General features: G+C 38.6%; 107 protein-coding genes, 1 tRNA gene and 1 pseudogene (2 of these 109 cut by a window edge). 64 read left to right on the forward strand and 45 right to left on the reverse strand.

The window, feature by feature from the left end; all coding sequences use genetic code 11:
• Positions 1-1,286, reverse strand: partial view of a deoxyguanosinetriphosphate triphosphohydrolase gene (locus ACXM0J_RS04165; protein ID WP_060464857.1) — the 5' portion only. It extends 55 nt beyond the left edge of the window; only the first 1,286 of its 1,341 coding nucleotides appear in the window; the start codon lies at positions 1,284-1,286; the stop codon falls past the left edge of the window.
• A 309-nt stretch (positions 1,287-1,595) separates the two neighbouring features.
• Between ACXM0J_RS04165 and purL the strand changes: the two genes are divergently transcribed.
• From purL to ACXM0J_RS04185, 4 genes are all read left to right on the forward strand, one after another.
• Entirely contained in the window at positions 1,596-5,429 is a 3,834-nt protein-coding gene (gene purL / locus ACXM0J_RS04170) for a phosphoribosylformylglycinamidine synthase (protein WP_479750278.1), read from the forward strand.
• Positions 5,430-5,506: 77 nt separating this feature from the next.
• Positions 5,507-6,712 (forward strand): multidrug effflux MFS transporter, encoded by a 1,206-nt coding sequence (locus ACXM0J_RS04175; protein WP_213034435.1) that lies wholly within the window; start codon positions 5,507-5,509, stop codon positions 6,710-6,712.
• Between the two features lie 200 nt (positions 6,713-6,912).
• Positions 6,913-7,038 carry a KGW motif small protein gene (locus ACXM0J_RS04180; protein ID WP_002118600.1) on the forward strand — a complete coding sequence of 42 codons (126 nt, stop codon included), beginning with the start codon at positions 6,913-6,915 and terminating at the stop codon, positions 7,036-7,038.
• Positions 7,039-7,106: 68 nt separating this feature from the next.
• Positions 7,107-7,427 carry a YqfO family protein gene (locus tag ACXM0J_RS04185; protein WP_086265458.1) on the forward strand — a complete coding sequence of 107 codons (321 nt, stop codon included), beginning with the start codon at positions 7,107-7,109 and terminating at the stop codon, positions 7,425-7,427.
• On the opposite strand, the gene ACXM0J_RS04190 is transcribed toward ACXM0J_RS04185, so the two are convergent.
• Positions 7,420-8,220 carry an enoyl-CoA hydratase gene (locus tag ACXM0J_RS04190; protein WP_086265457.1) on the reverse strand — a complete coding sequence of 267 codons (801 nt, stop codon included), beginning with the start codon at positions 8,218-8,220 and terminating at the stop codon, positions 7,420-7,422. The genes ACXM0J_RS04185 and ACXM0J_RS04190 overlap by 8 nt on opposite strands.
• 109 nt (positions 8,221-8,329) lie before the next feature.
• On the opposite strand from ACXM0J_RS04190, the gene ACXM0J_RS04195 reads away from it, so the two are divergent.
• Positions 8,330-8,905 (forward strand): nicotinate-nicotinamide nucleotide adenylyltransferase, encoded by a 576-nt coding sequence (locus ACXM0J_RS04195; protein ID WP_002119001.1) that lies wholly within the window; start codon positions 8,330-8,332, stop codon positions 8,903-8,905.
• An 11-nt stretch (positions 8,906-8,916) separates the two neighbouring features.
• Here the strand turns inward: ACXM0J_RS04195 and ACXM0J_RS04200 are convergent, their stop codons facing one another.
• From ACXM0J_RS04200 to dapD, 8 genes and pseudogenes are all read right to left on the reverse strand, one after another.
• The gene (locus tag ACXM0J_RS04200; RefSeq protein WP_086265456.1) at positions 8,917-9,279 is read right to left on the reverse strand and encodes a glyoxalase superfamily protein; all 363 of its coding nucleotides are present in this window, start codon (positions 9,277-9,279) and stop codon (positions 8,917-8,919) included.
• 11 nt (positions 9,280-9,290) lie between these two features.
• Entirely contained in the window at positions 9,291-9,860 is a 570-nt protein-coding gene (locus tag ACXM0J_RS04205) for a CAP domain-containing protein (protein ID WP_139841480.1), read from the reverse strand.
• 117 nt (positions 9,861-9,977) lie between these two features.
• Positions 9,978-10,439 (reverse strand): peroxiredoxin, encoded by a 462-nt coding sequence (locus tag ACXM0J_RS04210; protein ID WP_017480568.1) that lies wholly within the window; start codon positions 10,437-10,439, stop codon positions 9,978-9,980.
• A gap of 21 nt (positions 10,440-10,460) precedes the next feature.
• Positions 10,461-10,628 (reverse strand): annotated as a pseudogene (locus tag ACXM0J_RS04215) (Dph6-related ATP pyrophosphatase); the annotation flags it as partial.
• Positions 10,629-10,681: 53 nt separating this feature from the next.
• On the reverse strand, positions 10,682-11,098 hold the full coding sequence (locus ACXM0J_RS04220; RefSeq protein ID WP_005073124.1) for a hypothetical protein: 417 nt from the start codon (positions 11,096-11,098) through the stop codon (positions 10,682-10,684).
• A gap of 16 nt (positions 11,099-11,114) precedes the next feature.
• On the reverse strand, positions 11,115-11,783 hold the full coding sequence (gene queC, locus ACXM0J_RS04225; protein ID WP_002118843.1) for a 7-cyano-7-deazaguanine synthase QueC: 669 nt from the start codon (positions 11,781-11,783) through the stop codon (positions 11,115-11,117).
• A 40-nt stretch (positions 11,784-11,823) separates the two neighbouring features.
• Positions 11,824-12,534: a 7-carboxy-7-deazaguanine synthase QueE gene (queE, locus tag ACXM0J_RS04230; RefSeq protein WP_086265454.1), complete on the reverse strand. Its 711-nt coding sequence runs from the start codon at positions 12,532-12,534 to the stop codon at positions 11,824-11,826.
• Positions 12,535-12,632: 98 nt separating this feature from the next.
• Positions 12,633-13,454: a 2,3,4,5-tetrahydropyridine-2,6-dicarboxylate N-succinyltransferase gene (dapD, locus tag ACXM0J_RS04235; protein WP_057086220.1), complete on the reverse strand. Its 822-nt coding sequence runs from the start codon at positions 13,452-13,454 to the stop codon at positions 12,633-12,635.
• Between the two features lie 295 nt (positions 13,455-13,749).
• Here dapD and carO point away from each other — a divergent pair, with 295 nt between their 5' ends.
• Complete coding sequence (carO, locus tag ACXM0J_RS04240) at positions 13,750-14,499, forward strand: ornithine uptake porin CarO type 1 (protein WP_086265453.1); 750 nt, start codon at positions 13,750-13,752, stop codon at positions 14,497-14,499.
• Positions 14,500-14,585: 86 nt separating this feature from the next.
• Here the strand turns inward: carO and ACXM0J_RS04245 are convergent, their stop codons facing one another.
• The 6 genes from ACXM0J_RS04245 to ACXM0J_RS04270 all read right to left on the reverse strand — a co-directional run bounded on the left by ACXM0J_RS04245 (position 14,586) and on the right by ACXM0J_RS04270 (position 20,095).
• Complete coding sequence (locus ACXM0J_RS04245; RefSeq protein ID WP_002118601.1) at positions 14,586-15,509, reverse strand: CysB family HTH-type transcriptional regulator; 924 nt, start codon at positions 15,507-15,509, stop codon at positions 14,586-14,588.
• Positions 15,510-15,580: 71 nt separating this feature from the next.
• Positions 15,581-16,642 carry a sulfate/molybdate ABC transporter ATP-binding protein gene (locus tag ACXM0J_RS04250; RefSeq protein WP_086265452.1) on the reverse strand — a complete coding sequence of 354 codons (1,062 nt, stop codon included), beginning with the start codon at positions 16,640-16,642 and terminating at the stop codon, positions 15,581-15,583.
• A gap of 11 nt (positions 16,643-16,653) precedes the next feature.
• Positions 16,654-17,538 (reverse strand): sulfate ABC transporter permease subunit CysW, encoded by an 885-nt coding sequence (gene cysW, locus ACXM0J_RS04255; RefSeq protein WP_032006997.1) that lies wholly within the window; start codon positions 17,536-17,538, stop codon positions 16,654-16,656.
• The gene (gene cysT / locus ACXM0J_RS04260; RefSeq protein WP_005073131.1) at positions 17,535-18,368 is read right to left on the reverse strand and encodes a sulfate ABC transporter permease subunit CysT; all 834 of its coding nucleotides are present in this window, start codon (positions 18,366-18,368) and stop codon (positions 17,535-17,537) included. The genes cysW and cysT overlap by 4 nt, the downstream gene beginning before the upstream one ends.
• 80 nt (positions 18,369-18,448) lie before the next feature.
• Complete coding sequence (locus ACXM0J_RS04265) at positions 18,449-19,057, reverse strand: RBBP9/YdeN family alpha/beta hydrolase (RefSeq protein WP_086265451.1); 609 nt, start codon at positions 19,055-19,057, stop codon at positions 18,449-18,451.
• A 30-nt stretch (positions 19,058-19,087) separates the two neighbouring features.
• The gene (locus tag ACXM0J_RS04270; protein ID WP_001212602.1) at positions 19,088-20,095 is read right to left on the reverse strand and encodes a sulfate ABC transporter substrate-binding protein; all 1,008 of its coding nucleotides are present in this window, start codon (positions 20,093-20,095) and stop codon (positions 19,088-19,090) included.
• 263 nt (positions 20,096-20,358) lie between these two features.
• Here ACXM0J_RS04270 and pabC point away from each other — a divergent pair, with 263 nt between their 5' ends.
• The 4 genes from pabC to ACXM0J_RS04290 all read left to right on the forward strand — a co-directional run bounded on the left by pabC (position 20,359) and on the right by ACXM0J_RS04290 (position 23,407).
• Positions 20,359-21,171 (forward strand): aminodeoxychorismate lyase, encoded by an 813-nt coding sequence (gene pabC / locus ACXM0J_RS04275; RefSeq protein WP_002118496.1) that lies wholly within the window; start codon positions 20,359-20,361, stop codon positions 21,169-21,171.
• Position 21,172: 1 nt separating this feature from the next.
• Positions 21,173-22,243: an endolytic transglycosylase MltG gene (gene mltG, locus ACXM0J_RS04280; protein WP_086265450.1), complete on the forward strand. Its 1,071-nt coding sequence runs from the start codon at positions 21,173-21,175 to the stop codon at positions 22,241-22,243.
• 9 nt (positions 22,244-22,252) lie between these two features.
• On the forward strand, positions 22,253-22,852 hold the full coding sequence (tmk, locus tag ACXM0J_RS04285) for a dTMP kinase (RefSeq protein ID WP_086265449.1): 600 nt from the start codon (positions 22,253-22,255) through the stop codon (positions 22,850-22,852).
• 138 nt (positions 22,853-22,990) lie between these two features.
• Complete coding sequence (locus tag ACXM0J_RS04290) at positions 22,991-23,407, forward strand: PaaI family thioesterase (protein WP_086265448.1); 417 nt, start codon at positions 22,991-22,993, stop codon at positions 23,405-23,407.
• Positions 23,408-23,464: 57 nt separating this feature from the next.
• On the opposite strand, the gene nadB is transcribed toward ACXM0J_RS04290, so the two are convergent.
• On the reverse strand, positions 23,465-25,108 hold the full coding sequence (nadB, locus tag ACXM0J_RS04295) for an L-aspartate oxidase (protein WP_086265447.1): 1,644 nt from the start codon (positions 25,106-25,108) through the stop codon (positions 23,465-23,467).
• Between the two features lie 231 nt (positions 25,109-25,339).
• On the opposite strand from nadB, the gene ACXM0J_RS04300 reads away from it, so the two are divergent.
• The 13 genes from ACXM0J_RS04300 to ACXM0J_RS04360 all read left to right on the forward strand — a co-directional run bounded on the left by ACXM0J_RS04300 (position 25,340) and on the right by ACXM0J_RS04360 (position 36,225).
• Entirely contained in the window at positions 25,340-26,716 is a 1,377-nt protein-coding gene (locus ACXM0J_RS04300) for a Do family serine endopeptidase (protein ID WP_213034434.1), read from the forward strand.
• 121 nt (positions 26,717-26,837) lie between these two features.
• Positions 26,838-27,293 (forward strand): acyl-CoA thioesterase, encoded by a 456-nt coding sequence (locus ACXM0J_RS04305; protein WP_086265445.1) that lies wholly within the window; start codon positions 26,838-26,840, stop codon positions 27,291-27,293.
• A gap of 17 nt (positions 27,294-27,310) precedes the next feature.
• Complete coding sequence (locus ACXM0J_RS04310) at positions 27,311-27,859, forward strand: GNAT family N-acetyltransferase (RefSeq protein ID WP_086265444.1); 549 nt, start codon at positions 27,311-27,313, stop codon at positions 27,857-27,859.
• A 183-nt stretch (positions 27,860-28,042) separates the two neighbouring features.
• Positions 28,043-29,860, forward strand: a complete 1,818-nt coding sequence (gene lepA, locus ACXM0J_RS04315) for a translation elongation factor 4 (protein WP_002118606.1) — start codon at positions 28,043-28,045, stop codon at positions 29,858-29,860.
• A gap of 75 nt (positions 29,861-29,935) precedes the next feature.
• Positions 29,936-30,763, forward strand: a complete 828-nt coding sequence (gene lepB, locus ACXM0J_RS04320; protein WP_086265443.1) for a signal peptidase I — start codon at positions 29,936-29,938, stop codon at positions 30,761-30,763.
• A 24-nt stretch (positions 30,764-30,787) separates the two neighbouring features.
• Entirely contained in the window at positions 30,788-31,162 is a 375-nt protein-coding gene (locus ACXM0J_RS04325; RefSeq protein ID WP_032055219.1) for a DUF4845 domain-containing protein, read from the forward strand.
• Entirely contained in the window at positions 31,134-31,826 is a 693-nt protein-coding gene (gene rnc / locus ACXM0J_RS04330) for a ribonuclease III (RefSeq protein WP_005067830.1), read from the forward strand. Before ACXM0J_RS04325 ends, rnc begins: the two co-directional genes overlap by 29 nt.
• Positions 31,827-31,837: 11 nt before the next feature.
• Positions 31,838-32,860, forward strand: coding sequence for a GTPase Era (era, locus tag ACXM0J_RS04335; RefSeq protein WP_079381034.1), 1,023 nt, complete (start codon positions 31,838-31,840; stop codon positions 32,858-32,860).
• Positions 32,861-32,877: 17 nt separating this feature from the next.
• A complete protein-coding gene (locus ACXM0J_RS04340; protein WP_005067833.1) occupies positions 32,878-33,081 on the forward strand; it encodes an NF038104 family lipoprotein in 204 nt (67 codons plus the stop codon).
• Between the two features lie 9 nt (positions 33,082-33,090).
• Positions 33,091-33,804: a DNA repair protein RecO gene (recO, locus tag ACXM0J_RS04345; protein ID WP_086265442.1), complete on the forward strand. Its 714-nt coding sequence runs from the start codon at positions 33,091-33,093 to the stop codon at positions 33,802-33,804.
• Positions 33,805-33,817: 13 nt separating this feature from the next.
• Positions 33,818-34,543: a pyridoxine 5'-phosphate synthase gene (pdxJ, locus tag ACXM0J_RS04350; protein ID WP_086265441.1), complete on the forward strand. Its 726-nt coding sequence runs from the start codon at positions 33,818-33,820 to the stop codon at positions 34,541-34,543.
• A gap of 6 nt (positions 34,544-34,549) precedes the next feature.
• The gene (locus ACXM0J_RS04355; RefSeq protein WP_032055220.1) at positions 34,550-35,194 is read left to right on the forward strand and encodes a MiaE family protein; all 645 of its coding nucleotides are present in this window, start codon (positions 34,550-34,552) and stop codon (positions 35,192-35,194) included.
• A gap of 272 nt (positions 35,195-35,466) precedes the next feature.
• Positions 35,467-36,225, forward strand: a complete 759-nt coding sequence (locus ACXM0J_RS04360; RefSeq protein ID WP_086265440.1) for an SDR family oxidoreductase — start codon at positions 35,467-35,469, stop codon at positions 36,223-36,225.
• A gap of 169 nt (positions 36,226-36,394) precedes the next feature.
• Here the strand turns inward: ACXM0J_RS04360 and ACXM0J_RS04365 are convergent.
• A tRNA-Asn gene (locus ACXM0J_RS04365) sits at positions 36,395-36,470 on the reverse strand.
• A 46-nt stretch (positions 36,471-36,516) separates the two neighbouring features.
• Between ACXM0J_RS04365 and ACXM0J_RS04370 the strand changes: the two genes are divergently transcribed.
• Both ACXM0J_RS04370 and ACXM0J_RS04375 read left to right on the forward strand, forming a co-directional pair.
• Positions 36,517-36,663, forward strand: coding sequence for a hypothetical protein (locus tag ACXM0J_RS04370; protein ID WP_014207362.1), 147 nt, complete (start codon positions 36,517-36,519; stop codon positions 36,661-36,663).
• Positions 36,664-36,704: 41 nt separating this feature from the next.
• Entirely contained in the window at positions 36,705-37,136 is a 432-nt protein-coding gene (locus ACXM0J_RS04375) for a hypothetical protein (protein ID WP_199992081.1), read from the forward strand.
• A gap of 15 nt (positions 37,137-37,151) precedes the next feature.
• Here the strand turns inward: ACXM0J_RS04375 and ACXM0J_RS04380 are convergent, their stop codons facing one another.
• Entirely contained in the window at positions 37,152-37,589 is a 438-nt protein-coding gene (locus ACXM0J_RS04380) for a PaaI family thioesterase (protein WP_068565491.1), read from the reverse strand.
• A 187-nt stretch (positions 37,590-37,776) separates the two neighbouring features.
• On the opposite strand from ACXM0J_RS04380, the gene ACXM0J_RS04385 reads away from it, so the two are divergent.
• Positions 37,777-38,187 carry a GFA family protein gene (locus ACXM0J_RS04385; RefSeq protein ID WP_068565490.1) on the forward strand — a complete coding sequence of 137 codons (411 nt, stop codon included), beginning with the start codon at positions 37,777-37,779 and terminating at the stop codon, positions 38,185-38,187.
• 51 nt (positions 38,188-38,238) lie between these two features.
• Here the strand turns inward: ACXM0J_RS04385 and ACXM0J_RS04390 are convergent, their stop codons facing one another.
• Complete coding sequence (locus ACXM0J_RS04390) at positions 38,239-39,474, reverse strand: pyridoxal phosphate-dependent aminotransferase (RefSeq protein WP_086265438.1); 1,236 nt, start codon at positions 39,472-39,474, stop codon at positions 38,239-38,241.
• Positions 39,475-39,682: 208 nt separating this feature from the next.
• Here ACXM0J_RS04390 and ACXM0J_RS04395 point away from each other — a divergent pair, with 208 nt between their 5' ends.
• Complete coding sequence (locus tag ACXM0J_RS04395; RefSeq protein WP_002118942.1) at positions 39,683-39,862, forward strand: hypothetical protein; 180 nt, start codon at positions 39,683-39,685, stop codon at positions 39,860-39,862.
• A gap of 30 nt (positions 39,863-39,892) precedes the next feature.
• On the opposite strand, the gene ACXM0J_RS04400 is transcribed toward ACXM0J_RS04395, so the two are convergent.
• Together ACXM0J_RS04400 and ACXM0J_RS04405 are read right to left on the reverse strand one after the other, a co-directional pair.
• A complete protein-coding gene (locus ACXM0J_RS04400; RefSeq protein ID WP_086265437.1) occupies positions 39,893-41,332 on the reverse strand; it encodes a sensor domain-containing diguanylate cyclase in 1,440 nt (479 codons plus the stop codon).
• Positions 41,333-41,506: 174 nt separating this feature from the next.
• Entirely contained in the window at positions 41,507-42,298 is a 792-nt protein-coding gene (locus ACXM0J_RS04405; RefSeq protein ID WP_068565488.1) for an A1S_2505 family phage non-structural protein, read from the reverse strand.
• Between the two features lie 179 nt (positions 42,299-42,477).
• Between ACXM0J_RS04405 and uvrB the strand changes: the two genes are divergently transcribed.
• The 8 genes from uvrB (at position 42,478) to proB (ending at position 52,022) form a co-directional block, all read left to right on the forward strand.
• Entirely contained in the window at positions 42,478-44,499 is a 2,022-nt protein-coding gene (uvrB, locus tag ACXM0J_RS04410) for an excinuclease ABC subunit UvrB (protein ID WP_002118463.1), read from the forward strand.
• Positions 44,500-44,592: 93 nt separating this feature from the next.
• Positions 44,593-45,180, forward strand: a complete 588-nt coding sequence (locus ACXM0J_RS04415) for a lipocalin family protein (protein WP_086265436.1) — start codon at positions 44,593-44,595, stop codon at positions 45,178-45,180.
• A 110-nt stretch (positions 45,181-45,290) separates the two neighbouring features.
• Complete coding sequence (rarD, locus tag ACXM0J_RS04420) at positions 45,291-46,238, forward strand: EamA family transporter RarD (RefSeq protein WP_086265435.1); 948 nt, start codon at positions 45,291-45,293, stop codon at positions 46,236-46,238.
• 216 nt (positions 46,239-46,454) lie between these two features.
• Positions 46,455-47,912 carry a glyceraldehyde-3-phosphate dehydrogenase gene (locus ACXM0J_RS04425; protein WP_086265434.1) on the forward strand — a complete coding sequence of 486 codons (1,458 nt, stop codon included), beginning with the start codon at positions 46,455-46,457 and terminating at the stop codon, positions 47,910-47,912.
• A gap of 149 nt (positions 47,913-48,061) precedes the next feature.
• A complete protein-coding gene (locus tag ACXM0J_RS04430; protein ID WP_199975798.1) occupies positions 48,062-48,787 on the forward strand; it encodes an MFS transporter in 726 nt (241 codons plus the stop codon).
• Positions 48,788-48,798: 11 nt separating this feature from the next.
• On the forward strand, positions 48,799-49,473 hold the full coding sequence (locus tag ACXM0J_RS04435; RefSeq protein WP_213034433.1) for a hypothetical protein: 675 nt from the start codon (positions 48,799-48,801) through the stop codon (positions 49,471-49,473).
• A gap of 179 nt (positions 49,474-49,652) precedes the next feature.
• The gene (cgtA, locus tag ACXM0J_RS04440; RefSeq protein ID WP_016140310.1) at positions 49,653-50,873 is read left to right on the forward strand and encodes an Obg family GTPase CgtA; all 1,221 of its coding nucleotides are present in this window, start codon (positions 49,653-49,655) and stop codon (positions 50,871-50,873) included.
• A 15-nt stretch (positions 50,874-50,888) separates the two neighbouring features.
• On the forward strand, positions 50,889-52,022 hold the full coding sequence (gene proB / locus ACXM0J_RS04445; protein WP_016140311.1) for a glutamate 5-kinase: 1,134 nt from the start codon (positions 50,889-50,891) through the stop codon (positions 52,020-52,022).
• A gap of 27 nt (positions 52,023-52,049) precedes the next feature.
• Here the strand turns inward: proB and ACXM0J_RS04450 are convergent, their stop codons facing one another.
• Complete coding sequence (locus ACXM0J_RS04450; protein ID WP_057062842.1) at positions 52,050-52,706, reverse strand: HAD-IB family hydrolase; 657 nt, start codon at positions 52,704-52,706, stop codon at positions 52,050-52,052.
• Positions 52,673-53,881, reverse strand: a complete 1,209-nt coding sequence (locus tag ACXM0J_RS04455; RefSeq protein WP_213034432.1) for a DUF1615 domain-containing protein — start codon at positions 53,879-53,881, stop codon at positions 52,673-52,675. Before ACXM0J_RS04455 ends, ACXM0J_RS04450 begins: the two co-directional genes overlap by 34 nt.
• A gap of 83 nt (positions 53,882-53,964) precedes the next feature.
• On the opposite strand from ACXM0J_RS04455, the gene dusB reads away from it, so the two are divergent.
• Positions 53,965-54,990: a tRNA dihydrouridine synthase DusB gene (gene dusB / locus ACXM0J_RS04460; protein WP_039759557.1), complete on the forward strand. Its 1,026-nt coding sequence runs from the start codon at positions 53,965-53,967 to the stop codon at positions 54,988-54,990.
• A 37-nt stretch (positions 54,991-55,027) separates the two neighbouring features.
• Here dusB and ACXM0J_RS04465 read toward each other — a convergent pair whose 3' ends face one another.
• The 6 genes from ACXM0J_RS04465 to ACXM0J_RS04490 form a co-directional block, all read right to left on the reverse strand.
• Complete coding sequence (locus ACXM0J_RS04465; RefSeq protein WP_086265433.1) at positions 55,028-56,074, reverse strand: NAD(P)H-dependent flavin oxidoreductase; 1,047 nt, start codon at positions 56,072-56,074, stop codon at positions 55,028-55,030.
• Positions 56,075-56,190: 116 nt separating this feature from the next.
• Complete coding sequence (locus ACXM0J_RS04470; RefSeq protein WP_086265432.1) at positions 56,191-56,892, reverse strand: VIT1/CCC1 transporter family protein; 702 nt, start codon at positions 56,890-56,892, stop codon at positions 56,191-56,193.
• 116 nt (positions 56,893-57,008) lie between these two features.
• Positions 57,009-58,451, reverse strand: coding sequence for a cryptochrome/photolyase family protein (locus ACXM0J_RS04475; RefSeq protein ID WP_086265431.1), 1,443 nt, complete (start codon positions 58,449-58,451; stop codon positions 57,009-57,011).
• Positions 58,452-58,569: 118 nt separating this feature from the next.
• Positions 58,570-59,052: an FKBP-type peptidyl-prolyl cis-trans isomerase gene (locus ACXM0J_RS04480; protein WP_002118581.1), complete on the reverse strand. Its 483-nt coding sequence runs from the start codon at positions 59,050-59,052 to the stop codon at positions 58,570-58,572.
• Between the two features lie 135 nt (positions 59,053-59,187).
• Positions 59,188-60,474 (reverse strand): NAD(P)/FAD-dependent oxidoreductase, encoded by a 1,287-nt coding sequence (locus ACXM0J_RS04485; RefSeq protein ID WP_086265430.1) that lies wholly within the window; start codon positions 60,472-60,474, stop codon positions 59,188-59,190.
• Between the two features lie 97 nt (positions 60,475-60,571).
• On the reverse strand, positions 60,572-61,891 hold the full coding sequence (locus tag ACXM0J_RS04490) for a D-alanyl-D-alanine carboxypeptidase PBP6B (RefSeq protein WP_086265429.1): 1,320 nt from the start codon (positions 61,889-61,891) through the stop codon (positions 60,572-60,574).
• A gap of 170 nt (positions 61,892-62,061) precedes the next feature.
• On the opposite strand from ACXM0J_RS04490, the gene ACXM0J_RS04495 reads away from it, so the two are divergent.
• Both ACXM0J_RS04495 and ACXM0J_RS04500 read left to right on the forward strand, forming a co-directional pair.
• A complete protein-coding gene (locus tag ACXM0J_RS04495) occupies positions 62,062-63,765 on the forward strand; it encodes a M61 family metallopeptidase (protein WP_086265428.1) in 1,704 nt (567 codons plus the stop codon).
• 400 nt (positions 63,766-64,165) lie between these two features.
• Positions 64,166-66,403 (forward strand): NADP-dependent isocitrate dehydrogenase, encoded by a 2,238-nt coding sequence (locus ACXM0J_RS04500; RefSeq protein ID WP_002118624.1) that lies wholly within the window; start codon positions 64,166-64,168, stop codon positions 66,401-66,403.
• 116 nt (positions 66,404-66,519) lie between these two features.
• On the opposite strand, the gene ACXM0J_RS04505 is transcribed toward ACXM0J_RS04500, so the two are convergent.
• On the reverse strand, positions 66,520-67,308 hold the full coding sequence (locus tag ACXM0J_RS04505) for an rRNA large subunit pseudouridine synthase E (RefSeq protein WP_032063312.1): 789 nt from the start codon (positions 67,306-67,308) through the stop codon (positions 66,520-66,522).
• A 196-nt stretch (positions 67,309-67,504) separates the two neighbouring features.
• Between ACXM0J_RS04505 and icd the strand changes: the two genes are divergently transcribed.
• Positions 67,505-68,761, forward strand: a complete 1,257-nt coding sequence (gene icd, locus ACXM0J_RS04510; RefSeq protein WP_005067916.1) for an NADP-dependent isocitrate dehydrogenase — start codon at positions 67,505-67,507, stop codon at positions 68,759-68,761.
• Positions 68,762-68,796: 35 nt separating this feature from the next.
• On the opposite strand, the gene ACXM0J_RS04515 is transcribed toward icd, so the two are convergent.
• Positions 68,797-68,922 carry a hypothetical protein gene (locus tag ACXM0J_RS04515; protein WP_080759607.1) on the reverse strand — a complete coding sequence of 42 codons (126 nt, stop codon included), beginning with the start codon at positions 68,920-68,922 and terminating at the stop codon, positions 68,797-68,799.
• Positions 68,919-70,097 (reverse strand): YbfB/YjiJ family MFS transporter, encoded by a 1,179-nt coding sequence (locus tag ACXM0J_RS04520; RefSeq protein ID WP_213034431.1) that lies wholly within the window; start codon positions 70,095-70,097, stop codon positions 68,919-68,921. Before ACXM0J_RS04520 ends, ACXM0J_RS04515 begins: the two co-directional genes overlap by 4 nt.
• 96 nt (positions 70,098-70,193) lie before the next feature.
• On the opposite strand from ACXM0J_RS04520, the gene ACXM0J_RS04525 reads away from it, so the two are divergent.
• The 4 genes from ACXM0J_RS04525 (at position 70,194) to ACXM0J_RS04540 (ending at position 76,527) form a co-directional block, all read left to right on the forward strand.
• Entirely contained in the window at positions 70,194-71,075 is an 882-nt protein-coding gene (locus ACXM0J_RS04525; RefSeq protein WP_086265426.1) for a LysR family transcriptional regulator, read from the forward strand.
• A 208-nt stretch (positions 71,076-71,283) separates the two neighbouring features.
• On the forward strand, positions 71,284-72,678 hold the full coding sequence (locus ACXM0J_RS04530) for an L-cystine transporter (RefSeq protein WP_479750287.1): 1,395 nt from the start codon (positions 71,284-71,286) through the stop codon (positions 72,676-72,678).
• Between the two features lie 148 nt (positions 72,679-72,826).
• Complete coding sequence (locus ACXM0J_RS04535) at positions 72,827-73,642, forward strand: PhzF family phenazine biosynthesis protein (protein WP_086265425.1); 816 nt, start codon at positions 72,827-72,829, stop codon at positions 73,640-73,642.
• Positions 73,643-73,764: 122 nt separating this feature from the next.
• Positions 73,765-76,527, forward strand: a complete 2,763-nt coding sequence (locus tag ACXM0J_RS04540) for a M16 family metallopeptidase (RefSeq protein WP_086265424.1) — start codon at positions 73,765-73,767, stop codon at positions 76,525-76,527.
• 61 nt (positions 76,528-76,588) lie between these two features.
• On the opposite strand, the gene ACXM0J_RS04545 is transcribed toward ACXM0J_RS04540, so the two are convergent.
• Positions 76,589-76,972, reverse strand: a complete 384-nt coding sequence (locus tag ACXM0J_RS04545) for a DUF3144 domain-containing protein (protein ID WP_002118682.1) — start codon at positions 76,970-76,972, stop codon at positions 76,589-76,591.
• Between the two features lie 107 nt (positions 76,973-77,079).
• Here ACXM0J_RS04545 and ACXM0J_RS04550 point away from each other — a divergent pair, with 107 nt between their 5' ends.
• Positions 77,080-77,712 (forward strand): hypothetical protein, encoded by a 633-nt coding sequence (locus ACXM0J_RS04550; protein WP_017387283.1) that lies wholly within the window; start codon positions 77,080-77,082, stop codon positions 77,710-77,712.
• A gap of 35 nt (positions 77,713-77,747) precedes the next feature.
• On the opposite strand, the gene ACXM0J_RS04555 is transcribed toward ACXM0J_RS04550, so the two are convergent.
• A complete protein-coding gene (locus tag ACXM0J_RS04555; protein WP_086265422.1) occupies positions 77,748-79,211 on the reverse strand; it encodes a CYTH and CHAD domain-containing protein in 1,464 nt (487 codons plus the stop codon).
• Positions 79,212-79,376: 165 nt separating this feature from the next.
• On the opposite strand from ACXM0J_RS04555, the gene ACXM0J_RS04560 reads away from it, so the two are divergent.
• From ACXM0J_RS04560 to rapA, 6 genes are all read left to right on the forward strand, one after another.
• A complete protein-coding gene (locus ACXM0J_RS04560) occupies positions 79,377-79,760 on the forward strand; it encodes an Mpo1-like protein (protein WP_080947611.1) in 384 nt (127 codons plus the stop codon).
• A 116-nt stretch (positions 79,761-79,876) separates the two neighbouring features.
• Positions 79,877-80,488: a thiamine phosphate synthase gene (gene thiE / locus ACXM0J_RS04565; protein WP_086265421.1), complete on the forward strand. Its 612-nt coding sequence runs from the start codon at positions 79,877-79,879 to the stop codon at positions 80,486-80,488.
• Positions 80,489-80,530: 42 nt separating this feature from the next.
• On the forward strand, positions 80,531-81,829 hold the full coding sequence (gene hemL / locus ACXM0J_RS04570; RefSeq protein ID WP_016146072.1) for a glutamate-1-semialdehyde 2,1-aminomutase: 1,299 nt from the start codon (positions 80,531-80,533) through the stop codon (positions 81,827-81,829).
• Between the two features lie 62 nt (positions 81,830-81,891).
• Positions 81,892-82,596, forward strand: a complete 705-nt coding sequence (locus ACXM0J_RS04575; RefSeq protein ID WP_046811673.1) for an isochorismatase — start codon at positions 81,892-81,894, stop codon at positions 82,594-82,596.
• A gap of 132 nt (positions 82,597-82,728) precedes the next feature.
• Complete coding sequence (locus ACXM0J_RS04580) at positions 82,729-83,367, forward strand: RluA family pseudouridine synthase (RefSeq protein WP_005307342.1); 639 nt, start codon at positions 82,729-82,731, stop codon at positions 83,365-83,367.
• Positions 83,368-83,511: 144 nt separating this feature from the next.
• Positions 83,512-86,349, forward strand: a complete 2,838-nt coding sequence (gene rapA / locus ACXM0J_RS04585) for an RNA polymerase-associated protein RapA (RefSeq protein ID WP_086265420.1) — start codon at positions 83,512-83,514, stop codon at positions 86,347-86,349.
• Positions 86,350-86,406: 57 nt separating this feature from the next.
• Here rapA and ACXM0J_RS04590 read toward each other — a convergent pair whose 3' ends face one another.
• Complete coding sequence (locus ACXM0J_RS04590) at positions 86,407-87,423, reverse strand: AI-2E family transporter (RefSeq protein ID WP_086265419.1); 1,017 nt, start codon at positions 87,421-87,423, stop codon at positions 86,407-86,409.
• A 166-nt stretch (positions 87,424-87,589) separates the two neighbouring features.
• On the reverse strand, positions 87,590-88,285 hold the full coding sequence (gene fabR, locus ACXM0J_RS04595) for an HTH-type transcriptional repressor FabR (protein ID WP_086265418.1): 696 nt from the start codon (positions 88,283-88,285) through the stop codon (positions 87,590-87,592).
• A gap of 140 nt (positions 88,286-88,425) precedes the next feature.
• Between fabR and ACXM0J_RS04600 the strand changes: the two genes are divergently transcribed.
• Entirely contained in the window at positions 88,426-89,496 is a 1,071-nt protein-coding gene (locus ACXM0J_RS04600; protein WP_086265417.1) for a ferredoxin reductase, read from the forward strand.
• A 12-nt stretch (positions 89,497-89,508) separates the two neighbouring features.
• A complete protein-coding gene (locus ACXM0J_RS04605; RefSeq protein WP_002118415.1) occupies positions 89,509-90,603 on the forward strand; it encodes a fatty acid desaturase family protein in 1,095 nt (364 codons plus the stop codon).
• 62 nt (positions 90,604-90,665) lie between these two features.
• Here ACXM0J_RS04605 and ACXM0J_RS04610 read toward each other — a convergent pair whose 3' ends face one another.
• The gene (locus tag ACXM0J_RS04610; RefSeq protein ID WP_086265416.1) at positions 90,666-91,241 is read right to left on the reverse strand and encodes an NAD(P)H-dependent oxidoreductase; all 576 of its coding nucleotides are present in this window, start codon (positions 91,239-91,241) and stop codon (positions 90,666-90,668) included.
• A gap of 118 nt (positions 91,242-91,359) precedes the next feature.
• On the opposite strand from ACXM0J_RS04610, the gene ACXM0J_RS04615 reads away from it, so the two are divergent.
• Positions 91,360-92,256, forward strand: coding sequence for a LysR family transcriptional regulator (locus ACXM0J_RS04615; RefSeq protein ID WP_086265415.1), 897 nt, complete (start codon positions 91,360-91,362; stop codon positions 92,254-92,256).
• Between the two features lie 47 nt (positions 92,257-92,303).
• On the opposite strand, the gene ACXM0J_RS04620 is transcribed toward ACXM0J_RS04615, so the two are convergent.
• Positions 92,304-93,005 (reverse strand): SIMPL domain-containing protein, encoded by a 702-nt coding sequence (locus ACXM0J_RS04620; protein WP_086265414.1) that lies wholly within the window; start codon positions 93,003-93,005, stop codon positions 92,304-92,306.
• A gap of 467 nt (positions 93,006-93,472) precedes the next feature.
• Here ACXM0J_RS04620 and ACXM0J_RS04625 point away from each other — a divergent pair, with 467 nt between their 5' ends.
• The 3 genes from ACXM0J_RS04625 (at position 93,473) to ACXM0J_RS04635 (ending at position 98,098) form a co-directional block, all read left to right on the forward strand.
• A complete protein-coding gene (locus tag ACXM0J_RS04625) occupies positions 93,473-94,846 on the forward strand; it encodes a diaminobutyrate--2-oxoglutarate transaminase (protein WP_002118718.1) in 1,374 nt (457 codons plus the stop codon).
• A gap of 2 nt (positions 94,847-94,848) precedes the next feature.
• On the forward strand, positions 94,849-96,381 hold the full coding sequence (locus ACXM0J_RS04630; RefSeq protein WP_017399290.1) for a pyridoxal phosphate-dependent decarboxylase family protein: 1,533 nt from the start codon (positions 94,849-94,851) through the stop codon (positions 96,379-96,381).
• A 286-nt stretch (positions 96,382-96,667) separates the two neighbouring features.
• Entirely contained in the window at positions 96,668-98,098 is a 1,431-nt protein-coding gene (locus ACXM0J_RS04635; protein WP_086265413.1) for an aldehyde dehydrogenase family protein, read from the forward strand.
• 71 nt (positions 98,099-98,169) lie between these two features.
• Here the strand turns inward: ACXM0J_RS04635 and ACXM0J_RS04640 are convergent, their stop codons facing one another.
• Positions 98,170-98,655 (reverse strand): Lrp/AsnC family transcriptional regulator, encoded by a 486-nt coding sequence (locus ACXM0J_RS04640; protein ID WP_004700117.1) that lies wholly within the window; start codon positions 98,653-98,655, stop codon positions 98,170-98,172.
• Between the two features lie 134 nt (positions 98,656-98,789).
• Here ACXM0J_RS04640 and ACXM0J_RS04645 point away from each other — a divergent pair, with 134 nt between their 5' ends.
• The 8 genes from ACXM0J_RS04645 (at position 98,790) to blp2 (ending at position 110,882) form a co-directional block, all read left to right on the forward strand.
• Positions 98,790-100,511 carry an alpha-keto acid decarboxylase family protein gene (locus ACXM0J_RS04645; RefSeq protein ID WP_086265412.1) on the forward strand — a complete coding sequence of 574 codons (1,722 nt, stop codon included), beginning with the start codon at positions 98,790-98,792 and terminating at the stop codon, positions 100,509-100,511.
• Between the two features lie 141 nt (positions 100,512-100,652).
• A complete protein-coding gene (locus tag ACXM0J_RS04650) occupies positions 100,653-102,032 on the forward strand; it encodes an amino acid permease (RefSeq protein ID WP_086265411.1) in 1,380 nt (459 codons plus the stop codon).
• A gap of 476 nt (positions 102,033-102,508) precedes the next feature.
• Positions 102,509-103,540 (forward strand): substrate-binding domain-containing protein, encoded by a 1,032-nt coding sequence (locus tag ACXM0J_RS04655; RefSeq protein ID WP_086265410.1) that lies wholly within the window; start codon positions 102,509-102,511, stop codon positions 103,538-103,540.
• Between the two features lie 99 nt (positions 103,541-103,639).
• The gene (gene pstC / locus ACXM0J_RS04660; RefSeq protein ID WP_086265409.1) at positions 103,640-105,019 is read left to right on the forward strand and encodes a phosphate ABC transporter permease subunit PstC; all 1,380 of its coding nucleotides are present in this window, start codon (positions 103,640-103,642) and stop codon (positions 105,017-105,019) included.
• Complete coding sequence (pstA, locus tag ACXM0J_RS04665) at positions 105,016-106,413, forward strand: phosphate ABC transporter permease PstA (protein WP_213034430.1); 1,398 nt, start codon at positions 105,016-105,018, stop codon at positions 106,411-106,413. Before pstC ends, pstA begins: the two co-directional genes overlap by 4 nt.
• Before the next feature lie 13 nt (positions 106,414-106,426).
• Positions 106,427-107,329 (forward strand): phosphate ABC transporter ATP-binding protein PstB, encoded by a 903-nt coding sequence (pstB, locus tag ACXM0J_RS04670; RefSeq protein ID WP_086265407.1) that lies wholly within the window; start codon positions 106,427-106,429, stop codon positions 107,327-107,329.
• Positions 107,330-107,476: 147 nt separating this feature from the next.
• Positions 107,477-108,439 (forward strand): protease SohB, encoded by a 963-nt coding sequence (gene sohB / locus ACXM0J_RS04675; protein WP_086265406.1) that lies wholly within the window; start codon positions 107,477-107,479, stop codon positions 108,437-108,439.
• Between the two features lie 253 nt (positions 108,440-108,692).
• Complete coding sequence (gene blp2 / locus ACXM0J_RS04680) at positions 108,693-110,882, forward strand: Ig-like repeat protein Blp2 (protein ID WP_139841479.1); 2,190 nt, start codon at positions 108,693-108,695, stop codon at positions 110,880-110,882.
• A 39-nt stretch (positions 110,883-110,921) separates the two neighbouring features.
• Here the strand turns inward: blp2 and ACXM0J_RS04685 are convergent, their stop codons facing one another.
• From ACXM0J_RS04685 to ACXM0J_RS04705, 5 genes are all read right to left on the reverse strand, one after another.
• Entirely contained in the window at positions 110,922-111,560 is a 639-nt protein-coding gene (locus ACXM0J_RS04685; protein WP_086265405.1) for a DUF2238 domain-containing protein, read from the reverse strand.
• Positions 111,561-111,639: 79 nt separating this feature from the next.
• The gene (gene purB / locus ACXM0J_RS04690) at positions 111,640-113,028 is read right to left on the reverse strand and encodes an adenylosuccinate lyase (RefSeq protein ID WP_017387268.1); all 1,389 of its coding nucleotides are present in this window, start codon (positions 113,026-113,028) and stop codon (positions 111,640-111,642) included.
• Between the two features lie 55 nt (positions 113,029-113,083).
• Positions 113,084-113,815 carry a high frequency lysogenization protein HflD gene (hflD, locus tag ACXM0J_RS04695; protein WP_068563452.1) on the reverse strand — a complete coding sequence of 244 codons (732 nt, stop codon included), beginning with the start codon at positions 113,813-113,815 and terminating at the stop codon, positions 113,084-113,086.
• A 13-nt stretch (positions 113,816-113,828) separates the two neighbouring features.
• Positions 113,829-114,962, reverse strand: coding sequence for a tRNA 2-thiouridine(34) synthase MnmA (gene mnmA / locus ACXM0J_RS04700; RefSeq protein WP_086265404.1), 1,134 nt, complete (start codon positions 114,960-114,962; stop codon positions 113,829-113,831).
• Positions 114,963-114,966: 4 nt separating this feature from the next.
• A protein-coding gene (locus tag ACXM0J_RS04705) for an NUDIX hydrolase (RefSeq protein WP_086265403.1) crosses the window boundary here: on the reverse strand, positions 114,967-115,343 show its 3' portion. Its footprint extends 112 nt past the window's final position; the window shows 377 of its 489 coding nt (coding positions 113-489); the start codon falls outside the window, past its right edge; the stop codon is at positions 114,967-114,969.

The raw sequence follows: 115,343 nt of genomic DNA on the forward strand, positions 1-115,343 counted from the left end.
TGATCTGAGAACTTACTAATAATATCGAGGACTTGCATGATATTGCTGTAGTGATTATTGCTAAAGCTAGCACCATATAGATTAAGGATAGACATTAAACGTTGTTCTTTAAAGCTTAAAGATTTATGTGGTGTTGTAAGTGGAACAAATGCATCCAAAATCGTTTGCAAACTTTGATGCGCAATAATTTCTAAACCAGACTTTTGTGGGTGCTCAAAAATTTTATCACGTGCCAGATTCTTGGCAGTTTCGATACCAATTGCAATATCTGGCGAACAATATTGCAAAAGATTGCCCTTAAGCTGACCTGTAATGATTTCATAGTGATTTTTGGCAAAAGCTGTAGTGACCTCATCAACAAGACGTTTCATGACTCGACCACGTAATGCTGAGATCTTTTGTTGCCATGTACTATTTGGATGAGACAACTCTTCAGGTTGACCATAGTCGGCAATAAGATTTAGGAATATTGGTTCAACTTCTTGGTAACTCAGCATATTCAAGACAATGCCATCTTCTAAATCAATTAATGCATAGCAAATGTCATCAGCAGCTTCTAGCAGGTAGGTGAGTGGATGACGACAATAATGATATTCCCCGAGTTGAATCAGCCCGAGCTGTTCCGCAATCTGTTTTAAAATTTCTTTTTCAGACTGATAACAACCAAACTTTGCTCTTTGATGGGAAGGGCGGTCACCCTGCGAAGCAATTGTTTTTGAAAGCCATGGATATTTTAGATAAGCACCTAAAGTTGCATAAGTTAAGCGCATACCGCCATCATTTGGATGATAGTCAATGCGACTTAATAGACGTAATCCTTGAGCATTACCTTCAAACTGACGAACGTCAGCTTCTTCTTCAGGACTGAGTTTTTTCAAAAAATCATCATGTGAGGCATCATCGAACCATTCGCGAATTGCATATTCACCCGCATGCCCGAAAGGGGGATTACCAATATCGTGGGCCAGACAAGCTGCCTGAATAATTGCCCCAACATCGGCAGGAGAAATCCAGACGGGTAATTCGTTTTTAATTTTTTCTGCGGCAAGCATACCCATTGAGCGGCCAATGCAGGAAACTTCAAGGGAGTGAGTTAAGCGAGTGTGAATACCATCATGTTGTGCTAGAGGGTGAACTTGCGTCTTACGGTTTAACTGACGAAAACTTTGAGAAAATATAATGCGGTCATAATCTTTATGGAATGGGCTACGAGCCAGTTCTGTACTACTTTTTTTGCTACCTAAACGAACTGCGGAAAGCAGCTCTAACCAACGCATTTGTTCCATTTATCATTATTCAAAACTATAAAACCTGATCATGCCAAAAAAAACTTAAAAGCACTAGCTTGGTGCGACATAGTTTGTCTTAGTTCGGGTTTTATTATGTTATTGAATAAACATGCAACAATTTATTTTTAGCAAGAATGACTAAAAAAATGATTTTGAACAAAAAACAAATCACTTCTTGCAGAATTAGGTTACAGAATACTGATTCTACATCTAGCTGATTTTACCAAGAAGCAGTAGAATATGCGCTCTCTCTAAAGTCACATTGCGGTAAGGTTCACAAGACCTGCCCGTGGAGCCAAAATCAACATGTTTATCGTGGCCGGTGCAGCAGCACATTCTTCTTTTAAGAAAGCTCAACTATTAACACGTTTATCGTCAATTAGTTCTGTTCAATCTTTTGACAGCCAATGGGTCTATTTGTTTGATCAAGCGCTCAACGAGCAGCAACATCAATCTGCTTTGCAATTATTAAATGACGGTGAGTCTTTTGAACTTCGTCAATCTGCAAGTGATGAGATTCAGATTTTAGTTACACCACGTGTGGGTACTATTTCACCTTGGTCTTCTAAAGCAACTGATATTTTTAAAAACTGTAATACACCAGTACACCGTCTAGAACGTGGTCTTTTATTCACGTTAAAAGGTGTTACTGAAATTACTAATGAAGTTAAACAAGTACTTCATGATCGTATGACAGAAACAGTTTTTGCTCAAATTGAAGATGCAAAAGCATTATTTTCAGAAACTGCTCCAAAACCATTAAATTCAATTGATATCTTGGGTCAAGGCAAAGAAGCTTTGGTTAAAGCGAACAATGAGTTCGGTTTTGCGTTATCTGAACAAGAAATTGATTATTTAACAGAAGCATTCGGTAAGCTTGGTCGTAATCCAAATGACATCGAGTTAATGATGTTTGCGCAGGCGAACTCTGAACACTGTCGTCATAAAATCTTTGGTTCTGAGTGGACAATTGATGGTGAAAAACAACCATTATCATTGTTCCAAATGATTAAAAACACTTATAAAGAATCACCAACTGACGTTTTATCGGCATATAAAGATAACGCTTCTGTAATTGTTGGTTATGACACGATGCGTTTTTATCCAAAAGCGGATGAAAATGGTCACTTTGTTTATAAATATAAGAGCCAAGCAGCTCATATTTTAATGAAGGTTGAAACTCATAATCACCCAACAGCAATTTCTCCATTTGCTGGTGCTGCAACTGGTTCAGGCGGTGAAATCCGTGATGAAGGTGCAACTGGTCGTGGTGGTAAACCAAAAGCTGGTTTAACAGGCTTTACAGTTTCTAACTTAAATATTCCTGGTTTTGAACAACCTTGGGAAGAAAACTACGGTAAACCTTCACGTATGGCATCGCCATTACAAATCATGATTGAAGGTCCATTAGGTGGTGCGGCATTTAACAACGAATTCGGTCGTCCTGCATTAAATGGTTATTTCCGTACTTTCGAACAAAATGTAAATGGTGAAGTGAAGGGCTTCCATAAGCCAATCATGATTGCTGGTGGTTACGGTAACATTCGTCCTGACCATGTAGAAAAAGATGCGATTCAACCTGGTGACTTGCTCATTGTATTGGGTGGCCCTGCAATGTTAATCGGTCTTGGTGGTGGTGCAGCATCTTCTGTAGATAGCGGTACAATGGGTGAAAGCCTTGATTTCGCATCTGTACAACGTGAAAACCCAGAAATGGAACGCCGTTGTCAAGAAGTAATTGATACTTGCTGGCGCTTAGAAGACTTCAACCCAATCGTTTCTGTACATGACGTTGGTGCGGGTGGTCTATCAAATGCTATGCCTGAACTTGTGAATGATCATGAGTTAGGTGCAGTTCTTAACCTTCGTAAAATTCCTTCATTAGAGCCGGGCATGAGCCCAATGGAAATCTGGTCAAATGAAGCTCAAGAGCGTTATGTTCTTGCAATTCGCCCAGAGTCTTTAGAACAGTTCGAATCAATCTGTGCTCGTGAACGTTGTCCATTTGCTGTGTTAGGTGAAGCAACTGAAGCTCGTCATTTAACTGTTGAAGATCCATTGTTCCAGAACAATGCAGTTGATATCCCAATGCAAGTAATGCTTGGTGGTACACCGCGCATGCAACGTTCTTATGAAACAATTGAGCGTAAAGGTAACGATTTTGACGCTTCAAAAGTTGATTTGAAAGATGCGATTTTCCGTGTATTGAAAAATCCTACAGTTGCTTCTAAATCATTCTTGATCACCATTGGTGACCGCTCAATTACAGGTATGGTTGCGCGTGATCAAATGGTTGGTCGTTGGCAGATTCCTGTTGCAGATGCAGCAGTAACGACGACAAGCTTACAAGGCTTCACTGGTGAAGCAATGGCGATGGGTGAACGTCCACCAGCTGCATTGTTAAATCCAGCAGCGTCTGCTCGTTTGGCAGTTGCTGAAGCAATTACTAATATTGCATGTGCAAATATTGAACAAATTAGTGATATCAAACTTTCTGCAAACTGGATGGCTGCTGCTGGTCAAAAAGGTGAAGACCAGGCGTTGTTTGAAGGTGTGAAAGCGATTGGTATGGAAATGTGTCCTGCTTTAGGAATTGCGATTCCTGTAGGTAAAGACTCGCTTTCAATGCGTACCACTTGGAACGACAACGGCGAAGATAAAGCTGTGACATCTCCAATGACAGGGGTAATTACTGCATTTGCTCCAGTAACAGATGTTCGTAAAACTTTAACACCTGAACTTAAGAATTTAGAAGATTCAGTACTTGTACGTATTGATTTATCTAAAGGCCAGTTCCGTTTAGGTGGTTCGATTCTTGCTCAAGTATATAAAGCAATTGGTTCAATCACTCCAGATGTTGATAGTTTTGATGATTTCAAAGCGTTCTTTGCTTTAATCCAAGACTGGAATAACCGTGGCTTGATTCAAGCTTACCATGACATTGGTGACGGTGGTTTACTCGCAACTGTTGCTGAAATGATGTTTGCTGCACGTTTAGGTGTTGCATTAGAAGACCAAACTCCAGCAAGTTTGTTTGCTGAAGAAATTGGTGCAGTTGTTCAAATCAAAGCAGCTGATTGGGAAGCTTTACAAGCAGAAGTTGCTGCTTCTAGCTTAAAAGATGCAATTGCTGTAGTTGGTCGTGTAAACAACACAGATCAATTATCTGTAAATGGTTTGACTTTAGAGCGCGCAGAGTTACAGCAAGCTTGGTCTGAAGTATCTCATCAGATCCAACGTTTACGTGATAACGTAGAAACTGCTGACCAAGAATTTGCTTTAATTGCAGATAAATCACATCAAGGCTTAATTGCTAAACCAACATTTGACTTGAATGAACCTATTGAAGCACCGTTCATTAACACACGTCGTCCTAATATGGCGATCTTGCGTGAGCAAGGTGTAAATGGTCATATTGAGATGGCGGCAGCCTTTGATAAGGTTGGTTTCAATACTGTTGACGTGCACATGAGCGATTTACTTGCTGGTCGCGTTAGCTTAAGTGATTTTGAAGGCTTGGTGACTTGTGGTGGTTTCTCTTACGGTGACGTAATGGGTGCTGGCGGTGGCTGGGCAAAATCAGTTTTATTCAATGCGAAATTGCGTGATCAGTTTGAGCAATTCTTCCACCGTGAAGGTACGTTCAGCTTAGGTATCTGTAATGGTTGCCAAATGTTGTCACAATTGGCGCCGCTTATTCCAGGTGCTGAACACTGGCCACGCTTCCACCGCAATATGTCAGAAGTTTTTGAAGCTCGTAGCGTAAATGTTCGTGTTGAAAAATCAGTTTCTGTATTACTTGATGGTATGGAAGGTTCGATTTTACCGATTGCTGTGGCACATGGTGAGGGTCGTGCAGTTGCAAGTGAAGCTGATATTGCAAGCTTAAATGCAGCTAACCAAGTTGCATTGCGTTATGTTGATAGCCATGGTAATCCGACTCAACATTACCCATTGAACCCGAATGGTTCGCCGGAAGCGATTACTGGTGTAACATCTAAAGATGGTCGTGCAACGATCATGATGCCGCACCCAGAGCGTACATTCCGTGCAATTCAACACTCTTGGAGTCCAGAAGAGTGGACTGAAGATGGTGCATGGTTACGTATGTTCCGTAACGCACGTAAGTTTATTGGTTAATATAAAAATTGAAATAAGCCACCGTAAGGTGGCTTATTTGTATGTAGTACGATATTAATAAATAGTAGAGAAGAAAAATGAAATCAAAAATCCATTTCCGCGAGTTCGCATTGCTGATGGCATTGCTCATGTCTATTGTTTCTTTTTCGATAGATGCAGTCTTACCTGCTTTGGGCGAAATCGGACGAGTTTTTGACTTAAAAAATAATAATCAGACACAGTGGGTCATTATTGGTATCTTCTCTGGTATGACAATTGGGCAACTCATTGCAGGCCCTCTATCCGATGCGATTGGCCGTAAACGCATTTTATTCACAGGAATTCTTATTTACTTTTTGGGAAGTTTGTTGTGCTTTACCACACAAAGTTTTGAATGGTTTCTAGTTGGACGTTTCATTCAGGGGGTTGGAGTATCAGGTCCTTACGTGGCTTCTATTTCAATTGTTAGAGATAAATACAGCGGAGCTCAAATGGCCCGCATCATGTCTTTAATTATGATGGTGTTTATGGTTGCCCCAGCAATTGCACCAAGTTTGGGACAGCTCATTATCCATTTCTTTGGTTGGCGTGAGATCTTTGTTTTATATATGGTCTATGCCACAGTTGTCGGGGCATGGGTCGCTTTACGTTTGGAAGAGACGTTACTTCCCGAAAATCGTTTACCTATGCGCTTACAGGCATTTCAGGAAGGTTTTAAAGAAGTAGTGGGTAACAAAACCACCATGAGCTATTTGCTATGTGCAGGTTTTTGCTTTGGTGGATTCATTGGTTACTTAGGTACTTCTCAGCAAATTTTTATGCAGCAGTTTGGTAAAACAGGGCAAGAGTTTAGTGCTTATTTTGCTGTGCTTGCAGGTGTGATGGGCGTCGCTTCATTTACAAATTCTAAAATTGTCATGAAGTTTGGTATGCGTCCAATCTGTATTTACGGCTTTCTAGGTTTGTGCTTAATTTCTTTAGTTTTCTTAGGAATTCAACTTTTAGGTGTGGCTGTTTCATTCTGGATGTTTATGCTTTATGCCTGCATTTTATTTTTATTATTTGGAACTTTATTTGGTAATTTAAACGCCATTGCAATGGAACCAATGGGGCATGTTGCTGGTATCGCTTCGGCCATTATTGGTGCAGCATCCTCTGTTTTGTCACTTATTCTCGCTTCCATTATTGGGCAGCTATATAACGGTACATTAATACCAATGACTGGCGGTTTCGTCATTTTATGTGGTTTAGCATTCATGATGACAATATATGAGAACAGATATTTAAAGAAATCGAATACTTAAAATTATAAAGATGCAGCTAGCACACTGAAATTTAAAACTTTGTTCAGAGTAAGAGTTACATATAAATGAGTGTAGCTCTACTAAGTATTTTATGAAAATTATAAGCCTATAGACATGCGCCTATTTAACACCTTATGCTTTGTTCAAGGTTGGATCAATTTTTGCTTTCTCTGTAACAACGATAAAAATCGGAGATCAAAATGATGAAAAATAAGTATCACATAAGAACAATGTATACCAAAGATAAGGGCTGGCGCTTGTTTGGCTTGGCGCTTGCCATTCAAATCCTCTTTATTGGAGCAAATTATTTGGTAATGATGAGCTGACTTTGATTTAGAAGCTTTTTTAAAGGTATGATTTAAAGCTAGTTCACTAGTTTCGAGCCATTCTACTTATGTTAAAGCTGATTTATTACGTACCTGAGTCACATCTTGAGTCGACAAAACAAGCTATTTTTTCTGCTGGTGCGGGTGGTATCGGTAATTATGAGCACTGTGCATGGCAGGTGAAAGGAACAGGACAATTTAAACCAGTCAAAGGTGCAGATCCTTATATCGGAGAGCTGGGTGAACTCGAACAAGTTGAAGAATGGCGTGTAGAAACAATTGTAATTGAAGAAAATGCCAAGACCGTAGCGAAAGCATTAAAGGCAAGCCATCCTTATGAAGAGCCTGCCTTTGAGTTTATTCAAATCATAGAAATTGATTTTAATTAAACTGTGAGAAATCTGGTTTACGTTTTTGCATAAATGCTTGTACAGCTTCTAGCATTTCTGGAGATTGGACGCGTTGCATAAAGATTTCAGCTTCATGATCAATACATTCAATAATTTGATCTAAATCATGTTTCATCAATGCTTTTGTTTGTTTTAAGGATGCAAGTGGTAAAGCTGCTAAATGTTGAGCAGTTGCCTGAGCTGATGCATAAGAATCTTCAACGACTTCATTCACTAAACCTGCTTGGACGGCGGTTTCTGCATTAAATTTTTTCGCTGTAAATAGAAGTTCAGCTGCTTTGTGATAACCCGCTTGTTTAATCAATAGTTGGCTTGCACCACCTTCTGGTGAAAGACCAAGACTAACAAATGGAATTTGGAAAAGAGCAGTGTTGTCAGCAAAAACTAAATCTGCGTGTAATAAAATCGTAACACCAATACCAATTGCCACACCTTTTACTGCAATAATAAGCGGCTTCGATAATCTAGCAGCAGATTTAAGGAGTACAAATGGAGGAACTTGACCTGCCGGACCAGCATTAGGATTTTGTACAAAACCCATAAAATCTTTCATGTCATTCCCAGCGGTAAAATCTTGCTCTATGCCACGGAGAACGACTACTCGTACATCTTTGTCTTGGTTAGCTTCATCAAGTGCTTTAGCAATCCATAAATAAAGTTCGCCATACAGCGCATTTTTTGCTTCTGGACGATTTATGGCTAAGGTGAGTACGCCACCTTCTAAATTTGCGTGTAAATGTTGATGAGGTTGTTGAATACAGCTAAGTGTCATCGTACTATCCTTGCTTTAAACCACGTTGTTAATTTTTAGGTTCTCATTATGGCGCATATTCTTTCTAATGCGAGTAACTGGTGAGTTCATAAAAAGTGAAAATCTAATTATGTATAAATTTGACTATCTCGTTTTTATAGGGCGTTTTCAACCATTTCATTTGGCTCATATGCAGACAATTGAAATTGCCTTACAACAAAGCCACTATGTCGTTTTGGCATTAGGCTCTGCTCAAATGGAACGTAATATTAAAAATCCGTTCTTAGCAGTAGAGCGTGAGCAAATGATCTTGTCAAATTTCTCATTAGAAGAACAAAAACGCATTCGTTTTGTACATGTAGTAGATGTTTATAATGACGAAAAATGGGTAAAACAAGTCAAATCTTTAGTAAATGGCGTAATTGAACCGAACTCAAAAGTTGGTTTGATTGGACACTTTAAGGATGAGTCTTCCTATTATTTACGACTATTTCCTGAGTGGATTATGGTTGAACTTGATAGTTTAAAGGACTCTATTTCGGCAACGCCAATGCGTGAAGCTTATTATCGTGGTGAAATCCAAACAGAGTTTTTCCCTGTAGGAACTATTCAATTTTTGGATGAATTTAAAAAAACACGCACTTATCAACAGTTGCAACAACGCTTTGAAGAAGATGATCGCTCTAATTTAGATGATTTTGAGTAAGTGCATATAAATTAAGCATCTGCCCAAAAGATGATTCGGTTTGAAAAAGGATCGGTGATGCTGAGTTCAAGTGTCTCCCAATCTGTTTTTTCAACTTGAGGCTTAGAAAATTTATAATCTTTTTTGCTTAGTTCACTATGCAACTCATAAATATGTTCCCAATAGATGCGGATCGCGCTATGAGGACTCGCATCTCCAAAATGCTCGGATAAATGAATAACACAATCATCTTTAGAAATTTGTAAATATAACGGAAAGTTGTCTTCAAATTGGTGTTGCCAATCAAGCTGAAAACCTAAAAACTTAAGATAAAATGATTGAGCTAACCCACCATCAAAAATTCTTAAAATAGGGGTGATCGAACCTGATTGCATCTTTTTTCCTTTTAACGTGTACCAAATTGTTGAGTCCAATAGCTCTTTTGTTTTACAGATTGATTGGAAGCACAAGCAATTGCGTAAGTTGTAAATTTAGGGTTCATTAGGTTACTACAATGTAAGGGACTCGATAGCCATCTAGACATCACTTCATCTAAAGTTTTTTGTCCACTCGCGACATTTTCACCGTTGGCTTTACCGAGTGTATTATAAATTTTTAAACGTGATTTTAAATCTAGCCCCGTGGAGCCAACATGTCCGAGAAAATTGTGTGTCGCCATATCTTCACTATGAGAAAGTGCACCTTTATATAAACTATTACTCCAACTCAGTGGTCTGGTTGCAGAGAAATGTTGTTGTCCACATTGGCGTGATTGCTGGCGAATCTGATTAATTATTTTAAGTACAGTTTGTTGATAGGCGGGGTTTTGTAAATCTTGGCAACTTATTCTTATAGATGGAGTTTCAACTTGTGGTGTAGATGATGTAAGTGAGGGCGGCATACTGGATGAACTAACGGAGCATGCAGAAATAACAAGACCACTAGACAGTAAATTACAAACTTTGAGCAGACTCATGTAAATACCTTAGCGTGAATTATTCTAATATGTTTATCATACGCCAAAGTAAAGTAGTAAGTAATTTGTTCATATACAAAAAACGAGCATTATGCCCGCTTTTTGTTTTTAAGTTTATTAAGCTGTTTGTAGTGCTTTTAAGTCTTCTAGAACTTGCTCTGCGTGCCCAGCTGCTTTAACTTTGCGATAGCTTTTAACTAAAGTTTTGTTATGGAAAATAAAAGTAGAACGTTCAATACCCATGACTTTTTTACCATACATATTCTTTTCTTTAATCACATCAAAGTGATGACAAAGAGTTTCTTCTTTATCACTGATCAGATCAATAGTAAGTGCTTGCTTCTCTGTAAAATTTTGATGGGCTTTTACCGAGTCACGTGAAATACCGAAAATACGGGCACCTAAAGCTTCAAATTGATCTTTCAAACAAGAAAAACCAACTGCTTGTGTTGTACAGCCTGGTGTTGAGTCTTTAGGATAGAAGTAAATGATTAACCATTCATTTTCGACTTCGGCCAAGTTCACTTCGCCGTGTGTAGTAGGGAACACCTGATTTGGGAGTTGAATATTCTCAGACATTTCTTATCCTTTAAATAAAAGTTAAATATGATCTAATTCAAGTGGTAAAAAAGCGTATTCCTCATGATAAACAATATTGAGTTTTCTTACAGGGATTGCTTTGTTAAAAATTGGCCCATCAATCATGGTCGTATGAAATTCACCGCCCTCACCACATGGATCAATATCACGTTTCTCAAGCTCTTTAACAGAACTATAAAAAAGCCTGCATAAATGCAGGCTTAATTTGGAACATTAAAATCTTATTTTTTAGGAGCTTGTTGTTGAGCTGCCTTCATTGCATCTTCAGTTAACTTTTCAAGCTTAGTTGTTAACTGAGGACCAAAACATGCTTTAAGATCACGGTTTTGTTGTTGTACAAATCCTAGAGAACTTGGGCTTTTCTTCGCATTGATTGCGCTTTGGATTTCCCATTTTTGTGCTTCAGTTACTTTACCTTGTGCTTCAACTTGGCAGCTACAGAATTTGCTAACTTCAGATGAACTTAACTTGCCGCCTTTAGCAGTTTGTTCTTTACAAACGTTAACTAATGCACCTTTAACGTTAGTACTTTTATATGCCGCTTGAACTGGATTTTCAGCAGCTTGAGCTGAACCAGCCATAAGTGCAGCTGCTGAGAATAAAGATGAAAGAATAAGATTTGATTTTAACAACTTCATAAATTTTACCTACTTATTACGGTATATAGCGTGTTGGATCAGTAACACCAGCATCGATAAAGCCTTCTTTACGCAAACGGCAACTGTCACATTTACCACACGCACGTCCTTGAGCATCTGCTTGGTAGCAAGATACCGTTTGACTATAGTCTACGCCATGTTCAATCCCTAAACGTATGATATTCGCTTTGGATAAATGTAACAGGGGTGTTTCAAACTTAAGTGGTTTTCCTTCTACGCCAGCTTTAGTTGCTAAACGGGCCATATTCGCAAAAGCATCAATAAATTCAGGGCGACAATCAGGATATCCTGAATAATCAACGGCATTGATACCAATAACAATAGCTTCAGCATTGAATACTTCGGCTGCTGCTAGAGCATATGAGAGGAAAATAGTGTTACGCGCTGGTACATAAGTTACAGGAATACCTTCTTGTAACTGTTCTGGTACTGCAATGTTGTGATCTGTAAGTGCTGATCCACCTAAATTTGCTAGATCAATATTAATTACACGATGTTCAACACCTGAACGCTGAGCTAATGCTTTTGCAGCATCAAGTTCAGTGGTTGAGCGTTGGCCATACATAAAACTAATAGCAATACATTCATAGCGCGCTTGTGCCCAAGCTAGGCAAGTGGTTGAGTCTAAGCCGCCTGAAAGTAAAACAATGGCACGAGAGCGCATATTTTTCTCCATATTCGGAATGATTTATTTTATTGAGTGATTAACGACCTGATTCATCGTTCCAAAGCAGTTTATGTAACTGAAGTTGGAAACGAACAGGTAATTTATCATCAAGTATCCACTGTGCCAGATCACGTGCTAGACGTGGCAGGCCTACAGCATCTTTTTCAACCGCAAAGGCAGGGGAGAACCAAACGGTACTGACTTTGGTTTGCAGTTGATATTTTTCAACTTGTTGCTTTGACCATTCATAGTCTTCACGATTACAAATCACAAATTTGATTTGGTCACGTGGTGTTAAATGGTCAAGATTACTGATGAGATTACGATGTTCTTCACCAGAAGTTGGAGTCTTTAAATCGAGGACTTTTGAAACACGGGGATCCACTCTTGATACATCAAGAGCGCCACTGGTTTCTAGAGAAACTTCAAAACCTGCCTCACATAAACGTTGTAATAAAATCAAACAGTTTGGCTGAGCAAGAGGTTCGCCACCTGTCACACAAATATAAGGTGTTTGAAATTGTGTAGCTGTTTCAATGATATGTTCAAGTGAAAAACGTTCGCCACCTTCAAAGGAATAGGTGGTATCGCAATAGCTACAACGTAATGGACAGCCTGTTAGACGAATAAATACAGTCGGTAGGCCAGAGGCATTTGCTTCACCCTGCAACGAGTAAAAAATCTCGGTAATGCGTAAACCGGACGCAGGGTCTGAGACAGGAATTGCAGAGGAACGTAAGGAAGCCATTCTAGAAATACCACACTATATAAAAAATAAAATCTCTACGATCAGTTTGATCGTAGAGATGAGGAGCGATTAAAGCTCCGCAAGAGAGTTATAACAAATTAGTCAGCGCGTAACAAATCGTTCAAGCTTGTTTTTGAACGTGTTTGCGCATCAACTTTTTTCACGATAATTGCAGCATATAAGCTGTAAGTACCACATTTAGATGGCAAGCTACCTGCAACTACAACTGAACCTGCTGGTACACGACCATAATGGATTTCACCAGTTTCACGGTCATAAATTTTAGTTGATTGACCAATGAAAACGCCCATAGAAATTACTGAGCCTTCTTCAACAATTACGCCTTCAACGATTTCTGAACGTGCACCGATAAAGCAGTTGTCTTCAATAATGGTTGGGTTAGCTTGTAATGGTTCTAAAACACCACCAATACCTACACCACCAGACAGGTGAACATTTTTACCGATTTGAGCACATGAACCTACAGTTGCCCATGTATCAACCATTGTGCCTTCATCTACATAAGCGCCAATGTTGACATAAGATGGCATTAACACCACGTTTTTAGCTTGGAAGCTACCACGACGTGCCACAGCAGGAGGAACAACACGAACACCTGCAGCTTTAAATTGCTCTTCAGTCCAACCAGAGAATTTAGTTTCAACTTTGTCATAGAAACGAAGATCACATGACTCGATTGGTTTATTGTCATTAAGTTTAAATGATAATAAAACAGCTTTTTTTAACCATTGATGAACAACCCATTCACCATTGATTTTTTCAGCAACTCGAAGTGTACCGTTATCTAAACCAGCAATTGCTTCTTCAACAGCTTGGCGAATTTCGCTTGAACAATCTGCTGCAGTAAAATTTGCGCGGTCTTCAAATGCTTGCTCAATGATTGTAGAAAGCTGAGACATGATCTTCCTTCCATAAAAAATTTTAAAGATTTTACACTAATTTGTGACAAGAATCTTTCAAAAAACGTGTTACGTTTAATTGATGATATAAATGAGATAAATCGAAATAAGCTTATTAGATAATCAAGTGTTTTTTACACAAAAATGATTTGAAAATAAAAATTTAACTCAATTTGTATCAAAAAATAACAGAAATCTAGCATTTTTTGTATAAAAAAGAATCTAAGTTGTCTTTATTATTATTTCAGTCACAAGATGAATAAATTAAAAACAGCGCCTTTTTAAGGAGAAAACTATGAAAGCATTACGTGTTTTAGTAACAACAACAGCTTTATTTGCTGCTGGTGCTGCAATGGCAGATGAAGCCGTTGTTCATGACAGCTACGCATTTGATCAAAAACAATTACTTCCTGTGGGGGTGCGTGCTGAGGTAGGTACAACTGGTTACGGTGGTGCTTTATTATGGCAAGCAAATCCATATGTAGGTTTAGCTTTGGGTTATAACGGTGGCGATATTTCATGGACAGATGATGTATCTGTAAATGGTACTAAATATGACCTAGATATGGACAACAACAATATCTATTTAAATGCTGAAATTCGTCCATGGGGTGCTAGTTCTAATCCATGGGCTCAAGGCTTATATGTAGCTGCAGGTGCTGCTTATCTAGATAATGATTATGACTTAGCTAAACGTATTGGTAATGGTGAGACATTGTCAATTGATGGTAAAAACTATCAACAAGCAGTTGCTGGTCAAGAAGGTGGCGTAAGAGGCAAGATGAATTATGAAAATAATATTGCTCCTTATGTAGGTTTTGGTTTTGCTCCAAAAATTAATAAAAATTGGGGCGTATTTGGTGAAGTAGGTGCCTACTACACTGGTAATCCAAAAGTTCAGTTAACTCAATATAACCTTGCTCCTGTAAATGGCAATCCAACGTCTGCTCAAGATGCGGTAGATAAGGAAGAAAATGAAATCCGTAATGATGATAAATATAAATGGTTACCAGTTGGTAAAGTTGGTGTGAACTTCTATTGGTAAGATCCAAAACAAAAAACGAGCTACGGCTCGTTTTTTGTACTTAATAAATAAAAGCGCTAAAAAGCGCTTTTATTTATTTTTAATCTTTATTCATCTGGATAAGCAATTTTCTTAAGCGCTTTAATATCGGCATCAGGTGAGCATAAAGAAATAAATTCGTAACCATAACCGCGTAATAGATGACCTTTGCGAACTGCAATCCAAGTGGTATTAACACCAAAAATATCAGTTTTGGTTTGCTTTAAACGATAATCACGTTCTGTATCATAAGCCACGTCATTGACAATCCCGACACCCATGCCAAGTTCCACATAGGTTTTGATAACATCGGCATCAAGAGCTGACATTACGATATCTGCATCTAGGTGAGCTTCTTCAAACGCTTTATCAATTTTAGATCGACCTGTAAAACCACCATGATATGTAATGAGTGGATATTCAGCTAAAAGTTCTAGAGTGATCTTGTCCGCCTGCACTAAAGGATGATTTTGCGGAGTAATAATACTGTGTTGCCATTGGTAGTAAGGAATACTAGCCAGATTTTCTTCAGTTGTTAAAGACTCGGTTGCAATTCCAATATCAGCTTCACCTTGTAAAAGCATTTCTGAAATTTCGACAGGGCTAGCTTGTTGTAAAATTAAATGTACTTTTGGGAATAATTTCTTAAATTGATTAACGATTGGAGGCAATACATAACGCGCTTGAGTATGCGTAGTTGCGATCGTTAATGTTCCTTCGTCAACCTTATTAAAATCTTCGGCAAGTCGTTTAATATTTTCAGCATCCACTAACATGCGTTCAACAATGCTAAGAAGTGACTGGCCTGGTTCTGTTAAACCTAAAAGGCGTTTACCTTTACGAACGAAAAGTTGAACACCTAATTCATCTTCTAAATCTTTAATGTGCTTACTTACACCTGATTGAGATGTGTAGAGTGCAGCCGATGCTTCCGTCAAGTTAAAGTTTTGGCGTACTGTTTCTCGGATAATTCTTAATTGTTGAAAGTTCATTTACACTTTTCCTCAAAAGAGGTGAGGAGCGTCTAAAGATCCGCAAGATATTTCCTCACCAAATATATTTCTTAAGCAACTTGGTCTGCAAATAAGTGCAATTGAGATGCGCTCACCCAAACAGTTTGATTAGGTTTAAATGCATGTAATTTTGCAGATTCACTGCTCAGAGCAATTTCAATTAAACGTCCATTACGGTCTTGTAATTCGGCCACTACTTTTCCGGCAATCCAGATTTCACGTACAAAAGTCGCTTCAATGGTATTCGCTTGCGGTTGCGAGTGAATATGTAACTCATCTGGGCGGGCAAAAGCAATTACTTTTCCTTGAGGCGCTTCAACGGTTGTTGGTAATTGAATACGGTCATTACCGATACGAATGATACCTTCTGTATGTTCACCTTCAAATCGATTTGCCTGACCCAAGAAATCAAACACAAATGGCGTTGCAGGTTTTTCATAAACTTCACGAGGTGAACCGATCTGCTCAACATCGCCTTTATTCATGACAATAATCTGGTCTGCAACCTCAAGTGCTTCTTCCTGATCGTGAGTTACGAAAATTGAAGTGATATGCAATTCATCATGTAAGTTGCGTAACCAGCGGCGTAACTCTTTACGGACTTTAGCATCTAGCGCACCAAATGGTTCATCGAGTAGTAAAACACGAGGTTCTACTGCCAAAGCCCGTGCTAAAGCAATACGCTGACGTTGTCCGCCTGAAAGCTGAGCAGGGTATCGGTCTGCTAAAAAGCCCAGTTGGACTAGATCAAGTAAACGAGTGACACGTTTTTTAATTTCAGCTTCCGAAGGACGGGTTGCACGAGGTCGAACACGTAAACCAAAGGCAATATTGTCAAATACAGTCATGTGACGGAATAACGCATAGTGCTGAAATACAAAGCCAACCTGACGCTCACGCACATGTACATTGGTCGCATCTTCGCCTTCAAGTAGCACTTGACCACCATCGGCTGATTCTAGACCTGCAATAATTCGAAGTAGAGTTGTTTTACCGCAACCAGATGGGCCGAGTAGGGCAACCAGTTCGCCTTCCGGAAAATCTAGAGAAATATTTTTAAGCGCATGGAATGCACCAAAGTGTTTTTCAATATTTTTAACTTGAATACTCATGATTTCATTCCTTACGAATCAGTTGAATGTGGTTCTGGTTTATCTTGATGTAGCTCTAACCAAGTTTTTAAAATCAGTGTTAAAAGAGCTAAGAAGGCAAGCAGTGAGGACACGGCAAAGGCTGCGCTAAAGGTGTACTCGTTATATAAAATTTCGACATGCAGTGGCAGGGTATTGGTTTCACCACGGATATGACCAGAAACCACTGATACTGCGCCAAACTCACCCATTGCACGCGCATTACACAAAATCACGCCGTAAATCAGACCCCATTTAATGTTAGGGAGTGTGACCTTCCAAAAGGTTTGCCAACCTGATGCACCGAGTACAATTGCTGCTTCTTCTTCCTCTGTTCCCTGAGCTTCCATGAGTGGAATTAACTCACGTGCCACAAATGGAACTGTAATAAAAATGGTTGCTAAAACAATTGCAGGTACGGCATATAAAATCTTGATGTCATGATCCATTAACCAGCCGCCGAACCAGCCTTGGGCACCAAAAATAAGAACAATCATTAAACCTGCAATAACGGGTGAAACCGAAAAAGGCATGTCAATAATCGTGGTTAAAATAGCCTTGCCTCTAAATTGGAATTTAGAAACAGCCCAAGCTGCAGCAACACCAAATATCACGTTAATTGGAACTGCAATTGCTGCGGTGAGTAATGTTAATTTCACTGCTGATAACGTATCTGGATCAATCAAAGCCTGAACATAGACTTCAAGTCCCTGTTTAAATGCTTCTACGAAAACCAGAATGAGTGGCAATATGAGGCAACTTACGAAAAAAATCAGTGCGATTGTAATGAGGGTATAACGTACCCAAGTTGGCTCACGTGTTGCATCACGAGACTGTAACTTCAAGGCAAGTGCATTACTGTCGGTATGTAAATTCATGTGATGTTTCTCCCTGTACGACGGTTTGCCCATGCTTGAAGTAAGTTAATGACAAATAGGATGATAAAAGAGAGAACTAACATGACTGCTGCAATGGTCGTTGCGCCTGCATAATCATATTCTTCAAGACGAGAAATGATCATCAGCGGTGCAATTTCCGTTTTAAAAGGTTGGTTACCTGCAATAAAAATAACAGAACCATACTCACCCACGCCGCGAGCAAACGCTAAAGCAAAGCCTGTAAATAGAGCAGGTAGTAATATTGGTAAAATAATTTTAGTAATCGTCTGCCAGCGATTTGCACCAAGTGCTGAAGCTGCTTCCTCAAGTTCGGTTTCAATATCGCTGAGTACCGGCTGAACGGTTCGAACAATAAATGGAATACCAATAAAGACCAACGCTAGCGTAATCCCGATAGGTGTATAGGCAACCTGAATACCAAGTGGTTCAAGATATTGACCTAACCAACCAGTAGGTGCATAGAGTGAAGTCAGTGCAATACCTGCAACTGCGGTCGGAAGCGCAAAAGGTAAGTCAACTAGAGCATCAACTAGACGCTTTCCAGGGAAGTTGTAACGAACAAGACACCAAGCCAAAAGCAGACCAAACACAACATTAATAAATGCTGCGATTAAAGCTGAACTAAAGCTGAGTTGAAGTGATTTCAAAATACGCTCAGACGTTAGAATTTCCCATAATCCGTCCCATCCGATTCCAAATGATTTGATAAAAACTGCGGCTAATGGAATAAGTACAATAAAAGATACATAGGCGAGGGTGAAGCCCAAAGATAGACCGAACCCAGGCAGCACTCGGGATCGCTGCGACATGATATTTCCTCAAAGAGAAAAGCCTGCTGAAACCAGTAAGCGAATAAATAAAGATAAACAGTGCGGTATAAGGATTGGTATTAAGCAAATTTCAAAGAGAAATGTGTTTTTACCGGGTCGATAGATGAGTGATTACACATCGAATCTTCTGGAATCAAATAATTCAGCAAATCTGGAAATGGCCCAAAACCTGAGGCAACATTAATATGGCCCACTTCTCCAAGATTAACGGGATTTAATTTCCATGATTTCGCAAGTTGTAATGCATCAAAAAAGCCGAGCCATGGATCATTTTCACTAATGAGTAGCGTTGCAGGCACATCAATTTTTAATTGATGAAAATAATCTTTGTAGTCGGTCAAGCTATGGCGAGCAAACCCTGCTTCCCCAAAGCGTGCCGGATTCGCTGGAGCGACTAAAATTAGTTTCTTAACTTGGCTTCTTAATTCTGGATGCTCAGCCAAAGCAGCTACACTCGTTAAGCATCCAAAACTATGTGCAACAATTTGAACAGGAGCTTGAGCTGCTTGAACTGTTTTAACGAATTGCTCAACCCATTCGCTTAATACAGGTCTATCCCAGTTTTTTTGCTCAACACGAGAACTAGACACGAGTTGACGCTGCAACCAAGATTGCCAATGCTGATGTTCACTGCCACCTACACCCGGAACAATTACAGTGTGAATCATGTCTGTTCTCCTTACCTTTAGCGTAAAGAATTACTTCTCTGCACTATTGATTTTCACGATTTGATCGAAAACACCACCATTATCGAAGTGTTGTTTTTGTACTTTTGTCCAACCACCAAACTCTTTATCGATTGTTACAAGCTTCAATGGCTTAAATACATTGCTGTATTTTTTAAGAACAGCTGCGTTACGAGGACGGTAGAAGTTACGTGCTGCAATTTCTTGACCAGCAGGTGAGTACAAATAGTTGAGATAACCTTTAGCAATGGTTAAGTTGCCTTTTTTAGCTGCATTCTTCTCCACAATTGCAACTGGAGGTTCAGCTAAGATCGAAAGAGACGGAGTAATAATTTCAAATTTGCCCGGCTGTTCACGAATAGCTAAATGAGCTTCATTTTCCCAAGCTAGTAATACATCACCAATGCCACGCTCAGCGAAAGTAGTCGTCGCACCGCGAGCACCAGAATCTAAAACTTTAGTATGTTTATAAATTTGGCGAACGTATTCTTGTGCTTTCGCGTCATTGCCACCTGGTTGATGTTTTGCCCAAGCCCAAGCTGCAAGATAGTTCCAACGAGCACCACCAGAGGTTTTTGGATTTGGTGTAATGATTTCTACGCCTGGTTTGATTAAATCAGCCCAGTCTTTAATTTGCTTTGGGTTGCCTTTACGCACCAAAAACACAATGGTTGATGTATATGGCGTTGAGTTCTGTGGCAGTTTTTTCTGCCAGTTAGTTGGAAGTAGTTTTGCTTTTTCAGCAATTTCATCAATATCTGCTGCAAGTGCTAATGTCACCACATCTGCATTTAAGCCATCGATAACCGCACGAGCCTGTTTACCAGAACCGCCGTGTGATTGCTTAAACTCAATATCTTGACCAGTACGCTGTTTCCAGTAAGTACCGAACTGTTTGTTGAAATCTGTATATAGCTCACGAGTAGGATCGTAAGAAACATTTAAAAACTCTTGGGCTGCAAATGATGAAACAGAAAGAAGTGCAGCGATAACCCCGACTTTTAATTGAGAAAAACGCATGAGATAAATCCTCAAAAAATATGAAATGTTCAAAACTTGAACGCAGAATAGCGCTAGTCTTTATTCTAAAAAAATAATAAAAAACGAATTTAATATGAAAAAAATAGAAATAGTAAGAATAGATAAACTATTCTTAAATCTTGATATATAAAGAGTTTCAAAACTAGATACGAAATCGGTATAATTTTTTAAAATCAGTCATTTATTATTTAAATGAAAGGTGGTGTATTGTTGTGCGGCTTTTAGCAAAGGATGGAACAAACATGTGGTGTTTTAAAAATGGGCAACCCGTTGAGACTATTCCTTTATTAGATCGAGCCTTTCATTATGGTGATGGATGCTTTACCACAATTCGTGTTTTTCAAAACCAGATTGAGCTTAAAGAAAGGCACTGGCAACGTCTAAAGCTTGCATGTCAAAAACTGTCTTTAACTGTAAATTTTGAATTAATCGAACTGAGTTTGCAGCAACTACAAAAGCAGAACCTCGTACTCAATGGCACTTTAAAAATTGTGATTAGTCGTGGGGAAGGCGACCGCGGTTATAGCTTGCCGAAACATGAGGCTGATATTTATATCTGGTTTTATCCAAAAGCTTTAGAGCCGTTTGTGCCTGACTCTATACAGTGTGGTGTTTTAAATCAGGCACTAGGTTTAACCATGCCGAGCTTGGTCGGACTTAAATCTTTAAACCGCCTTGAACAAGTATTGCTAAAAAAAGAAGCAGATCAACTCGGGTGGGCTGAAGCATTAGTTACTGATGTACAAGGTTATATTGTTGAAGGGGTCAGTAGTAATTGTTTTATTCGTTTAAATGATAGATGGATTACTCCTGAACTTCGCTATAATGGCGTCCACGGTGTAATGCGGGCAGAAATTCTGGCGCGTATGCAGCACCATGGTATTGCCTGTGAAGTACGTGTGATTGAATTAGATGAAGTATCTGAAATACAAAGTCTATTCTTTTGTAATGCTTTAAACCCTATGCGAGTAGTTACTCATTTAGGCGAGAAAACGCTAGATACACAGGCATGCATAGATTTATTTCATATCCTTAACTTAAATCAGATTCATTAATATGCCGAAGCCACCTGTGAATGCGAAAGCAAAAAACGCCAAGAAAAATAACAAAAAACAAGCTCCAAAATTTTCTAAGCGATTGGTTCTAATTGGCCTTTTTATTGTTTTAATCTTTACGTTTGCCATTTTATGGTCAAGTTTGTTTAAGGCTTATCCTGTCGAAGGAAAAAAACAGATGTTATCTATTACATCTGGGGAAACTTATTCTGGTTTTATTGATCGTTTGGCAAAAGAAGACAAAATTAGCTTTCCTATCGTATTAAAGCTTTATCAAAAGTTTATGATTCATGACAGCATGAAAGCTGGTGTGTATGAAATTGAACAAGGGATGAGCGTAAGACAAGTGTTAGAGATGTTGTCTGATGCTGATAATGCTCAGATGAACCGTGTTTTGGTGATTGAAGGTACAACTTTTAAGCAGCTTATTACTGCATTAAAAAATGATAAAAATGTAAAAAATACAATATTGGATTTACCTAATGATCAGCTTATGAAAGCGCTTGGGATTCCTTACGATCATCCAGAGGGCTTGTTCGCGCCGAATACTTATTTCTTTGCCAAAGGCGAGACTGATAAGAAAATTCTGACCGATTTATATCATCGTCAAATAAAAGCTCTAGATACAGCTTGGGCAAATCGCGCGCCGAATTTACCGTATAAAGATAAATATGAAGCATTAATTATGGCTTCTATTGTTGAGAAAGAAACGAGTTTAGACAGTGAACTTACACAAGTTTCGGGAGTTTTTGTCCGCCGTTTAAAACTCGGTATGCGTTTACAAACGGATCCAACTGTTATTTATGGAATGGGTAATAACTATAAAGGCAACATTACCCGAGAAGACCTCCGTACTCCAACACCATATAATACTTATACTATTAATGGTTTACCGCCAACTCCAATTGCTTTGCCAAGCCAAAAGGCAATTGAAGCAGCATTACATCCAGATGATTCAAATAACATCTATTTTGTTGCGACTGGTAATGGTGGACATAAATTTACGGCAAGCTTGCAAGCACATAATCAAGCTGTGCAGGATTATTTATCCGTGTTGAGATCGAAGAAATAAGGAAAAGAGATGTTTATCAGCTTTGAAGGCACGGAAGGGGTAGGTAAAACTACACTCATTCGAAAAATTCATCAGCATTTTGAAGAGCAAGGCAAACAAGTTGTTTTAACTCGAGAGCCGGGGGGTACACCGTTAGCTGAACAAATTCGTTCGATGCTTTTGGCTGTGAATCATGATGAAAATATGAGTCATGATACTGAATTATTACTCATTTATGCAGCACGTGCTCAACACTTACAACAGGTTATTTTGCCTGCTTTAGAAGCTAACAAAATTGTATTAAGTGATCGCTTTACCGATGCGAGTTTTGCTTATCAATGTTCTGGTCGCGGTTTAAGCCAAGATAAATTACAGCTTTTAAATCAGAACTTCGTTTCACGCATGCCGGAGGTGACTTTCTGGTTAGATGCACCGATTGAACTTGGTATGAACCGTGCACGTGAACGCGGAGCTTTAGATCGTTTTGAACAAGAAAAGTTAAGCTTCTTTACTAAGGTTCGTGAAGGTTATGAAACCTTATGGAAAGCTGAACCGGAACGCATTAAGCGAATAGATGCAACCCAAAGTCCTGATCAGGTGTTTGAGCAGGCTTTGAAATATTTAGGATAAGCAATTGGATGAGCCACTCTTATAAAAATATAGGAGTGGTGAAAAATGATGTTAATTCTGATTTAAATCGTCATAGAAAATATCTGTAATTTTCTTATGCTATCTTAAATATGATTTATAGATTGAAGAATAACAAGGATGAAAAGTTCAAAAGAAGAAATCGTGGCATTTCTTGAAAAGGAATTTCCACCAAGTCTTGAACATTGCAAAATTGAATCAGTCACTCCCAAAGCTGCAGTTGTTTACTATCATGTCGATCAAAGGCATCAACGTCCTGGTGGCACCATATCTGGCCCAACCATGATGACTTTGGCTGATTTTGCTTTATATATTGCGATATTAGGTGAGATCGGTATTGTTGGTTTAGCCGTAACCACCAACTTTAATATTAATTTTTTAAGAAAACCTGCAGGTGATCAAGACTTACGTAGTGAATGTAAACTCATGAAAGTCGGAAAGAGCTTGGTTGTCGGAGAGGTCTGGATTTATTCGGTCGGTCTGGATGAACCTGTGGCGCATGTGACTGCGACTTATTCAATTCCACCTAGAGCATAAATATTAAACCAAATAAAAAGCACAGCCAGAGCTGTGCTTTTTCTGTAGAAGGAAACCTTAAATATCAGTATTAACCAACGGCTGTTCTACTGCAAAATTTGGAGGAGTTAAAACCGTTTTACGAATCTCGTTCGAAGTTTCCGGATAATCGAGCGTGTAATGTAGACCACGTGATTCTTTACGTTGCATAGCACAGCGAACAATCATTTCAGATACTAAAACAAGGTTACGCAGCTCAATCAGGTTTTTGCTAACACGGTAGTCTTGATAATATTCAGTGATTTCACGCTTTAACATTTCAATACGGTGTAAAGCACGTTCTAAACGTTTTGTGGTTCTTACAATACCAACATAGTTCCACATGGTTGAACGTAACTCATCCCAGTTTTGTAAAATCACCACATCTTCATCAGGGTTGGTTACTTGTGAGTCATCCCAAGTTGGTACTTCAGGTAATTTGAAGTTTTCATCTAATTTATTTTCGATGTCTTTTGCCGCACTCATACCGTAAACGAAGCACTCAAGTAATGAGTTACTTGCCATACGGTTTGCACCATGTAAGCCTGTATAAGATGTTTCACCAATTGCATAGAGACCTTCAATATCCGTCTGGCTATTTGAGTCAACCACAACACCACCACATGTATAGTGAGCTGCTGGCACCACTGGAATCATGTCTTTGGTAATGTCGATGCCTAACTCAAGCAATCGTGCATAAAGTGTAGGGAAGTGCTCTTTAATAAATTCTGGTGATTTATGGGTAATGTCTAACCACACGTGGCGAATACCGAGACGTTTAATTTCGTGGTCAATTGTACGTGCCACAATATCGCGAGGAGCTAGTTCTGCACGATCGTCAAAACGCAACATAAAACGTTCGCCATCAGGTAAGCGCAAATAAGCACCTTCACCACGCATAGCTTCGGTAATTAAAAATGAGCGTGCTTGAGGATGATAGAGACAAGTTGGGTGGAACTGATTAAATTCCATATTGGCAACGCGGCAACCTGCACGGAAAGCCATTGCAATACCATCACCTGTGGCAATATCTGGATTAGATGTGTACAGATAAGCTTTCATCGCACCGCCGCAAGCTAGCGCGGTGAATGGTGCAAGGAAGGTATGAACCTTTTCAGTATTTTCATCTAATGCATATAAACCAATAGCGCGATTCGCTTGGTCGGTATGGCCTAATTTATGCGAGGTGATTAAATCAATCGCAATATAATTTTCAAAAATAGTAATATTTTTACGTTCTTTGGCACGCTCAACCAAAGTGGTTGAAATGGCTTTGCCTGTTGCATCAGCAGAATGGATAATGCGACGCTGCGAGTGGCCACCTTCGCGAGTTAAGTGAAGTTGCTCATCCTCATCTAGGGTAAATTGAACGCCTTGTTTTAAAAGAAAATCAACAGAAGGGCGGCCACCTTCTACGGTATGTTGTACTGCGTCCATTTCACATAAATGAGCGCCTGCAATCATAGTGTCATTAATGTGCTGTTGAATAGAGTCAGTCTCATCAAGAACAGCAGCAACGCCACCTTGAGCATAAAAGGTACTTGCTTCGGTTAGAGCAGCTTTGGCTAAAACTGCAATATTAAAATGATTTGGTAACGATAAAGCCAGACTTAAACCAGCGCCGCCGCTGCCCACAATAATCACGTCAAAGTGGTGAATTGTCTGTAAATTAGGCATGTCCATTCGCATCAATTTAAAACGTCCGCTAATGACACCCCTTTTTACCTAAAAAGGCAAGAGCTTAAGCGCTCTAACTCAGAGAAAAATTGCAATTGGCTTAAAAAGTTGCAATGCGTAAAATAATCCTTGTGATGATGTATTACAAATAAACATATTGTTACGCACAACCCCAAAGCGTTGTGATACAACAGTTTTATTCTTATTCTCGTAGACCAAATTGTGGGTGAGCACCGAATGAAATCTCGCTATTTACAACAAGGAATGTATGCAGCGGTATTTACAGTTGCTGCTGTTCAAGCAAATGCTGCTGTTGATTTTTCAAACCTCGTTGAACAAGTTAGTCCAGCAGTTGTGAGTGTGAACGTCGTAAAAAAAATGACTCAGGATGAGCTGTTGCAGCAGCAAGTTCCTGAAATTTTAAAACGTTTCTTTGGCAATCAGGTCATCATTCCACAGCAACGAGGTCCACAAGAAAAGACAGCTTACGGAAGTGCATTCTTCATTAGTAAAGATGGCTATTTACTCACAAACCACCATGTGATTGAAAATGCCTCTCGTATCAGCATCACTCTAAATGACCGCCGTGAAATTGATGCAACCGTAGTGGGTAGTGATGAGCGTACAGACGTTGCTTTGTTAAAGGTCAATGGAACTAACTATCCAGCTTTACGAGTAGGAAATGTTGATCGCTTACGTGTCGGAGAACCGGTTCTAGCTATTGGTTCGCCGTTTGGTTTTGATTACTCAGCTTCGGCCGGTATTGTCAGTGCAAAATCAAGAAACATGAGCGGTGAAACCTCGGTGCCGTTTATTCAAACTGACGTGGCTTTAAACCCAGGTAACTCTGGTGGTCCATTATTTAATCAAAATGGTGAAGTGGTCGGGGTAAACTCTCGAATATTTAGTGGTACTGGCGGCTACATGGGCTTGTCTTTCTCTATTCCGATTGATGTAGCAATGGATGTTGCAGACCAGCTGAAAACAAAAGGTAAAGTCACACGCTCTTATCTTGGTGTCATGATGCAAGATATTGATCGAAACCTTGCTGATGCCTACAAATTACCAAAACCTGAAGGTGCTTTAATTACTCAAATTTCTCCGAACTCACCTGCACAAAAAGCAGGGCTAAGAGCTGGAGATGTCATTTTAAAGTTAAATGGTGCACCTGTACTCCGTACGAGTGATTTACTCTATGCATTAAACAAAGTACAACCAAATCAAACCGTTCAATTTGAAGTGTTACGTGATGATAAAACACGTAATATTTCAGCAACCTTAACGACTGCGCCAGATGAAACACCTGCTACTGGTGCACAAGGTGCTGCATCTAAGGGGCCAGTTTTAGGCATGAGTATTCGTGATCTCGCTGAACTAGAAAAAAATGCGTTGAGCGTAAAAGGTGGTATTTATGTACAAGATGTTCGCCGTGGTGGTTTAGCATCATTGTCGAATATCATTCCGGGCGATGTGATTACTCAAGTCAATAATAACCAAATTTTAAATAGTCAGGATTTTGCAAAAGTTGTTTCTAACTTGCCAAAAAATACCGTAGCACGTGTTGCTATTATTCGTCAGGGACAGCGCGCAATGCTTGGTTTACGTATTCAGTAATCCTTAACTCAATTAATAAACCACCCTGAAATGGGTGGTTTTTGTTATTTATCTTGAGCGTTTAGCGATATCTACCTACACTTATTTCAGTTTTAAGGTTAATAAATAAGAGTGTTCATTTGTGAGTAGTATTTTTGATTTACATATTCAGGTGCAGCCACATCACATTGATGCGTTGGGACATGTAAATAATGTGATGTATGTTCAATGGATGCAAGATGTAGCTGCTGCTCATGTTGAAACTTTGGGAGTAGGGGTAACTAAGTATCTTGAGTTAAAACATGCAATGGTCGCGGTTGAGCATCATGTGCAATATCGTAAAGCTGCGTTTGAAGGCGAACAAATTGTATTACGTACATGGTTAGATGACATTAATGCACTTTATTCGTTCCGCCAGTATGTGTTTTTTCGTCCATCAGATCAGGCCGTATTATTTGTTGGAAATACCAAATGGGCGTGTATTGAAATTGCTACTGGACGTCCAAAACGAATGTCGCCAACTTTTACCCATGCATACAAGCCGCTTGACTCAAGCATAAATCCTTACGATTTTACCGTTTCGTATGATCGCAAGTAAAAAAGAGAGGCTGGAATTTGGAGTATTTATTTTCTATAGAAACAGATCGATTAATCTTAAGTGACCTTACAGAAGCTGATAAAAATTTTATCTTTGAATTATTTTCAAATTCAAGCGTACTCGAATTTTATGATTTAAAAGCTTTTACTTCATTGGAAGAAGCTGAGGCTTTAATTGAAAAAATGCATAAAAAATGGAATCAACAGCTAGGTTTTAGGCATGCTATTCGTCTTAAAAAAGATGGAACTATGTTGGGAACATGTGGTGTAAATACTATCAAACAAATTGGTGATGATTTTGCGGTTGTTATTGGCTATGAACTTCATCCTAATGCATGGGGTAAGGGATATATGCAAGAGGCTCTTGTAGGGCTCATCCAGTATTTGAAACAAGGCAGATTATTCCAAAAACAAATAAAATATGTTTGGGCTGAAATATTTGAACAGAACATTAGATCTCAACAGGTCGTGCAGAAACTCGGATTTGAATTAATTGGGGATATAGCTAATGAAACTGGCAATAATTTATCTGCAAGCCTAATTAAGTTCGAGTTAAAACTGTTCTGATTTAGAGGCTTTTCAACGAGAAATAGTTTGTTATGTTGAGAAGTTTAAAAAGCTTTTTTAAAAGAAAGAATTTATATCTTTTTCATATCGGCAATCTGTTATAATCTCACGCAATTTATTTAACCGCTTTGGCTGTGTATTAAAACAAGCTACATAGCACTCTATATTTTCTCAAGGTAACCCATGGCGCAAGCTAAAAAATCCGTCGATATCAAAAATATACGAAATTTCTCGATTATTGCCCACATTGACCATGGTAAGTCTACATTGGCTGACCGTTTTATTCAGATGTGTGGCGGTCTACAAGATCGTGAAATGCAAGCCCAAGTCTTAGACTCAATGGAGCTTGAGCGTGAACGTGGGATTACCATTAAAGCCGCTTCTGTCACGCTGTATTACACCCATCCAAATGGTCAGGAATATCAACTGAACTTTATTGATACGCCTGGGCACGTTGACTTCTCCTATGAAGTTTCTCGTTCATTAGCTGCATGTGAAGGTGCACTATTGGTTGTAGATGCAGCACAAGGCGTTGAAGCTCAATCAGTAGCAAACTGTTATACAGCAATTGAACAAGGTCTAGAAGTTCTTCCTATTCTCAATAAAATTGATTTACCACAGGCTGAACCTGAACGTGTAATTCATGAAATTGAAGAAATTATCGGGATTGAAGCGACAGATGCACCAACCTGTTCAGCAAAAACTGGTTTAGGTGTTGAAGGTGTACTCGAGCGTTTAGTCGATGTTATTCCGGCGCCAGAAGGTGATCGTGAAGCACCATTACAAGCATTAATTATCGACTCATGGTTTGATAACTACTTAGGCGTAGTTTCTCTTGTTCGTATTAAACAAGGTCGTATCCGCAAGGGCGACAAAATGTTGGTTAAATCGACAGGACAAACTCATCCGGTCACTTCTGTAGGTGTATTTAATCCTAAGCATACTGAAACAGATATTCTTGAAGCTGGTGAAGTAGGTTTTGTTATTGCGGGTATTAAAGATATTTTTGGTGCGCCAGTAGGTGACACAATTACTCTTGCTTCTACACCAGACGTTGCAACTTTACCGGGTTTCAAAAAGGTTAAACCACAAGTATATGCTGGTCTTTTCCCGATTGATGCAAGTGACTTCGAACCATTCCGTGAAGCATTACAAAAATTACAGATCAATGACTCGGCTTTATTCTTTGAACCAGAAAGTTCAGATGCTTTAGGCTTTGGTTTCCGTTGTGGCTTCTTAGGTATGCTACATATGGAAATTGTACAAGAGCGTTTAGAACGTGAGTACGATCTTGACCTCATCAGTTCAGCACCTACCGTAATTTATGAAGCATTAACCAAGAAAGGCGAAACGATTTACATCGATAGCCCATCAAAAATGCCGGATGGATCGACTGTAGAAGATTTACGTGAACCAATTGCGGAGTGTCATATCCTTGTTCCTCAAGAATATTTAGGGAACGTAATGACACTATGTATCGAACGTCGTGGTGTACAAAAAGATATGAAATTCTTGGGTAACCAAGTTTCTATTACATTTGAAATCCCAATGGCTGAAGTCGTTATGGATTTCTTTGACAGATTAAAGTCATGCTCTCGTGGCTTTGCATCTTTAGACTATAATTTTGTACGTTTTGAAAGTTCAGCTTTAGTTAAGGTTGATGTGTTAATTAATAGCGAAAAGGTTGATGCCTTGGCTATGATTTGTCACCGTAATGATGCACGCCATCGTGGTATTGCATTGGTTGAGAAAATGAAAGACTTAATTCCTCGCCAAATGTTCGATGTTGCTATTCAGGCAGCAATCGGTGCGCAAATTATTGCCCGTTCTACCGTAAAAGCGATGCGTAAAAACGTATTGGCAAAATGTTATGGTGGTGACGTTTCGCGTAAGAAAAAACTACTTTCTAAACAAAAAGAAGGTAAGAAACGTATGAAACAAGTGGGAAGTGTTGAAATTCCACAAGAAGCGTTCTTGGCTGTATTGAAAGTAGAAAGATAAGAAATGAGGGTGGGGGAAGTGAACAATTTCCTTTCCCCACTGTAATACAAGCAGCGAGGCTGCGAGTGAGGTCATGTGGATTTTGATTTTAATTTAATTCTTGTTCCAGTTACGCTGATTCTATTTGCAGTGTGGTTGTTAGATAAACTTGTATTAAAACAGCGTGCAAATAAAGGACGCGGGAACGAAAATTTTGTCATTACATGGGCCTATGACTTTTGGCCGGTTTTAGCTGTAGTACTTATACTCCGTTCATTTCTTTATGAACCATTTAATATTCCATCGGACTCTATGGTGCCAACTTTAGAAACTGGTGATTTTATTCTGGTTAATAAATTTGATTATGGTGTACGTTTACCTATCGTTAATAAGAAAATTATTGATGTAGGTGAACCGAAGCGTGGTGATGTAATTGTATTCCGTTATCCACCTCAACCGACTATTAGCTATATTAAACGTGTAATCGGTTTACCTGGCGATCATATTGTTTATGACCATGGGCAATTAATTATTAATGGGCAAAAAGTACCGAAAGTATTAACACAGTTCAGTCGTGAAAAAGATGTGATGGATACGCCAACGTCTATTTATCATAAAGAGACGATTGGTGAGCATACCTTTACGATGCGTGAGCTTGAAGGCGTAAATGTGGCGCGCCAAGCACCGTTTATCAACTATGTTGAAAATGGTAAATATGCGAACCAAGACGGTTTATATTGGGAAGTGACTGTACCAAAAGGACATTACTTTGCAATGGGGGATAACCGCGATCAAAGTGCAGACAGTCGTTTCTGGGGGTTCGTTCCTGAAGAAAACTTAACAGGACGAGCATTCTATGTGTGGATGCATAAAGAACCGGGCTTACACCTTCCTAACTTTGGCCGAAATGGAAAAATAGATTAAAAACAACCATTAGGAAAAAAAGAAATGCGTAAGGCACAACAGGGTACTTCGTATTTAGCAATTTTATTTGGGGTGGTTATATTTGCAGTTGCAGTAAAAGCTGTACTTGCAGTTTGGCCAGCATATTGGGATGATCGGCTGATTAATAATCAGATAGAAGAGCTTTTACAAGAAAGCTCTTCTGAGATCACACCACAAAAGTTTGTAACACAAATGGATCAGCGACTCGAAATGAACAATATTCGTGATCTCCACTTTAAAGAGATCGCTCAAGTGTTTAATCAGTCTGGTCTAACGGTCAAAAAGAAATATGAAGTAAGAAAACCTTTCTTATTCAATATTGATTTAGTTTTAACATTTGAGAAGAGTTTTGATAAAACATCAGTTCAAACTAAGTGATCCTCGCTTACTGAGTCGAATCGGATATCAATTTAAGCAGCTTGAATTGTTACAGTTAGCTTTGACTCATCGTTCGGTGAGTCACAAATACAATTACGAGCGCTTAGAGTTTCTCGGCGATTCATTATTAGGCATGATAATCGCTAATTATCTATATCATGCCTATCCAAATGAAAATGAAGGTCGTCTCACGCGTATGCGTGCGACCTTGGTTCGCCAAGAAGCATTAGGTAAGATTGCAACCGATTTGCAACTTAGTCGGTGTTTAATATTAAGTACAGGCGAGTTGAAATCTGGTGGTCATCATCGTGAGTCAATATTAGCAGATACGGTAGAAGCGATTATTGGTGCAATTTATCTTGATAGTGGTGATCTCAACTTACTTAAAGATATTGTGCTAAAATGGTACATACCCTATTTAGACCATATAGAACCTACGGATCAACTCAAAGATCCGAAATCACGTTTACAAGAGTATCTACAAGCACGTAAAAAACCTCTCCCTGTTTACGAGGTTGTAGATATTCAGGGTGATGCACCTCATCAGCACTTTAAAGTGGAATGTGTAGTAGATGGTTTACCGAAGATTTATGGTGAGGGTTCAAGTCGTCGTTTTGCCGAGCAGGCAGCAGCGGCGGAAATTTTAAAGTTATTGGAGCAATAACCTGCATGTCGATGCATTCTGATCAAATCAATCCAGATTCAAATGAAAACCAAGATCCTAATAATCTGATTGATCAATTTTTTAGTTCCAAAGGCGTAACAATCCCTTCGGATTTTAAGAGCGGATTTGTGGCGATTGTGGGACGTCCAAATGTGGGTAAATCTACCCTCATGAACCATTTATTGGGTCAAAAGCTCTCTATTACTTCGCGTAAACCTCAAACAACACGTCATAAAATTATTGGTATTGATTCGCGCGAAAAGATGCAGGCGGTATATGTAGATACCCCAGGTATGCATAAAAAAGAAGTGCGTGCTATTAATAAAATGATGAACCGTGCTGCTCATTCTGCATTACGTGACGTTAACTTAGTTTTATTCGTTATTGATGCTTATAAGTGGACTCAAAACGACGATTTAGTGCTTGAAAAACTCAAGAACGCTGAAATGCCAGTTATTTTGGTCATTAATAAGGCTGACACTTTTGAAGATAAAAGAGAGATTCTTCCTCTCATTCAAGAACGTGCCAAACTTATGAATTTTGCTGAGATTGTTCCTGTTTCTGCTTTGCGTGGTGCAAACTTAGAACACTTGAGTGAAACGATTGAGAAGTACCTTCCTTACCAACCACCATTGTATTCATTTGATCAGATTACGGACCGCTCTGAACGCTTTTTGGCAAGTGAAATTATTCGCGAAAAAATCATGCGTCAGTTGGGTGAAGAGCTTCCTTATGATTTAACAGTACAAATTGAATCTTTCAAAACGGAAGAAGCAACTGTTAATGAAAAAACTGGTCGTTTAAAACCAGCTTGTACCTATATCGATGCAACGATTTTTGTAGACCGCGCTGGTCAAAAAGCCATTGTGATTGGTGAAAAAGGTGCCAAGCTTAAAACGATTGGTATGGATGCTCGTAAAGACATGGAAAAAATGTTTGAGCAAAAAATTATGCTCACACTTTGGGTAAAAGTGAAGGGTGGCTGGTCTGATGATGAGCGTGCTCTAAAAAGCTTAGGGTATAGTGATATCTAAAGGATAAGGATGCTGGTATGAAAACAATTACATCGTTAATTGCTATAGTTGGATGTACATTGATGTTACAAGGTTGTGTATATAAGCTTGTAACCGTACCAGTAGGTATCGCCTATAAAACTACTAAAGGTGTAGTTAAAGGTACAGCAGCTGTTGTAGGTGCTGTTATTCCTGATGGTGATGATGAGGATGACAAAAAAGAAAAAGAATCTGAGGAATAGATTCTTTTTATGATGCGCAATGAAGTCCTCCATGGATATATGATTCATCACCGTAAGTACCGTGAAAAAAGTCATATTGTGCATCTTTTTACTCAGGAATATGGGCGAGTCGATGGCATCTTAAGGCAGACTCCGCCCCCTCAATATCAGCCTATTCGGCTACAAGCCACGGGTAAAAGTGAACTCAAAAATTTTACTAAGCTAGAAATATTAAATCAGCCTGTTTTCTTTTTTGGGGATGCTTTTTTTGCTGGTTTTTATCTAAATGAAATTGTTCTTAGACTTTGCCCATTAGAAGAGGCAATGCCGCAATCTTTTGAGCAATATCAATTAACCCTGCTTCAATTACAGCAATTATCTTCCCATGAAAATCCTGATCTTTTTCTGAGACAGATTTTGCGTCAGTTCGAACATGTTTTACTTCCTGAGCTGGGTTACGCGATTGATTTCTCAATTGATACTCAACAACAGCTAATACAGGCTCACCAGTTTTATCAATTTCAGGTGACTGAAGGTTTTGCGCCCGTTGTTCAGGCAAGCCGTTCCTCATTGTCAGGTAAAGCAATTTTATCTATGTTGGATTATGAGCAAGGTCAGGATTTTTCTCACGAACAATTGCAATTATTAGGTAAACTATACCGTCAAATGATTACATCGCTTTTAGGAGATCGTCCCCTAAAAAGTCGACAATTGTGGATTCAAAATACTCAAACTCAATCGTAATTAGGATTTATTTATGGCTGCATTGCTTGGTGTAAACATAGACCATGTTGCTACTTTGAGACAGGCGCGCGGTACTACTTATCCAGACCCTGTAGAAGCTGCTCTTATTTGTGAACAAGCTGGTGCAGAGGGGATTACTTTGCATTTGCGTGAAGACCGTCGCCATATTCAAGATGATGACGTACGCCGTATGCGTCCATTATTAAAAACCCGTATGAACCTAGAGTTGGCTGTTACTGATGAAATGGTTGAGTTTGCGAAAGAAATTCAGCCTCAGCACGTATGTTTTGTTCCTGAAAGACGCCAAGAAGTAACAACTGAAGGTGGTTTGGATGTAGTGGGTAACTTTGAAAAAGTTAAAGCTGCAACTCAAACTTTAGCGGCTATTGGTTGCGATGTATCATTATTCATTGATGCTGATTTAGCTCAAATTGATGCAGCAGTTGCGTGTGGCGCACCTACGATTGAGTTGCACACGGGTGCATATGCAGATGCGGAAACAGAGCAAGATCAACAAGCTGAGTTGGCGCGTATTATCAAAGGCATTGAATATGCAGCTTCAAAAGGTTTGGTTGTAAATGCTGGTCATGGCCTTAACCTTAAAAATATTGCACCAATTGCAGCTATTCCACAAATTCATGAATTAAACATTGGTCATTCAATTATTGCTGAAAGTGTTTTTGTAGGTCTGGTTCAAGCTGTTAAAGATATGAAAACAGCGATTCAGGCAGCAGGATAGTTGGTTATGTCGAGTATCAATTACGATGAATTAATGCAACCTGTGGTGGCCTTTTTAGGATGTCAAACACCAAATGCATGGTTGGATGAGGCAATCAATAATTTAGATATCTTGATGCAAGATCATGCTAATTGTGAAAAGAAAGCTGCTAGTACAGCAATGAACTTAATGTTCCGCTATAGCTTCTTTCCTGACTTACAAGTAAAACTTGCTCAGCTTGTACGAGAAGAAATGCTTCACTATGAACAAGTGCTTGAGCTTATGGCTAAGCGTGGTCAAGAGTGGACTGGTTTAAGTGCCGGACGTTATGCAGGTGGATTACGTAAAGAGATTCGTACGTATGAGCCTGAAGCTTTAATTGATGTGCTGGTGATTGGTGCATTCGTAGAGGCTCGTTCATGTGAGCGTTTTTATGCACTTGCTCCACGTGTAGATGATGAGTTAGGACGTTATTATCGATACTTACTTAAGTCAGAGTCTCGTCATTTTGAAGACTATCTCGCACTTGCGCTTGATGTGGCAAAAACTGCAAAAATGAAAGATCCTAAAGAGGATATTCAGCAGCGAATTGATCATATCCGTGAAGTTGAAAAGAATCTGATTTTAACGCCAGATAATACTTTCCGTTTTCATAGTGGTATCCCTGCTTAGTCTTGGATGTCTCAAACAAAAAAGTTTACCTTTCACGGTAAACTTTTTTATTAGGTGAACATTATCTCTTAGACAGTAAGCATGCTCTGCTTTTAGTTTTTTAATGCATATAATTATTTAATAAATATATTTTTTATAGATTTTAATTTCTCTTAAAATTTTTAAAAAACTTTTATTTTTTTAGGCTAATAATAAATATTGTGTAAATATAAAGGCTGATATGTTCATCATGAGTTCAACTGAAATAGTTGATCATTTCTAAGGATATAAGAATGTTAGCATTAGTTACAGGCGCATCGGCAGGTTTTGGTTATAGTATTTCAAAAAAGCTGATTGAGCTAGGATATAAAGTTATTGGCTGTGGAAGACGAGCAGAAAAACTAGAAGAACTAAAACAAGAACTTGGTGAGAAATTCTACCCATTAGTATTTGACATGACGGATACGGCAGAAAATATAAATAAGGCATTGCTTGATTTGCCAGCCGAATTTCAAATCGGTCAAATTGATTTATTGGTGAATAATGCTGGATTGGCATTAGGATTGGAACCAGCAGATAAAGCAGAATTAGATGATTGGTATACGATGATTGATACCAATGTTAAAGGGCTTGTTACTGTTACCCGACTAATTTTACCAAGTATGGTAAAGAAAAAATCAGGTTTAATCATTAATATGGGCTCTATTGCAGGTACATACCCATACCCAGGGGGCAATGTGTATGGGGCAACCAAAGCATTTGTGGAGCAATTTAGTCTAAATCTTCGTGCTGATTTGGCTGGTACTGGTGTGCGCGTAACTAATATTGAACCAGGATTGTGTGGAGGTACTGAATTTTCTCTTGTGCGTTTTAAAGGTGATGAGGATAAAGTAAACAGTCTATATGATAAAAAGAATCCACTCTTGCCTGAAGATATTGCAAATACGGTAGCTTGGATTGCTTCACAACCGCCACACATTAATATTAATCGTATTGAAATGATGCCGACCACCCAATCTTTTAATCCTTTAAAAGTGGTTGAAGTCGAATAATAATTTGAGAATAGAATAGATTCTTTAGAGTTAAATTGGACCCTTAAACCTAACAAGACGCTAATAAAAAATTAAATCCTCTATCTGCTGATAGAGGATTTTTTTATAGTTATTGATAAATTTATGGCAAAAAAAAAGCCCGCTTTAATGCTGCGGGCTTTTTAGTATTTGGCTCTCCCACCTGGGCTCGAACCAGGGACCTGCGGATTAACAGTCCGTCGCTCTACCGACTGAGCTATGGGAGAATCTGCATGCGATTATAAGGAGATTTTGAGAAGGGTCAAGTCTAAATTGTCATGTTTACTTCATTTTTGTGTCGTATGCTTTTTATTTGATCAGTTGAGTGGTGAGTTAAGAAATTACTTGCACTTTAAAAAATCAATTGCTAGATTTAAAAAAGAACAAGCGTTTGGAGAAATCCAAACAGTGTGGATTTAAACCAACTTGCCAGCACTAAAATGGCTAAATCGGAGATAAGTATGAAAACGCTTACGATCGCTTCTATTTTTTCTAATTTTGATTTCTATCAACACAATTATCTGAATATCTTAAATCACTCAGAATCTTATTACACACCCGTAGAAAGGGCATGGATTAATACTTATCCTTTCAAAAAGCAGAATTTGTATTTAGGCGATTTATTGCAGCTTTGGTTTAGCTCTAAATGGAATGTGCATAATTCACTTAAGATTTTAAAAAGCTCGAAACTACTAAACTCCTCTGAATCTTTATATATTTTTCAATTAGAAGGTGAGTTATTGTTGGGTAAAAATAAAGTTTTAGCTTGGTCTGTAGAGCATCAAGAAATTATAGAGCTCCAACTTAAAAATATTTGGGCGCCGTATGTGATTGCACAAACTTGTAAACGTCCAGATAATTCCGGTGATTCAATAAAAAAGGCAGCGGTTTAAGGCTACCTTCAACGATTATGGACGAATAATCATGCAGGTTGCTGTTGCATACGCATACAGTTTACCTTCCTCATCAATAATCTTTCCTTCAGAAATACCTAAATTTTTACTTAAATTAATAACTTTGCCTGTTGCAATTAAAGCCTGATTTTGGGGAATAGGGCGGCACATTTTTACGTTAAGGTCGATTGTGCCGTAACCTACACCCGCAGGTAACATCGTATGTACTGCACAGCCAGTCACTGAATCTAGGACTGTAGCAGCAAAACCGCCATGTACTCCACCGAGTGGATTTAGATGGTTTTGATCTGCTTGGGCTTTAAAAGTAACAGATCCTTCTGAAATTTCAGTAGGTTGCATAGGTATAGTTTTACTAATACTTGCAGGTGGAATATGGCCTTCTATCATAGCTTGTAAAAATTCTAGACCAGTCATTTCCATCGGATTTTTCATTTTTTAAGTCCTTAAATTAATAAAGTTCTAAAATGGAACTTGATGTTAAGTTAGGCGTTATAACTTCTATTGTCAAGTTAACAAGTACAAGAAATATGGGCCACTTTATAGTTTATAAACTTGTAAATTTTGGTTGAGCAGAATATTTTATAACCCTAAAAATATAAATTTACTATGGAAAATAATAATGAATGGTCAATGTTTGTGTGGAGAAACAACTTTTGAAGTTGAATTAAAAAATCATGATGTACATGTTTGTCATTGTTCAATGTGTCGTCGACAAACGAGTGGTGTAATTATGACGATTGATGTTGTCAAAGGTAGTCTTAAGTTTAATCAGCAAAAACATCTGAGTATCTTTAACTCTTCTGAATGGGGTGAAAGAGGTTTTTGTAATGCTTGTGGAACAACAATTTTTTGGAGAACAAAAGATCAAAGTTACTGCAATATCAATGCATTTTCTTTAAATGAACCAGTAAAAGACTTGAAGCTAGATATAGAAATTTTTATTGATTCAAAGCCTGATTTTTATAATTTTCAAAATGATACAAAGAAATTGACCGAGGCTGAGGTTGCTGCTTTATTTAACTTAGAATAATTTTAAATATAAAAAAGGCCTCAACTTTGAGGCCTTTTTTATATTTTTAAATTATTTGGCAGCTTTTTCAGCTTCGATTGATGCAATCGCAGCATCAACACCTTCGATTGATTCAGCAGCTTTTTTGATACGTGCTAATGCATCAACAAGTACTTCGTCCGCAGTTGCATATGAAATACGCATAAAACCGCCTAAACCAAATGCATCACCAGGAACAACTGCTACGCCAGTTTCTTCAAGTAACCATTCAGAAAATTCTGTGCAAGACTTTAAGCCTTTTGCACGAATAAGAGGACGAATGTTTGCATAAGCGTAGAATGCGCCATCAGCAGGTAAGCAAGAGATCCCTTTGATGTCATTTAAGCCGTTTACAACTAAGTCATGACGACGTTTAAACGCTTCAATCATTGGTTTTAAAACATCTTGTGGACCATTCAATGCAGCTTCAGCAGCAACTTGTGAAATAGAAGTTGGGTTAGAAGTTGACTGTGATTGGATCTTTTTCATTGCACCAATGATTTTTGCTGGACCGGCTGCATAGCCAATACGCCAACCTGTCATTGCATATGCTTTAGAAACACCGTTTAAAACAATTGTGCGGTCATATAAATCTGGAGCAACAGTTGCGATATTGTAGAACTCGTCTTCCCAACGAATCGGTTCATACATATCGTCAGATGCAACAAATACTTGTGGATGACGACGTAAAACTTCAGCTAAAGCTTCTAATTCAGCTTTGCTATAAATCATGCCTGTTGGGTTAGATGGGCTGTTTAATACCACTAAACGAGTGTTAGGTGTAATAGCAGCTTCTAATTGTTCAGGAGTGATTTTGAAGCGTTGGTCTTCACCACATTTCACAATGACTGGAGTACCTTCAGCAATAATGACCATATCTGGATAGCTTACCCAGAAAGGTGCTGGAATGATAACTTCATCGCCTTTGTTTAATAGAGCAAGTGCCAAGTTAAAGAAACTTTGCTTACCACCACATGAAACCAAAATCTGGTTTGCTTGATAATCAAGATTATTATCACGCTTCAATTTAGCAATAATTGCTTTTTTTAACCCAGGAGTACCATCTACAGCCGTATATTTGGTGAAACCATTATTAATCGCTTCAATTGCAGCATCTTTGATGTGTTGAGGGGTATCAAAATCTGGCTCGCCAGCACCTAAACCAATCACGTTCTTGCCAGCAGCTTTAAGTTCAGCAGCTTTGTTAGTTACAGCAAGTGTAGGGGACGGTTTGATAGCATTGACACGATCAGAAAGACGTACGTCCACGGCAATATTCCTCTTATGGGATTAAAAAATAAAAAGCATACTATCTTATCGCAAAAATTAAGCAATTTGCGGATACGGGTATGTTTAGATGTAAAAAAGTTTAATTTAAGAAGGTTCTTGTTGCTGTTTTACTCAATTGAAGCTTTTTTGAAAAGAAATGATAAAAATCATTTATAATAGGCCGCAATCGAAATTTCGAGAATGAATCATGACTGAGCAACAGCCAAAACAGAAAAAGGCTTTGGTGAAATTGCCATTCCCAATGCCGAATGAAAGCAATCAAGCAGATGATGCGGTACACAACCAAGTGCGTCCAAAACCAGAGCAATACGCGGATAGAACATGGATGCCTCCACGTGGTACGCGTCGTTCTATGGGAAAACGCTAATTTTGAAAAACAGGCATATTGCCTGTTTTTTTATTGATTAAATAAAATTTCTTGATAATAACTTTTTTTCTTTTGATACATGTGATGGTCTGCTCGTTTTAGCATGTCCTCAATTTGTTCATTTGTTTGAGTGGTTGCATGTCCAATCGCAATACTAACTGGATGGCTTGAATAATATTGATTGTCGATATTAAAAAGCTCTTGAATCGTTTGAAGCATAATTTGAACGTTCGCTTCATCTGCACCTGGCATTAAAATCACGAACTCATCACCACCGATTCTAGATGCGGTAAACGCTGTATTCGAAATAGCCTGACTTAAAATATTTCCAACACGGCGTAATAAACCATCTCCAATATCATGCCCAAACTGGTCATTTGTTTCTTTTAGACCATTCATATCTAAAAAAATTGAAGAAACAGGACGAATAATACTTCGGTTTAAACGATTTAGTTCCTCTGTAAAAAAAGCACGGTTATATAGTTTGGTCAGGACGTCGTGTTGCCCTAAATATTCAAGGTAGTTTTCCGCTTTTTTTCGTGCAGTAATATCTGTCAGTGCAACTTGTACCAGCCCCCAAGTATCTTCATATCCGGGAAAAACGGTAAATTGAAGCAACACATTTCTTATTTGGCCATCTAAAGCGTAGTTAACAGCCTCACGTTTATGATGGATATTCCCTTGCCACAATTCGATGAGTTGCTCCCGAAAGGTCTCAATCATTTCTTCAGCAAAAATCTTATGTGTATTTCTTAAAAGGGTCGATTTATCAGGAGCTTTAAATAAATCTATCGTGGCCTGATTAACATCTAAAATTAAAATATCTTCTATACATTGGCGGACAAATTCAGGATGAACATCGAGAAAAGTTCTGAAATCTTCAATTCCTAATAGCCTAAGTTGATCAATTCTATTTTTGATACGGCTGAAATCCTCGACCCACAACGAAGTAGGAGAGTAGATAAACATAGACTCAGCTAAGCGACGATTTTTTTCTTCCTGACGGAGTGCATTTTGATAAGGGGTAATATCTTCTGTAGTAATTAATACACGTTCAAAGGTAGATTCAGAACCCGGTAAAATGGAACCTCTTAACTGAACATCAATACGTTTGCCTGATAAGGTGTAATTCACAGTAGTGCTTGAAAAATGGGTTTTACCATTCCATAACTCTTCAAGCTCATAAATATGTGATTCGAACATTTCCTTTTTAAAAATAAGATTCAAATTCGAATATAGTTCTTCGTGTGTTGTTGCTTCAAAAAGTTCTAAAGTTTTTTGATTAACGCGAATAATTTTAATTTTATGAGCACATTCGATAACTAAATGTTTATTTTGATTTAAAAATTCGTGGAGGTTTTCAATACCTTGATTTCTCCATAAATTAAACTGTTGTTTAACTTCACTGAAATCCTCAATCCACATTGGTATGGGGCTAAGGTCAAAAATCGAAGAATCTAAAGTTTCCATATGTTTCTTTAAGTATTCAGTTTGCCTTAAAGTATAATGAGAAAAATTAAGATTTGGGAGGATAAAGAGTTAAATATATTAGAATAATTAAAAATAAAAGGATTAAATGTAAGTAAAAATAAAATAGTGAGAAAGCAGAGATTATCTGCTTAGCTCATAAATTTATAAGAAAACTTAACGATTAATAGGGTGATCAATATTTTTTTCACCACGCCATAATTTGATAAAATCTTGCTCATCAAAATCATAAAGCTCCATCAGTGCAACGACAGCACTTACAAAAATCATGGCACCTTCAGAGTTTCCATGAAGATTGAAAATTTTACCGTTCAGCTTCCCTAAAATATCACTAAGCTCATGATCACGGCCTCGTCCATAACGATCTCGTGGATATAACTCTTCATTTAAAACAATAAGTGCTATCGCTTTTTCAGCATCTGATAAATCAGTTTTATCTAAAGCTTCTTCAAAAGATTCACTACCATGATTAAAGTAAAAAATAACTTCATCATTAATGAAACTTTGTACCATCTTTTGAGTCAAAGTCGGAAATTGAGATACAGCATTATCTTCCACGTAGGGTTTAAATGATTCCGGAAAAATAACGTTGTGATGAATCCCTCTAAAAAGAGGAGCTATTTCGGAAACTTTATAACCTGCAATGCCACAACCTAATGCAGTGACAAAGTATTTCATCTTGGGATGATTTTTTGTATATATCTTAAAGTCTTCAACATAATGCTCAATTTGTGAAAGAGGCATTTGTTGAATATGTTCATTTAAAGTTGGAATTGCAAAGCTTTGGCCTGCCCAGCCACGACCTACACCTTCAACTGCTCCGAAGTGCTGACTTGCAACACGTGCTGCACCACTACTGTGTTGTCCAGCAAGATTACTTCCAAATACAAAAACTGTATCTTCGGGAAGTTCGGTTACAATACTTTCATCATGATATTGATAGGTCATGGTTATACTTTTTGTTTAATGGATAGCTTCATGTTGCAACCGATTAGGGTATTGGTCAAGTGTTAAGATGCTTAATCTTTTACATTGAATTTCCAGCTCAATTTAGACTTTAAATTAAGAGAAAAATCCCCATTAAAAGGGGAGACGTTAAATTCAATTTTTCATAAAGAGAGATAACTTTGAACGAAAATCAACCTTTTGATTTGGTCACTCATTATCAGCCAGCAGGTGATCAGCCACAGGCCATTGAAAAGCTGGTAAATGGTATCGAGCATGGTTTTCGTAATCAGTTATTACTGGGTGTAACTGGCTCGGGTAAAACCTATACCATGGCAAATGTGATTGCTCAAACACAGCGACCTACAATTGTAATGGCCCATAACAAAACTTTGGCTGCCCAGCTTTATGGCGAATTTAAAGCGTTCTTCCCTAATAATGCGGTTGAGTATTTTGTAAGTTATTATGATTACTATCAACCAGAGGCTTACGTTCCATCCTCAGATACTTTTATCGAAAAAGATGCAGCTATTAATGATCACATTGACCAGATGCGACTATCAGCAACACGTGCTTTATTAGAGCGTCGTGATGCAATTATTGTGGCATCGGTTTCTGCAATTTATGGTTTGGGTGATCCGAATGCTTATATGCAAATGTTACTGCATGTGGTTGAGGGCGATCGCGTAAGTCGTGATGAAATTATCCGCCGTTTGGTTGAAATGCAATACACGCGTAATGAACTTGAGTTCTTACGTGGTACATATCGAATTCGCGGTGAAATTATAGATATTTTTCCTGCCGAATCTGATCAACACGCGATTCGTATTGAACTATTTGATGACGAGGTCGATTCAATCCGTTGGTTTGACCCGTTAACTGGTAAAATGGTTCGTAAAGTTCCACGTGTTACGATTTATCCAAAAAGCCACTATGTAACGCCGAAAGATCATCTGACTCGTGCCATTGATACCATTAAAGATGAACTACAAGACCAACTTAAATTCTTCCGTGAACATGACAAATTGCTGGAAGCCCAGCGTATTGAGCAGCGTACCCGCTATGATTTAGAAATGATGCAACAGTTAGGCTATACCAATGGTATCGAAAACTATTCACGTCATTTATCGGGCCGTCCAGCTGGTGAAGCACCTCCAACGCTATTTGATTATGTACCAGAAGATGCGCTGTTAATTATTGATGAGTCACACGTTACTGTTCCTCAAATTGGGGCGATGTATAAAGGTGACCGATCACGTAAAGAAAATTTAGTGAATTACGGGTTCCGTTTACCAAGCGCACTTGATAATCGACCAATGAAATTTGAAGAGTGGGAACGTATTGTACCGACGACTATTTTTGTCAGTGCGACACCTGCTAAATATGAGTTAGAGAAGTCTGACCAAGTGGTTGAACAGGTGGTACGCCCAACAGGACTAATTGATCCTGAAATTGAAGTTCGTCCTGTATTAACTCAAGTTGATGATGTTCTTTCTGAAATTAATATTCGTAAGAATCTAAATGAACGTGTGTTGGTGACCACTTTAACAAAGCGTATGGCGGAAGATCTGACCTCTTACTTAAAAGAATACGGGGTTAAAGTCGCTTATTTACACTCGGATATTGATACGGTTGAACGTGTCAAAATTATTCATGAGTTACGTACAGGTGTGTTCGACGTTTTAGTCGGTATTAACTTGCTGCGCGAAGGTCTCGATATGCCAGAAGTTTCTTTAGTTGCTATTTTGGATGCAGATAAAGAAGGTTTTTTACGTTCGGAACGTTCACTTATTCAAACGATTGGTCGTGCTGCGCGTAACGTAAAAGGTAAAGCAATTTTATATGCTGACCGAATTACTGATTCTATGCAAAAAGCAATAGATGAGACTGAGCGCCGTAGAGCGAAACAAATCGAGTTCAACGAGTTACATGGTATTACGCCACGTAGCGCCGTTCGTCAGGTCATCAAAGAAATTGATTCAGGTGAAGTGCTTTCAGATGATGAAATTGATGAGAAAGTACTTGAACAAGCACAAGCTTTGAGTGCCGATGAAAGACATATTCTCTCAGATCCAAAATTGTTTAGTAAGCATATTACTAAGCTTGAAAAAGAGATGTTGAAAGCCTCGAAAGATTTACAGTTTGAGCAAGCAGCACGGATACGTGATGAAATCATTCGACTGAAAGCGCAAATGTTGCAATAAACGAATACATAACGCTACATAATGTGTTTAAAAAACAAGCTACTGTAGGTATTTGAGTTCTTTTGTATTCACAACTAATCGTTGAGGGCAACAATGGCATTTCGAAATAATGTTCCGCAAGCCAGTTGGCGTTTAGCTAAAATTGCTTTGGGCGGTGTCGTTTTGGCTGGTTTGGCTGTTGGAACCTACGTCTATGCCCAGCCGAAACCTTTACAAACTGTCTATAAAGTTGAACTGGACCGGTATTTAGGTGTTTGGTATGAAGTCGCTCGTAAGCCTACATTTTTTCAAAAAAAGTGTGCTTATAACGTATCTGCAACTTACACCTTAAACGAAAATGGAAATGTAGTGGTAGATAATCGCTGCTACGACAATAGAAAACAATTACAGCAATCTATCGGGGAGGCCTTTGTGGTTAACCCACCATATAACAGCAAATTGAAGGTAAGTTTTTTACCTGAAGCTGTAAGGTGGATTCCGGTAATTCGTGGGGATTACTGGATTTTAAAGTTAGATGAAGACTATCAGACTGTTTTGGTTGGGGAACCTTCACGTAAATATCTGTGGGTGCTATCAAGAGACCCTCATCCAGAGCAAGAAGTGGTGGATGAATATTTAAATTATGCAAAAACATTAGGTTTTGATATCCGAGATGTTATCCGTACAGAACATAAAGAATAGTGGTATATGTCTGATTAAGAAGAAACCATGTTTTTACATGGTTTTTTCTTTTTTATGGTGGATAAATCAAGTATTGTAGTGAGTTGTTTTTACTAAAGTCTAAGAGGTTGATGATGTTTAAGGGCGTGATCTTGTCTGTCATGGCATCATTCACTTTTGGTGTACTTTATTTTTATACTCAATTATTAAGCCAACTCGATAGTGAGCAAACTTTTGGATGGCGAATTATTGCAACATTACCATTCCTTACTTTATTTATGTGGTGGAGTGGTGATTTAGCCTATATCAAGAATATCTATCAACGTATTTTGGCTAAACCTTCTTTACTATTGCTATTAATCACAACTTCTATTTTAACCTCAGTACAACTTTGGCTTTTTTTGTGGGGGCCGATGCATGGACGTGGGTTACAAGTCTCTTTGGGATATTTCCTATTACCGCTGGTTCTTGTCTTAGCTGGAAGTGTTTTGTATGGCGAAAAAATATCAAAATTTCAATGGGTAGCAATTATTCTTGCAGTCATTGGCGTTAGCCATGAGATATGGCGTTTAGGAAGTATTGCTTGGGAAACTGCATTGGTAGCAGTTGGATATTCTGCCTACTTTTTACTACGTAAGAAAATTAAAACAGATAATTTAGGGGGCTTTTGGTGGGATTTAGTCATTATTATGCCCGTTGCGATTTATTTAACTCATACAGGTTTGCTGCCATACAGTAAATTTATAGACCAACCGAGTCTTTCTTTGATCATAATTGGGCTTGGAATTTTAAGTGCGATTGGTTTGGGAAGTTATATTCTGGCAAGCCGCTTTCTACCTTTAGTTGTATTTGGACTTTTAGGATATTTGGAGCCTGTATTACTTGCTTTAGCTTCTTTAGTTTTAGGGGAGAGTATTGGTCAAGAAGAATGGTTCACTTATATTCCGATTTGGTGTGCTGTTTTTGTACTCGTTTTAGAAGGGGCGCTTCATCTTTATCAACAACGGCAAAAAGCCCAAAATCTACAACTTAATATCAAAAAATATCAAAAAAGATTAAAAAATGATGAGTTCGAGTAGGTCGTTAGAATCTAAAAAGTAAGAAAAAGCAAAAATTTAGCTGTTTTAAACAATAAGATAATAAAAAATAATTATAGGTATTTTATGAATTTATGATGAATTTTAGGAAAATCTAGCCACTAACGTCAGCTTTTGATTCATTCTTGCCAATAATTCCATTACAATTACGGGGTTTTAAAAATCACGCCTAGATATAATTAATTAGAGGACGTATCTGTGAGCAAAGACACTATCATCGCCCTGCACGCTGAACACCAAGGCCGTTGGAAAAACCGTGAAGAAATCGCGGAACGTATGATTGCATTAATCGGTCAATTATACCGTGAAAAAAATATTGTCGTATCTGTTTACGGTCGCTCTTTAATTAACCGTTCTGTTATCCAAATTTTGAAAACTCACCGTCGTACACGTGTTGTAGACGTTGAGCTTTCTGTTGTAAATACTTTCCCAATTTTAGAAGCTTTAGCAAAAGTTGAAAATATTGGTTCTGCAGAAGTTGATATCGGTAAACTTGCTGTTGAATATAAAGAAAAAGGCGGTGATGTTGATGCTTTTGTTGCTCAATCAGTTGAGTCAATCAAAGGTAGCGCAACTTCTGAACAACCTAAAGATGTAGTTCTTTACGGTTTTGGTCGTATTGGTCGTATCTTGGCTCGTTTAATCATTAGCCAATCGGGTTTAGGTCGTGGTTTAAGCCTTAAAGCAATCGTTGTACGTAAGTCTTCTGACGGTGACTTAGCAAAACGTGCTTCTTTACTTCGTCGTGACTCTATTCACGGTACTTTCGCTGGTACAATTTCTGTTGATGAAGAAAACGAAGCAATCATTGCTAACGGTAACTTCATTAAAGTGATTTATGCGTCTAGCCCAAGTGAAGTTGACTATACGGAATACGGTATTGAAAATGCACTTTTAATCGACAACACTGGTAAATGGCGTGATGCTGAAGGTCTAAGCCAACACTTGAAATGCCCAGGCGTTGCACGTGTTGTATTGACTGCACCAAGTAAAGGTGAAATGAAAAACGTTGTATTTGGTGTAAACAACTCAGATATCTTAGATGAAGACAAAATCATCTCTGCGGCAAGTTGTACAACAAATGCAATCACTCCAATTCTTAAAGTATTGGATGACAAATATAAAGTTCTTAATGGTCATGTTGAAACTGTGCACTCATTTACAAATGACCAGAACTTAATCGATAACTATCATAAAGCAGATCGTCGTGGCCGTGCTGCTACTTTGAACATGGTAATTACAGAGACTGGTGCAGCTAAAGCAGTTGCTAAAGCATTACCTGCATTGAAAGGTAAATTAACTGGTAACTCTGTACGTGTTCCTACACCAAACGTATCTCTTGCAATCTTGAACTTAACACTTGATAAAGAAGTTGATCGTGAAGAAGTGAACGAATACATTCGTCAAATTTCGATTAACTCTAACCTTCAAGGTCAAATTGGTTATACCAACTCAACTGAAGTTGTATCGAGTGATTTTATCGGTTCTCGTACAGCAGGTGTATACGATGCTCAAGCAACGATTACTTCTGGTAATCGTTTAACTGCTTACGTTTGGTACGATAACGAAGTTGGTTATAGCTGTCAGGTATTACGTATCGCTGAACAAATGTGCGGCGTAAGCTACAAAAAAATTCCAGCAGAATTGAATGCTTAAGATCATTTAACGATCTATAAAAGTTTTTCACAAAAAGACCCAGTTTAGACTGGGTTTTTTTACAACCGTACAAAATATATGCTGACTATTTTTTGTAAATAAATGAGAATACAAATTAAGGAAAAAAAGAAAATAGTAAGGGATAGGAATTGTCGCAGTTTAAACGTTTGTTGGTCGTTTTTATATTCATCATTATTGCCAATTTATGTGGTGTACTCATTGCAATATGGGTATTTAAGCACTTTAATATTTATATTCCACTGAAAAATCAGGCAGTTGCTATTGATTTGCAAGAGCCTCTACAAGTTAAGGTTAAAGTACAAGATGCTTTAAATGTGGATGTAAAAGGGCGCGTAAATGCCAGTATTCCAATTGATGAAAAACTGAATATTCCTTTAACACAAACATTAACTCCGCGTGTTTACTTTGATAATATGGTGCCGATTAGCACAACCATTCCGGTCAAAGAAACATTAAAAGTTGAGCAAAATCTACCAATTGATACTAAGGTTCAGGTACGTGTTTTGGGGCGTGATATTACATTGCCATTGAAAGGAACAATTCCATTAAAACTTGATGTGCCAATTGATATTAATGTCCCGCTTGAGCAAAAGGTTCATTTAAAATTTGATGCTCCAGTACGTACGGTATTAAAAGAAAATCTACATATTCCTTTAAAAGCAAGATTGGACACGAATATCCCAATCGAAGGGAATTTAAATGTACCTGTTAAAACAGCGTTAAATGCTTCGGTTGATGTGAAAAACACTTTGCCTGTTAAGATTGCAAATGGTGAGTTAAAGATTCCTCTATCCACTATGCGATTAAATCGAGTATTAGGTTCAGAAACATCACAAAATACAGCTGATCAATAGGGTGGATGCTAATGTTCCGTTCACTTAAGAGTATGTTAATCAGTTTCTTTTTAATGATGATACTTGCCGCTATTATGTTTTGGGTGTATCTCAATATTCAAGCAAATCTAGTCGTTTCGGCTCATAATGCCGATATTAGTTTACCTGACTCTTTAGAAACAAAGATTCAAGTTGGTAATACTTTGCAGGTTCAGTCTATTGGTAAACTTGATACAACTTTAGATATAGATCGCCAATTAACTTTACCTCTAAAAGGAAAATATCTGGCAGATTTAAATTTTGCAGTAGAAACACCTATTACAGTAAATGTCGATTATTCAACGACTCTAAAAATTGATCAGGTTATGCCTTTAGAAACCACCACAGATTTGGTTTATCAAAATAAGTTTTTACCAAAATTTCCCCTTAAATTAGATATTCCTATTAAATTGGATGTGCCTTTTAATTTAAAACGTAGTTATACCGTTCCCGTTAAAATTGTTTTTGATGGTCCTGTTTATTTTGAATTCGATGAACCTGTAAATTTATCGGTGAAACATCAGTTTAAACCAAGCCTAAACGTAAATGATCCTATGGAAATGGGGAATGTCTCGTCATTTAATGCCATCATGTATAATTCTGTGCCAAAAACAAAAGCAAATCTTGATATGCAAATGACCTTACCTCTGCGCAATGTTCATCCTTGATAATTAAATAAATTGGCTAAATTTTATTTTTTATAAGGATCCTATTTGCAAAACTAAAAGCATCTGCTGGATTAAAGATAAAACAGATCGTTATAAATGGAATTGTTCCATTTTCTATTCGAGAATTTTATGAAAATATGGCAGAATAGGCGGTTTTAGAGTTTTTAGAGGATTGGCAGATGCGCTTTGTTGATGAAGCAGTCATTACCGTAGAGGCTGGCGACGGTGGCAATGGCGTAGCCAGTTTTCGCCGTGAAAAATTTGTACCATTTGGTGGCCCAGATGGTGGTGATGGCGGACGTGGTGGAAGTATCTATATTCAAGCTGATGACGATACAAGTACGCTAGTCGATTACCGTTACACACGTAAATTCCGTGCTGAGCGTGGAAAAAACGGTGCAGGTGCTAACTGTACTGGACGTGGTGGTGAAGATGTGGTTTTAAAAGTACCCGTTGGTACAACAATTGTTGATACAGATTCAGGCGATATTATTGGCGATTTGGTTGAAGACGGCCAAAGAATTCTGGTTGCTGGTGGTGGTGAAGGTGGTTTAGGTAACACTCATTTTAAATCATCAACTAACCGAGCACCGCGTAAATGTACGACTGGTACAAAAGGTGAGTTTCGCGAAATTCGTCTTGAATTAAAAGTATTGGCAGATGTTGGTTTGCTGGGTATGCCAAATGCTGGTAAATCTACTTTCATTCGTGCTGTAAGTGCCGCAAAACCAAAAGTGGCAGATTATCCATTTACAACCATGGTTCCAAACTTGGGTGTAGTCGATGCTGACCGCCATCGTTCATTTGTAATGGCCGATATTCCTGGGTTAATTGAGGGGGCAGCAGAAGGTGCAGGTTTAGGAATTCGTTTCCTTAAACATTTGGCACGTACTCGTATTCTTTTACACATTATTGATGTACAACCAATTGATGGTTCAGATCCAGCGCATAATGCAAAAGCGATTATGAATGAGTTGGTTAAGTTTTCACCAACTTTGGCGAAACTACCAGTTGTTTTAGTACTCAATAAACTCGATCAGATTGCAGAAGAAAGCCGTGAAGAGTGGTGTCAGCACATTCTAGACGAACTAGAGTGGACTGGACCTGTCTTTAAGACATCGGGCTTATTAAGCGAAGGTACAAAAGAAGTTGTGTATTACCTGATGGATCAGATTGAACAACAACGTGAACGCGAAGTTGAAGATCCTGAATACGCAGCAGAAGTAAGAGCTTTCCGTGAACAACTAGAAGTTGAAACACGTGAACAAACCATTGCGGCAAAAGAAGCATATCGTGCAATGCGTCGAGCACAACGTCTCGAAAGCATGATGGACGATGATGATGATTTTGACGATGATGAAGACGACAATGATGTAGAAGTCATCTACGTTCGTGACTAGAAAACCGAGGGAAACATGATAGAAGTGGTCGATGGGCAACGTCAGCTCAGTGAGTGTAAACGAATCGTTGTTAAAATCGGATCATCTTTACTTACAGCTAATGGGCAAGGTTTAGATCTAGATGCTATTTCGCATTGGGCGAAACAGATTGCAGATCTGCACAATGCTGGACACGAGATTATTTTAGTGTCATCAGGAGCTGTAGCAGAAGGTATGGTTCGTATGAAGCTTGCGAGTCGACCCACCGATCTACCCAGTCTACAAGCCTGTGCTGCAATTGGGCAGATGGGCTTAATTCATACTTGGTCTAGTGTGCTTGAAAACCATGGTATTCGTACTGCTCAGGTTTTATTGACTCATGATGATTTGGCAGATCGCCGTCGTTATCTGAACTCGTGTGACGCTTTGCAAAACTTGATTGATTGGCGTGTGATTCCGGTCATTAATGAAAATGACACGGTGTCTACCGATGAGATCCGTTTTGGTGATAATGATACTTTAGCTGCGATGGTGGCAGGTCAGGTTCACGCAGAATTACTGATCATTTTAACGGATCAGCAAGGTATGTTTGACTCAGATCCGCGTCATAATCCTGAGGCTAAATTACTGTCTACCGTTCGTGCTATGGATGATGATTTATTCGACATGGCCGGTGGTGGTGGTGTGCTCGGGCGAGGTGGGATGGTCACTAAAGTTCGTGCTGCACGTTTAGCTGCTAAGTCAGGCTGTCCAACGCTCATCGCGAGTGGTGAAAGTGATAATGTCCTGTCACGTGCGATGGCAGGTGAGATGCTAGGTACTTTGTTTACTACAGATAAAGACCGCATGACTGCTCATCAACAGTGGCTTGCTGCTCATTTACAAACAGCAGGTCGTCTTGTGATTGATGATGGTGCCGTTGAAGCGATTAAATTGAAGCATCGCAGTTTGCTCCCTGTGGGAGTTAAAAATGTTGAAGGACATTTTGATCGTGGTGATGTGGTTGAATGTGTCGATAAACAAGGTAAGCGTATTGCAGTGGGGCGAGTGAACTTTAGCTCACGCTCTGCCGAAATTATTAAAGGCTTAGCCTCGGATAAGGTTTATCAAGTGTTAGGTGAAGCTCGTTCACTTGAAATGATTCACCGTGATCATATGGCAATTTATTAAGTTGTGTTCAAATAAAAAAAGCTCGCTTTATGCGAGCTTTTTTTCTGGTGTTAAACGAGGTAAAACACGGTCTTCACCTACCATATATGGATGTGTGGCAAGACTGAGCATATCTAGGTCTTCTGAACTATTACCATAAGCATAAATCTGGTGGTAATGCTGTAGCGTATATTGTTGATGTATTCTCAACTTCTTTTGTTCACTACTACAATCTGGAGTGGAGTAGTAACCAGTCATCATACCGTTTCTAATTTGAGTTTCGGTACAAATCAACTCGATATCTAGTAACTTACAAAGTGGAGCAAGATAGACATCAATTGAAGCTGAAACTAATACGACCTGATCACCACGCAATTGATGGTGTTGTAACTGAGTAAAGATTTCTGGCGAAAGCGCAGAGACTAACTCTTGTGCGTATTCTTCACCTAATTTTTGTAATTCAATTGCAGGCGTATTTTTAAACATGCTACGGAATAACTTGGCACGCATAGCATGGGCAGGATAAAAGTTAAGATAGTAGGCTTGAATCCATGGCAGAATTTTTAAGCCTTGCTTAACAATGTGGCGCTTAGATAAAGCATAAAAGATGAACCCTGTAAAACTATCTTTACTACACAAGGTTCCATCAAAATCGAACAGGGCGAGACTTTTTATAGTCTTATTCGTTTCGCTCGTTGCATACATGTTTCATATCGTCCGTTTACGCGGGTTGCATACCAATTGGTATTATAATCACGACTTAATTTAGGCCCAGAAATCACCACTTGAGGCATAATTGCATAGAGCGGTTCTTTGCTAGTTTTGGATTTATAAAGTTTAGTCAGCGCAATATAAGTTTGAGTATTCTCAAACTTTTTCTCTTTTTCTAATTTAAGATCATTACGAATTTGTCTTGGTGTAACTAAGATATTATTTTTTGCAAATACCGTAATCAGCTCTTTTTCTGACTCGCTTTGAGTTGCGCGTGGATCACCATCTTTTGTATAAAGAAGTAGATCGCCATCAAGGCTTATATCCTTATCAGTAAGTTCTCGTAGCATTTTTTGAAAAGCTGCATTACGGCTAGAGTACATACCAGAGTTATAATCCGCAAAACGATAAATAGCTTTATCATAGTCTGCCGGATAAACCATTAAACGATGTATGCCGTAATATAAACCACCATATTCAGTATAGAGATCATCGCGAAGCGCAGCAGTACTCATACTCGAACGCTTGTTTGCTTTTGCATAATTAATATGAACTTGCATTGAGCCCAAAGTCGTAATAGGGTTCATTTTCTCGCCAATATCTTGACCAACCAATTTGGCTGCGCCAGTTAAGGCACTCACATGATAATGTTTAGCCATGAAGTCGAAAATTTCTCGATAAAGTAAGTCGAGTTCTTTCTCGGTTTTAACTTTACGCATTTGACTCATATAGTTGTTATCAGGAGAAGGCTGAGTTCTTAGAACTTCTTCAAAATAACCAGCAATTGTTCCACCAACGGTTTTGCCAAGTTTATCTTCAAATTTTTCATTTAAACGTGTACTCACTTCCTCAACAGCCTTTTGTCCTAATCCAGACACCTGAGGGTTGGCAACAAAGTTAGATTCTTGATCGACAACGGCAATAATACTGCAGACATTTTTTTTATTTTTTTGAATATCTAATTCTCTCATGATGTCATCGATATCATTTGCCCATGACTCACGGTCATGCACACGCGATGGAATTAGACGTTTAATCTGTTGGCTTTCTAGTTCAGGCTCATCATCGTTTGACCACCAAGCTTTATCACCACAAGCAGCTAAACTCATGCATACGGCAGCCATGCCGAATGATTTTAATAAAAAACGGGAAGACAACGGTTTGTTCATGGCGAGGAAAGCACCTGCATAAAAAGATGAGCCGATTAAGCGGATGAAGTATACTATGTTGATCATCAATTGTATGAATATATATGTATATTGGTCCCTATCAACTGTCAAATAATTTAATTGTTGCTCCTATGGCGGGAGTCACTGACCGTCCATTTAGAACACTGTGCAAATATTTTGGTGCAGGCCATGCAGTCAGTGAAATGATGACTGCTGATAAAACTTTGCGGATGAGCAAAAAGAGCCTCTACCGTGCGAACTTTGATGGTGAACTCGCTCCAATCTCTGCTCAAATTGCAGGTTCTGATCCTGAGCAATTAGCAGAGGCTGCACGCTATCAAGTAGCAAATGGCGCACAAATTGTTGATATCAATATGGGATGTCCTGCCAAGAAAGTATGTAATAAGCTCGCTGGTTCAGCGTTATTACAAGATGAAGACTTAGTGGCTCGAATTCTTGATGCAGTGGTCGCTGCTGTTGATGTTCCCGTGACTTTGAAAACCCGTTTGGGCTTTTTAAATGGTCAGGAAAATATTTTAAGAGTAGCAAAAAGGGCAGAAGAAGCGGGGATTGCCGCGCTAGCTTTACATGGCCGTACTCGCGAAGACATGTATTTAAATACAGCACGTTATGATTTGATCAAACATGTTAAAGAATTAATCAATATTCCACTTATTGCGAACGGTGATATTGATAGTCCTGAAAAAGCAAAATATGTACTCGACTATACAGGGGCAGATGCAATTATGATTGGTCGCGCTGCTCAAGGTCGACCATGGATTTTCCGTGAAATTGCTCATTATTTAAAAACTGGTGAACACTTAGCTGCACCTAATATTGAAGAGGTGAAACAGGTACTACTAGGCCATTTATCAGAACTTTATCAATTTTATGGTGAATATTCTGGATGTCGTATTGCCCGTAAACACATTGCTTGGTACACCAAAGGATTACGTTCGAGTAATGAATTCCGCCAAAATATGTATAAAGTTGAAAGTACCGCTGAGCAAGCACTAGTAGTTGAAAACTATTTTAATCAGTTATTGGCTGAAGGCAATTTGATGAGTGATGTGCAAGTAGAGCAGGTTAACTTATTAGAAACTCATTAAATAAAAAGCCAGTATCTGATTACTGGCTTTTTTAGATTTACTCATCTTCTAGCATTTCTACAACTAACTGGTTAACCAGATCAGCAGCATCTAGCTCTCGTATTTGCGAGACATTACTACCTGCCCAAAAAGCACCGAAGCCATAGTCTTTATTCTTGCTTGCAATGGCATTTAATTGCTTAGCTAAATCATATGCATATGGATATTCGGGTTGAGGAGGGCGATTAGGTAAATCAATTTGTGTGTGCCAATGGTTGAGCAGGCCACGGGCTGGACGTCCAGAAAGACTTGCGCTGATTTGTGTCACAGGCTCATTAAATAAAGCTTTACGATACTCGGCAGATGCATTTGATGTATGGCATTGAACAAATGCTGTTCCAAGTTGAACAGTAGTAGCTCCTAAGCTCAACATATGTCGTGCTTGTGCGCCATTCATAATACCGCCAGCGGCTACCACAGGTGGTTTGCAATGCTTGACAATAAGGTGTACTAAATCACTCGTTTTAATTGCTGCATCAAAGGTTTTATTAAAGATTCCACGATGTCCACCAGCCTCAATACCTTGAGCAATAATAATATCTATACCAGCCGCTTCAATGGCTTGTGCTTCAACTAAATTAGTAGCAGAAACCATCGTGATAATTCCTGCATCTTTTAATGCCTGAATTTGATGGGGATGGGGAATCCCAAAATGAAAACTGACCGCTTTAGGTTTGGTTTCTAAGACAACATTTAGAAAATCATCGTTATCAAGAAAACTTGGATAAATACAGTTTAAGTTTTGAGGAGGCTGTTCTCCGAACTTTTCAAATTGTGGGCGTAAATATTCAATCCATTGTGCAGAAGTTTGAGGGTTAAGTTGTTCGGGTTGATGGCAGAAAAAATTAACCTGAAATGATTTTTCTGTAAGTGTTTGGGTTTTTAGAATCTGTTCTCTAGCACTTTGCGCCGTATTTGCACCTAGACCTAAGGACCCAAGACCACCCTGATTAGAAACTTCTGCTGCAAGTTCAGGTGTAGACACACCTGCCATGGGAGCAAGAAAAATCGGATGTTTAATTTCAAGTTGTTGCAACAGGCTCATTTTATTCACCTCATTTCTTTCTTTTCACCATAACGTGAAATCAGAAGTAAGAGCAAATAATATTGGGTATTTAGTTTTTAAATATTTAGTTCTTAAATATTTATAAGTTCTACTTTTTAAAGTGGAGTAACATGAAATAAAGAGCCGATCCAGCTTGAAAAAGCCATCGCTAAAATTCCCCATAAAGTAATGCGCAAACTTCCTTTAAGTTTAGATGTACCTGCAAAATGACTTGATAGCGCTCCTAAAAAAGCTAATGAAATAATGCCAAATATTAAGACTGTTTTTTCGATCCATATATCTGGACTGAGTAAAATAGCCAGCATGGGAAACAATGCCCCAAATGAGAATGAGCCAGCTGAAGCTAATGCGGCTTGAATAGGATTTGCTGCGGTATTTTCATGAATACCAATTTCATCACGCGCGTGAGCCCCTAATGCATCATGATTTGTAAGTTGAGTAGCAACTTGTCGAGCTAAATCAGGTGTTAAGCCTCTGGTTATATAAATTTGGGTGAGTTCATCTAATTCGCGCTGCGGATACTTTTTGAGTTCTTGTGCTTCAAACTTTAAGTCTGCTTTTTCAATATCTTCTTGCGATTTTACAGAAATATACTCTCCGGCAGCCATAGAAGTTGCACCAGAAATTAAACCAGCAATACAGGCAATAAGTAGAGTATGGGCCGAGGCCCCACTTGCTGCCATTCCCATGATTAGACTAGTAACAGAAATAATCCCATCATTAGCCCCTAAAACGGCAGCTCTTAACCAACCTGAGCGGTGAATAAAATGATGTTCTGGATGTTGAGAAAAGGACATATTTTTCCCTACTTGTAGTTATAAATTTTTATCTTATCCTATAAGATTATTTACAATAATACGATTAAAAAATGTGCCTTTATAATATGAACAATTAGATAAGACGTAATTCTTATCTAAATACTCTTGAAAGTTTCAATTGCTTTAAGGCGTGTTTCCTTTAAATCAACTATTGGTTTTGGATAATTTAACTGAGTATTTGTTTTGGTCGAGTAGGGCTCATGAATGGCTTTATTGTCTAGATGAGCTAATTCTTCAACCCATTGACGAATATAATCTCCATTTGGATCAAATTTCTTTGATTGAGCAATAGGATTAAAAATTCTAAAGTAAGGTACAGCATCAGTTCCGGTAGAAGCGCACCATTGCCAGCCACCATTGTTTGCTGCTAAATCACCATCGATTAAATGCTCCATAAACCATTGTTCACCTACTCGCCAATCGATGAGCAAGTTTTTACATAAAAACATGGCTGTAATCATGCGTACACGATTATGCATCCAGCCGGTTTTTAAAAGTTGACGCATACCCGCATCAATAATCGGTATACCTGTCTGGCCCGTTTGCCATGCGGCTAGGTGCTCTGGATTGTGATTCCACTTAATTTTTTGAGTATCTTTTTTAAATGGAATATGTTTAGAAACATGTGGGAAATCAAATAAAATATGCTGATAAAATTCTCGCCAAAGTAACTCATCTAGCCAAGTTTGCTGGCCTTCATTTGTCAAATGAAAATTGCCATGTTCAGCCCTAAAAAGAGTTTGCAGGCACTGGCGGATAGACAAAATCCCAAGGTTTAAATAGGGAGAAAGTTGGCTAGTTCCTTTTACATTGGGAAAGTCACGTTCTAATTTATAATCAGATAGATGATCTTTAATAAATACGTCGAGTTGATCTAGAGCAAAAACTTCTCCGGCTGGCCATAAGTCTTGTTGCTCTTTAGAAACAGAAGGTTCAAAAAAAGCTTCAATATCTTCTAGAGTTAAGCTGTTTATTTTTGAAAAAGACGCTGGATAGCCACTTTGCTTTTCAGGAATCGGATAGCATTGAGGTAACCCACTGATATCCAATTTTGAATAACATGCTTTTTTGAATGCACCGAAAACCTGATAGGGCTGCTGTGACTGGTTGCGAATAGAGCGTAAAGGAAAAATCGTACGGTCATGAAATAAAAAAAGTTCTTTGCCTTGTTGATTTAAAAAATCTTGTACAGTTTTATCTCTTTTTAATTCATTAACGCCGATCTCTATATTTGAATAGACATTTTCAATATTAAGTTGAGTGCTAAGTTCACCAATATAATCAGCGATATCTTTCCAGTAAGGAATGACTTGGATAATAAGGGGAATATTAAGTTGTTCTAGTTCTTTTTTTAGTTGTTGAAGTTGACGTAGATAGAAATTAATTTTTATAGGTGCATCGTGATGCATTTTCCATTGTTCAGGCGATAAAATAATTAACCCAATACAAGGCCCTTGTTGAGAGGCATGCCATAAAGCAGCATGGTCTCGAACTCTCAAATCTTGACGAAACCAAATTAGCTGATTTACGTTTGACATGAAAATTGGCCCTTTTAGAGTGAAGTGAGTTAAAGAATTATTATCAAAATATTATATAAAAATAAATACATAAAAAAAGCAAAGCCGAAGCTTTGCTCTTATCATCTTTAAAGATGAATTAGTGGTGATGACCACCAGCACCGTGTACGTGACCGTGATCTAATTCTTCTTGAGAAGCATCACGGATTTCTACGATTTCAACTTCAAAAGTTAAATCTTGACCAGCAAGTGGGAAGTTAGCATCAACAACAACGTTGTCGCCTTCAACCGCTTTAACAGTAACGATCTGTACGCCGTCATCTGTTTGAGCTTGGAATTGCATGCCAGGTTGAATGTTCTCAACACCTTGGAACATTTGAGCTGGAACTTCTTGTACTAGGTCTGGGTTGTATTCGCCATAACCTTCAGCAGCTGGAACGTTAACAGTGAATTTTTCACCAACAGTTTTACCTGTTAATGCATTTTCTAAACCAGGAATGATATTGCCTGCACCGTGCAAATAGGCAAGTGGTTCACCTTGAGATTGATCAAGTGTTTCACCCTCAGCGTTTGTTAATTTGTAGTGGAATGAAACCACGTGGTTATTTGCAATAGCAGTCATGTTTTTGATCCATTCAATCAATTGAAGCGTACATCATAAAGTGAAAAATAAATTTTGTAGACTACAAAATCTTAATCTTTGGCACTTTTTCAGATGCGTTTTTATATAAATAGGGACGAACTTAAAAAATTCAACTTAATACAGCTTAATTTTTGGACGTACACGTCTTGTAAGTAAATCTTTCATTGTGAGTAGTCCAGCCTGAGTATATCCGTGAATCGTTGCTTGATGTAAACGATATAAAGAGACATACATTGTTTTCGCAATATAGCCTTGCACGCTGACATCACCAAGTAATTCTCCAACGGCTTTATGACGACTTAAAGACACGAGAGAACCTTTGTCGTTAAATGTAAACATCGGTTGTGATCGGCCATTTAGTCTGGCAGCCATAGCATCGACTAAGAAGCTGGCCTGTTGGCTTGCAACTTGAGCACGCGGGCCAAGTGGAGGATGTCTTGCATCAAGTTGGCAATGAGCACAGTCACCAAACGCAAATACATTTGGATCAGAATAAGTTTGCAACGTTGCATAGACCATCAGGCGGTTAATATTGTCGCGTTTAAAATCGATAAAACTTTCTAATACCTTCGGTGCTTTTACGCCTGCGGCCCACACGGTAATATCACTTTTGAGTTGATTACCATTACTAAAGTAGATGCAATGTTTATCAATTTTTTCAACACGATGTTGAGTTAAAATTTCAACACCCATTTTTTTGAGTTGCCCAGCACTGTGTTCAGCAGTTTTATCATTTAAAGCAGGTAAGATACGTTCAGAAGCTTCAATCAGTGTGATTTTGACTTGGTTGGGATGAATCTTCTTTAAACCATATCGATAAAAGTTTTTAGTCGTTTCAATTAACTCAGCTGCAAGCTCTACACCTGTTGCTCCCGCACCGACAATTCCAATATTTAAAGTTCGCTGATTGGGTTGATTTTGAGCTTCAATATAAAGATGTAATAAATCTTGCTGGAAAATATCGGCTTGCTTTCTGCTATCAAGGAAATGGCAGTTTTCACGCACACCTGCTGTATTAAAGTCATTTGATACTGAGCCAAGCGCTAAAATAAGTGTGTCATAACTTAGCTCTTGCGAATGATTCTGTTGATCCTTAGACACTTGAGGGGGCATTAGTTCAATTAATTTTTTATCTTTATTAACTCCAACTAATGTTCCGAGCACAAATTCGTAATGATGTTTTTCTGAGTGCGCAAAATAGTTAGTTTGTTCTTCGTGGGGATTTAAAGAACCAGCAGCAATTTCATGAAGCAATGGTTTCCAAATATGGGTAAGGTTTTGGTCAACCAATGTAATCTTTGCTTTACGATTTTTCCCAAAAGTTTCACCGAGTTGTGTTGCCAGTTCTAAGCCGCCAGCACCACCACCAACAATTACAATATGATGTAAATTTTGGGCCATTTTTTCACCTAATTATTTTTCTATAAAAAAAGATGGCTAAATTATGCCATCTTTTATTTATAAAAATTATTGTGCGTCTGTGCACAATTTGATGTTTTTAGTGCGAATCTACTGGATAGAGTTTTGCAGCACTATGTTCACTTGATGAAAAAATAGAGAAGAGGCTAGAAAACCACATTGCGATTTTTTGGAAAATATTGGCTTCTTCAATATGTACGTTATCTTCGATTTGAAGACTACGGATAAGTTGATTATTTTGATAAATCGATACTGTTGCCAAACTTACGACTTTCATTAATGGCGCAGTTAATTGTTTTTCATTGAGTTCAATGTTTACATGGGTCTGAGTCGTTTCAAGTGGAGCAATCACCTTTAGCTGTTGATTGCTATCAAGTACTTGAACGCGTTGAGTCACATTATCAAAAGTATTTAGGTCAATTGGTGCTGAGTCTGCGTATAAAGATGTCGTTACAATTGTCGGTTGCTTTGTTTCAACCTTAAACATTTTTAAAGTCGACTTTACAACAGGTAGTTCAGCAATTAATTTCTGCTCAGGAATAATCACTTCATCACGTGTATAGGTATAAGCAAGATTCATTAATTTATCTGCAATCTCAGCGCGTTTTACAGCACTCGGTGTACCTAAAACAATAACTAATAAACGTCTTTGAGTTAAGTCAGATGAGAAAGAAGGACGTGAAGCTGTAAGTGCCAAGTTATAACCAGCTGCTTTGGTATATCCAGTTTTTAGACCGTCAACAGATGGGTCATATTTCAAAGCAAGGTTAGTCGCATGATGGAAGCGTTGGTTATAGCTAAAGCTTGGCATTTTTGAATAATGTAAATATTCAGGGGTTTGTTTAATTAATGCCTGGCTTAATAAGCTAAGGTCGTGTGCAGTAGTGAAATGATCAGGCATTGTAATTCCGGCAGGATTACTAAAATGAGTATCTTTCATACCCAAAGCTTGAGCTTCCTGATTCATACGTTGTACAAAGCGCGGAACATCACCAGAGATTTTTTCAGCTAAAGTCACGGCTGCATCATTAGCAGACATCACGATTAAACCTGCTAATAACTGATCAACTGAAATTTGTTCACCAGCTTTAAGATACATTTGTGATTCATCCCATTGCACAACACTAACCACTGGAGTTGCAGTAATGATTTCTTCTTTTTTCAGTTTTCCAGCCTGAATCTCTTTTAGGGCAATGTAGGCAACCATCATTTTGGTTAAAGATGCTGGTGCACGTTGCACATGGCTATTATGCTCAGCAATGATTTGACCCGATTGAGTATCTACAATAGTCCATGCAGCAGCTTCAACACTTTCAGGTGCAATATTGAGTAATGCAGCATTGGTTAGGCTAGTACAAAAAATACTAAAGAGGGTAAAAAGAGATAGAAAAAATTTCACGGATGACCTTAACTTCACTGGCAAATACGGGACACAGATGCACAGCATGCTATGCCTTTTTTTCATGGAAGGCTAGTGTGAATTGTTGCCAAAAAATACATCTACGCAAGACGATACAAAAAAGTGATAATCTAATGTGAAGCCGTTCTTATTTTTAAATTGAAGAATTTATGTTGCATTATCAAATTGAGTTCGATGATTACAAACAGCACCTTGTTCACGTGACAATTCGTTTTTTAGCCAACCCGAATCAGGAACTTTGGTTACCAACGTGGATTCCGGGTAGTTATCTAATTCGAGAGTTCTCAAAACATATTGAATCTGTTAAAGCTTATGATGAAGCTGGACGTCTGCTGGACATTAAAAAAACGAGCAAGAATCGCTGGCGTTTATTTAATACTGATCATGAATTAATGACGATTGAATATGATGTATATGCATATGATTTGTCTGTCCGTGGTGCGTATATAGACCAGACTCGTCTATATATTAATCCTGCGTGTGTATGTTTGGCTTTAGAGGGGCAGGAGCAGTCTGCTTGTGAAGTCGAAGTTTTCTTGCCAGATGAATTAAAGCATTTTCAGTTAGCAACGGGCTTAGCTTCAAAAAGCTTAGTTAAAGGTCGATTTACTTTAAAAGCAGATCATTATGATCAACTGATCGATAGTCCATTTGAGTTGGCTGATCAAACACGCTTTAGTTTTGAGACGAACGGTATTGAACATGAGTTCGTAATTTCTGGTTCGCACAATACCAATATTGATCGCCTAAAAGCAGATATTGAAAAAATTTGTGCAGCTGAAATAAATATGTTCGGATCAGCACCATTTAAAAACTATACCTTTATGACCATGGCAACAGGGAATAGTTATGGCGGATTAGAGCATTGTAATAGCACAAGCTTGATTACACCGCGTGATGATTTGCCAAAGTCGAATGAACCCACTGAACCTTCTAAAGATTATCAACGCTTTTTAGGCTTATGTAGTCATGAATATTTTCATTCATGGTTAGTCAAGTTTATCCGCCCAGAAAACTTTGCAAACTATAATTTGCATCAAGAAGGCTACACTTCTTTATTGTGGATATTTGAAGGCTTTACTTCATATTACGATGACCTGATTTTATTACGTAGCGGTGTGATTTCTCAGAAGTCTTATCTTGATTTACTCAAAGCACAAATTGACCGTTATTTGCAAAACCCAGGCCGTTTTATTCAAACAGTTGCAGAGTCAAGTTTTGACGCGTGGATTAAATTTTATCGTCAAGATGAAAACTCGAATAATGCGGGTACCAGTTACTACAATAAAGGTTCGTTAGTTGCGTTATGTCTAGATTTAGGCTTACGTCTACGTGGTTCTAGTCTTGATGCTTTAATGCGTCGCTTATATGAAAACACTCAAAATGGTATGCAAGTAAATGAGCGAACCATTTTTGATTTATGTAAAGAACTGACGGGTGATAGTTGGATTGAACAAATTAATCATTTGATTAATACCACTGATGAATTGCCACTTGATCAACTGTTCCCTGAGTTTGGCTTAAGTTATAGAGTTAAAACTGACAAATCTTTGCCACTTGGTTTGAAACTTGTTGATAAGCCAGAAGGAGTACTCGTGCAAAGTGCTCGCCGCGATAGCGCAGCAGCTAAAGCGGGTATTTCTGCGAATGATGTAATTATCGCAATTGATGGTTTAAAAGCGACCACTAAACTTGTGGAGAAGTATGCAAAGCAGGGCGGTACTTATACTGTGTATGCTTTCCGTCGCGATGAGTTACTATCTTTTGAAGTTGAGTGTGCTACATCTGATTTAACTGAAGTTGAACTTATTATTGAAGATCAGGCTAAAACTGAAAAATGGTTAAAAGCTTAAATAACAGTTAAATAGTTTATAAAAAACCGATGTTTTGTACATCGGTTTTTTAATTTTAAGTGCTACTAAACGATGAGATTCGTTTTATCTTTGAGTTTGTTTTGAATGAAAAGTATAATAATTGTCAGAACTCTGAAAGATATCTCATGTAATTTAATCATATTCAGTCCATAAAAAAGTAATGATGAATGATGTATTACTTAAAGTTGGGTATAGGAATATTATCAATAGATTTAAATTATGTATTATTTCGCTGCGAAATGTCGTTATCACTGGATATTTCGTTGACTGGAAGACAATGAGAGCCGATACTCTCAGGGTTTTATTTAAGCATATCGGTTCGTAGGCACTGGGCCACAAGCTCGGTTCTCAACACTCAATCAAACGGAAGGGGCTATATATGGCTGGTGAAAAGTCAACTATTATTTACACACTGACTGATGAGGCGCCATTATTGGCGACCTATTCGCTACTGCCGATCATTGAGACCTTTACCAAGCCAGCTGGCATCGAGATTATTAAAAGTGACATCTCTGTAGCTGCACGTGTGCTCGCAGAATTCGCTGATTACCTAAGTGAAGAGCAAAAGGTATCCGACAACCTTGCAGAGCTAGGTCGTCTTACACAAGATCCAGATACAAACATTATCAAACTCCCGAACATTAGTGCGTCTGTTGCGCAATTAACTGCATGTATCAAAGAGCTTCAATCAAAAGGTTACGCAATTCCTGATTATCCGGAAAATCCAACGACTGAAGAAGAAAAATCAATCAAAGCTCGTTATGGTAAGTGCCTTGGTTCAGCAGTAAACCCTGTCCTCCGTGAAGGTAACTCTGACCGCCGTGCTCCAGCAGCAGTTAAAAACTATGCGAAAAAACACCCTCATTCAATGAGCGAGTGGAAACAGTGGTCACAAACTCATGTTTCACATATGGAAGAAGGTGACTTCTACCATGGTGAAAAATCAATGACACTTGATCGCGCGCGTAATGTGAAAATGGAACTTATCACGAATAGTGGTAAGAGCATTGTTCTTAAACCAAAAGTTGCGCTTCAAGAAGGTGAAATCATTGATTCAATGTTCATGAGCAAGAAAGCACTTTGTGATTTCTATGAAAAAGAACTTGATGATTGTAAAGAAGCGGGAATTTTATTCTCTTTACACGTAAAAGCGACAATGATGAAAGTTTCACACCCGATCGTTTTCGGTCACTGTGTGAAAATCTATTACAAAGAAGCTTTCGAAAAACACGGTAAGTTATTTGACGAATTAGGTATTAACGTTAATAACGGTATGGCTGGGTTGTACGAGAAAATCGAAACTCTTCCAACGTCATTACGTGAAGAAATCATTGAAGACTTACATGCTTGTCAAGAACACCGTCCTGCACTTGCAATGGTTGACTCGGCAAAAGGCATCACAAACTTCCATTCACCAAACGACATCATCGTAGATGCTTCTATGCCTGCAATGATTCGTGCCGGTGGTAAAATGTGGGGTGCTGATGGTAAGCAATATGATGCTAAAGCTGTTATGCCAGAATCAACATTTGCCCGTATTTACCAAGAAATGATCAATTTCTGTAAATGGCATGGTAACTTCGATCCGAAGACTATGGGTACAGTACCAAACGTTGGTTTGATGGCTCAAAAAGCTGAAGAATACGGTTCTCATGACAAGACTTTTGAGATTTCAGAAGCTGGTATTGCAAACATTACCGATCTTGACACTGGTGAAGTGTTATTGACTCAAAATGTTGAAGAGGGTGATATCTGGCGTATGTGTCAGGTTAAAGATGCTCCGATTCGTGACTGGGTTAAACTCGCAGTAACTCGTGCACGTAACTCAGGCATGCCTGCAATCTTCTGGCTTGACCCGTACCGTCCACACGAAAACGAATTGATCAAGAAAGTACAAAAGTACTTAAAAGATCATGATACGACTGGTCTTGATATCCAAATTATGTCTCAAGTACGTGCAATGCGTTATACACTTGAGCGCGTAGTACGTGGTTTAGACACGATTTCTGTGACTGGTAACATCTTACGTGACTACTTAACTGACTTGTTCCCAATTATGGAACTTGGTACTTCTGCAAAAATGTTGTCTATCGTTCCGCTTATGGCGGGCGGTGGTATGTACGAAACTGGTGCTGGTGGTTCAGCTCCTAAACACGTACAACAACTTGTTGAAGAAAACCACTTACGTTGGGATTCACTTGGTGAGTTCCTTGCGCTTGCAGTATCTTTAGAAGAAATGGGCATTAAAGAAAATAATGCTCGTGCTAAGTTACTTGCGAAGACACTTGATGAAGCGACTGGTAAATTGCTTGACAATGACAAGTCTCCATCACGTCGTACTGGTGAAATCGACAACCGTGGCAGCCACTTCTACTTGTCTCTTTACTGGGCTGAAGCACTTGCTGCTCAGAACGAAGATGCTGAGTTGAAAGCTAAATTTGCTCCTCTTGCTAAAGCTTTAGCTGAAAATGAAGAGAAGATTGTTGCTGAACTTGCTCAAGTACAAGGTAAACCAGCGGACATCGGCGGTTACTATGCAATTGACCCAACTAAAGTAAATGCTGTAATGCGTCCAAGTGCTACATTTAATGCGGCTCTTGCAACAGTTGAGGCTTAATTACTAACTTGTTAGTAATTAGCTTAAGAGCCGGTGCATATGCACCGGTTTTTTTATTGCCTAAAATAAAAGACATTAAAAAAGCCCACTGATGTGAGCTTCTAAAAGATTAAATCTTATCGACCATTGCGGCCACGACCACGTGGTGCTTTGGTATTGGGACGAGTTGTACCATTAGTCTTACGACGTGGTTTCTCGCTTTCATCCATTTGCCAAATACGTTTTGTACCAGACTTTTTCGCAGAACCATCTTTGTTTTTGCGAACCATTGGTTTGCCACCCGTACCGCCTGGCTTTTTCACATATGAACGTGATCGATAAGGTTGTTCAGCTGGCACATCTTTAAAGTCAGGGTAAAGTAATGGTTCAATTTCTTTTACATCACCCGGTTTTAAGCCAAGTTGAACTAAATCGATTGAGCCAATTTTAGTACGAATTAAACGTAAAGTTGGAAAACCTACCGCAGAAGTCATACGACGAACTTGACGGTTACGGCCTTCACAAATTGAAATCTCAATCCAAGATGTTGGAATATTTGCACGGTAACGTACGGGTGGATTGCGTTCCCATAACCATTCAGGTTCACTGACTTTAATGGCTTTGGCAGGAAGCGTCATACCATCATTCAGTTCTACACCTTTACGAAGTTGCTCAAGCGCTTCTTCGGTTACATCGCCATCAACTTGAACTAAATACGTTTTGTATTTCTTATTTGCAGGGTTGGTAATGAACTGATTCAGACCACCATGATCGGTTAAAAAAACTAAACCCTCAGAGTCCATATCAAGACGGCCTGCCAAGCGCAAAGTCGGGTCATCAACAAAGTCAGAGACGGTCATGTGCGCTTCGTCTTTACGAAACTGGGAGAGAACGTCATAAGGCTTGTTGAGAATCACAATTTTCATAAAAAATGGCTTCTTCTTTCAAATAACTAGAGAAAACATTGAGCTATATTTAAGTGCGAAATTTGCTTATTTCCCACATAAATCTCAAAAAGAATTAAATTCGATTAAGCTATTATGCGTTAATAAAAGTTGAAAGTATTGTTTATCGATAATTATTTTTAGTTAATTAAGTATTATAAAAGGGAGAATCTACACAATGGGTTATCAGAAGATCGTGGTTCCTGCCGACGGCGACAAAATCAAAGTAAATGCAGACCTATCACTGAACGTACCAAATCATCCAATTATTCCTTTCATTGAGGGTGATGGTATTGGTGTGGATATTACACCAACAATGAAAGCAGTCGTAGACGCTGCTATTTTAAAAGCATACGGTGGCAAACGTTCGATCGAATGGATGGAAGTGTATTGCGGCGAAAAAGCTAATAAAATTTATGGCAACTATATGCCCGAAGAAACTTTTGAAGCACTCCGCGAGTTTGTTGTATCCATCAAAGGTCCTTTAACCACACCGGTAGGTGGAGGCATTCGTTCACTCAACGTTGCTTTGCGCCAAGAATTAGATCTATATGTTTGCGTACGACCAGTACGTTGGTTTGAAGGCGTTCCTTCACCTGTTCAACACCCCGAATTAACTGACATGGTGATTTTCCGTGAGAACTCGGAAGATATCTATGCAGGGATTGAATGGAAAGCTGATTCTGAAGAAGCCAAAAAAGTCATTAAGTTCCTTCAAGAAGAAATGGGTGTCACAAAAATCCGTTTCCCTGAAGGATGTGGTATTGGAATTAAACCTGTTTCAAAAGAAGGAACACAGCGTTTAGTCCGTAAAGCCATTCAGTTTGCAATCGAAAATGATAAGCCTTCTGTGACGCTGGTTCACAAGGGTAATATCATGAAGTATACCGAAGGCGCATTTAAAGAATGGGGCTATGAATTGGCTCTTGATCGTTTCGGTGGAGAGCTAATTGATGGAGGTCCATGGGTTAAAATTAAAAACCCTAGAACTGGTAAAGATATCATTATCAAAGATGTCATTGCAGACGCGTTTTTACAACAAATTCTCATGCGCCCAGCCGATTACTCTGTTATTGCCACGCTAAATTTAAACGGTGATTATATTTCTGATGCTTTGGCAGCAGAAGTAGGCGGCATTGGTATTGCACCTGGTGCAAATATTGGTGGTGCTATTGCAGTATATGAAGCAACTCATGGTACCGCACCTAAATATGCGGGACAGGATAAAGTAAACCCTGGTTCTATTATTCTTTCTGCAGAAATGATGCTACGTGATATGGGGTGGACAGAGGCTGCTGATCTGATCATTAAAGGAATTTCTGGAGCAATTGCAGCCAAAACCGTAACTTACGATTTTGAGCGACTAATGCCGGGAGCAACCTTGTTACGTTGTTCTGAGTTTGGTGATGCGATTATTAAGCACATGGGAGAGTAATCTTCTATAAAAAAGCCCTCGGTTGAGGGCTTTTTTTATTGTAAAAAATCAGAGTGCTTAGTGGTCTTCGTGATGCCGACTTTCTTTTGATAACTCTGATCTATGGCCTGAATAACAAGAACAAAGGCAATTAAAAATAGCGGGAAGAACAGAGATTTCATGATTCGGTTTCTCCGAGGGTTGAGATGAAAGAAGGGCGTACAGGAAGTAAAAAGCAAACTGCAAAGAGTAGAACGGTTCCACTCAAAAGAAAGAGATGTGCATAAGACCAATTCAAATGATGCAAAGTACTAATGACAACCCCACCTAAAAGCTGAGTGCTAGCAAAGCCAATGGTGGCAAGGCTCCAAAGCTTTTGATAATGTTGCTCATAAATCTGTAGCAGACTATAAGAACTAATAAATACGGTTGCGGGGGTTAGTAAGCCTGTCAAAAGCGAAGATAAGGCCAGTAAAGATGCGGTATGTGAAAGGAAAGGCAAAACAACGGCTAAGCAGTAAATGATATATAACCATTTAATGGCCTGTAGATAACCGATTAGTCGGCTTAAGCAATAAGCGACAAGTGCACCAATACAGCTTCCCACTCCATAGAGAACCCAAAATAAATTTCTTTGTTGTAATGGGAAATGCAGAGTTCCAGATAAATAATCCATCCAAAACAAAGAATGTGGAATATAGGCAAAGGCACTACACATGTAGGCAAGAATGATGACCAGACCTAAACGTGATTTTTGTGAGAGTTGTAGAGTGGTCGATTGTGGTTTAATAATCTGGGCAGTATTACGACTTAATAATCGATAAAGAGTTAAGCTTCCTAATAGCGAAAGACCAGCAAAAATATACCAAACATAATGAACAGGCATATTTTGAAGTAGGGGAATAATAATGGTGGCAGATAAAACGCCCACACCAATTCCGCTAAATCCTAAGAAATTAACTTTTAATCTTTGCGTGGTGGGAATGTATTTCATCGCTAAGCTAGGCGCCAAAATCATAAGTAAGCCGCCAGCAATACCTGAAATCGTACGCCAAAAAATGAACCACACCAAAGGCATATCCATGAATGAACAGCCTAGTAGGCTGAGGCTGCCAGCTATAGCCGACAAGACAATCATGGATGGGATATACTTTTCCTTAATACTCAATAGGGCGAATAAAGCACCAATGAGATATCCCAATAAATTTGCGCTGCCCAAGAAACTGGCAAAATCATGGGTCCAATGGTATTGCTCGATCATGATGGGCATAAGCGCAGTATAAGAAAATCTAAAAACACCAATTCCCAAAAAAGTTGCCAAAAAGACAATTAAGCTCATTCGATAAAACGTAGACATGAGAGGACGCTCAATTTTTTTATTATTAAAAACGAGTTTTTAAATCTTTAAAAATGATTTAATATGATAGCAATTATCTTATTTTGAGATAGTAGTATGTTGCTTAAGTCTCTAGAGTTTTTTTTAGCAGTTGCAGAGAGTGGAAGTTTTTCATTGGCTGCACAAAAAATGTATACGGTTCAATCGAATATCACGAGCCATATAAAAAAACTTGAAGAAGAGTTAGAGGTTATTTTATTCAATCGTAATAACCCCGTGACTTTAACGAATGCTGGACAACAGTTACATAGCTATGCTGTTCAAATGATTGCATTGCACGATAAAGCTAAGAAGATCTTTCAAGAAGGTGATATTGATCCGAATGAATCCATTCGTTTGGGCAGTATGGAAACGACAGCAGCAATACGTCTACCTCAATTACTCAATCAATGTATGAGGCAGTATCCTACTTTGCCTATTGAACTTCAAACTCATCCGACCCGTTATTTATTAAATGCGATACATCAGGGGGAATTAGACTGTGCTTTTGTGGCATCGAAACATTCGATTCCTGAGTTATATAGTTTTCCTGTATGGCATGAAGAGCTGGTTTTGGTTTGTCCTAAGCAACAACAGGGTTTCCCAGACAAGGCGACTCTTGCAAAGACCAGATTTATTGCATTTCGACAAGGTTGTTCATATCGACATGCAATTGAGTTGTTTTTAAATGATCACAGTGTTCCGCCTTCACAAATTATGGAAATGGGCAGTCTTGACGGGATTGTAAGCTGTGTCGAATTAGGGGTGGGTTTTGCTTTATTACCGAAATCATATCTCACAAAAGTTGCAGATAAAGTTTCAGTCAATTGTTTTGGACTTAATACTGAATCCGCATTTTTCACTACATATTTAGTTGCCCAGTCTTCTGAAACATGGGGAACCAATTTAAAGCAGTTTATTCATTTTATTGAGCAACAATTTCAATTAAAGGTTGCTTAGGTTGTGATTGATTTTCATACGTAAATATCTAACTTAATTTATAAATTAAAAGTGATATATATGTATGAAAAAGTCATTTTATATTCTCACAGAGGTTTGTAATCATCTTGATGCTATAAAATTGTTGAAAAGGGTAGTTTATATAGGCCGGCTATGGTCAAATATGCCCCCTTGAAAGATGACACAAGCAATAATTTGGAGTTTGGGAATGAATATACCCTTAATCATCAATATTGTGGTTTTTGTCGGGTTAATATTTTTACTCGCCCAAACACGTAAAACGGACTGGAGCTTATCGAAAAAAGTTCTGGCTGGCTTAGTTCTAGGTGTGGTGTTTGGTTTAGGACTACATTTGATTTATGGCGGTGGCCATCCGATTCTTGCTGAATCTATTAGCTGGTTTAATATCGTTGGAAACGGCTATGTAAAACTTTTACAAATGGTCGTGATGCCTTTGGTATTTGTGTCTATTTTGGGAGCGGTGGCAAAATTACACCAAGCATCTTCTTTAGGCAAAATCAGTTTTTATACGATCGGTACTTTACTCTTTACAACGCTGATTGCTGCACTGGTAGGGGTATTTGTTACCAATCTGTTTGGCTTAACGGCAAAAGGTTTGGTGCAAGGTGATGCTGAAACTGCACGCTTAACTGCGATTAATACAGATTATGTAGGTAAAGTTACCGATTTAAGTGTACCGCAGTTTATTCTTTCCTTTATTCCAAGTAACCCATTTGCTGAATTAACTGGTGCAAACCCAACTTCAATTATTAGCGTGGTTATTTTCGCCGTCTTTTTAGGTATAGCAGCGCTTAACCTAATGAAGGACGACGCAGAAAAAGGTCAACGTATTCTTACTGCGATTCAGACGTTGCAGTCATGGGTAATGAAGCTCGTTCGTCTCGTGATGACACTTACGCCGTATGGTGTATTTGCGCTTATGACCAAAGTTGTGGCTAGTTCAAATGTCGCAGATATCTTAAATCTAGGCGGTTTCTTGGTGGCGTCTTATTTAGGCTTGGCGATTATGTTTATCGTACATGCCATTATTTTAACGCTTACAGGTGTTTCTCCTCTTAAATTCTTTAAGAAAGTTGCTCCAGTTTTAACGTTCGCATTTACTAGTCGTTCAAGTGCAGCAAGTATTCCACTGAGCATTGAGACGCAAACTCGTCGTTTGGGTGTGCCTGAATCTATTGCAAGTTTCTCTGCTTCTTTTGGGGCGACTATTGGTCAAAATGGTTGTGCAGGTTTATATCCAGCAATGCTCGCGGTGATGGTTGCACCAACTATGGGTATCAACACCTTAGATCCAATGTGGATTGCATCGTTAGTTGGTATTGTGACTTTAAGTTCAATTGGGGTTGCCGGAGTAGGTGGTGGTGCGACTTTCGCTGCGCTGATTGTTCTTCCTGCAATGGGTTTACCTGTAACTTTGGTTGCGCTTCTTATTTCAATTGAACCCCTCATTGATATGGGACGTACTGCATTAAACGTAAATGGTTCAATGACTGCGGGTGTAGTGACGAGTCAATTCATGGGTCAGACTGATAAAGAAATATTAAACAGTGAAGATGAAATTGAATTAACTCAACATCATTAAAGATCAGTAAAAAAACGGCTCTCTATTCTGGATGAGCCGTTTTTTATATGCATAAATTATTACTGTGATGTTAATTTAAAAAAAACTGTATCTGTTTTTCTTTTAAATAATTTTCGAAAATGAGCCTATTACAAAAGAGAGCACTATCATGAAAATGTATCAAGTCGATGCTTTTACAAAAGAGCTATTTCGTGGAAATCCAGCCGCTGTCGTTGTTGAAAAAGAGTGGTTAGATGTAGATTTAATGCAGAAGATAGCACTTGAAAACAACTTATCTGAAACTGCTTTTGTAAAAATTATAGACTCTGAAAACTATGAAATCCGTTGGTTCACTCCAACGATCGAAGTTGATTTCTGTGGGCATGCCACACTTGCCAGTGCTTTCGTATTATTTAAAGATTTTACCGAGAAAAAGACCATTAATTTCCATCTTCGAACCTTGGGTCTTTTTGTGGTTCACCAAGATGAAGACGGTAAAATCAGAATGGATTTTCCAATTCGCAAAGCTCATCAAGTTGAAGATTATCCAGCTCTTTTACGTCAAGCATTAACAAAACCCTTTAAAGCGGTTTATCAAAATGTTCAAGCCTACATTGTTGAGTATGAATCAGTGCAAGACGTGTTAGATGAGCAGCCTGACATGAACTTACTTAAAGCCTTAGGTAAACGGACTGCGATTACCACTGCAGGGATGGATGTTGCAATCACCTCAAAAGCCGATCAACAATATGATTGTGTATCGCGTTATTTTGCACCTGTCGCGGGCATTGAGGAAGATCCAGTTACGGGTTCAATTCATACGGCAATAGCACCATTATGGGCAGAGAAACTCGATAAAAATAATATTATGGCTTATCAGGCTTCTAGCCGTGGAGGCGTTTTATATTGCAATATCCTGAATCAGGAACGTATTGAAGTTTCAGGGTATGGGAAGCTTTATATGCAAGCTGAAATTTTTCCTTAAAATATAAGGCCGTTTAAATAAACGGCTTTTTTTTCAAAACTTTACTATGAAAGTCAGCTTAAATTTCCTACTATAGTCCCACAACTATTGATTTTTTATTATTCAAATTAATTGGTATTTATATGTTTATGCAGTTTAAACAACTGACACTCTCCCTATGTATTCTTGGTTTAAGTGCTGCGTCTTGGGCACAAACTACACTAGTAAAAAGTAAGCAAAATATTGAGGAATATAAATTAGATAATGGTTTTCGGATTGTACTTGCGCCGAATGACAAAGAAAATAAAATCTTTATTAATACCATTTATTTAACAGGCTCATTAAATGACCCGCAAGGTAAAAGTGGCTTAGCTCATTTGCTTGAGCACTTGGCTTTTAAGGGGACACAAAATGTTAAAGGGGAAGAATTCCAGCGTCGTTTAGATCAATATACATTGATGACAAACGCCAGTACCGATTATTACTCGACCAAATATACCAATATCGTTCGTCCAGAAAAAACTGCGCTTGATCAGGTGCTGTATCTTGAATCTGAACGTATGGATAAATTAGTTCTTCAAGAAAAATTTGTTCCTTCTGAAATTGAAATCGTAAAACGCGAACGTGAAGTCCGTATGGATCAGCCTTTTGCTGTGCTGATGGATCAAATGTGGAAGTCAGCTTATGGTAACCAATATTTAGGTCGTTTACCTATTGGCGATTTACCTGAGCTTAAATCGATTAAAATGCCTGAATTAAACCAGTTCTATCGTAGCTGGTATGCACCTAATAATGCAGTCATGGTGATTTCAGGTAAGTTCGATAAGACGGATGTCTTAAAAACAATAGATCAATATTTTAGCCCAATCGCGGCAAGAGCTGTTCCTAAGCCTGTACAGATTCCTGTGCTCGACTCTACAAAAATAAAAAATCGTCAGTTTATGGTGAAAAAGGGGAGCGATCTCGCTAAATTCCATATCTATATGAATGGTAAAAATACCAAAATTCAGCCCACGCTCGCTTTAGCGCCTTTGTTATATACAATGCAGCCAAGTGGTCATTTATATCAGAACATGGTTGAAACAGGTATTACCACAAATGTTGATGCGAGTACTTGGCTAGATCAAGATTTTAATGTGGTGTTTCTTGGTGCCATTTATTCACCTAGTAATGACCCAAAAAAAGTTGAAAGCTCTTTGTTAGCGGGCATTGAAAAAGGGAAGCCTTTTACTGAGGTTGAATTAAATCGTGTTAAAAGTTTAATGAAAACTCAAGGTGACTTAATCACTAAAGATGCGGTAGCACTTGGGTCACGGTTAAGTGATTACACCGTCGCTGGCGGGCAATGGGATCAATATTTTAAAGATTTGGATTCAGTAGAAAAAGTTAAGCTAGATGAAGTGAATCAAACTTTAAAGCAGTTCCTTGTGGCTGAGCATCGTATTGATGGCGACATTTTGCCAACCCCTGAAGACCAGAAAAAAGCTCAACAGCAAAATTCAAAAGAGTCGCCTAAAACTCTAGATCAGGTCGAAGCAAAGGCCGAGCCTTTAAAAGATCCGAAGGTATATCAACAAGAAGTCGCTGAGTTTTTAAAAACTTCTAAGCAATATGTTGAAAGCAATGAGAAGAAGATTATCCGTGGAAAACTAAAAAATGGAATGAAGTATGCTTTATTCCCAGTTGAAACACGTGATGATCGTACTTACGCAACGATTACGATGGACTTCGGAACAGAAAAATCTTTATTTGATAAAGGTACGGTAGTTGATTTAACGTCATACTTATTGCTTCGTGGTTCTGATAAATACAGTTTGCAAGATATTGCTGATAAATCAATTGATGCAGGCGGTGCGGCTTATGCAAGTGCTGATGGCAATGGCATGACCATTAATATTCAGTCTAAATCAGAAAAATTTGATGAGTTTTTCAAGTTTGTTCTTGATGTGATGAAAAATCCGAAATTTGAACAATCTCAATTTGATTTAATTAAATCGCAAAGCTTATCAAGCCTTGATCGCCCTTATACTGAGCCAGATGTAGTGGCTGGCTTAACACTTTCACGTTTACTTGAAGAATATCAACCGGGTGATTTGCGTTATCACTTCGAACCTGAATTGGCAAAACAACAGTTGAAAAACGCAACTCAAGAGCAAGTGAAAGAGTTATATGAGCGTTTCTTTGCAATGAACCATGCTCAAATTGCTATTACAGGCGAATTTGATGCGAAAAAGATGCAGAAATTACTGAATCAGGAATTTGGTCGTTGGAATGGTAAACAGCCTTATCAAAAAATCTTGATTGATCACGTTGATTTTCCAGCACAGCAAGTTCATGTTTTATCTGAGCAACGTGAATTTGGTAGCTATCAAAGTGTGCTTTCAATTCCAGTTGGGAAAAACCATCCAGATGCATCTGCTCTCATTTTAATGAACTATATTTTAGGAGAATCTCAAATTTCATCACGTTTAGCTCAAGAGCTTCGTGAGAAAAATGCGCTAGTCTATGGTTTTGGAAGTGGGCTGCAACTTGATCGTGACACGAATGTAGGGGCTTTGAGTATTAGTGCAAATTATACTTCGGGTCGCTCAGCACAAGTGTCTGCATCAATACACAAAGTGTTAAATGATTTGGTTAAAAATGGTGTAACTGAGCAAGAGCTTGAAGCTGCTAAAGCAGATATCATGAAGAAACGAGTTACGGCACTAGAAGATGAGCGTAATATTCATGGCATGTTAAATCTACAGCTTGAAACAAACAAAACATTGCAAGACCGAATTCGTCATGATCAAGAGTTAACTAAATTGACTGTTGCTGACGTTAATAGAGTAATTAAGAAGTATATTAAACCTGAACATTTAGTCGAAGTGATGGCTGATCAATATGGTCAGGCAGCAAAAAAATAAAGTCTTCTCGTAAATAAAAAGCCACTGAAAAGTGGCTTTTTATTTGGATCTTTAAATCATATTAATGATCATGTTTATGCGCGTGAAAATCTTCATTTTTACGGAAACGTAAATAATTTTCGAATTGTTCACAATATTCATCGAAGTTATCTTCAAGCATCATTTGAAACTGCTGAAGAAGGTAAGACATGACCTGATCTTTCGCATCACGCATTTCATTACCATCTTTAAAGTTATTTGCTGCTACCCACGTATTGAAACGGGCAGTGGCAAATAACATTGCAGCACTCACTTGACCACGTAGCTCAGCTGGATCTACTTTTTTATCTTTTGGCGGGCGACAAAAATCATTAGCTTGTTTAATAAATTCATCCGCACGCTCAAAGAAAACAGCATTTAATGCTTCTTCTTCAGTAATATCTGTTGCATTAATCTTTTGAGACATGACTTATTCCCGCAAAAATAGAGCTGCTTATTATAGGCAAACGCTTGCGGAAACAAAACCTTTGACTTAGTCTGTAAATAGCCTAAGTATTGGTAGGAGAAACTAATATGCAAGATGCAATTGCTATTCAAAGTTTAAAGACAGATATTGCTTTATTACGCCAGCATGTTTTCCCACCTCAATATTTAGAGCATGTTGAAGGATTGCCCATTTACTATGGCTTGCAAGAAGAAGTCGAAAATTATTATCAACAATGGCAGGGGCTAATTGAAAGGGCGCAAGAGCTTTTTCAGCCATTTATGGAAGATGAATTACCAGATGCGATTCATTTGCCAAGTCATTTAAATTTACCGCTATTCTTTTTTCACGTAGACCGAATTCGGATTAATAAAACACGCGCAAAAGAATCTAAAACTTTTCGCGGTGTTGCGAGTCTTATTGAAAAATGCGGGCAGTTCGAAACTGATCAGATTTTTACGATGCAAGAATGGTTGCAAAGTGATGATACCGCGGCTCTGGTTGCTCACCGTGAATTCATCGATTTAAGAACCTATGTATTCCAGCATGGACAAAGCGAATATACACGTTCACGGTTTTACACCAATGGGATTGTGCTAGGGGTTGAACCGCATTTTAAACTGGTCGATGCTCGTGATAAGCCAAGAAAGCAACGCAGCGATAGCTATAGTGATCCGTTGGCAGATAACGGTGTATGGAAAGTATTTGGTAAATACCGATAAAAAGTCGCTGCACGTTTACAGCGACTTTTTATAAATTACCAGAAAGTTTCAGCCTGACTAAAAGTTTGTAAAGCTTTTGCTGAGCGCTTTTGTAATTGTGGCTGTTTGGCTTTGACCCAGCCTAGAGCAAACCAAAAAGACGGATCTTGTTCAACCACATTGTTAAAAATACCTTTTGCAATAAACAAATCGTTATATTGACCTAGAGTATTTTGTACAGGTTGTAGCTGTTTTAAATATTGCTGTACTTTTTTATTTGGATAAAGACTCGAAATAAACTCAACACAATAACGTAACTGCTTAGCTTGCTTTCTTATTTTGTGTTGTTCAGTCACTTCAATTTCAGAGAAGTGTTCAGCATTACTAATCACTTTATGATGTAACTTATCTAAGCTCTTTTTAATATGTTTTTTTAAGCTGCCTTTTTGGGACTTAGAATCTTCTTCTGAATAAGCAAATGCTAATAAATTGAGTAATAGCTTAATCGTGTCTGCAGAGGTAAAGATTGTTGAGAGTTCTTTTGAGGGCTGGGCTGAAACTGGTAGTAATAGTTCAGGTGATCCATGTTGTTGAATAATAGGTAACACTTCGGTACGAATCGCATCTTCATCACGAGTGTCTCCAAGTTTACGGAAAAGCTCAGCAATTTGTTCTTCCCAAAGAGGATTTAGCTCGCCTGACCAACCTGCAAAATGCTTAAGGGCACTACGTAAACGACGTAGACTCACACGTGCTTGGTGAATATGCTCAGCTTCAGCAACGCCATCGGCAATGACAGCCATATTTGGTAAAAATTGTTCTAAACAGATTTCGACAATCTTTTTGAGAGCCTGTTCTGCAGTAATATCTTTATTTAGTTTCAGAGCTTTGGCATGAACAGCAGGTGAGGCAGCTTGTCCTAGTGCTAATAAGTTGCCACGTTCGGCTTTACTTCTTACATCAAGCCAAAGTGCGTAACGATTAATCCATTGCTGCGCAAACTGAATTAGCGTTTTCACAGCCCCTTGTTTGAGTTCAAATTCGACTTCGCAAATTACACTTTGTGCATCTGCTGTTTTTACGACACCATCATCTAAGCAAACTTCAATCGCTGTATTATCTGCTTCAAACACATGGTAGGTACGATGTACATCAGTCTCAAACTGCAAACTTAATTTTTCAGCTTCTGTTCCTAAAGCCGTATTAATTAAATCAGTTACCACTTTATTATCTTGATATAACTCAAGGTTTAAGTCAGGTTCTTGGTCACACACACCTAAATGAATTTCTTCTTCAACACGGTGGAGATGGCTTTGACCTGCGGCTTTAAATGTTTGTACCCATTGATCATCTTCTTTACGTAAACGTAAGGCCATACCGTTTTTTGCAAGCAGTCGATCAGGAGTATCGTAATACTTTGCCTGTAAGTGAATATTCTTTGCTTTGTGTTTTTTTAAGTATTGCTGGACAGTTTTTTTCTTCGATTCAGGTAACTGAAACTTTAGTTCGACTTCGACCATAATATATCTCCCTGAATCAGGTATTTAGACTATCTTGAATAAGTATAATAGCTTAGCTCTAAAAATAATGGTTTTGATAGAGAAAGTTACAATCAAACATATGACGCTACACTTTTATTTAGGTGTACAATCAGGTGACGTTTTGATCAAATAAAAATCAGGAAGATGATCGTGAATGCACCAGTGAACTTTAGCCATGAAGCTCAGCCAGAGTTTGAATTGCCGATTAAAAATTATCAGGAATTTTATCGTTTTTATTTAACTGAACACCGTAACATCATGAGCAGACGTTTGCATGTGGTGGGTAGCAGTATTGGCATATACTTTTTTTCAAAAGCAATTCGTAAGAAACAAGCAAAATATGCACTCTATGGTTTAGTGTCTGGCTATGCGTGTGCATGGATTGGACATTTTATGTTTGAAAAAAATAAGCCTGCCAGTTTTAAACAACCTTTCTATAGCTTTATTTCTGATTGGCGAATGTTGTCTGATGTTGCACGTGGCCGTTTGAGTTTGGTTGATCGTAAACACGACAAAATTCCGAGTTAATTTTTACTTTCTCTTTTAAATATACCGATTGGTACTGGTAAGCCTATATCAATCGGTACTTATGATGGCCTATAAATCCGTTATACTAGCGAAGTTTTTAAAAGCGAGAGTAGAGTATGCGCGGTTTATACCTCATTACCAACGATGACCCAATCCAACTATTATTAGAAAAACTAGATGCCGCACTCGCAACTCATCAGGTCGCAATTTTACAGTACCGCCGTAAGAAAATAGACAAAGCAGAGCAACCCGCAGAAGTCGAACAAATCAAATTATTGTGTGAAAAATATCAAGTTCCTTTTGTCATTAATGATGACCTAAAACTGGCCGCTCAGTTTGGTTTAGGTGTGCATTTAGGGCAAAGTGATGGCGAAATTACTGATGCAAAATCGCAATTACCAGAAGGCGTCATTATTGGCCGTACTTGCCTGAACTCATTAGAACTTGCACAAAAAGCAATTACAGAGGGCGCGACTTATATTGCATTTGGTGCGGTCTATGCGACCTCTACAAAACCTGAAGCAGGTAATGTGGGGATCGAAGTGATTAAGCAAGCAGCAGCCCAATATGATGTACCAATTTGTGCGATTGGTGGTTTAACTGTTGAAAACTCACAACCAGTGATTGAAGCTGGGGCTGACCTGTGTGCAGTCATTAGTGATATATTAGGCCGATCAACTGCTGAAATTCCTGCCCGTGTACAGGCCTGGGCACAATTATTTTCTTAAGCTTTCAAAATTATTTTTTAGATATTTAAGACGAGCATTTCCATGAGTTTATCTCCAAAGCAAGAACAGTTATTTAAACAAGCCAGCAAACACATTCCAGGTGGTGTGAACTCTCCGGTACGTGCCTTTAATGGCGTTGGAGGAACACCGGTTTTCATCGAGAAAGCAAAAGGTGCTTATTTATGGGATGTGGATGGTAAGCGTTATGTTGATTATGTTGGTTCTTGGGGACCAATGATTTTAGGTCATGCTCATCCAGAGATTATTAAGGCTGTACAAACAGCAGCAGAAGACGGCTTAAGTTTTGGCGCACCAACCGTACACGAAACAACATTGGCAGATATTATCTGTGAAATCATGCCATCAATTGAATTGGTACGTATGACCAACTCAGGTACAGAAGCAACCATGACGGCTATTCGTTTAGCACGTGGTTATACTGGCCGTGACAAAATCGTGAAGTTTGAAGGTTGTTACCACGGCCACTCAGACTCACTTTTAGTAAAAGCAGGTTCGGGCTTACTTACTTTAGGTGAAGGTGAACCTACTTCAAAGGGTGTTCCAGTTGATTTTGCTAAACATACCTTAACGCTACCTTACAACGATATTGCTGCATTAAAAGAATGCTTTGCTAAATTCGGCCATGAAATTGCGGGTGTTATTATTGAACCAGTCGCGGGTAACATGAATATGGTGAAACCAATTGACGGTTTCTTACAAGCCATTCGTGATATTTGTGATGAATATAAATCTGTATTCATTATTGATGAAGTGATGACAGGCTTCCGTGTTGCTTTAGGCGGTGCGCAATCAGTTTATAACGTTAAACCTGATTTAACGACTTTAGGTAAAATTATTGGTGCAGGTCTGCCTGTTGGTGCATTTGGTGGTAAGCGTGAAATCATGGAATGCATCGCACCTTTAGGCGGTGTATACCAAGCAGGTACATTATCTGGTAATCCACTTGCTATGCGTGCTGGTATTGAAATGTTTAAACATTTACGCCAACCTGACTTTTACAGCAAATTATCTGCTCAACTTGAAAAGTTACTTGCAGGCTTACAAGCTGCAGCTGATGAAGCGGGTATTCCATTTAAGACTCAGCAAGCTGGCGCAATGTTCGGTCTTTACTTTACCGACCAAGAAGACATTACAAGCTTTGACTCTATGTTGGCATGTGATATTGAAGCTTTCAAAAAGTTCTTCCATGGCATGTTAAAACGTGGGGTCAACTTGGCACCTTCAGCATTTGAAGCAGGCTTTATTTCATCTGCACATTCTGATGAAGATATTGAATTTACGATTCAGGCTGCAAAAGAAACATTCGCCGAAATGAAGTAAGCAAAAAAGCCCGTATTAAACGGGCTTTTTAATTTGAGCTATTTTTATATTTATAGAGAACAATGTTTTATCCCTTACCTCGAAAAATCCAGTTAGCCGCAAGTACTTCAAATTGGTCAATTGAGTCAGCGCAAAGTATTTTGCTCATGGTTGGGCTCAATGAGCTTAAACTACGACCAGATTGGTCTGAGCAACCATTGGCGAACCATTTAGAACTGTTGATTAAGCGCGCTCAATCACTCGAAATTCCAATTATTTTTATTGAGACATCTCAGCTTCAACAAACCATGTTGGAGCTTGGTCAGCGTTTGTCATCAAATACTAAAGCTCAAGTTATGATGGCAGGTGATTTATCTCCTCTGTTTAAACAAGTCATGCAGCTTGTTTTATCTATTACAGATCAGGTCAGTGTTGTAAATGATGCGATCTTGGCGGCTAATCTAGAGCAGCATATCCAATGGGTTGAAAAGATCAGTTTTGACCATATAAAACATTTAAATACGTACAGCTTAATACGTTTATGGTCTTTAAGTGCATCTTCCTCCTATATCTTGTCAGATAAAGGAATTTTATTGGCAATTGCTGAACAGGTGGGGCGACATCCTATGGAGATCCATCCTGAAATTGATTTAAGAAATTACGGTCTAGATCAGCCTGCTGTTAATTATCTGGTCGATCTATGGCGTGCAAATGGTGCGAGCTTAAGCGTTGAAGAGATCATGCAAACACCGACATTGCAACATATTATGCAGTTATTGAAGCCTTAACTGACTATAGACCTCAAGTGATCCATAATATTTGCAAATTCTGCTGTTAATTTACCCGAACGGCATTGTAATTCGGACGTAAGCTTTTTATTATTGCCCGCTTGTTTTTCATCTTACCTTGGGAATACAACTTTGAGTGATTTTCTAAGTGAACATCTGATCTATCGTGATGATGATTTTATGGTGATTCATAAACCTTCGGACATCTTGAGTGTTCCTGGTAAAGGTGATTTACATGATAGCGTTTTGACAAGGTTGGTTGCGATTGAACCTAAAACTTTGCTCATTCATCGTCTAGACCGAGATACTTCAGGTATTTTAGTATTTGGTTTATCAAAGCGCGGTCAAAGTGCGATTGCACGTCAATTTCAAGATCGTCAGACTTCAAAAATATATGAAGCGCTTGTCGCAGGTCATTTAGAGGGTGAGGGGACAGTAGATATTCCTGTCATCTATGATCCAAGCCGACCACCTTTACATATTGTCGACGCTTCTCACAACAAACCTGCTTTAACACATTGGCAGGCAATAGAACATTTTCAGATTCAGGGGCAACCTGTAACTCGTGTGAAATTAACACCAATTACAGGCCGATCTCATCAACTCCGTGTACACATGCAATATCTGGGGCATCCAATTGTAGGTGACACGCTGTATGCAACACCGGAGCAACAACTTGTTCCGCGTTTATGTTTGCATGCCAAACAGTTAAGTTTTAATCATCCTGTCACAGCAGAAACATTAACTTTTGACTGTCCTGTACCGTTTTAATGTAAAAAATTTAATGCGTGATTTTTTGTAGCAAAGCGATTTAATTGGTTTTTGCTTCAAAATTTTGCTTTAAAGACTACATAAAAAGATGCAAAAATAAGCTAATTTGCATCGTACAATATGTAGTGCGAACTTGAGAGAAAGGTGGAAAAATTGCAGCAGTATGCTATTGGTCAACGTTGGCTATCAGACACAGAAACTGAGCTCGGTTTAGGTGTTCTTATTGATGTAGATGAAAGATCTGTCAGCATTTTATTCCCCAAAAGTGATGAGACACGTGTATATGCACGTAATAATGCGCCACTATCTCGTATCATCTTCAATACGAATGATGAAGTTCAAGATCAAGAAGGCCAGAAGTGGATCGTTGAGTCTGTTGAAGATCGTCATGGCGTTTTGCGTTACAACGTTGTTCGTACTTTAGAAAATGGCGAGCAAGAGCGTAAAGCACTCAATGAAACGCGTATTGGTGCGCAAATTCAATTATCTAAACCTTTAGATCGTTTGCTTGCAAGTCAAGTTGATTATAAAGAGTGGTATGACCTGCGTATTGAAGCGATGTTGATGCAAGCGCAAATGCAGACCAGCCCTCTACGTGGTATGGTCGGTGCCCGTGTTGGTTTGATTCCTCATCAGCTTTATATCGCACATGAAGTTGGTAAACGTTTTGCTCCTCGTGTTTTACTTGCCGATGAAGTTGGTTTAGGTAAAACAATTGAAGCTGGTTTAATTATCCACCAACAGCTTAAAACTGGTCGTTCAGAACGAATTCTGATTTTAGTCCCTGATTCTCTTCAGTATCAGTGGATGATTGAAATGCGTCGCCGTTTTAACTTGCAATTCTCTTTGTTTGATTTAACGCGTACTGCATCTATTAAAGAACATGATCCAGAGCTTAACCCGTTCTTGACTGAGCAATGCATTATTGCCAGCGTTGACTTAATGGTTGACCATGATGATTTGCGTGAGCAAGCCATAGAAGCTGGTTTTGATTTGCTCGTAGTCGATGAAGCACATCATTTGATGTGGAGCGAAGAAGAAGGCGGTAATGATCGCTACGATTTAATTGAAGAGCTCGCTGAAAATACAGCAGGAGTATTATTACTCACTGCAACACCTGAACAATTAGGTGTAGAAAGTCATTTCGCTCGCTTACGTTTACTTGATCCACAGCGTTTTAGTAGTTTAGAGCGCTTCTTAGATGAAGAGACTCAGTACCAGCAGACTGCAAAAATTGCTGAAGTGCTCATGTCGGATCAAGCTCTAACACCAGAGCATTTATCTGCTTTAGAAAGTTTGTTAGGTCACAGCATTGAAGACCAGCCAGATCAACGCTTTAGAGCAATTCACGAATTATTAGACCGTCACGGTACTGGACGTATTTTATTCCGTAATACACGTGAAGCTATTCAGGGCTTCCCAGGTCGTGATTGTCAGCCAGCACCATTACCAGCACCAGAAGATTGGTCAAAAGATGGCAAACTGCGTGAGCAAATGTGGCCTGAAGAAGCACAAATTGATGGTTCATGGATGCAAAATGATCCGCGTGTGCCATGGTTAATGGAAATTTTACGCAAAGATCTTAAGCATAAAAAAGTGCTTTTAATTGCGCGTAGTGGACCAGTGGTTGAGTCTTTAGAAAATGTGTTGCGTTTGCATGCAGGCATTCGTACGGCAATGTTCCATGAAGGCATGAGCTTACTTGAGCGTGACCAAGCTGCTGCTTATTTTGCTGAAGAAAGCTATGGTGCGCAGATTTTACTGTGTTCAGAAATTGGTTCGGAAGGCCGTAATTTCCAATTCGCCAGTGATCTAATTTTATTTGATCTACCAGCTAACCCAGATGTTTTAGAGCAACGTATTGGACGTCTAGACCGTATTGGGCAAGAAAACCGTATTCAAATTCATGTGCCATACCTTGTGGGAACAGCTCAAGAGCGTATGTTCCGTTGGTATAATGAAGCTCTGAATATTTTCAGCAATATTTCTCCAACAGCACAAACGCTGCAAGAAAACTTTATTGTTGAGTTAAAAGACTGTTTACTTGCAGACCAAGGTCAAACATTTGAAGATTTGCTTGAAGAGGTGAATGTTCAACGTCAAGCCTTAGAAGCTGAACTTCAAGCTGGCCGAGATCGTTTACTTGAATATAATTCATGTCGTCCTATTGTGGCACAAGAAATTGTTCAAGCTCTTGAAGACTATGACGACAATACAACGCTGCCAATGTTTGTGAAGCGTTTCATGTCATCAACCAATATCGATTTTGATGAACAAAGTAATGGTACGGTGATTATTAAACCGACCGACCAAATGCAAGTGCAAGGTTTGGCATTAGACGAAGAAGGTATGACAGCAACTTTCTATCGCGATCAAGCTCAACTTCGTGAAGATGCTCAATATTTAACTTTAGAGCATCCATTCATTGAAAGTGTTATGGAAATGATCCGTACGCAATCATTTGGTAGTACCAATGTTGCTGTACTTAAATCTAATGCATTAAAGCAGGGTTCAGTATTAATTGAAGTCTGGTTTAAAGTGGATGTTGTTGCACCGAAGTCACTGAATTTACCATCAAGCTTACCTAAGCAGCTTATTCGTGTATTGTTAAGTGAAAATGGTCAGGATTTATCTGAAAAAATTGATCCGACAATTTTAAAACCATATTTACATCACTTAGATGGCAATAGCTGCCGCCAAGTAGTTAAAGCTCGTCGTGATATCATTGAGCAGCGCTATAAACAAGCGTTAGAAATTGCGAAAGTTGATTTACCGCAGCTTCAGCAGCAAGCAAAAGAACATTATGGTAATAAATGGCAATATGAAATTGACCGTTTAACTTATTTAAAACAGTTTAACCCAAGTATTCGTCAAGACGAAATTGAACGTTTACAAAAACTGCAAAAAGAAGGCTTGAGCTTACTTGATGGTTTAACTGTTACACCAGAAGCAATTCAGGTGTTAGTGGTGGTTAAGCCGTAACTCACTCAAAATGAAAAAAGCGCCGAGAGGGCGCTTTTTTTATATATTGATTTTGAGTTAGATGAGACCGGCATCTTTTAACTCTAATTTTAAATAAGCATAAAAAATTGGAGCAGCGATTAAACCACCTAAACCAAAAATTGACTCAAATACTAGCATTGCTAATAAAATTTCCCATGCATTGGCATTGATCTTATGCCCAATAATTTTAGCATTAATAAAATATTCAAGTTTGTGAACAAGAACGAGATAAAGTAATGCTGCTCCTGCTAGTCCAAGAGAAATGGTAAGAGCGGCAATAAATGTCAAAGTATTTGAAATCAGATTACCTAAAATTGGAATCAGTCCAAACATAAAGGTCAAAATGGTTAAAGTTTTTGCAAAAGGAAGATGGACTCCCCACAGCGGTAATAAAATAAATGCAAACAAAATAAAGAGCAGCGTGTTAATAGCTGAAATTTTTATTTGGGCAAAAACAACATTTTTAAATGAAATTGATAATTTTTGAATACGTTGGATAAGCAGTGACTTAAAAACAGGCTGAGGCGTACGGCGATGAAAACCATGTATCGCCACCAAAATACCAATAATTAATCCCATGACCATAGTCACGAAGTTATGCAAAATATCGGAACTGGTATTTTTTAGGGTGGTGACGTTATCTTTCATAAATGCAAAGATTTCGTCTTTTAGATCTGTCACGCTATCAGGAATATAACCTGGAAGATATTTTGTGATTTCTGCTTGTAAATGAAGTAAGGTTTGATCAACTTTACTATTAATACTATGTAATCCGACGCCTTTTAGATCGTATACAACAAAACTAATCAGACTGGTAATGAAAAAACCAATAAGTGAGATGGTGACGATACTTAATAAAATACTAATAAAAATACGGGCTCTTTGGCCATCAATATAACGTTCTACAACCGAACTTAAACTAATAATAATTTCATAAATGAGAAAGCCTGCAAAAAAACTTGCTAATAGATGTAATGGGATAACCGAAAGCAAAAAGATGCCCATAAGAATGTAGCTTGCAATCAGACTTTGACGATTATTCAAATTTTGCATGTGGATCCCTGAGATCGTTGGGAATATAGGAGAAAGAGCAAACGGAATGATTATTTATACTCTGGCAAGTTATTCGCTTCAATCAGTGAATTATATTTTTATTGGAAAATAGGGGAGTTAGATGTAAAAATGGCCTGTTCATCAACAAGCCATTCATTAGGGGATTTTAGCGAATTTTTGCTTCATCCAAATGACGAGCACCTTCTAAAATCATTCGAATCATAATCATGGTTTGTTCAGCAACTTCTGTCCGTTGATTGATCGGTAAATCAATCACTTTGGCACCCATGTGAAACACAAGTTGAGTAATTGCTTTGGCAACGAGGTCTGGGTGATAAAGGTGATTGTTATTTAAGCGCTCAAGACGGATTAAATCTTCTTGTAGCTCTTGCTGAAAAAAGTTGAGCTGGCGATCTACAGCAGCCTTATAAGAAGCAGAACCTGTAAAACTTTCACGTAGTAATAAACTTAAATTGCCTTCATCGGCATCTAGTTGTTGAAGGAAAATATCTACAGAACTACGAATAATACTTTCTTGTAAGGAAGCACGTAGGCGAGCCTGACGGATGATTTTACGTAAAACAATACCTGCACGGTCAATTAGAGAAATTGCTAATTCATCAATATCTTTAAAATGTCGATAGAAACTATTAGGCGCAATTCCTGCTTCTCGAGCTACTTCTCGTAAACTCAATGAAGCAATACTTTTTTGCGGACCAATAAGGTTTAGAGCGGCCTGAAAAAGTTCTTCTTTAGTAATTGTCGCTTTTCTTCCAACAGAACGCGTAGCTGTTTTAATTTCAATGACATCTTGTTGTTGAGGTGTGTCATTCAGGTTCTGAGAAAGTGAAGATTGGGTCATGCTGTTCAATATATTTGTAAACTCTCAGGATTATAGCCTTAGAAGCTGAACTTGTGAAATTGTAATTAAAAGTACGGGTGTATATACAAATATATATACATGTGTATAATAATTAAAAAAGAGCGACAGAGCCTTCAGTTATGCAAGCAATCGAAAAGAGAAATTCTCTATTCAATTCATTGACACAAGCCATCTTTGATAAAGAAATGGCTAATTTCTGGCTACAAAAAGTTAATCCTTTATGGTCTGTAAAGCACGGACTTGTTCAAATTGTAAAAAAAGAATTTGTCGCTCATGACATGGTGAGCCTGACGCTAAAATGCAACCGCCTAGTAAAAATGGGTGTTGCAGGCCAGCATCATCCTGTGATTGTAGAAATTGCTGGTCGTCGCTATGAACGTACTTATAGTTTGACGCAAATTGATGCGCAGCACCTACGTTTAACAGTTAAAAAAGTTGCTGATGGTATTGTCAGTAACTGGTTTATTTCTGAAAGCAAAATTGGTGATGTTTTTGAGCTTGGACAACCGTATGGTGACATGCAACAAAACATCAAAACATCGAATTTAACTATGTTGGCTGCAGGTAGTGGCATTACCCCAATGTTGAGTCTAATTACTGCGATTAAACAAAGTCAGCAGTTAGATAAAGTTCAGGTACAACTTTTATATTGGGTAAAACAGCGTTCAGATGCGGCTTTTGTTGAATACTTTGAAAAAGTTGCACAGCAATATCCGAACTTTAATTATCAGGTTTTCTATACACAAGAAACCCCAAATGATGAACGTTTAAATGCAGAGCATTTAGCTTTAGTTGATGATGTCGAAAACAGCACAATTTATGCGTGTGGACCTTCTGGTTTTGTGGCGACTGTTGAGCAACTTTTTGAAAAAGCTCCAGCTGTTTTAACAGAAGCCTTTAGCTTAACAAATGAAAGCTCTGCTGATGATATTGGTTATGTGAATGTCACATTAACCGAGTCTAATAAGGTAATTGCAATTCCTAAAGGCCAGTCAATTCTGGTTAGTCTTGAGCATGAAGGCCTTAAACCAACCCATGGTTGCCGTATGGGAATTTGTAATAAATGTGTTTGTAATAAATCACAAGGTTCAACACGTAATTTACTCAACGGTAGTGAAAACACTGAACCAAGCCAATTACTCAAAATTTGTGTGAACTCAGCACAATCCGATCTAGTTATTGATCTTTAAGAGAGAACTCTTATGAATATGCCAGTGAAAGTCGAATATTTTAAAAATCCTAAAAATCGAGATTTGACTCCAGCAGAACTTGATGCATTTGCAAAAGAGCTCGATCAGATCAAGCAAGAAGTATTGGATGATTTGGGCGAGAAAGACGCTAAATATATCCGCCGTGTTTATGCTGCAATTCGTTATAGTAGCTTTCTAGGCCGAGCATGTTTGTTTGCAGGCTGGTTCCCACCAGCGTGGATTTTGGGAACAGGCCTATTAGGCTTCTCTAAAATTATGGAAAACATGGAACTCGGTCATAACGTGATGCACGGTCAATATGACTGGATGAACGATCCTAAATTTAATGGTCAAACTTACGAGTGGGATACAGTTGGTACTTCTGATAACTGGCGCCAAACTCATAACTATAAACATCACACCTATACCAATATTAAAGGTATTGATGATGACATTGGTTACGGTTTACTTCGTTTATTCCCAGAGCAACGCTGGAAGCCAGGTTTCTTACTTCAACCTGTTTATAGCATCCCATTTTGTTTATTGTTCCAATGGGGCGTAGCTATTCAGAATCTTGAAATTGGACGTGTCCTTTATAAACGTAAGAGCATGGCAAAATTCTTGGAAGAATTAAAACCTGTTAATAAAAAGATTGGAAAACAACTTTTTAAAGACTATGTTTTCTTCCCTTTAATTGCAGGTCCAGCAGCTTTGCCTGTATTTACTGGTAATTTGGTTGCAAATGGTCTTCGTAATATCTGGACATTTACGATAATTTTCTGTGGTCACTTCACAAAAGATGCAGAAGTATTTCCAAAGTCTGTTTTACAAGAAGAAAGCCGTGGTCACTGGTATATGCGCCAGATTCGTGGTTCTTCTAACTTGAAAGGTTCAGAAGCATTACATATTTTAAGCGGACATTTGAGCCATCAGATTGAGCACCATTTATTCCCTGATATTCCAGCGCGTCGTTATCGCCAAATGGCTCCAAAAGTTGAAGCTGTATGTAAAAAATATGGTCTAAATTATAACAATGCAAGTCTGGCTAAACAGTTTGGACAGGTGGTAGGCCGTATCTTTAAATACGCTTTACCTTTTAAAAAATAAGATATTACTTTAACCTCGAAACGCACTACTGATTTTCAGAAGTGCGTTTTTTATAGTTAGCACTAGCATGAAGAAGTAAGAGGAGCATTATTGAATATATCCCACTGTTCAAACTGCTTTAAAGATAATGAAATTTCTTTTTCTATATTATTTTCATCTAACTGATTTGCATTAAAAACAACATGAGGTGTGTGCCAGATTAATCCACATCGTTGTGCAGTAGCTTTTAAAGGTGCCATCAGCTCATCTATGGTGAAGCCATTTTGACCATGTTTTTGATAAGCTGAATTCAAATTGCCAACCGTAACATGTAGGTAAAGTGGTTTACCTTCAATATTTTGGCCTTCCTGTTCATAAAAAAGATAAAACATCCGCGTTAAAACCGCATCCATCCAAGTTTTGAAAATCGGAGGAACTGAATACCAATAGATAGGGAACTGAAAAATAATGTGTGACGCAGAGATTAGACGTTGAGCTTCAATTGCTCCGTCTTTCATTATATCTAGAGATCCGTTATACAATTCTTGAATATCAACAATATTGATTTGGTTCTGAAGCTTTAATGCTTCAACCAAAGCACGATTAACCTTGGACTGATTTAAATCGGGATGAAAGACCAGTAAAAGTGGCTTATTCATAGTATGTCTCCTTAATTTCTATGATGATTAATCACATGCAAAAACAATATTCACATCATAAAAAAAGTAGACCTATAATAAAATTAACTAAATTAATTGAGCAGATGAAAGAATTTTGATGAACAAACAGACTTCTTGGGATGATCAGAAATTCTTTTTAGTTGTTTTAGAAGAGGGGAGTTTCTCGGCAGCTGCTCGTAAATTAGGCGTTACACAACCCACTGTTCGAACACGTATAGAACAGCTTGAAAAACATCTAGGAACTGTTTTGTTTAGCCGTTCTGTTCATGGCTTGAAACCGACTGAGCATGCGCTAGCTCTTGAACTGCCAGTTCGGGCTATGCAACGTGCTTCTTACCATTTTATGCGTACAGCAAGTGCCCCCTTAAATCTAATTGCAGGCAGTGTGCGAGTGAGTGTATCGGAGTTCTTAGGCACGCTTGTTCTGCCTCAAATGCTCTCAAAATTCCATTTACTTTATCCAGACGTTAATATCGAAATATCTTTAAACAATGCTTCTGCCAACTTACTTGAGCAAGAAGTTGATCTGGCAATCAGGATGTATCCTCCTGTTCAGGAAGCGCTTGTAGCCAAAAAGGTTGGTGAGGTGCCATTGGGGCTATATGCACATCGAGATTATATACAGCGTAAAGGTTACCCCACCTGTCTAGCAGATTTAAGTCAGCATGATTTGATAGGACCCGACCATAATCTTCTTGAAAGAGAAATGATTAGGATTTTTCTACCTGAAATAAAAAATGAACAATTCAAAGTACGCACCGATAGTCATCCTGCTCAGTTCTCAGCAGTTAAAGCCGCTTTAGGAGTAGGTTTTATTCAGTGCCCTATAGCAAATCAATGCTCAGAGCTTGTTCAACTGCTTCCAGACCTAGAGATTCATCGATATGATCTATGGCTGGTTATTCATGAAGGCTTTAGACAAATTCCAAAAATCAGAGCGCTTTTTGATTATTTGGCTCAAGCTTTTGCAGAGTATGTAGATGGGGAAAGTTAGTTAATAAAAAGCCCAAGCAATCACTTGCTTGGGCTGGAAAAGGTAATTTATTTAAACTGAATTGAACCGTTTGCATTCACAGTAATTTTAGACTCACCAGCTGCCATGTCTTGAGCTGGTGCAGCTTCGGCAACGGCAAACTTAGCCATACTGGCACGCATTACAGGTTGTGGGAAATAGTTATTTGTGTTCAGGTTTAGAGTGACTAAAGTATATTGGTTTTTATTCCAAGCTTGGGTCAACATTTGAGCACGTTGTTGGAAGTTTTTAGAGGCTTCAACCATCAACTCATTTTCAACTTTTTTACGTTGTTCATCAGAAACCGTAAAGTTAATTGATTGAGTTTGGAAGTTTTGCTGTAATTCGTTTACTAACTGGCTAGCGGCTTTAAAGTCTTTACTTTCAAGACGGATTTCAGCACGGCCACGCCATTCTTTTAACTTATTGCTATCGTTATCGTAAATTGGGTAAGTGCTTTGAGCACCAGTTTCCACTTTTACTTGAGGATATTTACGAGAAACGCTAAGCGCTTGATTCATTAATTGATTAATTTGATTTGAAAGTTCAGCTGGTTGTTTGTTACTTTTTTCAATATATAAAGTCGCATGCATTTCATCATTAGAAACTTGGCGAGAAGCTTCGGCTTGTACATTTACAATATTGTAGTTCAAAGCATTATCATCCTGAGCAAAAACTAAAGGGCTAAGGAGGGAACCTAAAAGAAGGGTTGATACGGCTAAAGTACGCATAAATTTTTCCTTTAAAAATTAATATAAATTTAATTTTTTTCATTAAGAAATGTTAAACATAACTTATGCATAACTTTTGCAGATTTTGTGGCGTATTTGTAATATTGAGATCAGGTTTTTAAATGATGGTCAAGATAAAATCTTTTTAAAAAATAGAAACTTAAAAATAAAATATTTCAATGTAAACTAAAAAATCAAAGTAATATAAAAAAAGAATATTTTCTTTAGGTTGTCACATAGTATGATGATAATTCATCATAACTATTGGGATGATACATTTTTTCAATAAGATTAGATGAGTAAAGTACATAAAAGACGTTTTTTTTCTTGTAAAATTAGGTATCATCGCGCTCCTAGTTACAAGATATAAAATAAGTGTCTTTGCTAGTTCTATAAAGCACCGAGTCAAAGGACCAATCGTCACCAGACTTATTTCTTTCTACCCCTATCAGAGATGGTAATCCGATATGAGCGTTACTTCCGTTAACCCTGCCACTAATGCTACTAATGAATATTATTTGACTCGCCAAAGTCAAATGGAATCAAATGTTCGTAGCTATCCACGTAAATTACCGTTAGCGATAGCGAAAGCACAAGGATGCTGGGTTACTGATGTTGAAGGTACACAGTACCTTGATTGTTTAGCTGGGGCAGGTACATTGGCTTTAGGTCATAATCATCCTGCGGTGATTCAAAGTATTCAAGATACATTGGCAAGTGGTTTGCCATTGCATACTTTAGACTTAACCACACCTTTAAAAGATGCATTCACTGAAGCATTGTTAGCATATTTACCTGGTGGTAAAGAAGAATATTGCTTGCAGTTCTGTGGTCCTGCTGGTGCAGACGCAACTGAAGCAGCAATTAAACTTGCTAAGACTTACACTGGCCGTAGTTCAGTGATCAGTTTCTCTGGCGGTTATCATGGTATGACCCATGGTGCACTTGCTATGACTGGTAACTTAAGTGCAAAAAATGCAGTTAACGGTTTAATGCCTGGCGTACAATTCATGCCATATCCGCATGAATACCGCTGTCCACTTGGTTTAGGTGGGGAAGCTGGTGTTGACGCTTTAACTTACTACTTTGAAAACTTTATTGAAGATGTAGAAAGCGGTGTAACAAAACCGGCTGCTGTTATTCTTGAAGCGATTCAAGGTGAAGGTGGCGTAGTTACAGCTCCAGTAAAATGGTTGCAAAAAATCCGTGAAGTGACTGAAAAGCACAACATCGTTTTAATTTTAGACGAAGTTCAAGCTGGCTTTGCACGTTCAGGCAAAATGTTTGCATTTGAACATGCAGGTATTGAACCTGATGTTGTTGTAATGTCTAAAGCAGTCGGTGGTGGTTTACCACTTGCAGTATTAGGTATTAAACGTAAATTTGATGCTTGGCAACCTGCTGGTCACACGGGTACTTTCCGTGGTAACCAACTCGCTATGGGTACTGGTCTTGTCGTATTAAAAACGATTAGCGAACAAAATCTTGCTCAAAATGCGCAAGAGCGTGGTGACTTCTTACAAGCTGAATTTAAAAAATTAGCTCAAGAATTCCCATGTATCGGTAACGTACGTGGTCGCGGTTTAATGATCGGTGTTGAGATCGTTGACGAGCGTAAACCAGCTGATCGTATTGGTTCACATCCTGCTGATTCACAATTAGCTGCTGCGATTCAAACTGCTTGTTTCAACAATAAATTATTGCTTGAAAAAGGTGGTCGTAATGGTACGGTAATTCGTTTACTTTGCCCGTTAATCATTACTCAAGACGAATGTGTTGAAGTAGTTGCTCGCTTTAAGAAAGCAATTGCAGAAGCACTGGTTGCAGTACGAGGCGCATAAGTATGGTGGATTTTGCAGAACATCGTAAAGCGTTACTCTGCAATGATGCACAATCCATTGCTGACTATGAGTCAGCAATGGGCGAAGCGGTCAAAGCCGTTTCAGCATGGTTGCAAAATGAAAAGATGTACACAGGTGGTAGCATTAAAGAATTGCGTTCAGCAATTTCTTTCCAACCTTCAAAAGAGGGTATGGGTGTACAAGAATCTCTTCAACGTATGATTGAGCTTTTCTTGAATAAAAGCTTGAAAGTACACCATCCACATTCATTAGCACACTTACACTGCCCAACCATGGTGATGAGCCAGATTGCGGAAGTGTTAATCAATGCAACTAACCAATCTATGGACTCATGGGATCAAAGCCCGGCAGGTTCATTAATGGAAGTTCAGCTCATTGATTGGTTGCGTCAAAAAGTAGGTTATGGTTCTGGCCAGGCTGGTGTTTTCACTTCTGGTGGTACTCAATCTAACTTGATGGGTGTGTTACTTGCTCGTGACTGGTGCATCTCGAAAAACTGGAAAGACGAAAATGGTAATCCATGGTCTGTACAGCGTGATGGTATTCCTGCCGATGCAATGAAAAACGTCAAAGTCATTTGTTCTGAAAATGCACATTTCTCTGTACAAAAGAACATGGCAATGATGGGCATGGGCTTCCAGTCAGTTGTGACTGTTCCTGTGAATGAAAATGCACAAATGGATGTAGATGCTCTCGAAAAAACGATGGCGCATCTTCAGTCTGAAGGTAAAGTTGTTGCTTGTGTCGTTGCGACAGCAGGTACGACTGATGCTGGTGCAATTGACCCATTGAAGAAAATCCGTGAAATTACCAATAAATATGGTTCATGGATGCATATCGATGCGGCATGGGGCGGTGCATTAATTCTGTCAAATGACTATCGTGCAATGCTTGATGGTATTGAGTTGTCTGACTCGATCACCCTTGACTTCCATAAGCATTATTTCCAAAGCATTAGCTGTGGCGCGTTCTTGTTAAAAGACGAAGCGAACTATCGTTTCATGCATTATGAAGCTGAGTACTTGAACTCTGCTTATGACGAAGAGCACGGTGTACCAAACCTTGTGTCTAAGTCATTACAAACGACTCGTCGTTTTGATGCATTGAAATTGTGGATGACAATCGAATCACTAGGTGAAGACCTTTATGGTTCAATGATTGACCATGGTGTAAAACTTACTCGTGAAGTTGCAGATTACATCAAGGCAACTGATGGTTTAGAACTTTTGGTTGAACCACAGTTTGCTTCGGTATTATTCCGCGTTGTTCCACAAGGCTACCCAGCTGAGTTTATCGATAGCTTAAACCAAAACGTAGCGGACGAATTGTTTGCACGTGGTGAAGCAAATATCGGTGTAACAAAAGTTGGTAATGTACAGTCATTGAAAATGACAACATTAAGCCCTGTTGTGACATTTGAAAACGTTAAAAACCTTTTAGGTCAAGTATTGGCTGAAGCTGACCGCATTAAAGATGCAATTGCTTCTGGTAACTATGTACCACCAATTGACTAATTGAGTTGATAACAAAAAAAGCTCGGTTTATTACCGAGCTTTTTTATTGCAGATTATTTTTATTTGAATTGTGTATGAAGAAAAGAATACATGCACAAATCATGCATATTTTCACAAAACAAAAATAATTATGCATGATTTATGGGGAGCAAATTTCTTATTGTATTGGTATGTCCCCAATATTTTTGGTCACATTGATATATCAATATCGTACTTACTTTTAATAATCCCGCTTTAACTGAAAAAAGTAAGTGGCTGTAATTACAATTAAGACAAGGAAGAAGAAATGCAACAAGCGAATATGCTCAATGAGTTTAAACTTATTATTGGCGGTCAACTTTGTTCAGGTGAACAAGGTGAGCTAGAAATTCTTAACCCTGCTACTGGCTTAACTGCTGCACGTTGTGCAAAAGCATCGGTTGCACAGGTAAATCAAGCAGTGAGTGCAGCTAAACAGGCATCTAAAGCTTGGCAACAAGTCTCGCACGATGAACGTAAATCAATTTTAAATAAAATTGCTGACGGTATTGAAAAGCATGCTGAAATGCTTGCAGAGTTGGTTGTGCTTGAACAAGGTAAGCCACTCGCACTTGCACAAATGGAAGTGCAGGGTGCAATTGGCTGGACTCGCTATGCCGCTGCTATGGATTTACCTGTAGAAATAATTGAAGACAGCGAAACCAAGCGTATTGAACGTCATCGTCAACCATTAGGTGTAGTGGCTTCAATTACGCCATGGAACTGGCCACTGATGATTGCGGTTTGGCACATCATGCCTGCTTTGCGTGCTGGTAATGTTGTGATTAGCAAACCTTCTGAATACACGCCACTATCGACTTTGCGTTTATGTGAAATCATTCAGCAAGAAGTTCCTGCTGGTGTAATTTCGATTGTGGTTGGTGCTGGTGAGATTGGCGAAGCATTATCTTCTCATCCAGATGTACAAAAAGTTGTATTTACGGGTTCAACTCGAACTGGTCAGCACATTATGGCTGGTGCAGCTCAGCAGCTAAAACACTTAACTTTAGAGCTTGGTGGTAATGATGCTGGTATTGTATTACCAGATGCAAATATTGATGAAATTGCAGCTAAGATTTTTAATATTGCATTCTTAAACGCTGGTCAAACATGTGCTGCGTTAAAGCGCTTATACGTGCATGAAAGCCAATATGAAGCTTTATCTCAAAAGTTAGCTGATATTGCCAACGCTCAAGTTGTGGGTGACGGAATGGCATCTTCTACAACATTTGGTCCAGTACAAAACCAAATGCAATATAATAAAGTGAAAGCACTTATTGCCGAAGCCATTGAACAGGGTGCAAAAGCGCTGTCTGGGCAACAACAATTACCAGAGCAGGGCTATTTTATTGCACCAACTATTTTGACTGAAGTTTCTGATTCTTGCCGCGTGGTACAAGAAGAGCAATTTGGTCCTGTATTACCTGTCTTAAAATATACCGATATCAACGATGCTATTGCTCGTGCCAATGATAGTGAATTTGGTTTAGGTGGCTCAATTTGGTCTTCTGATCTTAAAGCAGCGCAGATTTATGCTAGTCAGCTTCAATGCGGAACTGTTTGGATTAATACCCATGCAGAAGTTCTTCCTCATGCGCCTTTTGGCGGCTGGAAAATGTCTGGTTTAGGTGCTGAATTTGGCTTAGAAGGTTTGCTTGAAAATACGATTGGGCAAACGGTTCATATCAGTAAAGTCTAAATATTCATTTTAAGGCGGATCTAGTATCCGCCTTTTTATTTTTATCTATATGGGAGAAAAGCTTCGCTTACTTATTGGGAGTGATGATAGCTCATGCTTTTAGGTTTGATTAAAAAATGATTCTGTTCTTTAATTTTTTTAAGAACAATGTAAGACTTTATGTGACCTATAAAATTATAAGAAAGCAATCTTTCAGTCACAAATTGAGAAAGCTGTTCTAAGTTTTCTGCAACGACTTTTAAAATAAAATCTGCATCACCACTAATTGAAAATGCATCCTGAATGTTGTCTTCAGCTTCAATGAGTTCTTGAAAAGCCTGCTGTGATTTTGCCTCGTGTGTTCTTAGATTAATATGTATCATCGCTGTAACTTCCAGTCCTAGCGCCTGCTGCTGGATGCGCGCAGTGTAGCCTAGAATTATCCCTTTTTGCTCAAGTAGCTGCCTTCTTCTTGAACATTGCGACGCAGATAAACCAATTAAATCGCCTATTTCCTGATTGGTGAGCCGTCCATTCTTTTGTAGTGCCTGAATGATTTGCCAGTCGAACTTATCCATTGCATAAAATCCTTTTATGATACACAAATCATGTATTTTTATTAAAATGCGTTTTCATTATGCACGAAATCTAAAAGATAGATGAAATATTATTTTTCTATGGAATAAAAATTGGTCTCAAAGGATATAGAGCAATGTTCATAGAAATCGGTGACTTTTTAAATCTTCGTTTAAAACAAATGGGTATCCAACATCTTTTTGGTGTACCTGGTGATTTTAACCTCTCATATCTAGAACAAGTTGAAGCAGACCCACAACTCGAATTTATTGGAAATTGTAATGAATTAAATGCTGCCTATGCAGCAGACGGTTATGCACGAATTAACGGTTTTTCTGCCTTGGCAACCACTTATGGTGTAGGTGACTTAAGTGCAATTAATGGTATTGCAGGCGCCTATGCAGAAAATGTACCTCTTATTCATATCTCAGGAATTCCGCCTTTACATGCGGTTCAAAAGGGCACACTAATACATCACACGCTTGTCGATGGTAACTACGACAATATTATGAACTGTATGAAAGAGTTCACAGTTGCCCAAACACGTTTAACTCCAGCAAATGCAGCCTTTGAAATTGACCGTGTATTACGTCAGTGTTTCCTTGAACGCCGTCCTGTGCACATTCAACTACCAGGCGATATTACTCACGTTAAGATTGAAGTATCTGAGCGTCCGCTTGACTTAAGCTACCCAGCTGTTGAACCTGAATTATTGCAGAGTGTGGTAAGCAAACTTTGTGACATTATTGCAAATGCTCAGAGTCCTGCACTTCTTATTGATAATGAAGCTTCAGTTTTTGGTGTAACTTCACTTTTAAATGATTTGTCTCAAAAATGCTCAATTCCATTTGCAGGCATGAATACTGCAAAAAATATTATGGATGAAGGCTCACCTCTTTACATCGGAACTTATGTGGGTGGAGCAAGCCAACCGCATGTAAAAAATATCATTGAACAATCTGACTGTTTAATTGGTGTTGGCGCGCGCTTTACCGATGTAGGCTCAGCTGTATTTACTCATCAAATTAAGACCAAGAACTACATCGAAATTAAATCTTATGGCTTGAATATTTTTGGTCAGGATTTTCCGGGTATTGAAATTGGACAATTACTTGTCGAGCTAAATAAAAAAGTTGCGCCACGTAAATCGACAATACCTCTTCTTGAAAAACAACCTCAGAAAGTAATTGAAGCGCCAGCTCAACAGAAGCTTAGCCAAGATGTGCTTTGGAACTACATTTCAGGGTTCTTAAAAGAAGATGATGTGATTATTGGTGAAGTGGGGACATCAAACTCTGCTTTGTCAGGAATAAAGCTTCCTGCCACAGCTAAATATATTGCACAGCCGCTTTGGGGTTCTATTGGTTACACCTTACCGGCTTTGCTTGGTAGTTTGTTGGCTGCTCCTGAACGTCGTCAAATTCTGTTTATTGGTGATGGTTCATTCCAGCTTACGGTACAAGAGCTTTCTACAATTATCCGTCACGGTTTAAAACCAATCATTTTCTTGCTGAACAATGGCGGCTACACCATTGAACGTTTAATTATGGGCGAAAACGCGGCCTATAACGATGTGCAAAACTGGAAATACACTGAAATTCCTGCGGTATTTAACGGTAAAAAAGGCCATACAACTTATGTGGTTGAAACCGTTGGCCAGCTGAAGAGCGTTTTAGACAATGTTCAGCAAAATGATCAATTAACCTTTATTGAATTAAAACTACCAGCAATGGATGCACCGGTGAGTTTGAAAAAATTTGCTTCTGTGATTGCACGTTTTGACTACGGTGATCGCGGCTACGAAATTTTAAAGGAGCGTTCCCAACCAGTTAAATGTAAGGATGCAATCTCTTTTTAAATAGAAGACAGGACACGTCTTCTCAAAAATTAAATGGACTCACATTACAGTAAATTTATGTCCGAAGATCGGTTCCTGATCTTCGGATGTGGTGCTGAATAAAGGTGTACAGGAAGTGACACCAACATTGGAGATAATGTTATGGATGCAAACAATAAGCACGAGTTAAAACAAGGCTTATCCAATCGGCATATTCAACTCATCGCACTCGGAGGGGCGATTGGTACAGGGTTATTCTTAGGTCTTTCCCAAACGATTAAACTGGCTGGTCCTTCAATTTTATTAGGATATGCAATTGCTGGAATTATTGCCTTTTTAATTATGCGTCATTTAGGTGAAATGGTTGTTGAAGAGCCGGTCAGTGGTTCTTTTAGTTATTTTGCGAACAAGTATTGGGGCAAAATGGCTGGTTTTATGTCTGGCTGGAACTATTGGGTATTGTACGTACTCGTCAGCATGGCTGAATTGAGTGCGATTGGGACGTTTATACAGTTTTGGTGGCCTGAAATTCCGACATGGCTGACTGCTTTATTTTTCTTTATTTTAATTAATGGCATTAACTTGGTAAATGTCCGCTTTTTTGGGGAGTCCGAATTTTTATTTTCCTGCATTAAAATTATTGCCATTTTAAGTATGATTGGTTTCGGTGCTTATCTTTTACTTTCAGGCTCAGCAGGTCCGCAAGCAGGTGTTGCAAATTTATGGCAACACGGTGGTTTCTTCCCACATGGGATTCACGGTTTTGTCATGGCTTTAGCTGTCATTATGTTTGCATTTGGCGGATTGGAATTAATTGGTATTGCTGCAGCTGAAACGAAGAAACCTGAAACGACTATACCTAAAGCAGTAAATCAGATTGTGTACCGTATTTTAATTTTTTATATCGGTGCAATCGGTATTCTTTTATGTCTTTATCCATGGAATATGGTGGCAGAAGGCGGCAGTCCATTTGTTATGATTTTCCAGTCACTCAATAGTAACGGTGTTGCGAACGTCTTAAACTTTGTGGTCTTGATTGCTGCTATTTCAGTTTATAACAGCTGTATCTATTGTAATAGTCGTATGTTGCATGGTTTGGCAGAGCAGGGTAATGCTCCTGCAATTTTGAAAAAAGTAAACAGTCGCGGTATTCCGGTTCCAGCAGCAGTTGTCTCTGCATCTATCACTGCAATATGTGTAGTTGTGAACTATCTGATTCCTGGTCAAGCTTTTCAGCTCTTTATGATGCTTGTGGTGGCTGCACTTGTTATTAATTGGCTCATGATTTCAGTGACTCATTTGAAATTTACTAAAGCAATGAAATTGCAAAAGCGTCAAACCAAATTTCAAAGCATCCTTAGCCCATGGAGTAACTATTTAACCATTAGCTTTGTATGTTTTATTCTTATTATTATGGCAATGACGCCAGATATGAGACTTGCCGTGATTTTAGGTCCAATTTGGCTGGCTGTTTTAGCGCTTACGTATTTATTAAAATATCGTAAAAAAATGGTTGCGATGCCAGAAGTACAATCGAGTTGATCGCTTAAATTGACAATCATATTGCGGTTACCTGACATAAGGCAAGTAACCCTTTATCTTTTGTCATATTATTTTCATGTTACAAAGAAATTATTATTTTTAGAAATATTTTAATAACCATTTCCTTAAACAAAAATTATTTTAATCATCAAACTAAAAATAACTAAATTATCGTTTTTTAATACATTTATAACATCTTTATTTTTTATATTTTATAAATACAAAAAACTTATATTTTTAATGAGTGTAATAATACAGACTAATATACACGGTAAAATACCTACTACGATTGAATTAAATAGTTGATAGTAGTCAAAAAATAATAATGTGACAATTAACAATATTGAAATCATTAAAGCGTCATCATACTGTAACTTAATTGTCATATTTTCTATTCACAATGCAGCTATTAAAGAGCGTACAAGCACTCAACAAAAAGTGACGTACAACCTATTGCATTAATGAGAGAGAACAGAATGCGCTTAAATCCACGTCAAATCGCAATTGCGTTAGCAGTAACTGGGGCAGCTGTAACAACGACTGCAAATGCAGCTCGTGATACGATTCAAATTGCTGGTTCTTCAACTGTATTACCGTTTGCCAGCGTTGTAGCTGAAGAGTTTGGTAATACTTTCCCTCAATTTAAAACTCCTGTAGTGGGTTCTGGCGGTTCTTCTGCTGGTTTGAAACAATTCTGTCAAGGTGTTGGCGATAACACAATTGACGTTGCGAACTCTTCTCGTAAAATTAAGAGTACTGAGATTCAAGCTTGTAACAAAGCTGGTGTAAAACAAATTCAAGAAATCAAAATTGGTTACGATGGTATTGTATTCGCGTCTAACTCAAACAAAGCGGCTTATAAATTAAAACCTTACCACGTGTTTGCTGCTTTAGCTGCACAGTTACCTTCAAAAGGTAAATTGGTTCCAAACCCATATACAAACTGGAATCAAATCGATAAAACACTTCCAAATGAACCGATTACTCTTGTAATTCCTGCATCTAACCACGGTACTCGTGAAGTTTTCCAAGAGAAAATGGTTGAAGCTGGTTGTGAAGCATATGAATACTTCAAGAGCTTAGATAAAGATGCTCAGAAGAAAGCATGTTCTACTTTCCGTAAAGATGGCCGTGTAATTGAAATCGCTGGTGACTATACAGAAACATTAGCACGCTTAAAAACTTCTCCAAGTGCAGTAGGTGTGTTTGGTTTAAGTTTCTATGACATGAACCGTGACAAGTTACGTGTAGCAACAGTAAACAACGTTGTTCCATCTGAGAAGACAGTATTGAATGGTACATATCCTGTATCGCGTCCATTGTACTTCTACGTGAAAGGCGAACACTTAAAATCAGTTAAAGGCTTACCGCAATTTGTAGAATATTTCGTAAGCAAGAAAGCGACTGGTAAAGGTTCTAAAGCTGAGCGTGATGGTTTAATCGCGATGTCTGATGCTGAACGTGCAAAAGTTTTGGCTGACTTTAAAGCAGGTAAAACTGTTAAATAAGTTAGTTTGAATGAAGGCTGGTGATCTTAAGAGTTCATCAGCCTTTTTGTCTAACTTGTTTTTCCAAATTATGACAATTGAGAAAACAGTGGAGAGTACATGAATCTGCTACTTATCGGTGTGTTGTTAGCCCTCGTGGCAATTGCATATCAACTTGGGCTGAGAAAGAGCCGTAACATAGCAGGTAAGGGAAGCAACTCGGCGACGTTACATTCTCGTCCTGGTTATTATGGCGCACTGGTTGGTCTTTGGTGCGGTATCCCTGCGTTTTTAATTTTGATCATTTGGAACTTAGTTGAACCAAGTATTTTAAATCATATTATTTTTAATAATATTCCGGCGTCTGTAAGTGCTTCTCTGGATGAAGCGGGTAGAAGTGTATTAGTTGATCGTGTTCAATCAATTGCTTCAGGCTTTGGGGTGAGTGATAAACCAGCAGCTTACGAATTAGCAGCTGCTCAACAGTTTTCCAAATTTCAAACGATTGGCTCTTTTGCCAAATTTGCTGTTGTAATTTGTGCTGCTTTATTAGGTTTGGTTTGGGCAAAGAAAAAAATCAGCCAACAATATCGTGCTCGTAACCAAGTTGAACGTGCCATTAACGTTGCTTTGATTTTATGTTCTGGTGTTGCGATTTTAACCACCATCGGTATCGTAATGTCGATGTTTGGCGAAGCAATGCACTTCTTCCGTTTTGTAAGTCCAATGGACTTTTTCTTTGGCACAGAATGGAACCCAGGCTTTAGTACTTCTGGCAATGCTGAAGGTAGTTATGGTTTATTACCATTGCTATGGGGCACGCTCATGGTCAGTGGTATCGCTCTACTCGTTGCTGTACCAGTTGGATTAATGATCGCAATTTATTTAGCTGAATATGCTTCACCATGGTTCCGCTCATGGGCAAAACCGACAATTGAGGTCTTAGCTGGTATTCCAACAATTGTTTATGGTGTATTTGCCATGATGATTATTGGACCATTCTTTAAAGCTGCGGGTGCTTATATTGGCTTAGAAATTAATGCGACGAGTGCTTTAACTGCTGGCTTTGTAATGGGAATTATGATTATCCCGTTTGTGTCATCTTTGTCTGATGACATTATTACTCAAGTCCCGCGTGCACTACGTGACGGTTCTTTAGGGCTGGGTGCGACTAAGTCTGAAACAATTCGTCAAGTCGTATTACCGGCAGCTTTACCGGGTATTACAGGTGCTTTCTTATTGGCAGTCTCTCGTGCGGTTGGGGAAACCATGATTGTGGTTTTAGCAGCAGGGAACAGTCCACTTTTACACGCAAATCCATTTGAAGCTGTTTCGACAGTGACAGTCACTATTGTAAAACAGTTGACTGGAGATACAGACTTCTCAAGTCCGCAAGCATTGGTTGCATTCGCACTAGGTTTAACACTATTTGTTATTACCTTGGGATTAAATATTGTAGCACTGTACATTGTGCGTAAATACCGTGAGCAATACGAATGAGTACATCAAATACATCATCTCCTATGGATCAGAACGTATTTGATCCGAAAGCTGCTGCTGAAACACGTGAACGACGTAAACAGGTTATTGAAAAATCTTTGGCTAAACGCCATCGCAAAGAAAAAGCTTTCCGTTTTGCGGGTTTATCGGCAGTCGTTATTGGTCTTGCATTTGTTGCTCTCTTGTTCGGTAGTATTTTGGCAAAAGGTTTACCTGCTTTTTGGCAAACAAGTATGAATGTTCCAATTTACTTTGACCCTAAAGTAATTGATGCAGGTCCAGTGCCTGTACGTACTCAAGGTGAAACACCTGCGCATTACCAAGAACGTTATGTTGATTGGCAAACTAAAATGGGTATGGTGGATTGGGATGGCATCATTGTAAATGGAATGATTGCTAAAGATCCTGCACTTGCCTCACAACGTGACTACCTGAGCAGCTTATATGCAAGCTCGGAAGCTTATCGCCTGCGTGATATGGTCTTTGCAGATCCATCATTAATCGGTAAAAAAGAAAATATTACCTTCTTAGGTGATGCGAATGTCGATGTTTGGTTAAAAGGTAATATTGATCGTTCATTACCAGATGATCAGCAACAACTTGATCCAGAAGTGCGTAAGCTTGCCGATGAGTTAAAAGCAAAAGGTGTTCTTGAAAGTACCTTTAATACGACTTTATTTAAGAATCCTGACTCTCGTAGTTCTCCGGCAATTAGTGGTCTTGCAGGTGCATTCATGGGTTCATTGTTCATGATGCTCATCGTGATCATCATTGCGATCCCAATTGGTGTTGCCAGCGCAATCTATCTCGAAGAGTTTGCTCCAAAAAATGTTCTTACAGACATTATTGAAGTTAACATCAATAACCTTGCTGCTGTTCCTTCAATTGTATTTGGTTTACTCGGCGCAGCAATTTTCATTGGTTGGATGCATTTACCTTTATCAGCTCCGCTAGTGGGTGGATTGGTTTTAAGCTTAATGACACTACCAACTGTCATCATTACCACGCGTGCTTCATTAAAAGCTGTGCCGCCTTCTATTCGACAAGCTGCACTTGGTTTGGGAGCTTCTAAGTTCCAAACGATTTTCCACCATGTTTTACCGTTGGCATTACCGGGCATTATGACAGGTGCAATTATTGGTGTTGCCCATGCACTTGGTGAAACAGCACCTTTACTTTTAATCGGGATGAGTGCATTCGTTGCAAGTATTCCAACAACACCATTTGATCAAGCCACTGCTTTACCTGTCCAAGTTTACTTATGGCAAGGTAATGAGTTGCGTAACTTCTTCGAAGGCCGTACTGCCGCTGCGATTATCGTACTACTTGCATTAATGATTGGTTTAAACAGTCTTGCAATTTGGTTACGTAAAAAGTTCGAAGTGCGTTGGTAATAGAGGATAAATCATGAATACTATTGATATTACGAATTCCTTAGAAAAGGATAAGTTAGTGAATACTGAACAATCGCAATTTACAGATAAACCGCTGAATCATGGCACTTCGTATGTTTCGCATTTTGAACCACACACTTCAAAAAAGCAGAACTCAACTGAAATCAAGATTAGTGCTCAAGATGCCCATGTTTATTATGGTGATTTTGAAGCCATTAAAGGTATTGATCTAGATATTTACCAAAACGAAGTGATCGCGTTTATTGGCCCATCAGGTTGTGGTAAATCGACCTTTCTTCGTACTTTAAACCGTATGAATGACACCATTGATGGTTGCCGTGTAACAGGTAAAATTACACTCGATAATCACAATATTTATGACCCAAATCTAGACGTTGTATTGTTGCGTGCTCAGGTTGGTATGGTGTTCCAAAAGCCAAACCCATTCCCTAAATCTATTTTTGACAACGTGGCTTATGGCCCAAAACTTCATGGTTTAGCACGTGATAAGTACGATCTAGAGGAAATTGTTGAAAACAGCTTACGTAAAGCTGGTTTGTGGGACGAGGTTAAGGACCGTTTGAACCAGCCTGGTACAGGCTTATCAGGTGGTCAGCAACAGCGTTTATGTATTGCTCGTACCATTGCTGTTAGCCCTGAAGTGATTTTAATGGACGAACCGTGTTCTGCACTCGATCCAATTGCAACAGCAAAAGTAGAAGAACTCATTTCTGAGTTGTCTAATCAATTCACAATTGTGATTGTGACTCACTCAATGCAACAAGCTGCACGTGTTTCTGATCGTACTGCTTATTTCCATTTAGGTGATTTGATTGAAGTTAACTCAACTGAAAAAGTCTTCACTCAACCTGACCATCAGTTAACAGAAGCGTATATTACTGGACGTTTCGGTTGATTAATAATCAATAAAAGAAAAAGAGCCATGTGCTCTTTTTTTATTTTATAAATGAAAATGACTCTATTTTGCAAAAACGCTATTGAATTTTAATCAAAAGGACCACATCTTAAGGCTATAAAAGATAACTTATGAGCTTAGAATTTTATGTTATTCCATTTGCCTAAACTCCCTGCAGAAATACGTGTTAGTCATTTAAATGCACGTGTAAATGAACAGAGAAAAAAAATTGCACAAACTACGGCAAGCCGTTTAGAACTTTTACAATTAGCTCAACAACTTGCTAAAGAAGCTAAAATTCGCCGTAAAAATAATCAGAAAATTTTTGTTTTAGATTTCAAGGGTGATATTCAAGCTTCGGCAGTTGAAAACTTGCGTGAAGAAATTACTCTGATTTTAGCAACTGCTAAAGCAGGACGTGACCGTATTGTAGTTCGTCTCGAAAGCCCAGGTGGTATGGTCCATGGCTATGGTCTGGCAGCAGCTCAGTTGGTGCGTTTGCGTGATGCTGGTTTTCATGTGACTATCTGCGTAGATAAAGTCGCTGCGAGTGGCGGCTATATGATGGCATGTATTGCAAATGAAATTATTGCAGCGCCGTTTGCTATTGTTGGTTCAATAGGTGTGGTTGCTCAAGTTCCAAACTTTAATCGCCTTTTGAAAGAACACAATGTGGATTTTGAGCTTTACACAGCAGGCCAGTATAAGCGTACTGTAACTATGTTTGGTGAAAATACGCCTGAAGGTAAAGCGAAGTTTGAAGAAGAGCTTCAACAAACTCATGTTTTATTTAAACACTTTGTAGAAAAGTACCGCCGACAGCTTAATGTTGATAAAGTGGCTACAGGTGAGCATTGGTATGGAGAAGATGCTCTAGATCTTAACCTTGTTGATAAACTGCAAACATCTGATGAGTATTTATTAGCTTTATTGCCACAACATGATGTGTATGTCATTAATACACGTAAGAAAGCGACCTTAGGTGAAAAGCTGGGTTTACAGGCAGCGCAAATGGCAGATAGTTTGATCCCTACTGTCATGAACAAGGTAATGGAAAGCCTAGCAAAAGCGAACACGACGCTTGTGCAGGTACGTGATCCAAAACTATAAGTTTATCTAATTCAAATGTTATAAAGGACCAGCTTAAATGCTGGTTTTTTTATAAAGATAATATTCAAAGTTGTCTTATTAAATACGCTTAGATTTTTAATAGAAAGTAAAAAATAATTATTGATAAATATGCTTTTTGAATTGTGATAAACACATGGTTTTGATATTTTAAACAGCAATAAAATAGCTTTTAGATGAACCATTTAAAAAGTTAGACATTTAAAAATATAACTGAAATTTAGGACAGGAAATAATGACAAGAATAATTGTAGCATCCAAAGAGGGTTTGGACGTTCTGCAAGATGGTCAGCTCAATAAGGTCGTGTTAAGTAAACCTTCTATTATTCAAATTGGCGTAAGTCAAAAAGATATAGCATCGGTGGAAAAACAAGGTGGAAGTCTAGTCGTCCATTTAAAAAATGGAGAGACCATTTTCTTAGAAAATTTCTTTAATGAAGTAACGAATACAACAGAACATTCACTTGTTCTTCCGACTGAGCATGGAAAATTTGTTGAGGCACAATTTGATGCTCAAGGTAAGGTGATCGACTATACAGGTTTAAACCATGTCACAGATTTAGCCTATACGAGTACGAGCCAACCAGCTTCGACAATGGCGGTTGATGATTCCCCAACTTTTTCGATGGGTAACGTGCTAAAAGCTGGTTTGGCGGTTTTAGCTGCTGAAGGTTTATATCTTTGGGCTTTTGATAACGATGACAAAGATGACTCTTCAGGACCAGTAGATATCTTAGCTCCTGCTGCACCGACTGCTACTGTTGCTAATGATACTGTTACGGTTAATGGTAAAGCAGAAGCAAATGCAAAAATTTATCTTAAAGATGCTGCTGGAAATACAGTCGCAACGGGTGTGGCAGATGCGAGTGGTAATTTTACAATTAAACTCGATAAGCCTTTAGCAAATGGAAATAAATTAAATGTTTTTGCTGAGGATGCTGCTGGCAATATGTCTAAAGCTGGTGTTGTGACGGGTAGTAAAGACACAATTGCTCCAGATGCTCCCCAAGCTCAGCTGAGTGATGATGGTTCATTGGTAACAGGTAAAGCTGAAGCAAATGCAAAAATTACTGTTTATGATGCTGGTGGTAACGTATTAGGCACTGTAACTGCGAATAAAGATGGTATTTTTTCTTTAAAGCTTACTCCTCCATTGACGAGTGACGCCGGAGGAAAAGTTATAGCTGAAGATGCTGGTGGTAATAAATCTGAACCGACTAAAATTATTGCAGGAAAGGATACTTTCGCTCCGGATGTTCCTTTAGTTGAAGTAAATAAAGAAGGCACCACGGTTGAAGGACAAACTGAGCCTAATGCAAAAGTTCAGATAAAAGATGCTGATGGTAAAGTGATTGGAACTGGTACCGCAAACGCACAAGGTGAGTTTCAAATCACGCTTTCGCCTGCATTAAAAGAGTCCCAAAAGGCAACAGTTATTGTTGAAGATGCAGCAGGTAATACCTCTAAACCTTTAGAAGTTTCTTCAAGTTATGACTCCATTGCACCTGAGAAGCCTGTTGCTCAGATTAATGCTGATGGCACAACCGTAACAGGTACAACCGAAGCAAATGCAAAAGTTGAAATCAAAGATACGACAGGTAAGGTCATTGGTACGGGAACGGCAGATGCAAATGGAAAATTTACAATTACGATTTCGCCTGCTTTAACTGATAACAAACATGCTTCAGTTTCGGCGATTGATAGTGCAGGCAATAAATCTGAGGTTCTTGATATTATTGGTACTAAGGACACAACCCCACCTGCAAAACCTATTTTAAATAGTGTGGATGATGATGTTGGTGCTCTAAAAGGTGCGATTACTGCTGGTTCAGAAACTGACGATGCAAGACCAAAGCTCACAGGCTCAGGTGAGGCAAATGCAACTTTAACCATTTATGATAATGGTGTTGCTATTGGGATTGTAAATGTAAGTAGTAGTCGATCATGGAGCTTTACGCTCGATAAAGACTTAGCAATTGGTAAACATACTATTACTTTAACTCAAACAGATGCAGCAGGCCTTACAAGTGAAGTGAGTTCACCATTTACGTTTTATGTGGTCGCTCCAAAGGCTGCCAGTTTAAGTGAGTTAGCTGTTGATACTGCTCATACAGAAACTGTATCTGTTGCTGATAGTGTTGGGTTAAATACATTAAAGTTAGTACAAAGCACAACAAATGAAACGGATAGCCAAGAGCAGAAATCTGTGCCATTAGATGATTTGTTAAAAAGCTCTACGTCTCGTGAACCAGACCCAATTGAAGCTCTTTTGTCTTCAGCGGCATTAAAGCCTACTCAGGTAAATGATCAGAGTGATATAACTACGAACGCTAGTAATATTACTCCCAATCTTGAGCATGTTTTACCTGATACGACTTCTTCGGTTTTACAAAGCCTTTTAGAACAAACCTATCCTGTTGTTTAAAGTGATCTTAAAAAAAGCGCTCATTGAGCGCTTTTTTATTTATGAGTTATTTGTTTTGGAGGGAAGCATCAGTGCAATAAGTCCATAGAAAATGGCACCAATGGTCGCTAACAACATATCTTTATGGGCATCCCACATATCGCCTTGTTGCCCATTATAATTTTCGGCTTCTTCCGGAGATAGTCCAATAGCAATTGCCCACTCAATAAGTTCATATAAAACACTTGAAGCCATTACAAATTGAACCACTAGCAAAAATAGGCTGAATGGCTTTACTGATGGTAACCACACCTGAAACACGCGATAAGTAAGAGGGTAGAGACAAATACCATAGGCAAGATGAACCAAACGATCATACATATTACGGGACCAACCCATGTATTGATCTAAATTAAAATTGAATGCTTGTTGTATCCAATCATTGTATGGAACATATGAATACAGATAATGCGCACCAACAATATGGATGAGTAAAAACAGTAAATAGAAAATAAAACTTAAAAAATCGAGTCCAATCTTCTTAAAAATAACAAAGAGCAAAATCAACATAAACACTGTGCCCGCTTGATGAAGTAAATATGCTTCAAATTCAAGAGGGTGAATAGCTGAAATGACAATCGCAATCAAAAGCAAGCCAAGAGCAATATAGTGTTTAAGTTTGAATTGTTTTTCGATCATTTTATAAAGACTTTATTGTGATTTATATCAGTGTAATAAAAAAGCGAAGCCTAAGCTCCGCTTTTTGTAAACTTTTTAATTAGATTTTGCTAATTAAATCGTTAATTTGTTTCGCTTGTTCGGCTGCATTACCTGTGTAAGTTGCAGGCGTAAGTTCAGCTAAACGCGCACGTTCTTCGCTTGGTACTTGAGCGAGTTCATCACCATTTACGAAATTAACCATCATGTCACGAGTCATTGCCTGACCACGAGTTAATGCTTTTAATTTTTCGTATGGTTTTTCAATGTTGTAGCGACGCATTACCGTTTGAATTGGTTCAGCTAAAACTTCTTGAGCTTGGTCTAAATCTTCATTTAAACGGTTTGCATTTAACTCAAGTTTACCAACACCTTTTAAACACGCATCGAAAGCAATTAAGCTTTGTGCAAAACCAACACCCATATTACGTAGTACAGTTGAGTCAGTTAAGTCACGCTGCCAGCGTGAAATTGGTAATTTTTCACCTAAGTGAGCCAATACTGCATTTGCAATACCTAAGTTACCTTCAGAGTTTTCAAAGTCAATTGGGTTAACTTTGTGTGGCATAGTTGATGAACCAACTTCGCCTTCTTTCAATTTTTGTTTGAAGTAACCTAGAGAGATGTAACCCCATACGTCACGGTTAAAGTCGATTAAAATCGTATTAAAACGACGTAACGCATCAAATAACTCTGCCATGTAGTCATGTGGTTCGATTTGAGTTGTATAAGGGTTGAATGTTAAACCTAAAGATTCAACAAAAGCTTGTGCGTGAGCAGCCCAATCAACATCTGGATAAGCAGAAAGGTGAGCATTGTAGTTACCTACAGCACCATTGATTTTGCCCAGCAATTCAACATTTTCAAATTGTTTGATTTGACGAGCTAAACGGTATGCCACATTCGCCATTTCTTTCCCCAAAGTTGTTGGGCTGGCAGTTTGACCGTGTGTACGAGACAACATAGGTTGTTCAGCGTGAGTCGTTGCCAAAGCAGAGATCGCATTAAGGATTTGCTTCATGCTTGATACTAAAACTTCACGACCATTTTTAAGCATAAGCGCGTGAGACAAGTTGTTGATGTCTTCTGAAGTACATGCAAAGTGAATGAATTCACCCGCATTTTGCAATTCAGCGATACCAGCGATCTTCTCTTTTAAGAAATACTCAACTGCTTTAACGTCATGGTTAGTCGTACGTTCAATCTCTTTAATGCGGTTCGCATCTTCTTCAGAGAAGTTGCTAACAATTGCATCTAAAGCTGCATTTGTTTCGTTTGAAAAAGGTGCAACTTCAACAATTTCTGGACGGTTAGAAAGTGCTTGTAACCAACGCACTTCTACAGTGACACGAGCATGGATTAAACCAAACTCAGAAAGAAAAGGGCGTAGCGCATCACATTTGCTGGCATAACGTCCATCTAATGGTGATAGAGCGGTTAAAGCGTTCATAACGATTCCTTAATGTTGGAATAAACATAAAACTAAAAAAATCTCGTTTATAGTCTTAAACGACTTGGTACTGTAAACGAGCAAGTGCTTGAATATCCTGTAGCAATTTACGTTTGCTAAAAATCATGTTCCATGAACTACCGCCGAGTTGTCGCCATAAATGGGCCATTTGTAAGCCAGTAAACAAACAAGCACGGATGCGGTTAGTATGGTTGGTATCTTTAAATGCTTCTGCATTACCACGAACTAAAATTCGTGGGTTAATCTGCCCAGCCGTATCAACATAAGTTTGAGCCAAATTGGCTAAAATGCTTGGGTGTAGGTAGTTATTATCAAAAAAAGACAGCTGTTTTAAAATTTTCTGCTGAGCTTTCTCGATGATTGCGACATATTCAGGATTGCTATAAACCTTTTTTTCTAACTGTAAAAGCGACATCGCATAAGACATTGGCAATTTAGCCGTACCCATTTTGGGAAGGCGAGACTTAGGCATGTTTGTAAAAGGTTGAGTAATACAATTTTCGAGTGTTTTAAGCCCTAAAGAAATATCTGCCAACTGATTAAAAAAATCTAAAGTTTGAACACCATTATTGACTGTAGGACGAATATTTAAACTTGCTTTGATTAATAGTTCAAAATAGAAGTTACCACTTTCACCAATACTTTGCTGACCCGTCATGGCTGTCATATGGGTGAGCTGGGTGGCCTGAAATACCCCAGCCAAGGCAAGGGCACGGTTTTGGCGAACATTCAAGGCTTGTGATTGTTGAAATGGTAACTCCACCATGCCATTCATTCCCTTAAATAAAATTTGGTGTAGGGGCATTTGTATGGTGAATGACACCCCCGCCTAAGCAAACTTCATCTGAATAAAATACAACGCTTTGCCCCGGTGTAACAGCACGTTGTGGTTCATCAAACTCAACGCGAACACCGTGTTCAGTGTTTTCATCAATAAAAATTGTACATGCCTGATCAGGTTGGCGATAACGCGTTTTAGCTGTACAGCGTAATCCTTCAATTGGAATATTTTGTTCACCCGCTACCCAGTCAATTGACTCACTCCACAGTTGAGTACTTTGCATGAGTGGGTGTTCATGTCCCTGACCAACAACGAGGCGATTATTGGCAAGATCTTTATGTAGTACGAACCATGCACCTTCAGCTGCACCTTTCAAACCACCTAGACCAATTCCACCACGTTGACCGAGCGTATAGTACATCAGACCGTGATGTTCACCAACTTCTTTACCTGTATCAAGTACAATTTTCCCAGGCTGAGCGGGTAAATATTGTTTAAGGAAGTCATTAAAACGACGTTCCCCAATAAAACAGATTCCTGTTGAGTCCTTTTTCTTGGCTGTAGCAAGATCAAGTTCTTCAGCAATTCTGCGAACTTCAGGTTTTTCGATTTCGCCTACTGGGAATAATGTTTTATTAATTTCTCTACCATGAACGGCATGTAAGAAATAGGTTTGGTCTTTATTGTTATCTACACCACGTAATAATGGTGCGTATGCTTCGCCTTTAGAGTTATATGCGGTTTCACCACGGCGTGCGTAATGACCCGTTGCGATAAAGTCTGCACCTAAAGTCATGGCATGATCTAAAAATGCACGGAATTTAATTTCTTTATTACATAAAATATCTGGGTTTGGCGTACGACCAGCAGCATATTCAGCTAGGAAAAGTTCAAACACGCGATCCCAATATTCCATAGCAAAGTTTGCTGTATGCAGCTTAATGCCGATTTTATCAGCTACCGCTTGGGCATCAGCTAAGTCTTCCATTGCCGTACAATATTCCGTGCCGTCGTCTTCCTCCCAGTTCTTCATGAAAAGTCCTTCAACTTGATAACCCTGTTGAAGTAAAAGTGCTGCAGAAACAGAAGAGTCTACACCACCAGACATACCGACGATGACACGTTGTTGCATAGGACTAGGCATCCAAATGAGAAGTTAATGAGGGAGAGAAGGGGTGCTCATAAATAAGCGATAAAGGATAATGGTGGCCTTTCATAGCATCTTCAATTGCTTTTAGCACAAGAGGGCTACGGGCACGGGCAGATTCTTTAAGTTCATCGGGCGTCATCCATACAGCAGCGATAATACCTGTGTCGAGTTGAGGATCACTTTCAACCTGAGTCACATGCGCTAGAAAACAGAAACGGTAATAAGTACGATCAGGAAACATTGGCGGGGTATAAGTATAAATACCAAGCAAGGCATCAATTTCAATATGATGGCCTGTTTCTTCAAGTGTTTCTCGAATAGCAGCTTCTGTTAATGACTCACCACATTCCACATGACCAGCAG

It is taken from the genome of Acinetobacter sp. GRABPA_MV_2 (assembly GCF_056725885.1).

What these genes read in the sequence shown, in the direction of transcription:
- purL (WP_479750278.1), top strand. Translation starts at nt 1,596, where the DNA reads ATGTTTATCGTGGCCGGTGCAGCAGCACATTCTTCTTTTAAGAAAGCT.
- ACXM0J_RS04175 (WP_213034435.1), top strand. Translation starts at nt 5,507, where the DNA reads ATGAAATCAAAAATCCATTTCCGCGAGTTCGCATTGCTGATGGCATTG.
- ACXM0J_RS04180 (WP_002118600.1), top strand. Translation starts at nt 6,913, where the DNA reads ATGATGAAAAATAAGTATCACATAAGAACAATGTATACCAAAGATAAG.
- ACXM0J_RS04185 (WP_086265458.1), top strand. Translation starts at nt 7,107, where the DNA reads ATGTTAAAGCTGATTTATTACGTACCTGAGTCACATCTTGAGTCGACA.
- ACXM0J_RS04190 (WP_086265457.1), bottom strand. Translation starts at nt 8,220, where the DNA reads ATGACACTTAGCTGTATTCAACAACCTCATCAACATTTACACGCAAAT.
- ACXM0J_RS04195 (WP_002119001.1), top strand. Translation starts at nt 8,330, where the DNA reads ATGTATAAATTTGACTATCTCGTTTTTATAGGGCGTTTTCAACCATTT.
- ACXM0J_RS04200 (WP_086265456.1), bottom strand. Translation starts at nt 9,279, where the DNA reads ATGCAATCAGGTTCGATCACCCCTATTTTAAGAATTTTTGATGGTGGG.
- ACXM0J_RS04205 (WP_139841480.1), bottom strand. Translation starts at nt 9,860, where the DNA reads ATGAGTCTGCTCAAAGTTTGTAATTTACTGTCTAGTGGTCTTGTTATT.
- ACXM0J_RS04210 (WP_017480568.1), bottom strand. Translation starts at nt 10,439, where the DNA reads ATGTCTGAGAATATTCAACTCCCAAATCAGGTGTTCCCTACTACACAC.
- ACXM0J_RS04220 (WP_005073124.1), bottom strand. Translation starts at nt 11,098, where the DNA reads ATGAAGTTGTTAAAATCAAATCTTATTCTTTCATCTTTATTCTCAGCA.
- queC (WP_002118843.1), bottom strand. Translation starts at nt 11,783, where the DNA reads ATGCGCTCTCGTGCCATTGTTTTACTTTCAGGCGGCTTAGACTCAACC.
- queE (WP_086265454.1), bottom strand. Translation starts at nt 12,534, where the DNA reads ATGGCTTCCTTACGTTCCTCTGCAATTCCTGTCTCAGACCCTGCGTCC.
- dapD (WP_057086220.1), bottom strand. Translation starts at nt 13,454, where the DNA reads ATGTCTCAGCTTTCTACAATCATTGAGCAAGCATTTGAAGACCGCGCA.
- carO (WP_086265453.1), top strand. Translation starts at nt 13,750, where the DNA reads ATGAAAGCATTACGTGTTTTAGTAACAACAACAGCTTTATTTGCTGCT.
- ACXM0J_RS04245 (WP_002118601.1), bottom strand. Translation starts at nt 15,509, where the DNA reads ATGAACTTTCAACAATTAAGAATTATCCGAGAAACAGTACGCCAAAAC.
- ACXM0J_RS04250 (WP_086265452.1), bottom strand. Translation starts at nt 16,642, where the DNA reads ATGAGTATTCAAGTTAAAAATATTGAAAAACACTTTGGTGCATTCCAT.
- cysW (WP_032006997.1), bottom strand. Translation starts at nt 17,538, where the DNA reads ATGAATTTACATACCGACAGTAATGCACTTGCCTTGAAGTTACAGTCT.
- cysT (WP_005073131.1), bottom strand. Translation starts at nt 18,368, where the DNA reads ATGTCGCAGCGATCCCGAGTGCTGCCTGGGTTCGGTCTATCTTTGGGC.
- ACXM0J_RS04265 (WP_086265451.1), bottom strand. Translation starts at nt 19,057, where the DNA reads ATGATTCACACTGTAATTGTTCCGGGTGTAGGTGGCAGTGAACATCAG.
- ACXM0J_RS04270 (WP_001212602.1), bottom strand. Translation starts at nt 20,095, where the DNA reads ATGCGTTTTTCTCAATTAAAAGTCGGGGTTATCGCTGCACTTCTTTCT.
- pabC (WP_002118496.1), top strand. Translation starts at nt 20,359, where the DNA reads ATGTGGTGTTTTAAAAATGGGCAACCCGTTGAGACTATTCCTTTATTA.
- mltG (WP_086265450.1), top strand. Translation starts at nt 21,173, where the DNA reads ATGCCGAAGCCACCTGTGAATGCGAAAGCAAAAAACGCCAAGAAAAAT.
- tmk (WP_086265449.1), top strand. Translation starts at nt 22,253, where the DNA reads ATGTTTATCAGCTTTGAAGGCACGGAAGGGGTAGGTAAAACTACACTC.
- ACXM0J_RS04290 (WP_086265448.1), top strand. Translation starts at nt 22,991, where the DNA reads ATGAAAAGTTCAAAAGAAGAAATCGTGGCATTTCTTGAAAAGGAATTT.
- nadB (WP_086265447.1), bottom strand. Translation starts at nt 25,108, where the DNA reads ATGGACATGCCTAATTTACAGACAATTCACCACTTTGACGTGATTATT.
- ACXM0J_RS04300 (WP_213034434.1), top strand. Translation starts at nt 25,340, where the DNA reads ATGAAATCTCGCTATTTACAACAAGGAATGTATGCAGCGGTATTTACA.
- lepA (WP_002118606.1), top strand. Translation starts at nt 28,043, where the DNA reads ATGGCGCAAGCTAAAAAATCCGTCGATATCAAAAATATACGAAATTTC.
- ACXM0J_RS04325 (WP_032055219.1), top strand. Translation starts at nt 30,788, where the DNA reads ATGCGTAAGGCACAACAGGGTACTTCGTATTTAGCAATTTTATTTGGG.
- era (WP_079381034.1), top strand. Translation starts at nt 31,838, where the DNA reads ATGCATTCTGATCAAATCAATCCAGATTCAAATGAAAACCAAGATCCT.
- ACXM0J_RS04340 (WP_005067833.1), top strand. Translation starts at nt 32,878, where the DNA reads ATGAAAACAATTACATCGTTAATTGCTATAGTTGGATGTACATTGATG.
- recO (WP_086265442.1), top strand. Translation starts at nt 33,091, where the DNA reads ATGATGCGCAATGAAGTCCTCCATGGATATATGATTCATCACCGTAAG.
- pdxJ (WP_086265441.1), top strand. Translation starts at nt 33,818, where the DNA reads ATGGCTGCATTGCTTGGTGTAAACATAGACCATGTTGCTACTTTGAGA.
- ACXM0J_RS04355 (WP_032055220.1), top strand. Translation starts at nt 34,550, where the DNA reads ATGTCGAGTATCAATTACGATGAATTAATGCAACCTGTGGTGGCCTTT.
- ACXM0J_RS04360 (WP_086265440.1), top strand. Translation starts at nt 35,467, where the DNA reads ATGTTAGCATTAGTTACAGGCGCATCGGCAGGTTTTGGTTATAGTATT.
- ACXM0J_RS04375 (WP_199992081.1), top strand. Translation starts at nt 36,705, where the DNA reads ATGAAAACGCTTACGATCGCTTCTATTTTTTCTAATTTTGATTTCTAT.
- ACXM0J_RS04380 (WP_068565491.1), bottom strand. Translation starts at nt 37,589, where the DNA reads ATGAAAAATCCGATGGAAATGACTGGTCTAGAATTTTTACAAGCTATG.
- ACXM0J_RS04385 (WP_068565490.1), top strand. Translation starts at nt 37,777, where the DNA reads ATGAATGGTCAATGTTTGTGTGGAGAAACAACTTTTGAAGTTGAATTA.
- ACXM0J_RS04395 (WP_002118942.1), top strand. Translation starts at nt 39,683, where the DNA reads ATGACTGAGCAACAGCCAAAACAGAAAAAGGCTTTGGTGAAATTGCCA.
- ACXM0J_RS04400 (WP_086265437.1), bottom strand. Translation starts at nt 41,332, where the DNA reads ATGGAAACTTTAGATTCTTCGATTTTTGACCTTAGCCCCATACCAATG.
- ACXM0J_RS04405 (WP_068565488.1), bottom strand. Translation starts at nt 42,298, where the DNA reads ATGACCTATCAATATCATGATGAAAGTATTGTAACCGAACTTCCCGAA.
- ACXM0J_RS04415 (WP_086265436.1), top strand. Translation starts at nt 44,593, where the DNA reads ATGGCATTTCGAAATAATGTTCCGCAAGCCAGTTGGCGTTTAGCTAAA.
- rarD (WP_086265435.1), top strand. Translation starts at nt 45,291, where the DNA reads ATGATGTTTAAGGGCGTGATCTTGTCTGTCATGGCATCATTCACTTTT.
- ACXM0J_RS04435 (WP_213034433.1), top strand. Translation starts at nt 48,799, where the DNA reads ATGTTCCGTTCACTTAAGAGTATGTTAATCAGTTTCTTTTTAATGATG.
- cgtA (WP_016140310.1), top strand. Translation starts at nt 49,653, where the DNA reads ATGCGCTTTGTTGATGAAGCAGTCATTACCGTAGAGGCTGGCGACGGT.
- proB (WP_016140311.1), top strand. Translation starts at nt 50,889, where the DNA reads ATGATAGAAGTGGTCGATGGGCAACGTCAGCTCAGTGAGTGTAAACGA.
- ACXM0J_RS04450 (WP_057062842.1), bottom strand. Translation starts at nt 52,706, where the DNA reads ATGTATGCAACGAGCGAAACGAATAAGACTATAAAAAGTCTCGCCCTG.
- ACXM0J_RS04455 (WP_213034432.1), bottom strand. Translation starts at nt 53,881, where the DNA reads ATGAACAAACCGTTGTCTTCCCGTTTTTTATTAAAATCATTCGGCATG.
- dusB (WP_039759557.1), top strand. Translation starts at nt 53,965, where the DNA reads ATGTATATTGGTCCCTATCAACTGTCAAATAATTTAATTGTTGCTCCT.
- ACXM0J_RS04465 (WP_086265433.1), bottom strand. Translation starts at nt 56,074, where the DNA reads ATGAGCCTGTTGCAACAACTTGAAATTAAACATCCGATTTTTCTTGCT.
- ACXM0J_RS04470 (WP_086265432.1), bottom strand. Translation starts at nt 56,892, where the DNA reads ATGTCCTTTTCTCAACATCCAGAACATCATTTTATTCACCGCTCAGGT.
- ACXM0J_RS04475 (WP_086265431.1), bottom strand. Translation starts at nt 58,451, where the DNA reads ATGTCAAACGTAAATCAGCTAATTTGGTTTCGTCAAGATTTGAGAGTT.
- ACXM0J_RS04480 (WP_002118581.1), bottom strand. Translation starts at nt 59,052, where the DNA reads ATGACTGCTATTGCAAATAACCACGTGGTTTCATTCCACTACAAATTA.
- ACXM0J_RS04485 (WP_086265430.1), bottom strand. Translation starts at nt 60,474, where the DNA reads ATGGCCCAAAATTTACATCATATTGTAATTGTTGGTGGTGGTGCTGGC.
- ACXM0J_RS04495 (WP_086265428.1), top strand. Translation starts at nt 62,062, where the DNA reads ATGTTGCATTATCAAATTGAGTTCGATGATTACAAACAGCACCTTGTT.
- ACXM0J_RS04500 (WP_002118624.1), top strand. Translation starts at nt 64,166, where the DNA reads ATGGCTGGTGAAAAGTCAACTATTATTTACACACTGACTGATGAGGCG.
- ACXM0J_RS04505 (WP_032063312.1), bottom strand. Translation starts at nt 67,308, where the DNA reads ATGAAAATTGTGATTCTCAACAAGCCTTATGACGTTCTCTCCCAGTTT.
- icd (WP_005067916.1), top strand. Translation starts at nt 67,505, where the DNA reads ATGGGTTATCAGAAGATCGTGGTTCCTGCCGACGGCGACAAAATCAAA.
- ACXM0J_RS04515 (WP_080759607.1), bottom strand. Translation starts at nt 68,922, where the DNA reads ATGAAATCTCTGTTCTTCCCGCTATTTTTAATTGCCTTTGTTCTTGTT.
- ACXM0J_RS04520 (WP_213034431.1), bottom strand. Translation starts at nt 70,097, where the DNA reads ATGTCTACGTTTTATCGAATGAGCTTAATTGTCTTTTTGGCAACTTTT.
- ACXM0J_RS04525 (WP_086265426.1), top strand. Translation starts at nt 70,194, where the DNA reads ATGTTGCTTAAGTCTCTAGAGTTTTTTTTAGCAGTTGCAGAGAGTGGA.
- ACXM0J_RS04530 (WP_479750287.1), top strand. Translation starts at nt 71,284, where the DNA reads ATGAATATACCCTTAATCATCAATATTGTGGTTTTTGTCGGGTTAATA.
- ACXM0J_RS04535 (WP_086265425.1), top strand. Translation starts at nt 72,827, where the DNA reads ATGAAAATGTATCAAGTCGATGCTTTTACAAAAGAGCTATTTCGTGGA.
- ACXM0J_RS04540 (WP_086265424.1), top strand. Translation starts at nt 73,765, where the DNA reads ATGTTTATGCAGTTTAAACAACTGACACTCTCCCTATGTATTCTTGGT.
- ACXM0J_RS04545 (WP_002118682.1), bottom strand. Translation starts at nt 76,972, where the DNA reads ATGTCTCAAAAGATTAATGCAACAGATATTACTGAAGAAGAAGCATTA.
- ACXM0J_RS04550 (WP_017387283.1), top strand. Translation starts at nt 77,080, where the DNA reads ATGCAAGATGCAATTGCTATTCAAAGTTTAAAGACAGATATTGCTTTA.
- ACXM0J_RS04555 (WP_086265422.1), bottom strand. Translation starts at nt 79,211, where the DNA reads ATGGTCGAAGTCGAACTAAAGTTTCAGTTACCTGAATCGAAGAAAAAA.
- ACXM0J_RS04560 (WP_080947611.1), top strand. Translation starts at nt 79,377, where the DNA reads ATGATCGTGAATGCACCAGTGAACTTTAGCCATGAAGCTCAGCCAGAG.
- thiE (WP_086265421.1), top strand. Translation starts at nt 79,877, where the DNA reads ATGCGCGGTTTATACCTCATTACCAACGATGACCCAATCCAACTATTA.
- hemL (WP_016146072.1), top strand. Translation starts at nt 80,531, where the DNA reads ATGAGTTTATCTCCAAAGCAAGAACAGTTATTTAAACAAGCCAGCAAA.
- ACXM0J_RS04575 (WP_046811673.1), top strand. Translation starts at nt 81,892, where the DNA reads ATGTTTTATCCCTTACCTCGAAAAATCCAGTTAGCCGCAAGTACTTCA.
- ACXM0J_RS04590 (WP_086265419.1), bottom strand. Translation starts at nt 87,423, where the DNA reads ATGCAAAATTTGAATAATCGTCAAAGTCTGATTGCAAGCTACATTCTT.
- fabR (WP_086265418.1), bottom strand. Translation starts at nt 88,285, where the DNA reads ATGACCCAATCTTCACTTTCTCAGAACCTGAATGACACACCTCAACAA.
- ACXM0J_RS04600 (WP_086265417.1), top strand. Translation starts at nt 88,426, where the DNA reads ATGCAAGCAATCGAAAAGAGAAATTCTCTATTCAATTCATTGACACAA.
- ACXM0J_RS04605 (WP_002118415.1), top strand. Translation starts at nt 89,509, where the DNA reads ATGAATATGCCAGTGAAAGTCGAATATTTTAAAAATCCTAAAAATCGA.
- ACXM0J_RS04610 (WP_086265416.1), bottom strand. Translation starts at nt 91,241, where the DNA reads ATGAATAAGCCACTTTTACTGGTCTTTCATCCCGATTTAAATCAGTCC.
- ACXM0J_RS04615 (WP_086265415.1), top strand. Translation starts at nt 91,360, where the DNA reads ATGAACAAACAGACTTCTTGGGATGATCAGAAATTCTTTTTAGTTGTT.
- ACXM0J_RS04620 (WP_086265414.1), bottom strand. Translation starts at nt 93,005, where the DNA reads ATGCGTACTTTAGCCGTATCAACCCTTCTTTTAGGTTCCCTCCTTAGC.
- ACXM0J_RS04625 (WP_002118718.1), top strand. Translation starts at nt 93,473, where the DNA reads ATGAGCGTTACTTCCGTTAACCCTGCCACTAATGCTACTAATGAATAT.
- ACXM0J_RS04630 (WP_017399290.1), top strand. Translation starts at nt 94,849, where the DNA reads ATGGTGGATTTTGCAGAACATCGTAAAGCGTTACTCTGCAATGATGCA.
- ACXM0J_RS04635 (WP_086265413.1), top strand. Translation starts at nt 96,668, where the DNA reads ATGCAACAAGCGAATATGCTCAATGAGTTTAAACTTATTATTGGCGGT.
- ACXM0J_RS04640 (WP_004700117.1), bottom strand. Translation starts at nt 98,655, where the DNA reads ATGGATAAGTTCGACTGGCAAATCATTCAGGCACTACAAAAGAATGGA.
- ACXM0J_RS04645 (WP_086265412.1), top strand. Translation starts at nt 98,790, where the DNA reads ATGTTCATAGAAATCGGTGACTTTTTAAATCTTCGTTTAAAACAAATG.
- ACXM0J_RS04650 (WP_086265411.1), top strand. Translation starts at nt 100,653, where the DNA reads ATGGATGCAAACAATAAGCACGAGTTAAAACAAGGCTTATCCAATCGG.
- ACXM0J_RS04655 (WP_086265410.1), top strand. Translation starts at nt 102,509, where the DNA reads ATGCGCTTAAATCCACGTCAAATCGCAATTGCGTTAGCAGTAACTGGG.
- pstC (WP_086265409.1), top strand. Translation starts at nt 103,640, where the DNA reads ATGAATCTGCTACTTATCGGTGTGTTGTTAGCCCTCGTGGCAATTGCA.
- pstA (WP_213034430.1), top strand. Translation starts at nt 105,016, where the DNA reads ATGAGTACATCAAATACATCATCTCCTATGGATCAGAACGTATTTGAT.
- pstB (WP_086265407.1), top strand. Translation starts at nt 106,427, where the DNA reads ATGAATACTATTGATATTACGAATTCCTTAGAAAAGGATAAGTTAGTG.
- sohB (WP_086265406.1), top strand. Translation starts at nt 107,477, where the DNA reads ATGTTATTCCATTTGCCTAAACTCCCTGCAGAAATACGTGTTAGTCAT.
- blp2 (WP_139841479.1), top strand. Translation starts at nt 108,693, where the DNA reads ATGACAAGAATAATTGTAGCATCCAAAGAGGGTTTGGACGTTCTGCAA.
- ACXM0J_RS04685 (WP_086265405.1), bottom strand. Translation starts at nt 111,560, where the DNA reads ATGATCGAAAAACAATTCAAACTTAAACACTATATTGCTCTTGGCTTG.
- purB (WP_017387268.1), bottom strand. Translation starts at nt 113,028, where the DNA reads ATGAACGCTTTAACCGCTCTATCACCATTAGATGGACGTTATGCCAGC.
- hflD (WP_068563452.1), bottom strand. Translation starts at nt 113,815, where the DNA reads ATGGTGGAGTTACCATTTCAACAATCACAAGCCTTGAATGTTCGCCAA.
- mnmA (WP_086265404.1), bottom strand. Translation starts at nt 114,962, where the DNA reads ATGCAACAACGTGTCATCGTCGGTATGTCTGGTGGTGTAGACTCTTCT.